Origin of the sequence: Photorhabdus noenieputensis (genome assembly GCF_018448935.1) — a bacterium.
Taxonomy (GTDB): domain Bacteria; phylum Pseudomonadota; class Gammaproteobacteria; order Enterobacterales; family Enterobacteriaceae; genus Photorhabdus; species Photorhabdus noenieputensis.
The window spans coordinates 57672-173014 of record NZ_RCWC01000003.1; the positions used below are offsets into that span (position 1 = coordinate 57672).

Here is a 115343-nt window from a genome sequence, read left to right on the forward strand (position 1 = left end):
GACTGACCACTCATCCAGAGCAAACTTAAACCACTGGTCAACATCAAGATAGAACTCAGCTCTCTGGAGCGGACTATCTGCCCCTCTTTTCGGGCTTTTTCCCGCTTATGAGGCGTGGGTTCTTCTGTTTTCTCAAGATCGCTATCTTCAGCCACGGCTTTCCTTGTCAGATTTTCAAACGCTATCGATCAGAAAATATGGAATCAAATGGCGGTTAGCATGACAAAAGAGAAAAAATCCGATGGCTGGAACAATGAGAAATTTGACCGGGTATTTGCGGGATAGAGCTAGCCGCAAAAAATTCGATTTTATTTTCATTAATTTCTGAACTTTTCTATATCTCTTTAACTCAAATATATTGCATTACCGATCAATTATTACCTTTTAAGTTGTAACGATACGGTAATTATTTTAGTTAAACAAAAGATTAATGTGGTTAATCAAAGGGGAAGTGAAGCAGATGGCAATAGGGTATTACCTGCTCGTTGGTGACAAAACCACCTGTGGCGGACAGATTATTACTGGTGATCACACCATGACATTTAACGGGCGAGCAACTGCGCGTGAAGGGGATAAAGTTACCTGTGGTAAACATCCCGGTACTTACACGATTGTCGGCGGCATATCCGACATGTTTGATATGGGGCAACGATTAGCTGGCACATTGGATAGTGTCAGCACCTGCCCTTGCCGGGCCCGGTTTATTAACTCAGTTATGGACAGCTACGAGAAGCAGGAACAGCCTCGTCAACAAGCGGTAACGCCTGCTTATATGGCGACGCAAAACTTCTCATCACCAATGAAGGAAGCAACAATAGTTCAGCCCAATCCTCCACCGGTGACACAAGCGCCGCCTCCACCGATCCCGGTATTTGCTAAATCTCGTCAACGAGGCAAAGGCTGTACCGACGCCGGTACGGAGACTGAACCGGCAGATAATTTCGGTAGAATGGGGATATATCAGGTTCTATCATCGCCCGCTCCTGTCACGGAATCAAAGCCTGAACAGCCTCCGCAAGGCAAGAAACACCCGCCAGAACCGGATAAGCCACAGGATAAAAAATTACCGTGGTATAAACGGTGGTTTAGCGACAGCAAAGGTAAGGCCGAAGCCGCTGCGACTGCTGTAGCTGCAACGACTCGCAGTGCGATAGCGGATGGCGAAGCGCTGGTTATGCGTTTCATTGGCGGTGGCGTTACCAGTGCCGGACGTTGGCTGGCGGCACCGAATCCGTTGACAGTCGGGTTAATGGGCTTGTTTTATTCATCGGGGTTAAATGAAGGCGAAGAAGATTATTTAAACCAATATCATCTTAGTGAAATTGCCAGTCAGTATGGTAAAGCACCGACCCGTGTCCGTTTTCGCTGGATCAGAGATGAAAAAATCGGCAGGATGACGGTTCAGGGGTATCACGTCAGCCCAGAAAGTGGTCTGGATAAAGTGCCGGTTCATATGATGAAACTGAATCCAGTCACCGGTAATTACGAGTTCTGGGAACCAGGAGAATACCGGCCAACGATTTTATGGACACCAAACGAACAGGAATTCAAAGTTCCACCCCATACCGGAAATGAGGAACAGCCGTTTATTCCGTCACAGATAACCGTATTGCCGATCCCGGATAAAGTCGGCAGCGATATTGAATCGTTGCCAATACCGGAAGAGAAGGATTTTCGGGATTATATTCTGATACTCCCCATCCCGAATATGCCACCGGTGTATGTGTATTTGAGTAAAAATAAGGACACTCAGATTTGGACTAAAACAAAGAAATTACTACCTGTATCAAATGCATATAATCATTGGGAAAAACATAAGCATGAATTTCCTGAACTCAAAAACTCCAAAGAATATGTTGATGCTACTCATGACTTTGTTAATAATCCTCCTAATGGAACCTTGAGGAAAAAGAGAGCAAATGGTGATGAAATTTTTTATCATCCACTTTCGAACACATTTGCGTCAAAGAGCAAAGATGGTATTCCCAGGACAATGTTTAAACCGGAAAGAGGAATAGAATATTGGAACAGACAATGATGGGATATAACACTTGTCCATGTTGTGGTAAACGGACAATCGAGCGTTTAGGCGAATATGAAATATGTCCGATATGTAATTGGGAGGATGATCCTGTTCAATCAGCAGACCCACATTTTTCAGGAGGCGCTAATTCTATGAGTTTAGAAGATGCGAAAAAACTCTATCTCTCAAAGAAAGATTGATTTTGGAGTCAAATATTCTTTGTAGTATTTCATTGCTTTTCTTGTAAGTGATTAATATTTATATGAAATTACTATCAAATGAATTATTCGCATAACATTATCAATAAAAAATAGTGACTTATAAGGACTGAGTTCTGCGACCAGCAGAGCTCAGTTATAACTATAATAAACTCTGTAAGAATGAGAGAGTATGTAAGATGGAATTAAAAAAACGAACTAGAATAATATACCGGAAATAAGTATATAAAGCTGATTTCAAGAATAATATCTTGTGGTGAGATGCCAACTCCACTTTTTCATCAAATGGATAAAATTACTGTTAGAGAATTGATGGGAAAACCGGATTCTAGCAGTGGTCCGAAACGAATTCCGGTAATTGGCCTAATAGGTGGCTTTGATGCCTATATTCGTAAGCTGAATGATCAATATCCAAAGGCAGAAATTCGCTTTCTTTATCGGCCTGACCTCCGTGTAAATAACGTTTCATAATTCTGCTACACATGACCTTCTTCAACCCATTGTTATACATAGAATTATGAGTAGTATAATATGTAGCGCTATTTTGGAATCTTATTTACATGCAATCTTATTTGAACCGTTGATGAATGGTGATTGATATTATGACAACCTTGACGTCCTTTTTCTTAATGATTCCACTGAACAGGTTGAATCTTTGACTTTTTTACTCACCTCAGAAGTACGTTGGTAGTCAATAAAAGAGATGGTTTTTCTTGAAGAGCCAATTCATTAGTTAACAGATTGAAAAGTTCATAGATTATAAGACTGGGAAGAGTTAAACCCTGCTATCAAAAGGGGAAATATTAGACACTATTTGTGAGGCATATATAATGGGATTAAAATTAAGATTGGAGTGGTTTGATAAACAAACAGAATTAGGGGAAGGATGTGAATATTCCAAAGATTTTGAAGATGATGCTGATATTATGGTTAGTGGATTAGGCATATCAACAGAAAGTAATATCAATAACGGCGGCTTTGATGTGGAATCTAAATGGGTGAGTATTCTACAGACCTATTTCAGGCATCAAATTGATTTATCAGCTTATGACTATCAAATCTCTTTTGATTATCGCGATTTGTGGTAAACAGAGATTCAGCGGATAGTATGATAGCTATCAATACCTTTGCTCGTTTGGGCAATGAGCCTTCCATGACCTCCAAAGTTTTAATTGAGATAATAGCCTCATATTCACCGTAGCACTAAGATTGACACTACTCAACTATTAAATACGGGATATAAATATTGAGAAAGGGAATCCTTTAGTTGGTTCATCAATCCCCAAATACGGATACCCAATATTTCTCAGATAGAACATTCACGACACTGTAGTGTGCAAGGATTAATGTTAAATGTGTTAGGGCGACAGATAACTTATTGTCACAAAGAGAACAAAATCACTGAATATTTCCTGCTTAAAAATGGATATGTTAGTAACAGCTTAACCAGAACTCAAGTTATTTAAATTAATTTCAATTCGAAAACTCATTACCACCACTCATTGAAATTATTTACCAATCTAAATGTCATATTAAAATAATTTCAATAGTCATTCCAACCTTTATTATTACAATAAAACATTATCTCTAATATATTTCTCCATTTTATTTCCAGTAAATCTAATGTTTCATAGGCTAGTACCTGATCCCCTTCATGAGATGCCCATATTATATTAATTGAAAAAATCTTATATCATCCTTTTATCACTCCAATGACTTATCCTGATTTGTAATTATCTTTATGAATATAATATCTGGCAGAATATCATGGCATTCTCGCAATCCATCAAGCACTAGCACATATTTAATTTATCCCAAGTTAAACCTTTAATTCCTCTGGCGTTCCCTCTCTATATGGCACCAGCGTCGTCCTATCTTGCGAATCAACCGCACAATGATTATTACCGACAACCAGCATAACCAAATCACTGGTTGCTTTAATCGCGTGATCTATTTCCCCATTCACAAAATAACAAACTCCAGGCTCTATTTCATGCTTTTTACCCGCATAAATAACATAACCCGTTCCTGCGAGTACAAATAAGATGTGATGCCCTAAGTGAGTATGATTCTGCATCCCTTCATCTTTGCTGAAACGAATTAGATCAGCACCAAAACCATCAAACGAAACTAATCCCTCGCCCGTTCCCATACTGTTAACCATTTTATGACTTTTCGCCATTGTATCTACAACGAGATGTTCACCGTTCCAGTGACAGAATCTATTTTTAATAAGTTCCATATTACCTTCCTTTTATCTCTACAAATAAAATTTTATTTTAAAGTAACTATCATCTCTCTTTGTTAATTGAAATAACATTATCTCTCCAGCAAATAAAAAAATATTTCACAGTAAAATTTCAATCATCACAAAATAATATCGACGAAGAAATTAACTGGTTATTAACAATATATCAAATAGAAATATGTAATTCCATAGTAGTATTTTATAAAAGCTCACTCTGTGACAACAATCACTGTAAAATTCTTATTTTAAATTTCTTTGTAGAAGATAACCCCGATTAAAAATAACATCAGACAAAAGTCAGATTAATTATATTATTAAATCAGGACAATAATGGAGTTAATTAATTTGATATTAACTCTCACTAAAAATAACTATTCCAGAGATATGAAGATGCGATTTTTTATTTTAGTTTATTAAACAAATCACGTTCCACATTAATCACCCAAACATCAAACTCTCTAACATCTCACGCAAAATATTCCTTTATTCACTGCTCACCTCTTATTACAGAAGGTGAACAGCATAAGTTGTGCCTCAAAGAAACCCCACGACCTCTGCCGAGATTGTGGGGTTTTTACCATGCTCTCCGGTTTTCCTGTTCCGCTTCACTGCCTACTGTTTTGCAACCACCGATTCATTGTGAGGCAACCAGTAATGCCGATGTTCAAAAGCATATTTAGGCAATCGAATACGCAACGGTTTCTGCCCGGAAGGCCAGCAGGTACGCCAATCTATATCCTGACCTTGTAACCATAAGAATCGAGAGTCATCCTCTGCCATATGAAGCCATTGATCTTCTTTGGTTGAAGCAGACGACGCAAAATCTCGTAGCTGTCTGAGTAGATCCTGTCGTGATGTTGCAACAAACAGTGCCCGATAAGACAATGCTGCCCTGCCAAACTGCAATGTCCAGCTAACCGCTGGCAGCTCAATGTTTTCATCGTTCTCAATAAAATCCCCTAGCATAGCCACCATTCTTTGTAGCGATGCCTGGCTATTAGCCGAGATGGGATAATAATATCCCTCCAAATTGGCTTTAATCTGTTGCTGCACTTGAGTTGGTGCCTCCTCCAGAATGACATGGGAATTGCTGCCCCCCAATCCAAAAGAGCTCAGCCCAGCGAAACGCTTTTGTCCTGCCCCCACCCGCCAAGGGTTTTCCTCTGTAGCCAGTTGTAAGCGCGAATCCACACTATCAATTTCAGGATTCAAACGCTGAAACGCGGCGCAAGGCACAATGGATTTATGCTGCAACATTAATAAAACTTTAACTATGCCAGCTAGCCCCGCAGCGCCTTCTAAATGCCCAATGTTGGCTTTTACTGAGCCAATATAGCAAGGTTGTAGCGTTTCTCTTGATTCATGGCGATTAAAGATTTCATTAAGCGCATTGAACTCGATGGGATCGCCCAATGAGGTTCCCGTTCCATGCGCTTCAAGGTAACTGATTTGCTCCGCAGAGACGCCAGCCTGTTGCAAGCAATCATTGACTAACGCAATTTGCTGTTCCGGGTTAGGTGAAGTCAGTGAATTAGCACGCCCACCATGATTGACCGCCGATGCCCGAACGTATCCATAAATAGGATCTCGATCCTCTAATGCCTGTTTTTGCGTTTTCAAGAACAGACACACGGCCCCTTCACCACGGACAAAACCATTAGCATCTGCGTCAAAAACTCGACAACAGCCATCTTTAGATAACATTCCCGCCCGGTAATAAGCAGCCATGTTGAATGTGTTGCTCAATAAATTAACACTGCCAACTACCGCCTGTTGGCACTCCCCAGAACGCAATGAGTTCACCGCAAGTGTCAGTGCTGTCAATCCACTTGAACACGCAGTATCAATTTGTAGACTCGGGCCAATAAAGTTGTAATAAAATGACAATCTGTTAGCCAGCAGGCAATTCAGTGTCCCTGGCGTTGCATAAGCATTTGCCATCGCCATATCGGCCGCAACCAGTTCACGATAATCATTACTGCACGAGCCAATAAAAACACCGGTCTTTGATCCTGAATAACCCAGCGGATTAGCACCACTATCTTCGATCGCTTGCCAAGTCAGTTCCAGCAACATTCTCTGTTGCGGGTCCATCATGGCCGCAACTCGTGGAGAAATGCCAAAGAATGGCGCATCAAAACCATCAATACTATCAAGCAACCCAGCTTTTAAGGCTTTTTTAGGCAACGGAATGACGTAAGGCTTCCCGGATGCAAACCGCTGTTCGGGAATCTCTTTTATTACGCTGTGTCCAGCTCTTAAGATCTCCCACATTTGCTCTGGGGAATCTTCCGCCCCAGGAAGTCGGAAAGCCATTCCCACAATAGCAATAGGCATCTGTTTCGTATCACCCGAGCTACTTACTGAGGGAGTAATGGAACTTAAATGTTCCAACAAGGCAGATTTAGCTATCCGTTGTTCATCCGGACTAAGCGAATGATATATGTGATGCAGATTATCCACGCTTTCCTCCTTCTATGAGGCGCTGTAACCTTAATGCGGCTTCGCCATCAAGACTACGCATCGCATTAATAAAGTCATCTAAGGAATGTTTGTTCTCGGTCAGTTCAGTTTTGGCAGTGTCAAGATATTCAATCAATCGATGCGGTGAGCTATAACGCCAGAACAGCGTTGGTGATAATTTTCGACGAAAATGCCCTGACATCCGCTCTGCTAGTTTGACTGCCTTGAGCGAATCAATACCCAAATCAGCCCAAGTGCGCTGCATCATTGATTCAGTAAAATCTTCATCCCAATTCAGGAAATCCGCCAGCAGCGTACGTAACTGCCCAGTAACCGATTTAACCGGTTTAGCTTCTATCTGATGTGCAACTGATCGTGATCCAGACAGAGTACGAACCTGAGCAATAATCTCGGAAATAAATTCAGACGCCTCTACCCCATTGAGCAAATAGTGGTTAAATGCCAGAACGAGGTTCATCTCTTTGTTGTGAGGAGCACCAATGAACAATGTTGACTGGGACGGCGGCACAATAACCGGTACGGCAAAGGTGGCACCATCGTTACCGGTATATGAGACCATCATAGGAACATCAACATCGACAGGCAATTTTTCTGCATCTGGATCAAGTACGCTATTTAAATGCTGTCTGAACTCAAAAAAGTCCATTGTCTGTGTTTTCGGTACCTTTAATGAGCTCAAATCGCCTTTTTCATCCAGAAAAGCAATCCCCAGGTTGATATCGGTATAAGTGTGATAGCGTTCTTGATCAAGCGGCCTCGAACGCAACATCGGGAATTTTTTCAATGCCTGAGAAATTGCATAAGTGATGACCTGAAATGGCGTTATCCACTCCTGTTGCCCGGAGGTTTCCGTTAAATGATGAATGGCGTTATCAACAAGCTCAATCGGGAGTGGTTTAGCTGCCCAACAAGGCTGTACCGCCGCACTATTTAACCGTATTGCACGATTAAGACGCTGTTGATCTCGTGACAGAAAGCCGACATTGCCATCTTCTGCATTGCTCTTTTCTGATGGCCTGATTTCTTCTGATATCTTAGCTTCGCGGTGTTGTCGAAGGTAATCATCTATATGACCAGGCAATAATGTGCCATATTTTTCCGCCAATTGATTAAGAATGTGCGGCTCAATTTGGTGTTCTTGTGCGTATTGACGGGTTTTTGGCGGAATACGCGCAGGAGGAGCAGATACTTTAGGAGCCGCCTCCACTGGTTCTATTTTTTCGACTTCCTCCACGCTCTCCATTTTCTCCGGCGGAGGCGTTAACGCTTCATTAATTAACTCTTCACTAACAGGGGAAGTCTCGGCCATCTCGCCAACGGCTCTGATGACTGCAATAGGCGCTCCAACAGGGATAATATCATTTTCCGCAGCCAACCATTTTTCCAAGATCCCCTCAACATCGGATTCAATGGTAAAGGCGGCCTTATCCGTCTCCATTTCATAAACAGGTTCATCACGCTTGACATGATCTCCCACCTGCTTAAGTAACTGGATGATGACGACTTCCGTGGTTCCTTCTCCCATCGGGGGAATAAACAACTGTGCCATAAGTTCTCCTTAGCTCATTACCGCATAGACGGAAGCTAAAATGTCATCCGTGCCGGGTAAAACAGCTTTCTCTAAACAAGGATTAAAAGGAATATGAATATCTTCACGCGTCACCAGACGAGGCGGTGCCAGTAGAGAGAAGAAATTGTCATTCTCATCCAAAATATCAGCAATAATGGATGCACCCACACTGGCCGTCCGGGTATCCTCTTGCACAACGATAAGCCGCCCGGTTTTGCGTAAAGATTCCGCAATCCGTTGTTTATCCCAAGGTACCAGACTACGTAATTCAATCACTTCAATGTCAATATTGTCCTTTTCCGCTTGAAGAGCCGCCATCGTCGCAAGCTGAATCGTATTTCCCCACGCAACCAGCGTAATATCCTTTCCTCCCCTGACGATATTTGCCTGCCCAAGCGATACTGGACTCACCAGCCGACGTTCATGGCGCTCTCTCATAAGGTGTTTAGGGATCAGGATTAGACTCGGCATGTCCAGACTTAACGCGGTACGGAACAATGCGACGGTATCAGCCGGTGTCGTTGGAACCATAACATTAATACCGGGAATATGCGCCAGGATACCGTCCGAGCTTTGGCTGTGCCATATACCGCCTCCTGGGAGATAAGCGCCATAAGGCGCATATATCACCACCGGACAGCGCCATTTACCTACCGTTCTCCAACTTAACGTGCCAAGTTGCGACTGTAACTGATTGAGACCTAACCCCACAAAGTCAATAAATTGCAGTTCAACAATCGGACGCCAACCACAGGCGGATAACCCAACAGATGAGCCAATAATCGTGGCTTCTGAAAGGGGAGCATTCATAACGCGATCAGGATAGCGAGTGGATAAGCCACGGGTGAAACCAAAAACCCCCCCTTTAGGGTCTTCAATATCCTCACCAAATATCAGCACTTTCGGATTCTGGCTCAACGCCTCGTCCAAAACCTGATTCACCGCTTTAAACTGTGTCTCTTCGGCTTCTATCTCAACATGTACGGTAGGCTTTTCTTCACGATTGCATAAATAGGTACTGACGCTTGCAGGATCAGGCTCTTCTTCGTGATAAACACGCTCGAATATTTCCGCGACATCAGCTTTAATACGCTCTTTTTGTTCAGCCAGAGCCTGTTCAGTTATCGCCCCCTTTTCCTTCAAATAAGCGACATAATTTTCAATCGGGTCCTGTAGTGTCTCCAGCTCATCCGGAGTACGGTACAGTTTGTGAGAGTCTGAATTGGAATGAGAATCTAACCGATCCATACGACAAACTAATATGCAGGGAGTCCGCTCAAATCGTGCCTTATTGAATACCTCCTGTGCAACAGGAAACAAAGTTTCCGGCTTGCGGGCATCAACACGGCGGATCAAACACTCGTTAAATATTCCCAATCGATACGGAGCCATCTTCTCCGTTGAGGTACTAATACCCAATTTATTATCGGAAACCACAAAGACTACCGGCAAACGCCTTTCAACCGCAAAGCTGACCGCTTCATAAAATTCTCCCTGCCGGGTTGCCGCATCGCCGACACCACACACGACAAGCCCATTTTTATTATCCAACACGCTTGCCCAAGCAGCGCCAGCCGCGGGAATACATTGGGTCCCCGTCAGGCTGACTACCGAGAAGATATTATGCTCTTTGGAGCAAAAATGATTCGACATGGTTCGGCCGGCTGAATGAGAAGTGGCCTTACCCATAAGTTCCCTTGTCATTTCAGCAATAGACATACCACGCGCTAACACTAATGCCCGATCACGATAGTAAGGAACCAGCACATCATTTTTTTCCATAAGCTGAGGTAGCACAGCCAACCCTTCATGTCCAGCAGCCGACACATGGAACCAAGCTCGGCCTTGTCGTGTGACTATTGCACTACGATTATCAAATTCCCGTGACAGCAGCATGTCATAAAGTAACTTTTGCTCATCCAAACAATCATTAATTGAAGGGCTGTGTTCCTTAAGAGGTACTTCATTGATCTGTACGTCTATCACTCTCTTTTTCCTCACAAATAGTTAACGTGGTAGTTGTCGTCATTGCGCTTAATGCTTGATAAAAAAGCGAACACGGGGTAGTCCCGTTCATGATTACTTGAGAGACTATAGATCCCGATAAAGAAGTGAACGTAGGGTTATTGCCTACACGAATTACAAAAGATAGAGGTATACGGTCACAATTTTTAATTACGTTTATACCCGTCATCTTTCAAGTTGCCTCTTTGTTGGCTGCACTCACTCACCCCGGTCACATAGTTTGCTATGTTCCCCGGGATTCGCTCCCTTGCCGTCGCGATGCATCTTGAAATCCATAGGGTATATACACCTAACATGGGGGGAAAAATTATCTCCATAACCATAAATGGTTTCGGCTGTCATGGTATTCCCTAAATTTTTAGCATTGTCCTGAACATAATGTGACACCATTTAAAAAACTCCAACCGATGAACAACAGCCATTCGTTAAGAGTAGGACCAACAAGCATCGGCATTTCCATGATTACAATATAATTACAATACAATTAAAAAACAGGCTCTTACCTATGTCTTTAAATCCTGCAATGATGAGACATAGGAATAATTCATTACTTTGCTAAATTATTTTAATGATCAGATTTTTTCGACAAGCTCTTCATTAGGTATTTTTATGTTTAACCAAGACATAGCCTCAATAATAACACGTATTATATCAATCGGACTTGAGACTTTATGCTCACATTAGAATTCATTATGTTTTGTGATGAATGTCAATAACGACCTCCTCATATCAAACAATAGATAAAGCTGAATTGACGAAATCATCCAGCATCAATCCTGATATTTTATTAAAATTTAGCTTATTATCTCCTATGTTTTATCATAAAAAAAACTGTAGTAATGCGGGAATGATCACAAAAAGGGCACCAAAAATTTTAACTATATGATTATTATGAATTTATCATCCCAAACAGCACTGATATTATAATGCAATTAATAGGATATCAACATATAAAAATATATTTCATAACTCTTTGAATATATTATCAATCATTCAAATAGTAAATTAAAAAAATGATAAAAAGAAATATCATTTTCACACTTCGTAAAATGATTAATTCATGCAATTATTTCTACTTTAGATACTCTTTCTTATTTTAAACAAAAAAGGCTATAACCGACAGCTCCCTTTGTTCAGCCGTGGTTTTCAGTGATATACCACCCAATACATAATCAATGATAATTGAATACATCTGGCGATATTCAATATGAGAAAAAGCCAAGGATATTATTGAACCTACAGCTCTCTGCACTGTTGATTCTCCACTGTTTTTTGATCCGCCTCACCCTATTGACACTGTTCAACATTATTTAATTGCATCACCAAATCGGTTCTTCTACTTTATTTCACTATTTGATTTCGCTATTTGGTCTTGATGAAAAGCAAGGATCAAACATGGTAATCACTCAGACTCAAACCTGTGACGCATTAGCAACTACTGCCAAAGGCGCAATGACTACACTACCCAACGCCGACGAATTAACCGTTTTCTTGCAAATGTAAACCTGAATACCAGGTGGTCATCCATTCCACTGTTACTTATCGTTCATGTCAAATTTGCGTATCCGATCACAATAGTTTCATCTAGTTAGTAGACTTGATTGCGATCTGCCAATCAACTCAATTATCTTCTAATCCAAAAAACCAGCTTGATAATTTAACTACGATATAATAACTAATATCCCAAAAGGGTAGAGTATCATGAGAAATCTTCACTATCTGATTGCCGCACCAGGATTAATGCTTTCAGCCTCTGTTCTTGCTTCACCTGCTAATAGCATCGAAGCACGCCTCGATGCACTGGAGCAGCGACTACAACAAGCAGAACAACGAGCCACCCAAGCGGAAGCACGAGCCACAGCCGCAGAGCAACGCGCACAGCGACTGGAACAGCACGCTATCGAAACCAAACAACAGGCCACACAAGTAGCGCAACACCCTACTTCGCAGGAAAATAGTGCTTCATCAACCAGCAATTTGAAACTGAATGATTTTGGCGATCTAAAATTGTACGGTGATGTCGAATTCAATCTTGATAGCGCCAGCCGAACCGGTCAGCTTACTTCACTTAAAACTAGCGATAATAAAGACTGGAAACCTGGCGATAAAGAACGCTGGAATGTTAACGGTCGCATTTTGATCGGGCTAGACGGTTATCGCCGTGATCAAAACAACAACTTTGCCGGCTTTAGAGTGCAACCGTTAGCAGACATGACCGGCAAAATGAATCTCGACGACGCCGCTTTCTTCTTCGGCAATGAGAAAAACTGGCAGGTAAAGATCGGGCGTTTTGAAGCTTACGATATGTTCCCACTCAACCAAGATACTTTTATTCAGTATTCTGGTAATACCGCCAACGATTTATATGCCGATGGTTTTGGCTATATCTACATGATGAAAGAAGGACGTGGCCGCAGTAACAGCGGTGGCAACTTGATGTTGAGTAAATACGCGGGCAACTGGTATTTCGAACTCAATACTCTACTTGAAGATGGCACTTCGCTATTCCGAGATAACATCTACCACGGCAATACACTGGAAAATAAAAAAAATGTCGCCTATTTGCGCCCGGTAGCAGCCTGGAAAAAAGATCAGTTTAGTGCAGCCGTAGCGATGGAGAGTAATGTCGTCAATAACGCTTATGGCTACCAGAATAATCAAGGGCAATGGATCGATCAATCCAGACGCAATGGTTACGGTATGACATTAAGCTGGAACGGTCTGGAGGCCGATCCTGATGATGGCATTGTCGCTAACCTGAATACCGCCTATCTGGATGCCTCGGATGAACACAATTTCACTACCGGAATTAATGTGATGTGGCATCGCTTCGAACTGGGTTATATCTATGCCCACAACAATATCAAAGCGTTCAATACTGACGATATGACAGCACATATTAATCACCCATTCAATGAACCGGGTAAATACGATATAAATACCATCCATATGTCATATCAGATTCCTAGTATCATGAATATGAAGAACTTTAATCTCTATCTTGGTGCCTACGTCTCTATGCTGGAAGCAAATAATAACAACAAAATTGCCAACAGCAATAATGACCGACGCTACGGCGCACGCGCCAGATTTAAATATTTATTCTAATTCGGGTCCTGTGGGAGAACCCACAGATCTGTAAACTTCTTTAAGGAAGAAAACCCGCTCTACGGACTTTCTTCAACTCATTGACAAAGTGCTGTTTTTTTTCCGGCACTTTGTCTTAATTAACCTCGGTTTCGTTTAAAAAGTCATAAGAACCAGCCCGTACTCGTTTTTCCTCGCTACGCGACTCTCTCAAATACTTGATGATGGGGAATATGGAGGTTGTGACAAACGGTAATTTTGGTCGAATCAATAAAAGCAGTTGATAATATACTAGATTTAAAATCAATTAAATTTAATATTCTAATGCCTGTTTATATGTAAAATTTCTTTGCCAAATAAAAAATAAAAACCCAAGTTGACATTGTATACTATGCGATCTATTTTCTATTTAATTTTAGTGAAAATATTTTTATTGTTGGACTGCTTATGTGATTGGCAGAAGCTACAGTAAAGGCATTTTACCTATTAAAAAAGGGTTAAAATAATGATGTTTAATAATGAGTTAGAATTTTCGAGTCATGAAATGAACAATGAAGAATTAGATACAAAAGTTGACTTTGCTAATCCTTATGCGTTGCTGGCTAGGGGAGATAAATTTCAAAGTATTATAGGAGGGTGCTATTGTTTCACCCAGCAAGCAAGGCAATACTATTAAGACCATTAATTCACTCAAAAAACGGTTATTATCATATAGCAGGTTTGTCTAACAGACTATTTATTTAAAACTATCTCTCTCATTTATCTAGCAATATTCTTTACTATCTGATTTGTCAGAAATTGATTGATTGATTTTGTAGATCGACAAAAAGCATGGCAATGTTGTTGCACTGACTATGCTAAATCGAGATATTCTTAATAGATGTTTTTTAAAACCATCAAATATAACTAAATAATTTTTTGAGCTAATTAGTATTAACTGGTTTTTCCTAAGATATCGTAATTATTTTAATACGGTGTCATTTTAGTTCACCCTAATAAAGAGATATTATAATGGGCTGGAATATATTTATTAACGCACCAGAGAGTTACCGTCTTACTACCGCACATATCCGCAACAGCTTGCACCAACAAGGGTTTGCCACTTTCAATGCCACTGATCTTGACCTTTCTGACAGTGAAAAAATCGATCTTATCTCTCTCTGTGAATTATCGAAGTCACTGCCGTTAGATCGATTTGGTGAAGGTGGACGTCACCGCAGTTATTGTGAAGGAGTATGGAGCCGTGAAACAGAAACTATTGATTGGAAAACCGGTTATCAGCAGCCTGATGGTAGCATAGGGATTGATTATCATCAGGGAAGTGAATATCAACCTGAATTTGGTGGTGTGGTACGTAAATTCCTGCGCATGCCTGACGAGATACTGAATAAAGGACTACTTAATAAACTCATTTGGCACGATCTGAGTCTAACCGGCATGGCAGAGCATTATTCCCATTTACTGTGTGGTGTACATCTGATCCGAATGCAGGCACTACCGGGTAAACCGGCAAAAATTACGCCTAACTGTTTCCATCGTGACGGTCAGCCGTTCACCGCTGTACATTTGATTGAACGTTGCAATGTCGAAGGCGGTGCAACACATATCGCGCCCCCTTATTATGCTAATTGCCAGCTTGAATCAGTACCTGCTCATGAAATAACTCGCTTTCTCCTTAATGATCCCCTTGATAGCTACATCATCGATGATGCAGCGATTTGTCATTACATCAATCCGGTAATTTGCGATGAAAACGCCAGTGTTGGAGTCCGTACTATCATTCTGATTGATTTCACCCCACTCGAATAGAGTGACAGGTGTTCCCAGTAGCGCTTTTGCCATGAAAGTGGCTGACAACCAAGAGTGCCAAGAATGATAGCTTTTACGGCAATCACTAAGCTGCAAGAATCTTTTTATCTTAGGAAAAATTTTGTGAGTAATTATTCAAACACCTTATCGAACATTCCATTCTTATTACCAACGCCTGCTCAACGCAGACTATGGCTTATTAGCCAAGGAAATATGGACTCAGCATTATATAACGTGCCATTTTCGCTACGCTTGCGTGGTACGTTAGATAGGGAAGCGCTTGAAAAAACTATTATTTTTATGATTGAGCGTCATCCGGTATTGCGTTCACAATTTCATGTTCTCAATGGAGAATTGCAGATAACATTGAATCCGCAGTGGCCTGAATTACGTATCAGTGATCTCAGCGATTACTCCTCGGAGGAGCGAGAAACCAAAATACAGTCAATCTGTGATAGCGAAGTGAGATATTGTTTTAATCTCAGTAGTGATTTGCCTTTTCGTTGTTTATTGCTTCGGCGACAGGAGAACGATCATCAGTTGATATTTACTCTTCACCACATTGTATTTGATGATTGGTCTACTCACGTTTTTCTTAATGATTTTAGCCATGCTTATAATCAGTATAAAGTCGCTCAACAGCCTAAGTTGGCGACGATTACCTACCCGCATGTCAGTGATTCTATAACAGATATTCATATGAATAGCGCTCGTCGGCAACGCTTACGCAGCTATTGGGGAAGACAGCTAGCGGAATTGCCTGAACTACATAAATTACCTACAGATCGGCCACGGCTATTGGAACAACGGGGACGTGGCGCGATATATCATAAGTCACTGCCTTTATCTCTCGTTGGACGTATTTCTAAAATCTGCCAACGTTATGGATTAACACCTTATATGGTGGCGATTTCCGCTTTTGCGGTATTACTGAATCGTTATTCACACGATGACGACATCGTTATTGGCAGTCCGTTTGCGAATCGTCACAGTGTTGATGAACATGTCCGCCTTGGCTTTTTTATCAATTTGTTACCGTTGCGTTTTCGCTTTAACGAAGGGATAAGTTTCAGTGATCTATTGGTCCAAGCGCGCGATATATTACTTGATGCATATGAAAATGCTGATTTGCCGTTTGATGAGATTGTCGATGTGGTACAGCCTGTGCGTTCTCTGAGCCATCCCCCTGTTTTTCAGATTATGTTTGATTATTTGAAGAGTCCGGGACAAGCATTGCAACTAGATGAGCTAGAAATAGAAGTACAATTTATCCATTCTGGCACTGCTAAATATGATTTGACGTTATCGATAGAAGAATCCCCGAATTCACTACTTTGTCTGGTTGAATTTGATACTGATTTGTTTGATAACCTGACCATTACTCGCATGGTGAATCACTATGAGAAATTGTTGGATACATTGTTAAGTGAACCTGAACGTTCTGTTGCCAAATGTAGCATGCTGCCGCCAGAAGAATTGGAGGCACTGGCTCGATTCTCCCGGCCGTCAGAACCTCTGCCGGTATTAGAATTTATTTCGGTAGCTGAACGCATCAAGTCACAGGTGCGTAATAATCCAGATACCCGAGCGATTGTTTGGCGTGATCAACGTTTCACCTATGCTCAACTGGACGAGTACGCACAATGCCTGCTCGCGAAGATGCGCCAGTGTGGCGTTGGACCGGGTAGCCGGGTTGCAGTATTGATGAGCTACCGGCCAGAAATTGTCATCTCTTTTTACGCAATTCTCTCTGCGGGTGCGGTTTATGTGCCGTTGTCCCCCGCTGATCCTCGCTTCGCCGATAAGATAAATGATGCACAGCCAGTACTGATCCTCACTAGTGAACAAGATGCTGTTGGTTTAGCTGATTTTCGTGCCACTGTGCTAGAAGTTGATGGGCTGTTTCGTCAACCAGCGTTATTGGAAGCGCAACCAATTTGGCCGGTTCAGGAGAGTGATTCCGCCTATGTTATTTACACTTCTGGTTCAACGGGTAATCCAAAAGGGGTGGAGGTAAGCCACGGTAGTCTGCACGCATCGTACCATGCCTGGTGTCGGGACTATCGTTTCACCCAACCCGGTGAGCCGGTATCGCTACAACTTGCTGCACCGATTTTCGATCTCAGTATAGGGGATTTCAGTCGTACTCTAGGCTGTGGTGGATGCTTGGTTATGTGTCCGCGTGAGTGGTTGCTGGATGCCCCTGAAATGCACCGCTTAATGATGAGTGAAAGCGTGACCTTCGGCGATTTTCCTCCTGTGGTACTGCGTCAATTAATTCAATTCTGTCAGGATAATGGGCAACGTCTGGATGGATTATCAACACTGGTGTGTGGGGCTGATGTCTGGTTCGGTCATGAGCTGCATGCAGCGCAAGCGCTTTGCCGCCCGGATGCGCGTATTCTAGGTTCTTACGGTGTGACGGAAGCCACCATTGACAGCACTGTTTTTGATCCAGAAACACATCCATTGGCAGCCGGGCGAGTCATTCCATTAGGCAGGCCGCTGGCTAGCTGTGAGCTGTTCATTGTTGATAAACACCTGCAACAAGTGCCGATTGGCGTTAGTGGTGAATTATTGATTGCTGGTGTTACCGTAGCGAAAGGATATCTCAATAATCCTCAACTCACGGCAGAGAAATTTATTACCGGCAAATTCGATAGCCAAGGCCGTTTTGTGGCAGACAGTCTTGTAGCAGAGAATAGTGGTATGCGTTTTTATCGCACCTCAGATATTTGCTGTTTCCTGGCTGACGGCACTATTGATTTCATGGGACGCAGTGATCATCAGGTTAAAATTCGCGGTTTTCGCGTCGAATTAGGCGAGGTGGAGAGCGCATTACTGGAACACGCAGACGTGCGCCAATGTGCGGTTGTCGCCTGTAATGACAGTACAAACAATAAAGTGTTGGTCGCCTATGTTGTATCATCCGCAGATACTGACAAGTTACGTGGCTATTTATCCCTGCGGCTACCCAGCCATATGATGCCGCGTGCTTTTGTGTTTCTCGATAAATTACCAACCACCCCCAACGGAAAGGTTGATCGCAAGCGCTTGCAGGTTCCAGATTTCTCACTACCAGAAAATCAGGAATCTATGACAGAACCAGCTAACGCCCGTGAAGAACAATTGCTGGCATTATGGAGAACGACATTAGGGGTTCAAGTCATTGGTACGGAAGATAATTTCTTCTATTGTGGGGGTAATTCATTAATTGCTGCCAATCTGATTACGCAGATCAATAAGACATTCAATGTTCAGCTTAAACTTTCCGCTATTTTCAATCATCCGACTATCGTCGGGTTAGCCTCGTTACTGGACGATATTGAAAAAAACAGTACTGAAAAGGACGGTGTTGAAAAGAGCGGCGCGAAACAGAGTGTTGCTGTGCAGCACGTTTCACAGGGCAGTGATTTACTCTCATTCGGTCAGCGCAGTTTGTGGTTGATTGCCATGCAACAGCCGGATGATTGCAGTTACAACGTGCCTTTCACATTGCGTCTGCATGGTAATCTGCATTTTAGTGCGTTAACGCAGGCGCTGAATGATGTAGTGCAACGTCATGATGTATTGCGTACCACATTCTCCAATCAAGTCAGCAAAGTAAATGCGCCGGATGGGACATCCAGTTTTGAACCCAGTCATCAGGTTGCGCCTGAATTAACACTCTCCCTGCGTCAACAAAATATCTCCGGCGGCGAGTCTGCGCTGGCATCGAAATTGCAGGAAGAGATGATGGCAAGTTTCAATCTCGCCAATGGGCCACTCATCCGTGCGATACTGTTTACGTTGTCCCCGCAAGAGCATGTGCTTTGTATTACTCTGCATCACATTATTTCCGATGGTCGCTCGCTGGCAATACTTTTTGATGAGTTACGGCAGTGCTATCAGGCACGTCTGGCCGGTAAAGCCCCCATGCTACCTATGTTAGAAGCAAACTATAGGCATTTCATTAGCTGGCAGCGTACTCGACTGACTGAGCCAGCAGTACAGCAACAGATTCATTTCTGGCGTCAACAATTAGCGGATACGCCAGCTACTCTGATACTGAATGATATGACTACACCAACTGACGAGTCGGCAGCAATAAGCTGTGTTATTCCCCACGTGTATGTTGAAGGTGTAGAGAAACTGGCTCGTGAGCAAAACTGTACACCGTTTATGGTCTGGTTGAGTTTGTTTGCACTCCTGTTGCGTCAGCAAAGTGGTGAACAAGATCTTATCGTCGGCACACCAGTGTCGCTGCGCACCATACCTGCATGGGATGCGCTGATTGGCTACTTTGCTAATACTTTACCGGTACGTATCAATAGCCGTGAGTTGCAAACTTTTCAGCAACTCCTGATGCACACGCGACAGGTTAGTCTCGACATTCTTGAAAATCGTGATTTGCCGTTCGACTATTTGGTACAAGCACTTAATTTACCTCGTGTGGCAGGTAAAAATCCTGTTTTCCAAACTATTTTTTCCTGTGAGTTGGATCAACCAAACGATGCAACATTCGGGGGCATGAAGGTTTCAGACGTCGAATTGGGGGCCTATCGCGCCAAAATTGATTTGGAGCTGGCAATTAACCGTGTAAATGGTCAGGTTTACGCTCACTTTATGGCCATGCCGGGAGTGTTATCTGCCGTCACTCTGGAACGGATGAGTGAGTATTTGCTGGCGATGTTGCCACAACTCATTGAAAAACCAGATACTGCATTGGCTGATTTGTTGACGGTTAATTCTGACCGTAATGTTCAACCAGAACTCGTTGTTGACAAGCCACAAGGACTGTTTCAGTTGTTTCAGCAAAGCCTGTCCCGACATAGCGGACATGTGGCGCTGGAAAGTGATGAATTAAGTCTGAGTTATCAGCAGCTTGATACATTGACGGCCTATGTGGCGCAGCAATTACAACAAGCAGGTGTAGGCCGTGGTGATCGAGTTGGCATTTTGATGGGGCACCATCCACATAATGTCACCGCAATGCTGGCAATTAACCGGATCGGTGCGGTATTTGTGCCACTGGCTCCTGATAACGCCGAACCAGCAAATCGATATGTAATTGATAATGCGGAAATAAAAGCGATATTGTGCCGAAATGAAACAGCGCCTCTGTGCCAGCGTCTTGGTCTGGCGGCAATTAATATCGATGAATTAGATACAGCCAATGTACCCTATATGGCTATGGCGGCAGTCTGTCAGCCGGATGACTGCGCTTACGTTATTTACACTTCTGGATCGACGGGTAAACCGAAAGGTGTTGCTGTCTCCCACCGCAGTGCCTGCCATAACATTCTGGCAATCCGCGATGAACTGAGGCTTGAACCTTCTTCTCGCATAGTGCAGTACTCTTCACCCGTGTTTGATGTGATGTTGGGAGAAATTTTTCCAGCGCTTGCAACAGGTGCTTGCGTAGTCTTCGGTAAGAAACAGCAACTGTTGCCTGGCAGTGAGCTGACAGAGTGGCTGGCACATAAACAGATTACGCATATGTGGATTGTCCCTTCCGCGTTGGCGATAGTGCCATTAGTACCGCTGCCTAATCTCCAGGTGCTTATCGTAACCGGTGAACCTTGTATGCCCGAAGTCGCTCAGCGCTGGTCTGTAGGGCGCAGGCTGATGAATGGATACGGCCCTACTGAATGTGCGATTGTGGTATCCCTTACCGATTATCATGCCGCAGGACAAAATCTGGTGCTGCGTCCAATGGGCGATGTTCGCTTCTATTTGCTTGATGAACAGAGAAAGCCCGTGGCACCGGGGGAAATAGGTGAACTTTATTTAGCGGGAACCTGTGTTGCACAGGGCTATCTGGGTATGGATGAAAAAACCGCTGAGGTGTTTTTACCCGATATCTTTGCAACACAATTAAAGGCTCGCATGTACCGTACTGGCGATATTGTGCGCCAACGCATGGATGGCGCACTGGAGTTTGTTGGTCGGGTTGACCGTCAGGTCAAAATCCGTGGTCACCGAATTGAACTGAATGCTGTACGTGCCGCCCTAAGTTCGCTACCGGGTGTACGTCAGGCCGAAGCGCTGGCGATCACCGATAGCCAAGGGAATAAAGAGTTGGCGGGATACATTGTTGGTGAAACCAGTCGTAATGAGATCCTGAGTGCATTACGCCAACAGGTGAGTGAAGTCATGGTGCCGACAGCATTGTTCTTTCTTGATGCACTGCCTACCGGCATTACGGGAAAAGTCGATCTGAAAGCATTGGCTGAAATGAAACTGACACGCGCCGGTCAGCATCAATCTTCTCCTTTGCCCGCCAAAGTTGTGTCATCACTTAGCCGCGTTGAGGCTATCTGGCGTGAACTGCTGGAGAGGGATGAGATCGATTATGACGAAAACTTTTTCGATGCGGGCGGCCACTCCCTACGGGTCATGGCGCTATTCCAGCAATTGAATGAAGCGTTTGGTAGCGACTTGTCTGTGACCGATCTTTTCGCTCATCCCACCATTCGACAACAAGCTCAACTACTGGACACGCTATCGCAGCAAAAAACACCGGTTGCAGTCACACCGCTGATAGTCACGGAAAAGACAACCACACCAACGTTGGATGTTCCGACTCAAGATAGCAATGCTATTGCGATTATTGGTATGACTGGCCGCTTCCCTCAAGCGCCAGATCTCGACATTTTTTGGCAGCAATTACTGGCGGGTTATGATGCCAGTATGGAGTTGTCCGACGAGGAATTGTTGCAACGTGGGGTTGATCCAACTCTGTTAAGTCATCCTCGATTTGTCAGACGAGCACGTTTGCTAGAGGGTTGTGCGGAGTTTGATGCACGTTTCTTCGGTTATTCATCACGTGAAGCACAAGTGATGGACCCACAACAGCGGTTGTTTCTTGAAATGGCATGGGAAACGCTGGAATTATCTGGCTATGGCAATGATAGTACACCGCGTTCAGTGGGGGTCTTTGGTAGCAGCGGCTTCAATTATTACCTGCTGGAAAACGTCATGCCAAATAAAGACCGGATGCATCTCGACCCTGGTCAGTGGCAAATAGGTAATGACAAGGATTTTATCGCTACACGTACTGCTTACAAGCTGAACCTTAGTGGACCGGCTGTCAGTATTGGTACCGCCTGTTCGTCATCACTAACCGCTATTCACTTTGCCTGCGAAAGCTTACGACGCGGTGAATGTGATATGGCATTGGCAGGCGCTGTAGCACTCGATCCGCAACAGGTTGGCTTTGTCCATGTCAGTGGTGGAATTATGTCTCCAGATGGCCTTTGTCGGCCATTTGACGCTGCGGCCAACGGTACAGCCAGCGGCAGCGGTGGTGGGATGATATTACTGAAACGTCTGTCCGCTGCTCTGCAAGATGGCGATACCATCCATGCGGTAATTAAAGGTTCTGCTGTTAATAATGATGGCGCGCAAAAGGTGAGTTACACGGCACCAAGTATTGACGGCCAATCTTCGGTGATTAAAGACGCGCTGCGTAATGCCGGTGTATCACCCGCCAGTATCAGTTATATCGAAGCACATGGTACTGCGACCTCTTTAGGCGATCCGATAGAAGTACGTGCGCTGACTCAGGCTTTTCTGGAACAGTCTGATGGTGAAATGTTGCCTGTAGGGAGTTGCGCAATAGGTTCTGTGAAAGGAAATATAGGACATATTGATGCTGCTGCCGGTATAGCGGGTGTCATCAAAACCGTGTTGGCACTGCGCCATCAGACTTTGCCGCCAAGTATTCACTATCATCAACCCAATCCTGCAATCCACTTCGAACAGACTCCGTTTTCCGTGATCAATACAGCATGTCCGTGGCCGCAAACAAATCAACCACGTCGTGCCGGCGTCAGTTCTTTCGGTATTGGCGGCACTAATACGCACCTTATTCTGGAAGAAGCTCCGCGTCAGCAAGATACCCGTCTATTAGATGACGAACGCTGGCATCTACTGCCAATTTCAGCGAAAACGCCACAAGCATTGATTCAGCAAGGGGAGCGCTTGGCAGTAGCACTGACTACCTGTCATGAGCCATTAGCGGATATTGCCGGGACTTTGCAACAAGGACGCAGCGTTTTCAGTGAGCGTGCTTTTGTTGTAGGAAAAGATCGGGAGCAATTGATCAACCAACTACACCGACTATCACCGCAAACTCAGACTGTTAGTCGCAAACAACAGCATCGAGCGGTGATTTTTATGTTTCCGGGACAAGGCAGTCAATCTATTGAAATGGGTCAATCGCTCTATCTGCGTGATGGAGTATTCCGCCAGCAATTTGATCGCTGTGCTGAACTGCTACAGCCACACATCAAACTGGATATCAGGCAGTTAATTTATCCACAGTCGGAACGCGATAATGCTATCAGCCGGTTAAATGCGACACGTTATACCCAGCCTGCGCTGTTTACTGTTGAGTATGCGCTGGCCCGCCAGCTACAAGCTTGGGGTATTACACCGCAAGCAATGATTGGTCATAGCCTCGGTGAACTGGTTGCGGCCTGTGTAGGGGGTATGCTTGAACTGGAAGATACACTGGCATTGGTAGCCAATCGAGCTGCAATCATGCAGCGCCAACCCACAGGGGCGATGCTGGCGGTACAGGCATCATCTGAACGCATAGTTTCCCTGGCACCAGAGTGTGAATTTGCAGCCATCAACGGGCCTGAACAGTGCGTGATAACTGGTAGCCATGACAACATTGCTGTACTGGAAGAACGGTGTAACAAGGCAGGTATTTCTTGCCGGCGACTCACGACATCACATGCATTTCATAGTTCATTGATGGATGATGCCGCACAACAAATGCGGGAATTCAGCGCAGGCTTCACGCTACAATCCAGTACCATTCCGATGATATCCAATATCAGTGGCAGTTGGTTCAGTGAACAGGATCGCGATAATTCTGGTTATTGGGGAGAGCATCTGCGTCGGCCGGTACGCTTCTATGACGGTATTCTTACGTTACTGAACCATCATGACAACCCAATCCTGCTTGAAGTGGGTCCGGGGAGTGCGCTGACCAGTATGCTGAAAAACCTACAGCAGACAGGTCAAGCTCAGATACTGACCACAATGCGCCATACTCGCCAGCAAAAACCGGATGAAGAGGTGCTGCTCAATACCATCGGGCAGTTGTGGCAGCAAGGAATCGCTATCGATTGGGCTGCATTTGGTCATTCACACAAATTACATCGGGTTATGCTGCCAGTGTACCCCTTCCAACGCCAACATCTCTGGTTGGAACATCCTGTCACTACATCAGCCGCCATCATAGGTACACAGCGGAGAAAACTACCGACTTTCACACCATCATCAGATAAAGAGGGAGTCACACGGTTTACTTGTAAGCTAGATGATAATGTCTGGTTTATTGATGAACATCGCATATTCGAGGGGCAAGGTGTATTACCGGGTACCGGTTGCCTGGAATTAGTGCGTCGTGCTTTTCACGAATTGCAACCCGGTGGCACAGCCACTTTCAGTGAAGTTTACTTCCCCTCACCTTTGATACTACCGTCAGGTGTTGAGCGTCAGATACGCATCAGCTTGACTGCTATTGATCGCAGCTTTGCCTTTACGCTGGAGTCTCGCGGTGATGATGACATGTGGCAACTCCATGCAAGCGGCAATGTTACTGCCATATGCTCTCCACCAGCAGAGATTGTCTCACCTTATGAGTTGAGTCGGAATTTGCAGCTTGAAGAAGTTGCAGAGGCACCGGAGCGTTTTAATCAGGCATTTGCTGACTATGGACCACGTTGGCGATGCATTGCAGGTGTATGGATGGGGGATCGCTGTGCGTTGGCACAGTTGCGACTCAATCAGGCATTTATCGATGATTTGCCTGATATTGCATTACACCCTGCTTTGCTCGACTTGGGCACAGTGTTCTTACATGCCTGCCTGTTGCCGGGTGATGCTTCAATACCGTTCCATTATGGTTCGCTGACGCTGCATCAGCCATTACGCGCCGAATTTTACAGTCTGGCGGTTGAGACGGCTCCACGGACTTATGACATAACACTATTTAGTTGGGATGAAAATCAGAATTGCAAGCAGGTGCTGGCTGAAATCCACGGTTACAATTTACGGCAGTTCAATTCTTTACCACGCCAGCCAGCACATGAGGTGAATGTAGCACAGTGGTGTCGTTACCCTCGATGGTTGCCGAAGCCGCTAGGCGAAGCAAAACAGAATCGTGCGCCGTGGCTGATTTTTGGCGCCCAAGCCGCTGAGCTGAATGATTTATGGCAAGCGGCGGTACCCGGCAGTATCGTTGTTGAAGATGCTGATGAATTTCTGCGACAGAATACCTACCGCTTTAGTTTGCGGAAGGATCAGCCCGAAGATTATCAACGATTGATAGATTGCCTGATACAGCAACAAATGCTGCCAGAACATATTATCTGGTGCTGGACTGCGGCAGGGATTTCTCAACCAGAGGCCGCGTTTGAACAACTGGCGGCTGCAATTAAAGCGCTTACCGGTCATCACAGGGTTTTTAATATTACCCTGATTTCTCGCGGGCTACAGGCAGCCAAAGTGCTGGAAGCCTGTAATGCCGCCCCCGCGCTTGGTTTGCTCGGAATATTGGCGGCCGAGTATCCGGGGTGTTCTGCTCGTCATATCGATCTGGATGATGACACTTTTGCTACATATCAATCGCTGATTACGGAACTGTATACGGATATGCAACCGGAAGAAGCAGCAGAAGGAATTCCGGTTACCAGCATTAAGCTTAAACAAGGTGAGCGTGAATTACAGACATTTACTGAGCTTGATGAGATACCTCGTCGGCAAATTCTGCGTGATGGCGGTGTTTATCTGATTACTGGTGGATTGGGAGGTATCGGTCAGTTACTAGCGCGTCACATCAGCAATAAATGCAGTAAGGTTAAACTTGGTATTTTGAGCCGCCGAGGAGCTAATGCGGCAAGTGAAGCTTTACTCGATGTGTTACGGAATTCTGGTGCTGAAATCATGATGTTGCGCACTGATGTTGCTGATGGTGCAGCATTAAATGAAGCACTGGCACAAATGCGGGCAAAATTTGGTGCTATCAACGGTGTGATTCATTCAGCGGGTATTGAAGCCAGTGGATTGCTGGAGCATGGCACGTCGCAGGACTGGCGGCATGTGATGGCAGCAAAAGTCAGTGGTACACAACAACTGATGACGGCGATTAGTCAGGACCCTCTCGACTTTGTTCTGTTGTGCTCTTCACTTGCCTCATTGGTAGGTGGAATGGGTCAGGCCGACTATGCGGCGGCGAACCGTTATCTTGATGCCGTGGCGCACTACTGGCGACAGCAGGCTATACCGGTAACGTCAGTTAACTGGGATACCTGGGCAGAAGTGGGAATGGCCGTGAATTATGCTGCACGCCGTCAAGAAAGTGTGATCGGCCTCAGTAATCAAGAGGGCTGCGCTATTTTCGATCTGGCTATCGCCGGAATGGCAGCACAGATCGTTGTCAGTAAATTTACTACTGTTCGACGCACACAATTACAGGACTTATCAGTGATATCTGATTCCGCCAGCCCAGAGGAAGCAGTTCGTCAATTGTGGTATGAGCTACTAGGTGAAGAGACGATTCACTTGGAAGATGATTTCTTCGAACTAGGCGGTCATTCACTGTTGGCAACGCAGATGATTTCCCGTTTGCGTGATCATTTCCAACACTGTTTGACGCTGGCGGAGTTTCTCGAACAACCAACAATGGCACGTGTTGTCCGTTCACTATCTGACGATAAAAAGAGCCTGGCTCCCGATAATGCCCATATCCGCTACTGCCTGGTACCAATTAATCACGGCGGTGATGGTAATTATTCACCCTTCTTTTGTGTGCCGGGTATGGGCGGCAACGTTACCCAATTTATGCCTCTGGCAGCGGCATTACCACGAGAACTGCCATTTATCGGTATGCAGTATTTGGGGCTTGATGGAAAAACTGCGCCGCACCAATCGGTGGAAGAGATAGCAACACATTACATTGCCTGTTTGCGCTCAGTACAGAAGCAGGGGCCATATCATATCGGCGGCCATTCATTGGGCGGCAAGGTGGCTTATGAAATGGCACGACAGCTTCATGCTGAGGGAGAAAGCATCGGTTCTTTGGTGCTACTCGACTCTGCCGCACCACCCTATGCACCGGTTCCGTATCAGGAAGATGCTGATATTGCCAAAGTTATTCTTGGTATTTTTGCCTACTACACTGACCGATTGGAAATGATCGACAGCTTGGATGACAACGAAATGCGTGCATTACCACGCGAGGCGTTACTGAGCTATATAAAAGAGCAACTAAAACGTTTCTCGTTGATTCAGGCACAGAATGATATGGGCTCAATTAACGGATTGTTCAATGTCTATCGGGCTGCGTCGGATATGTCACCGAAATATCGTCCAATACCCGTACAGTTGCCAATTCCTATGCTGTTAGTAAAAGCGGTAGAACCCTTACCAAAAGGGGTTGTTGTGCCGGAGATCCGGGAGACCAATGGCTGGGGTTGGGAGAAGTTCTCCACTCTTCCCATTCGTATCGCAGAAGTGCCGGGGAATCATTATAGCTGTCTGATGGAAGAGCACGTGGCGCATGTATCGCAAGCGATAATCCATCACTTTCCATCAATAATAAAAGGAGGACAAGTATGAGTGATTCTTCCCCAACAGTTCACCTTGCTGAAAACCACCAGCATAAACGCCAATTGGCCGTGATCCTAATGACATTGGCTGTGGATGCTCTGGGTATCGGGATTGTCCTTCCCGTTTTACCCGATCTGTTGCGGGAGGTTGCCCCTCAACCACCGGAAGCGGGTGTGCCATTAATCGGGTTATTTGTCTCACTATATGCTTTTGCACAGTTCCTTTTTGCCCCGTTGTTAGGGACGCTTAGCGACGCCTGGGGAAGGCGGCCGGTATTGCTTGCAACACTGTTTGGCACAGCGCTGAGCTATACGCTGGTGGCAACAGCACCATCGCTAGGATGGCTGGTGGCCGGTATATTTCTTTCAGGCTCCACCGCCGCCAGTACTTCCGCTGCATCGGCTTACGTAGCAGATATTACACCAGAAACACAACGGGCCGCGCGTTTTGGTCTGGTCAGTGGTGTTCTTGGCTTCGGCATGGTTGCCGGGCCAGCTTTCGGAGGGCTATTGGGTATGATTGAACCGCGCCTTCCGTTTGTCATTGCTGGCTCACTGGCAGCCGTGAACGCGATTGCCGCTATGTTCGTTCTGAACGAAAGTCTGACCAAGGAGAACCGGCGTTCGTTCGACTGGCGTCGGGCCAACCCTTTGGGCAGCCTGAAACTACTGGCGACGGATGGGGTACTGAGACGACTGGTTTATGCTTCGGCTCTTGGCATGGTGGCTTATGGCATTTTTCTGGCCTGTTTTGTCTTACTCAATGAAATACGTTTGGGCTGGGGGCCACGTGAAAACGGTTTGGCTCTCACCGGACTCGGCATCGGAATCATCATAACGCAAACTTGGTTGCTAAAAATGTTCGTGGCGCGCTGTAACGAATACCGCACAGCGATCATCGGTTACGGACTCTATATGTTGGCGTTTATCGCTTATAGCCTGGCTGTATCACCACTTATTGTTGCGGGTGCAATTACTCTGCATGCACTAGCGTTGATCAGCGATTCGACGCTTCGTGCTTTGATTTCATTACGTGCGGGCAATGAGCGACAAGGGGAATATCTGGGAGCACAGAACTGTATGTTGGGTCTGGCTATCACTGTTTCACCGCTGTTGGGAGCGTTATTGCTGCATTTTTCATCTCGCCAAGGACAATCTCTCTATTTTCAAGGGTTTCCCTTTGTTATTGCTGTCGTTGTTTGCTTCTGCGCCATATTGATTTTGCTGCGTGGTTCTCAGGCAGACGTCACATTACGCAATTTGTATAAATAAAAATATCACCAGCCTGTGAGGATTAATTATGAAACAACATCAAGGGACCTATTACCCCCTGACCGCGGCACAGCAGGAAATTTGGCTGGCTGAACAATTAAATGTAAGCGCAGGAATTTATAACACGGGTTGTTATATTGATATTTCAGGCGCTATCGATATTGAGACACTTAACACGGCATTGTCCCAGTTGATAGATGAAGCTGAGTGTTTACGAGTGGTGGTTGTACAGCACCCACAAGGACCCCAGCAACAGATCGTTACTAATCTGCAATGGAGCTGCCCGCTTATTGATCTATCTCACCATGTGGATGCGTTAACAGAAGCTGAAATCTGGATGAAGGCTGAATTGGTGCGGCCAATGGATTTAACACAGGGGCCATTGTTTGGTTTTGCGCTGCTAAAAATCAGTGATGAACACTATTTTTTGTTTATTCGCGTCCATCATCTGGCTAGTGACGCTTTTGGCACTACGTTGCTGATTCAGCGGCTTGCTGAACTGTATACCCAGAAATTGACTGGCGCTGATGAGCTGGAAAATCCTTTCGGACCTCTGAGCGATCTGTTGGCTTTTGATAAAGAATATCGTCGCTCGGAAAATTTTCAACATGACCGTCAATGGTGGTCACAGTATATGGCAGGCCGAAGTGAGCCACAGAGCCTTGCCGTAGGAGCGAAACCCGGTCAGTTTGCCGATTTGGGTTCATTCAGTTGCACCCAGTGTGAAATTCCGGCAAAAGTCAATGATATCCTGCGTGCTCTGAGTGAAGAGAATGGAAGTAGTATGGCACAAATTATTGTTGCTATCGTTGCTTCCTGGATTTCTCGCATGACCGATAAGCAGGATATTACTTTAGGTATGCCAGTCACTGCGCGTTCAGGGCGGGCGTTACGCGCTATTCCAGGTATGGTATCCAATGTATTACCTCTGCGTCTGACCATAGATCCTGCTCATTCCATAGGCGACATTAGTAAACAGGTCAGCCAAGAAATCCGCCAGTTACTCAAACATCAGCAGTATCGTTCTGAAGATATCTATCGTGATTTACAGCGAAATGGTTCTGCCCCCCGCTTGTTTGCGCAGAATATTAATGTGATGCTGTTTAACAGCAATGTGAGCTTTGCGGGTAATTTTGGGCGCACCAAAAATTTGTCCAGTGGTCCGGTAGAAGACCTCTCTGTGACCATTTATTATCATGACGAAGGCGGCAATTTGCAGTTTACGCTCGATACCAATGATAACCTCTACACTCCCCACGATATTAACCTGCAAAAATCTCTTTTTCAGCACTTCATCACTGAATTGCTGGCGGATATATCACGTCCTATTGGTGAACTGACATTGCCAGGTTGGCACATAGGAGACAGCCTATTACCTGCACGGCGTACAGTATTAAATGAGGAAACACTGACCTCGCGCTTTGAACAACAGGCAATTGCCATGCCAGATAGTGTGGCGCTGACTTATCAGCAGGAGAATGTGAGTTATACGGTATTGAACCAACGTGCTAACCAACTGGCGCGCTATTTAGTATCTCAACAAATAGGTCCTGAACAGCGTGTTGTAGTCTGTTTACCCCGTTCTATTGAGATGATGGTGACACTGCTGGCTATCATCAAGGCTGGTGCTGCTTACGTGCCAGTAGAAGCGGATTATCCGCAAAGTCGTCTTGATTTTATGATTGATGATGCTGAACCTGCTTGTGTGATCACCACCAGTGAAATTGTGCAACGCCTGACAACCAATACCCCCATGTTACTGCTAGATGATCCCGAATTACTCACCCATCTGGAAATACAGAGTGTTGCTGATCTGTCTGACAAAGAGCGCTTGCAACCGCTGATTTCGGCACATCCTGCTTATATCATTTACACTTCTGGCTCCACCGGCGTGCCCAAGGGCGTGGTAGTGACTCATCATAATGTGATGCGTTTACTACAAAGTACTCAGCGCTGGTTTAATTTCTCTGCAACTGATTGTTGGACAATGTTTCACTCTTATGCGTTTGATTTTGCTGTCTGGGAGTGTTGGGGAGCATTGCTCAATGGCGGAAGACTGGTGATTGTCCCTTGGGAAGTTAGTCGTTCGCCTACAGATTTTTTGCGGCTTTTAGTTAGCGAAAAAGTGACGGTGTTAAACCAAACACCCTCAGCGTTTCAGGCGCTGATCCATGCTGATCGCGAAGCCCCTCAGCTTGGGCACAGTTTGATGCTACGCACGGTGATTTTTGGCGGAGAAGCGCTGAATACGCATATCCTGGAGGAGTGGTATCAAAGGCACGCTGATAACGCTCCTCAGTTGATCAACATGTATGGTATTACTGAAACCACTGTACATGTGACCTATTTCCCTCTTTCACGTGAAGTCATTGCGCTGCCTGCCTCAAGTCTTATCGGTGAACCTATTGATGATCTCAGTATTTATATTCTTGATGAGACTCAGTGCCCGGTTCCGGTAGGTTTTGTGGGTGAGATATATGTGGGTGGCGCGGGAGTAGCCCGTGGTTATCTGAATCGTCCTGAACTTACTGCTGAACGCTTCATTGCTGATCCCTTTGCCGGCACAGATGCGCGTATGTATCGCACGGGTGACCTGGCAAGATTGCGTCGGGATGGGGTATTGGACTTCCTTGGCCGCACTGACGATCAAGTTAAAATCCGCGGCTTCCGTATTGAATTGGGCGAAGTGGCGGCGGCGCTAAATGCACATCCTGATATCGTACAGTCTGAGGTCATTGTGCGTGAAGATGAAGGTCAACAGAAGCGGTTGGTGAGTTATGTCATTGCTCATAAGGGTATTACACTTGAACCACAGTTAATACGTTCCAGTCTGGCCACATTCTTGCCCGAAGCGATGATTCCAGCGGCAATAGTGCAGCTTGATCACTTCCCGTTGACCATTAATGGAAAGTTAGACCGAAAGGCGTTGCCGAAACCCATGTGGAACAGTGTAGTAGTCAATGAAAATAGCTCCTCCAGCCCACAAGAACTCTCGCTTTGTCGTCTATTTGCCGAGTTGTTGGGATTAGAAAATATCTCTCCAGAGGATAATTTCTTTGAGCTCGGCGGCGAATCTTTGGTTGCAATGCGGGTAATAGCAAGAGTGCGTAGTGACTTCGGCGTTGAAATAACGTTACGCGATCTATTTAACGCACCGAGGGTCAGCCAACTGGTACAACGATTGAACGCTTTGCAGCAGGAAAATGAAGTCGTCAGCCAGACCTAAATTTTTAACGTGATTATGTCGGTAAATAAATAAAATAGAGGACAAAACATGATGAACCGAATAGGTGAGTTAACCGCAGAACTTCTTAGCTCAATGAATCAGTATGACCTTAAACGACTGGATAATATTTTTTCCGAAGATATTTCACTTTATTATCCGGGCCTTCCTCCAATGGTAGGTAAAAAGATGTCGCTTATTTTTCTCAAGAAACTTTTCTCAAATTTTGAATATTTACATTTTAAGCAAACTGGTTTTATTGCTAGTAATAACCAAGCTTGCGTTATTTGGGAAAATGAAGGACGCCGTAAAAATAGTGATATTTATAGCAATATGGGCGTGACATTAATAGAAATTATGGACGACAAAATAGTTCTTCTCAGCGATTACTTTAAATTTGAAGTGCCGCATTAAGCAGGATATCGCTGTAATAAAAACTTGGTGCTTTTTGGATGTTGTATTTGGTTTAGCTATTACCGCTACGCTCTTATTTTATTCGTCTGGCTTGCAAGGCGAAGGTGAAACAGTGGCTATAAACTGTTTCACCTTTAGTAATAGTTGCTACATGTAACAACATGGATGATTACGTATAACCGTTTCATGCAAAGATAACCATAACCATTCTATTTTGTTCCGTCAGGGAGAATAAGATTAATATCGTTCAATACTATCAATCATATTTTTTCCGGAAAATCTTTAATCCTGAGTGGCAGATTTACCCCTGCCACGTTTATTCAGAAACCTAAGCTATCCAGTAAATCATCAACCTGAGCTTGATTAGCGATAACACCCACGCCATTTTGATTCACCTGCGGACCATTTAGCAAACTGTCAGCCTCTTTCTTGGTTTTTATCACCTGATCAGCCGGCATGTTTTCCATTAATACCATCACCAACTGTTTTTCTATTTCCTGAATAACATCCATCATCCGCTTAATAACCTGACCGGTAAGATCCTGGAAATCTTGCGCCATCATGATCTCCAGCAATTGAGCGTTAGTGAATGCGGTATGTTCAGGTACCGTATTGAGGTAATTCCGGGTATCCATAACCAACGAACGTGCCACAGGCATCTCAACAGGGTTTTCAAACCACTCATCCCAACGTTTTTTCAGTGATATTGCCGATGACTCTAACTCATTCTGACGAGGTTGCGCCGCTTCAACACAATTAAGCGCCCTTTCCGCCGCTTGCGCCGTCATCTGCACAACATAGTCCAAACGTTCCCTTGCATCAGGTATTGCCTCAGCCGCCTGAGCAATAGTTTTATCCAATCCCAACTCACGTAAACTATCACGCAACATGCGCGTAAGTTGCCCGATACGGCTGATAATTTCACTGGCGCTAATGGTCTCATCCCTTGGCATGACTGGATTTACACTCATTATGTCTCCTTAGAGGCCCAGTTTTTCAAATATTTTATTAAGCTTTTCTTCCAAAGTAGCTGCGGTAAAAGGTTTAACAACATAACCACTGGCACCGGCTTGTGCCGCAGCAATAATATTTTCTTTCTTCGCTTCTGCTGTCACCATCAAAACCGGTATCTTAGCCAATTGTGCATCTTCTCGAATGACTTTTAGCAACTCTAAACCATCCATATTAGGCATATTCCAATCAGAGATAATAAAGTCAAATTGAGATGAACGAATCTTAGCCAGGGCTTCTGCCCCATCTTGAGCCTCTTCTACATTATTAAAGCCCAATTCTTTTAAAAGGTTACGAACGATGCGACGCATGGTTGAAAAATCATCAACCACCAAAAATCTTAGATCCTTATTCGCCATAAAAACTCCTTGAAATTATTTACCAGTCAGCACAGAGCCACTTAAAAAATTAAATTTATCCGACAGCCGTTAAATACGGACAGCTTGCCCCGAGCTTATTTTTGCCAGCATTCTCTTGCTCATTTTGAGTATATCCATAACCTCATGCACAGCCCCCATTTGTATTGCCGCTCTTGGCATACCAAATACCACGCAACTTGCTTCATCCTGCGCCAATGTGTACGCTCCCGCTTGTTTCATCTCCAGTAAACCTGCCGCGCCATCACTGCCCATGCCGGTTAATAACACTCCAACAGCATTTCTCCCGGCAAATTTAGCCACTGATCGGAACAACACATCCACAGATGGGCGATGACGATTAACAGCCGGCGCATCGGTGATTAGAACCTGGTAATCAGCACCATTGCGGCATAGCTCCATATGGCGATCACCCGGAGCAATGTAGGCATGCCCCGGCAAAATCCGCTCACCATTTTCAGCCTCTTTTACGGTAATTTGGCTAAGTTTATTCAGTCGTTCAGCAAAAGAACGGGTAAAACCAGGTGGCATATGTTGAGTAATGAGTAGTGCCGGGCTGGTAACAGGTAACGGTTGCAACAAATTCTTTATTGCTTCCGTCCCTCCAGTAGAAGCACCTACTGCTATCAGTTTTTCACTGGATAACAAAGGCTTAAAACTTAAAGGAGCAGAACTTACTGACGTGGCTATTGGCACAGATAGTTTGGCCTGTGCTGCTGTCCGTATTTTCTCCGCGATAAGTTCACTGTAAGCCAGCATGCCTTCACGAATACCCAATTGAGGTTTGGTTACAAAATCAATAGCACCAAGTTCCAATGCCCTTAATGTGATTTCAGATCCTTTGGCTGTCAGAGAAGAGATCATAACCACCGGCATTGGCCGTAAACGCATTAATTTTTCCAGAAAATCAATGCCATCCATGCGTGGCATTTCAACATCCAGTGTAAGTACTTGTGGATTATGCTTTTTAATCAGATCACGTGCTACCAGTGGATCTGGCGCACAAGCCACTACCTCCATATCCGGGTGACTATTGATGATCTCTCGCATGATTTGACGCATAAGCGCTGAATCATCGACACAAAGAACAGTTATTTTATTCATGACCTCTCCTTGCCTGGCCTACACCGTAAACGGTCTGTCCTTGCAAGTAGAATTCCCGGCTTATTTGAGTGACATTTTCAGAATGCCCCGCAAAGAGCAATCCATCGGGTTTTAACAAAGCAACAAAATGGCGCAGTATCCGTTCCTGCGTCTTTTTATCAAAATAAATCATAACATTACGGCAAAAGATGGCATCAAACTTCTCTTCAAACGGCCAATTGGGATCTAACAGGTTTAGATGCTGGAATGTCACCATGTCAGCAAGTTGGGGCCGGACACGAGCATAACCTTCATAAGATCCAACGCCTTTAAAAAAGTAACGCTTTCTCTGTTGATCAGTCAGTTGACGCAATTCATCCAATCGATAAACCCCTTTGCGGGCTTTTTCCAGTACATGGGTATCAATATCACTGGCAATAATTTTTACCCGGTGAAAACGCTCCCCCAACACATCGCTTAGCGTCATGGCAATCGAATAGGGCTCTTCTCCTGTCGATGCCGCGGCACTCCATACCCGGTACGATCCATTCTTCTTACTTGCATGTTTAGCTAACAGAGGAAAATGATGAGCTTCCCTGAAAAAAGCCGTCAGGTTAGTTGTTAACGCATTGACAAATTCCTGCCACTCCTCGCTATTCATGTCGTTTTCAAGAATGAACAGGTATTGCCCAAAATCACGTATTCCAAGGGTACGCAAACGCCGAATTAAACGGTTGTAAACCATCTCCCGTTTATGCGCGGCCAGCACAATACCTGCACGTTGATATATAAGCTGACAGATACGCTTAAAATGCGCATCTGACATGGTATAACGCTGAATCATGTGATTCAGTGGCGAAGACGGCAAACTACTTGTCGCTGAAACAATTAAATTTGATTTCATCTGGCCTCAGCGAGTCTGACTGACTGCCCCTTCGCTATCCGCAGACCTCAGCGTCAGTGAAAGTTCATTTTCAATCTTATTTTCTGAATTATCTGGTAACTCAAACTGTGCCACTATTTGCACCAAAATATCTGCCTGATCTTCAAGTGCCGCCGCTGCCGCGGCTGACTGTTCAACCAATGCAGCGTTCTGCTGAGTAACCTGATCCATCTGTGTAACAGCTTGTGCTACCTGATGAATACCCCGACTTTGCTCATCAGATGCCGCAGCAATTTCAGCCATCAGATCTGTGACTTGGTTCACAGAAACAACCAATTCATTCATGGTTTTTCCTGCATGGCTAACTAATTCAGAACCTTGGCTTACCCGTTGAACGGATTCACTAATTAACGTTTTAATCTCTTTCGCTGCTTCGGCACTTCGCTGAGCAAGGTCTCTCACTTCGCCAGCAACAACAGAGAAACCTCGGCCTTGTTCTCCTGCCCGCGCGGCTTCTACCGCGGCATTCAGTGCCAGAATATTGGTCTGAAATGCAATACCATCAATAACGCTGATAATGGCACTGATTTTCTGTGAGCTATTGGCAATTGCATCCATTGTTTCCACAACATCAACTGTCAGTTCTCCACCTTTAGAGGCTGTCTTCGATGCAGATACCGCCAATTCACTGGCCTGACGAGCATTTTCCGCATTCTGACGCACAGTTGCAGTCAGTTGTTCCATACTGGCGGCTGTTTCTTCCAGTGATGCCGCTTGCTCTTCAGTGCGGGAAGAAAGATCGGTATTACCCTGAGTAATTTCCTGAATACCGCTATACATCAAATTAGTATTCTCTTTTACCAAAGTGATGGAATTAACCAGTGAGCGTTGCATTTCACGTAATTTGAGGAACACTTCACCAATTTCATCTTGGGTGAAAACAGAAACTTCTTTATTGAGTTTTCCTTCCGCAACATTCTGGAAGTGACTACGCATATTGGCAAAAGGTCTGAGCAGATTCTTTTTTAACCACCAATGAGCCGCCCAGGCAACAACCAGAACCATTAAGATCGCACCTGCAAACATGGCAACTGAAATTCGGTAATAAAGACGACCATCTTGAACAGCGGTTGTAATCTCCTCTCCGATATACTGCATATAATGATTGAAATCGGACTCAAGTTGCTGCTGATACTTTTCTGTCGGCTGGTTTAAGAATGCATCATAATTACCACTTTCTAAAAACACCGAAAGCTCTCTAAGCGCTCCGATATATTCTTTATAACTGGTCTCTACCGAGGCCAATAATACGCTACTGCCATCCTCTTCATTTAATTTAGGTAGCGCAATAAACTCGGCAAAATGCATCTCAGCTCTATCCAAGGTCTCCTTAACATTAGCGACCATACTCTCAATGTGAGATTCAGATTGTTGCAGCGTTTTCCCTACAGCGATTCGATTCAGTGTATTACGCGATTGCAGCAAAGCTGCCCAGCTCAATCCTAAGGTATCCCTCTTCTGTGTCCCCAGATCGATTCGTTCAATATAAGATTGATCTGCGTGAATGATTCCAAGTGATAAACCACTTGAGATTATCTGCATTACACAAAACATCATCAGTAACAGATATAAACTGGTTGATATACGAAGCCTGCCTAACATGTAATCACCTCTGTTAACGGCTGCATATGCAGCCGCAGTTATCGCTTAGTGTTTTAAAATGTTTCCCAATTAGCTTGTTCTTCCACATTGTTGACTTTCTTCAACACCGGTGGATTCGATTTAGCAGGAGGAGTCTTAACCACAGGCAAATGCTCAATTTTCATTTCGGGTTGAGATTTATCGTCAAGATTCGGTAATTGGAATAGAGAAACCAGTTTCTTCAATCCAGCCGCTTGATCTTCCAGTGCAGCCGCAGCCGCAGCGGATTGCTCAACTAAAGCAGCATTTTGTTGTGTTACACGATCCATTTCGGAGATAGCCAGACCAACCTGAGTTATCCCTCTGCTTTGTTCATCGGATGCAGATGCAATTTCACCCATAATGTCAGTTACACGAGTGACTGAACTGACAATGTTATTCATTGTTTCACCGGCGCTCTCAACCAAGACTGAACCGGTATCCGCACGGCTTACTGAATCTTCTATTAATGCTTTGATCTCTTTTGCCGCCTCAGCACTACGCTGTGCGAGATTACGCACTTCGCCTGCCACAACCGCAAAACCTCGCCCATGTTCACCGGCGCGTGCGGCTTCCACCGCGGCATTCAGCGCCAAGATGTTAGTCTGGAACGCAATAGCATCAATAACACTGGTAATATCGGAAATCTTCTGAGAACTGCCGGCAATTTCACGCATGGTCTGTACAACATTCGCTACAACTTTCCCACCCTGGCGGGCAACGTCAGAAGCACTATCAGCCAAGTTACTTGCCTGACGAGCATTTTCTGCGTTTTGACGTACAGTTGCGGTCAATTGTTCCATACTGGCGGCGGTTTCTTCCAAAGAAGCAACCTGTTCCTCAGTGCGTGAGGAAAGATCATTATTCCCTGCGGCAATCTCACTGGTTCCGTTATAAATACCTTCGCTGCTCTGACGAACACTAGTGACAGTAGTGATAAATTCTTTTTGCATATGTTTCAGGCCAATGGCTAACGTACTCATCTCATTTCTGCCTGAAACAGTAATATTTTGCGTCAAATCACCGGTAGAAAGCGCCTTAATGTTCTCCAATAATTTGTTTAATGGATTAATCAGACTATGTTTGATGCTAACCCAACTAAAAATCATGGCTGAAACCAGAATCAGCATGATAATACCCAACATAATCATCGCATTTCTGTAGGAGATATTCGCATCAAATACAACATCAGAATAGAGATGATCGTTTTGGGTCAAATAGAAGTTATATTCTTCCTCGAAAGCACTCTGATATTTGCCCGTTGGCTGGTTGAAAAATTCTACCGTCCGATCATGTTCAATCAGAACAATGAGTTCATGCAGTGCTGAAATATAAACATCATAGGTTTTTTTAAGACGATTAAGACTTTCTGATTCATGAATCGGCAATTTAGCGGTTTGTTCATATTGTTCAAAGCGCTGTTCTGCTATAGACAAGTTACTTCTGGCATCAGTCAGTAACTGTTCTAATGTGTAGTAATTATCGACACCCTTGACACCCTCATCTTTTTGCATCATGTAGCGAATGCCAGCACGATTCAAACTGTTACGAGCTTGTAACAAATTAACCCAAGTGTCATTTAAAAATGTCTGCTGTTCACGCATTTTATCCAGTATTTCTAGGTTTTCTTTGTTACTTTTCAACTCATGGAAGAAAAGTCCCCCGGATATAAATTGCAAAGCACCAAATAATATGATGACCGCCATCAGTCCGGTCACTATTTTCATTCGGTTAAACATGTTTTCCCTTTTTACAATAGATCAGCATGGCTCTGTTATCGGCATCACCAAAGGAAACTTTACTGGTTGAATAAAAGAAATTTGAATATTTTTCTGATCTGGACTTAACGGGGGAATATAGACAAAAAGTAGCTGCCATCTGTCGATGATGGCAGTCATATTTAATGATCAGTTTTTAGCCACTGAATCTACCAACGCCATCTCTTCACTATTAAGCAGTTTTTCGATATCCACTAAAATCAGCATGCGATCATCAAGTGAACCCAATCCGGTTAGATATTCGGTAGATAATGTTACTGCAAATTCAGGTGCCGGACAGATTTGTTCAGCTTTGAGCGATAAGACATCCGAAACACCATCAACTACAATACCGACCACCCGGTTTAACAGATTCAAAACAATAACAACGGTATTATCATTATAGGTAACCGTTTCCTGAGCAAATTTAATTCTCAGGTCAATAATAGGCACAATAACACCACGTAGATTGGTTATTCCTTTAATGAATGCCGGAGTATTCGCAATACGAGTAACCTGATCATAGCCCCGGATCTCCTGTACTTTCAGTATTTCGATACCATACTCTTCATCACCGAGGGTAAAAACCAAATATCCTTCCCCGGCAGTTTCTCCTGACAATTTATTAAACGCTTCTATGGCCGACATGATCTTACCTTTCACTGTGAGATTAACGATTTTCCATGAGGATTCCTCCTCATTCAGTGCTTATTTTTTAGCTTTACTGAGTGCCAATTGGTCATGATTGAGCTGCTGCAAGGCAGAAACATCAACAATCAACGCCACACTGCCATCTCCCATAATTGTGGCAGCGGAGATCCCGGGTACTTTGCGATAGTTACTTTCGATATTTTTCACAACCACCTGATGCTGCCCAACTAATTGATCAACCAGCAAGGCATAACGACGGCCGGCACTTTGCACTATCACAACAATCCCTTTCGTCGGATCTATTTTTGCATCAGGAATATCAAAGACTCGATATAACTTAATCAGTGGCAAGTATTCTCCTCTGACATGCAGTAATTTTTCATCGCCAGCTAGAGGATAAATATCTTCTTCCTGCGGTTGAAGAGAACTCACCACCGCACTCAATGGCAAAATAAACACTTCGTCATTAACTTTCACTGACATACCATCAAGAATTGCCAGTGTCAGGGGTAACAAAATCCGCGTCACTGTCCCTTTACCGGCCTGGAAGTTAATCTGGATTTGTCCGCCCATTTCCTGAATATTCCGCTTAACCACATCCATTCCTACACCGCGGCCAGACACATCTGTTACAACTTCAGCCGTGGAAAAACCAGGAGCGAAAATCAACATGGCAACCTCTTCATTGCTCATGTTTTCACTAACCGACAATCCTTGTGACATCGCTTTAGCCAGAATCTTTTCACGATTTAGCCCGGTACCGTCATCCACGACTTCAATACAGATATTTCCTCCCTGATGTTCAGCAGAAAGTGTCAAATTGCCTGTTTCAGGTTTGCCCACAGCAAGCCGAGCTTCTGGTTCTTCAATACCATGATCCAGACTGTTACGGACTAGATGAGTCAGGGGATCAATAATGCGCTCGATTAAACTCTTATCCAACTCAGTGGAACTGCCTACTAAAGTTAGATCCACTTTTTTATTCAGTTTGCTAGCCAGATCCCTGACTAAACGCGGGTAACGGCTGAACACATATTCCATTGGCATCATACGGATAGACATCACAGATTCTTGCAAATCTCTGGAATTTCTCTGTAACTGAACCATGCAATTTAGCAAATCACCATGTGAAGTCGGTTCAAGAGCGTTACAATGCTGAGCCAACATAGATTGGGTAATAACCAATTCACCAACCAAGTTTATCAGTTGATCAACCTTCTCAACCGCAACCCGAATACTGGAAGATTCTGCCCGCTGACGTGGCGATCCAGCCGGTGGTGTCGGCGCAGGGCGTCCGACAGGAGGAGTAGAACCTTTTTCCGGCGTGGTTGTTTTAACGACTTTAGCTGTATCTTGATTTTTAACTTTGTCTTTGGGTTCAGCCACCGGCAAGAAAGTGATCTGTTCCGGCTCAATAACAAAACAGAGCACCGCAGTGATATCATCCTCTGTGGCTGATGTTACCAATGATACTTCAACGCTATCCCTAGTCTGTTCGGCATCATAAACTTCCCCCAGATTACTCAACTCATCAAGCATCAGAGAAACTTCACGCTCTTTCAAACCAGAAAGATGAACCCGAACGCTACCTTGCTGGTTCTCAGTCGCAGCAGGCTCCGATTTTAATTCCGGCTCAGACTCAGGCACCTCTGGCGTCACCGCATCTATAATAGACTCAGCCCCGCCTTCATTCTCTTCCTGTACTTCCAATGCAAGCTGGCGCAAAGTCTCACAGATGTAGGTAAACGCACTTTCATCCGGCTCCTGAGAACTTTTATAGGCATCCAACTGTTGCTGCATAATATCTTTCGCTTCTAAAAACAGGTTGATAATATCAGTCGTCAGACTCATTTCATCTCGTCTGGCGCTGTCCAGCAAATTTTCCAGAACATGCGTGGTTTGCTGTAGTTTGATAAAACCAAAAGTCGCAGCACCACCTTTTATTGAGTGAGCACTACGAAAAATAGCATTCAATTGCTCCTGATCTGGCTCATCAGGATCGAGCTGCAATAGATGCTGCTCCATATCCTCCAGCAATTCGTCTGCTTCATCAAAAAAGGTCTGATAAAACGCGGTAATATCCATTGTTACTTTGTCACCTTGGTCGGTACACGATTAGGTTCAGCACTCAGTGGTGCTGGCTGGGCTAATACTGTGATTTCATTGGACTGTTGTGTTGGCCTACTTTCAGCCGAATCCTTTCCAATCACCTCGTGAATTTCCTTACTATCATTAATAATCAAGGAATCGCTGCCGGTGTTTTGCTGTTCAATCCGCTCTTCCGCTTGTTTATTGAGCACTAAAATACTGATGCGACGGTTAACCGGTGCACTGGCATCTTCCTGTTTCAGGCGAACCGTTGCAGCCATGCCAACTACCCGCAATATCTTTTCTTCATCTAGCCCACCTAGCAACAGCTCTCTCCTTGATGCATTCGCCCGATCTGCGGAGAGTTCCCAGTTACTGTAACCGCGTTCACCATTGGCATATTTCAAGTCGTCGGTATGACCGGATAAGCTGATTTTATTGGGAATATCGTTCAAGATTGGTGCAATAGCCCGCAAAATGTCACTCATGTAACTTTCAACTTTTGCACTGCCAACCATAAACATTGGCCGGTTCTCCCGGTCAATAATCTGGATACGCAGCCCTTCATCCATCATGTCAATCAACAGATGTGGACGTAATGCTTTAAGGCGAGGATCAGTAATGATCAATTGATCAAGTTGCTCACGCAGCCTATTTAATTTGCGAGCTTCATCATTAGCTTCAACGACTTCAAACTGACGCAGAATATCGCCCTCCTGATGAAGCACATCTTCCCCCCCTCCTGGAATAGGATTGGAGCTATCACTGCTACGTTCACCTTTATTGATTGCAACTTGTAATGGGGTACGGAAATATTCTGCAATTCGGGTCAGTTCTTGCGGGCTGGAAATTGCCAGCAGCCACATAACCAGAAAAAATGCCATCATGGCGGTCATAAAATCAGCATAAGCAATCTTCCATGAACCACCATGATGTTTGATGCCATTTCTTTTACGTCTTTTTACCCTAATGACAGAGACGTTACGCGCCTTCATGCTTGTTCTTCAGTTTCTTGCTGGACTGGTGCTTTTACCCGGCGGACATGTTCTTCCAACTCAGTGAAAGAAGGACGATCTGTGAGGTACAGTGTCTTACGGCCAAATTCAACAGCAATTTGCGGCGCATAACCATTCAGACTGGATAACAATGTCACTTTAATGCATTGCATCATTTTAATGTGTTCACCGCTGCGTTGACGCAACAATGTTGCCAGCGGAGAGATAAAACCATATGCCAGCAAAATACCAAGGAATGTCCCAACCATTGCATGAGCAATCAGCACACCAAGCTCTCCTGCCGGGCGATCTGCCGAACCCAAAGCATTAACAACCCCCATAACAGCAGCGACAATACCAAAAGCAGGAAGAGAATCTCCAACCATCGTCAAACTGGTTGCCGGGATCTCACTTTCCTGTTCATAAGTTTCAATTTCCTCATCCATCAAAGCTTCAATTTCATGAGGATTCATATTGCCACTCACAATCAATCGCATGTAGTCAGTGATAAAATCCATCAAATGCTTATCCTTAAGCAAACGCGGATACTGGGTGAAAATATCACTTTGCTGAGGATGTTCGATATCTCGCTCTAATGCTAAGACACCATGCATGCGGGATTTTGCTAGCAACCGGAAAAGTAGCGCCATCAGATCCATATACATCACTTTGTTATATTTAGATCTACGCATTACCTTTGGCAAAACACGCAGTGTTGCCTTAATCGCTTTTCCGTTGTTGCCAACAATGAAAGCACCGATACCAGCACCAGTGATAATTAAAAATTCAGCGGGTTGATAAAGTGCGCCCAAATGACCACCTACAATCAGGTAACCACCGATTACCGCACCAAAAACTACGATATATCCTAAAAGTACTAACACGCGATATCCTTTAGCTAAGTTGGCGAGCGGATGGGAAGTTGAACAGTCTGAATCCAGAATGGTTGCGGTTTCAATACAGGTTACAGGAGAAAAAGTACTAATCTGTAACCTGTAGGAATAATTTTCCCATTTAAATTCATACTGCGTGCTGAGCAAGTCCATCCAGCAGTTGTGAATTAGTATCGGCAGACTGAAAGGAAAGTTTACGTTTTTTTACTGCGCGTGATGGCGGTTGGCAAAGGCTACAAACAAAGCTATTCACAGGTTGATGAGCATGAGTAATAAAAGTTCCACCACAGGTACGGCACTGCGAAGGTTGTAACATGCCACTGTCGACAAAACGTACCAGAGTCCAGGCACGAGTCAACGCCAAAACCGGGGCGTCTCCTTCAACAGGGGGACATTGTTCAAGATAGAGTCGATACGCTTTAACAACAGCTTCTACACCTTCACAATAACCACTCTTGAGTAAAAAACGGTAGGCATTATAGAACATCGATGAATGAATATTCTGTTCCCACGTCATAAACCAATCTGTTGAAAAAGGCAGCATTCCTTTAGGCGGGGGACTCCCCCTCAACTCCTTATAAAGCTTAATTAATCGCCCTCTGCTCAATTGTGTTTCACTTTCAAGCATTTGTAATCGTGCCCCCAAAGTGATGAGTTCCATCGCCAACTGTATATCCTTAGCTTCTTGAACTATACTTTTCTCGGCCATCTCTTATGCTCTTTTTTTCACTGACGTATCGTCTTTCGAAGATAACTTCTGAAACAAATGAGTAGATAACAAAATGCCTGTATGTATTTGTTGTAAATCATCCACTCGAGATTCCCTAGTAAGCTGCTGAATAGTTTCACTGTCTTCGAACCGGAAATTACAGACTAATTGATTAGTCTCAGCGAGCTTGACCAACTGAGGTAATGTCAATTCAGACAACGTATCAGCCATAGAATCACTAATACCTAAACGGAACATCGCTGATGCTTTTTCATGGTTAATTAATCGCTGAGCTAAAAGCAAATACGATAAATTTATGTCATAAATATGTTTGAGCAATTCAACCGTACTCATTTCTCTATCCCGTCCGATTACATTAAAAAATCAGTTAAGTGTTCGAAAAACCACTCGTGACAAAATTCCTAAAATAGCTTAGGGATTAATAATCTCTTACATAACTAAAATATACAGGCTTAGTCAGAGCAGTAACCATCCTTTGTATTACTTTTGATTCATCCAACTTCAAAAATATTACGGTAGTGAGCTACAAAAGTATTATTGCGTTACCTGATATAACATTTTTCATTGGCGATTAAGAATATTCTTAATGCGGAACAACTTTACTCCTGAATCATCAACTTATACAACGGAAAGAGGGCGCAATTTTAAATACTATGTGACATAACTCACAAAAACAACGGCTTTTAATATGCATTTAATCGATGAATTGCTCATTAACTATTCAAACAATTAAATAAAATCCGAATTCTCAATTTTAATAAGTTAAATTATCTAAATAAAAATATTAGATATATTTTTTGATTTTATACGATCTATTAAACTTATAAATTTAAAATAACGATAAAAAATCCTATCCTGAGTCAAACTAACACCAAAAAAGACAGTTTTATCCCTGAGTAATAAGTGTAAACAATAATCTTATTCTGAGATCCGTCATCTCCGCTTGTACGATAAAACAGATTAATTTTATGTAAAATTTGGTTGCAAAAAAGATACTGGTATGATCACTTTTCGTTTAGATTTGTACTTTTTTTAACCTAAAGGCTTAACTAAAAATGTATACCACCACGTACAGATAACACTAACCATACAAAAATAGCATAAAATACAGTAAGATAATGAATAAAAAAACAACTATAACAACATCTTATTGATTGTATAATAATCAATATCCAGCATGGAGATGGCCATAAAAATCGATCTATTTCGACTTCTGACAACCCAAATAGCAGCAAAAAACATTAGAAAAATTTATCTAAATTCATGCCTCATAATATAATAATATGCAAAATCCTTCTATTGATTACTTTATCTTTTTCATTTTTAATCTTCATGCTTTAAATTAAAAATTAATTAAATTTACATATTTTCAATATATATATTGAAAAAACATTAGGCATTTTAAACTAATTGAATGTAATTTATTATCCTTAAGATCTGCTTTAAAACCCTATAAGAGATAAAAACCCATAAATGAAATTTTCAAATTACACAAATATATAACCTTATTAAATATCTATCATAAATTAAATTACCAACCTTTATATAATACAATAAATTGATGGTTTACACATTAATATTTAAATAAAAAATACATACTATTTTCGAACTCACATATTCTTATAATACAAACCAAATAAAATATTAAAAGTCATTCTTTTAATATTTCATTATTTCATGTGACATTTACGATCATCATCCCAAAAATATCATTTACACACATAAAAAACATAGCTAATGACGTCATTAATGTATACAATAGACATCATTTTTATATTATAAGAATAGATTAAATAATTAACTGCACAGAAAAAAATAGTTAATTGAGATTTATTGGAAATATAATTCACAGGAATAAAAATCAATATCATTGCTAACCAAAATGATAAATTTAATAATTATTGGTAACAGAAATACCATGATACTTCATAAAAAAATGGAAGAAATAGGATTTTGATAAGAAATTTATTTACCCATATAAATAGTAATGATAATTTTCCAAGTAATTATAATTATTCATCAAACATGACAGTTAATGCAACAATCGATTACAACCCAACCTAATCACAGAAAATACTCTCAGAACAAAGACGCTAAACCCAATAGTTCATCAAACAAGAAGGGAATATAGCTATCGAGAATCATTATCAATTATGTAATCGATAATACTGAAAATGTTCCTGTTTTTTGGGCAAAACACATCCTTTATACGCACAATATATGAACAAAAAATATCTGAGAAAGTAACAATTCAATACGCTAATCTGGCTAAAATAAAATTCGACAAACAGAATTTTTCACTAAAAAAATAATCAATATCAATATATATATCCACACAACCAAAAATGATACAAGCTAGCTCTGCCAGTACTATAGAATATCCAATATTTTTAATACCTCATTTATAATGTTCTTCTCAGGAACTGTTTAATCCATTTTATCCCAATATAAAAAAGCTAATAAATATCACTCATCAAATCTTGTACTAGTAAATGAATATCGCTTACCAGAAAGAATGGAATAAAAGCTCTGATAATCAGCATGGAAAGAACATAACCAAAGTTCAAACTTACCGTTATATTCAAGCACTTGATAATCCTCTCGCTCTCTCTCTTCTCTTAACTACCCTTCATTTAACCCCCTTAAATTCTTACCAAGGCTGGTAATATCTATCGCTTTTTTTGCACTATCTGTACCCTTGCTAACAAAAACTCCCACATCAACAGATCTCAATACCATAGCATCATTAATGTTATCATCAAGAAACCAACCGAATGTCCGTTCTTTTGCAACACAGAGTCTTTACGATACATAGTTTACTAAATACCAATTTGATTTCATTTCTCAAGATTTCAGTAACCATCAGCTCTGTTTGTTAGAATGATAAAATAACTTTGAATTCTAACCCTACATCATGACAAATCCTGATAGTAATAGCAGAGTTACCCTTGGTAAGAACTCTTGCTGCCTCTCCATTCTCTCTTAATACAGAAATAACAGAGACTACCCCCCTCTCTACTGGCTCAAGGAAAGTTAGCAACTCCTGTAATATCATCACTCGTTGCTCACCATAAAGATGACCAAAGTTTTTACTTTATCATCGGATAAATATCGAACGGTTAAATTAATACTTTAAAATCTTGTCTGATGGTAACCATTGACTACTTCCATTATTTTTTCACGACATTCTCCATCAAGCAGAATTATTATCTATTTTACTCTTATATAAGAACAAACTTAGATCATTTCTTCTACTTATCCTTTGAAAATAATTGATATTTTCACTGAAAATCCTGAGCTGTAACGAGTAACTGATGACAAACCAAATTAAATATCAACTCATCAATTTTTCTGTACCCGCGCATGATACCTATATCAGGTTTACTACGACTAAATTCTGGTATGAGAATAACAATGTTAACAATCAATCCAGCGACAATGACCAAGGCTAAGAATACCGTATCGAACGAATTTTACCCAGTGAAGCTATTAATCAACAATACCATCTAAAACTATTACTGATATAAAGCAAATTTGTAATCAACCTGGCTTACGGCCAAACGTAACCTGAAATCTACAGTCAATGATAGATAATTGTAACAATGGTAACTGTTTGACTAGTATCGCTTTCCATCTCTGCCTCAAATAGCACAAAAACCTGATCTCACCTGGTACAAGATATTCAATCAGTCATTCTCAGTAGCAAGAGCGGCAAAACTACAACAAAGTACTGTCATTACCGTTAATCACAAACTTCACAACTTTGTTTATAATTTATCCTTGCCAAAATCACCTGCGTATAAATAAAAGCATCACGGGCGAAATATTCACCTTAATTATTCAGAAAATAGTGCTAAATAGTTTCTTAATTACACGTTGCCTAACCGTGAAAACACACCATAGGCAACGCTTTATTTGTTTCTTATGACGAAGCACCATCCGTCAATGACGATTCTTTATCAAACTAGTGATTGCTGCTTTATATAAAAGATTTTCAGATAGGTGGTTCAGAAGCAATTTTCCAGTTTATTGAGCTAACGCTCTTTTCCAGACTGATACGACAAACAATTGCTTCTATCTCTTTTTGCTCCGCCAGTGTTGCTAACACTTCAGCACGTACTTCAAATTTTCCAGGTTGAACCCTATCAGGGAAACTCAGTGATTGTAACCTCACAGCTACTCCATTGAGAGCCTGTAATACCAAAGTTCTCACCAGAATTTCGTCATCACTGTCACACACTATGTGAATTTTATAACACTGCACCTGATCAATGGTCTGCTGCCTGGGTTGTAAATTAATTCGTTGAGCAGCTTCACGTAACAATATATTTGCGCAAAGAATAATCGCGGTTGCTATCGCGGCTAGCCAATATTGCCCAAGGCCACACAACACGCCAATTCCAGCAGAGCACCATAGCGTTGCTGCGGTATTTAATCCACGAATATTCATACCTTCCCGCATAATGACACCCGCTCCGAGGAAACCAATGCCTGAAACAACTTGTGCAGCAATACGTCCGGCACTATCGGGTGAAGTTGTTATTGAACTGAGGATAAAAACTGCTGCGCCGGTCGCAACTAATGCATTGGTTCTTAAACCTGCCATACGTTGGCGCCATTGGCGCTCAGCACCAATTAATGCGCCAAAGCACATAGCCGATAATAAATGAAAGACAAAAGGAGTTATTAACATGACATTCTCCATACAGCTAAATGGATAAATAATCATGTGCATTTATTTTGCACACAGAAATGTATGCTGAATGTTTAATTCAGCCCTATTTTCTGTCCATACCAGGAGGTAACAACGCGTAAATATATAACAGCATAATAAAAACCCAATATACTATCCTGACTACTTGATTAAGTACCGGATAACGCTATTTTTTGAGTAAGTACAGCTCAGATATTTTGAGTGGTACTGCCCGCTTTATTCGGCAAGCAGCAAATCGGAAGGAAATGAACAGCTTGCCGTTTTATTGTCTATTTAACTGAAAATTTTGACTGTCCAATGGGTTATCTCTCCAACGAAATTTGGACGAAGTATAATCAGGAGTAATCAATAAGTAAAGAAAGATATGACTCTAACCAACAAAAAGCCCACCGCTATAGAAAATAGCGACGGGCTTAAAAAATCATCCAAGCAATCAGATAGCTGTTACGTTTGCTGCCGCTGGACCTTTAGCACCATTTTCAATGGTGAATTCTACGTTCTGGCCTTCTGCCAAAGTTTTGAAACCGTTACCCTGAATGGCAGAGAAGTGAACGAATACGTCTTTGCTACCGTCAGCTGGGGTGATGAAACCGAAGCCTTTAGATTCGTTGAACCACTTCACTTGACCTTTCATTTTGTCAGACATTGTGACTTTCCTATATATCAAAAAAATTTTGCCACCATTGGGCATGTATTGGCCAGTTATATCAGCTATTACTTATGGAGGCACTAAGAAGGAAACGCGTCAACAAAGGCTATCTGAGGATAACACTTACACATAACTCATTAACTCAAGATGTCGTACATAAAGTAGGTCTGTTTATCAGGCCGGCTGCATTAACTCATGATAGAAAAGGAATAGCAACCTTTTTATGCATTGGTGTTTTAAAAAAAATATTTATGCTCATTATTAAAGCAACAACTAAACAAATAATGTCATTAGTTATAAATTTTTTTGATTTATTCAACCTTTATCTTAATGAAAGCGTTAGAGTTAATCTTAGTCAATAACAGTTGGCAGATTAAAATAAAACAACTGATCTACGTAAGATAACCTCCCCCATGCTAACCTTAAGAATAAATAGCGATGAAAATATTTCATTTTCCCTTTGCTTAATCAGGTCAATATATGAATATCATTAAACAGATACTGATTCAGGATCTTGAACGAATCAACATTGAAGAGCAACGTGATGGTAAACCTCGTTTTAACAGCCAGTTTATCAGTAACCATCCTTATCTTTGCCTAGCTATGCTGGTATCCTACCTGCTTCTCGCGTCACTTATCTGGTACGCCCCATATTTTAGTTTATTTTCACTGCTAGCTTTTACAGTACTCTTCATTATTATGTCAGCGGTTTTATTATTCGAAATCAAACCAGTGTATCGGTTTGATGATATCGGCGTACTTGATCTACGAGTATGTTACAACGGTGAATGGTTCGTCAGCGAAAGAATCTCAGATTGCGCAATCAAAGATCTTTGTTCTCATCCCCATGTTCCATTAGCAATAAAAGATGAAATCAAACGTATTGTGCACATGAAAGGTGAAATTCATTTTTATGATGTTTATATCATAGCATTTCCTGAACAAGCACATATCACAACACCGTTACCGATCATGGGTAGTCGATAATGAACAAAGATACTCAATTTCAGTAAAATAGCATAGTTATAAGGCAATGTGCTCATATGACAAGCAAATAATAAAATAGTAAGCTTTTTGGCGTTGACAGCATTTCAATTGATCGCTAGTATTCGCCCCGTTCCCAAGAACGATTCCTCCATAGTTCAGTCGGTAGAACGGCGGACTGTTAATCCGTATGTCACTGGTTCAAGTCCAGTTGGAGGAGCCAAATTCAAATTTGGAGATGCTAAAGAGAATCTCTAGTATGCATGAGATAGCTAGTATACAAAAAACGGTTAACATGCAAGAAAAGCCCAATATGAATTGGGCTTTTTTCTATGCAAGCAACAAACATTCGCGAGCACCAAGCCGATTAGTCCAGAACTACTTTGTAAATTTTCTCTTTAGATTTATGCAATATATTCACTTCACCAACAAATGATATTTCGTAATGAATTTTTACCTGACCATTACCTATATAATTAAAGAAATCAATTCCACCCGGTTGACCATCAGCATTTTTTTCAGGATTAATTACAGCCAATTTGAAAACATTATCTTCACTACTTTGTAAAGAATCTATCTTTAATACTAACTCCCCTGTATCCCGATCGTCAGCAGAATATCCTCTTATATGTACTGTACCTTTTTTCAATTGTTTCTCTTTAAGTTTAACATCACTGACCGAAATATTGATGTCATACTCAATAATACTTTCACCAATTGGTCGCCCCCTATTTTCATCATACTCTTCAATGTAAGGTACTTCCAAATCGCGACGGACCTGAACCGTCTCAGAATCTTCATCAAGCTCTACAAGCACACGCTGAATAGCAGAAAATCTAGCAGCACCGCTTTCGCTAATAGTATAATAAAGGCTATCATGCTTACCTTCAGTAAGGAGAACATCTTTTACCGGCAAGCTACGAATATCACCGCTATTTTGCACACCAGGAACAACTTCAACATTATCATTATCAAAAACAAATTTCAGCTCATGTTTATCTAATATATTGGAATCAGTGAAAAGTACTTTAACTCCTGCTTTTATATCATCACCACTAATGACATTATCATAATACGCTGGATATACAGGTGCTACCAATCCTACAGATTTCAATTTAAATCGATTCAGAACCGCTTTCGCTACCACACCACCACTCGCATCCGTTACTTCAGCCTCAAAACCTATTGTGGCGTTAACCTTCTGATCTGTTTTAATTTTTACTAATATTTCAAATGCTCTACTAACAGGATTGAATGCGTTATCGCTATTTACAACTTCATATTCGCCCTCATTCAAGCCATTCACTACAATTTTACTTTTGTAAGTATCTAATGGTACAGAACCATCATCATCCTGTAGAACGACAAATAACCGCAATGGAACATTAAACCAATCTTTATGCGAAACCCAGTTAGCGACATCAGTATTAATTAAAAACTTCATGACTTTTCCTCATATCTTTATAAAAATCACTAGAAAATTAGCCATTGCTTTCGAAGGAAATATTATTTACCGATTTTATATTCAAAATTATTTACACCTCCTTATTAATCATTTTATAATATTTAAAATCTTAATATTCAGGTTTTCAATACTTACTGAAACAACTTTTATTTATTTCATTTTATACACATATGAAAATATATTATTAAATTGAGAATACCTTAGTATATTAGCAGTAAATGAGATTTCATTATCAATGGCAAACTCTTTAATATCCTCTTTGGTTTGGATTAATATCATACATACCAAATCAGAGTTCAGATAACAAATTACTTTTTCAGTTAAGAATTATAGACCAGTAAATCAGCTAATAAATATCAAAATACAATAAGCACTCTATTAAAACAGATAAAATAGGAAAATTATCATAAAATACAAAGCCATTTGGGAAAATTAGAATAAAATCACCTGGTATATACTTGATCATATTTTTAATGTTTATGATTAATTATTTTCTAAATAAAAAACATAGATGATATTTTCACCATCCAATTATCATAGATAAATATCAGTTAATTCTCTCATTTCCTGAACTGAAAAATTTAATTGCCTAAAAAATGGTAAAAAAATATCATTTTGAACATCAGTTAACCAATCAAACTCAATTTTCATTTTTGCCCTTTGACAAGCCCAAAATACCCAGATATTATTCGCCTCGTTGTCAAGGACAATTCCTCCATAGTTCAGTCGGTAGAACGGCGGACTGTTAATCCGTATGTCACTGGTTCGAGTCCAGTTGGAGGAGCCAAATTCATAAGAAGCCCGCCCAGTGCGGGCTTTTTTTATTCCTAAATTCCACCATTTGCTTACAACGTAATATAATAATTCTGACCAACCCGCTTCCTATAGCATATATCTCCAGCAAATACCCCTTATTCGGCATAAAAACAGATCAATAAGTTTAGTTTGTCAGCAAACAAACCATTTTTGTTATTTTCCGCTTTGACAAAGCAAAAACATACCGTTAATATGCACCCCGTTGTTGAGGAGTTCCTCCATAGTTCAGTCGGTAGAACGGCGGACTGTTAATCCGTATGTCACTGGTTCAAGTCCAGTTGGAGGAGCCAAATTATGAAAATCCCGCTTAGTGCGGGATTTTTGCTATTGTGACCTCTCTACTTAGTTCTCCACCACTATTTGCTCACAGCATAAGCACAGTAATTCTATTCAACTTACTTTAATGGAATAAAATTCCATCAACCCTCAATTAATTAGCATAAAAACATAACAACAAGTGCATTTTGTCAGCAAACAAACTATTTTTATCATTTTCTACTTTGACAAAGCCGAAGCATATCACTAATATACGCCTCGTTGTGAAGGAGTTCCTCCATAGTTCAGTCGGTAGAACGGCGGACTGTTAATCCGTATGTCACTGGTTCGAGTCCAGTTGGAGGAGCCAACTTCATTTCTTTTTTACCCTCATATTTCAATTTTTCCTTTGTTATAAGAAAATCCACCTCTGATTACCCTAACCTAGTTGATTTAGCTGATAATTTTGCTAAAAATTATATTCATTAATAGCTATTCGACCATTTTAGCTTTATCATCCATTCCCGGCCTGAATATGCTGAACTCAGCATCTTTCGTTCCTATCATATATACTGGAGCCGGTTTCTCATGACCACTAAATCATACACAATAAAAATCCGCCGCCCTGATGACTGGCACATTCATTTCCGTGATGGTGAAATGCTAAAAACTGTCGTTCCCTATACCAGTCATTGCTTTGGCCGAGCTATCGTCATGCCTAATCTGCTTTCGCCGATTACAGAAGTGGTCAGTGCCAAGTCCTATAGAGACAGAATATTGGCAGCCATTCCCGAAGGGCATAACTTCCAGCCTCTTATGACCTGTTATCTTACTGACACTACTGAAAGCTCTCAGATAGAAATAGGTTATAAAGAAGGCATTTTTACCGCCTGTAAGCTCTACCCTGCCAATGCCACAACCAATTCAAGTCACGGCGTCTCTGATATAAAGAATATTTATCCACTATTAGCAGTGATGGAAAAATTGGGGATGCCTCTGCTGGTTCACGGTGAGGTTACTGCTTCTCATATTGATATTTTTGATCGAGAAGCCCGTTTTATTGAACAAGTTATGGAACCACTACGTAACCAGTTCCCAGCACTGAAAGTTGTGTTTGAGCACATAACTACCAAAGAAGCTGCACAATATGTGCTGGAAAGCGATGACAATCTGGCAGCAACATTAACTCCACAGCATCTCATGTTCAATCGCAACCATATGCTGGTTGGCGGGATTCGTCCACACCTGTACTGTCTGCCTGTGCTGAAACGTAATGTGCATCAAGAGGCTTTACGGGCAGCCGTCGCCAGTGGTTGTGATCGCTTCTTCCTGGGCACAGACTCGGCACCACATGCACAACATAAAAAGGAGTCCTCCTGTGGTTGTGCCGGCGTCTTTAACGCACCATCAGCGTTACCCGCTTATGCAACAGTGTTTGAAGAGATGAATGCATTACAGCATTTTGAAGCTTTCTGTTCACTTAATGGCCCTAAATTTTACGGGCTACCTGTCAATGAAGGCTTTATTGAACTGACTCGCAAACCTTTTACCATCATTGAACACATCGATTGCAACAATGAAAGACTTATTCCATTTTTAGCTGGCGAAGATGCCCGTTGGGATGTGAAAGTAGTAGACTGATATAACATGGGGGGATAGTCATTATCCCCATCCTTCTTTCCTTCGAAATTCTTCTCCCGCCGATACAAGTCGGGAGAAGAATTTCGACCGAGCATTAGCCACGTATATTGTTTCACAACTTCGAGCATCGCCACACGCATCAGCAAAATCTGAGCTAAATCGCGCGATAGTGGATCAAGGTTGGTATGAAATGCGCCACCAGCTTGGGTACAAACCGCGCTAACGAGGCGGTCAGGTGATAACTGTCCAGCCCGCTTGAGCCATAAAGAACTAAGATGCAAAGATGTCAATAATTTACATAGTTATCAATACACCAACAAATTGGCTCATAATTCCTAACAAAAAACCTTCTTACTTTCATTAAAAAGCATATACTAACTAATGACTCATTCAAGAATGAGGTAGTTTGCTCTTAGTCAATGATATTAATAAATAATGCAGTGATCTGATTAGGAGGTTTTATGGGCAGTAAAGATGAGGTTATTCAAACGCATCCTGTAGTAGGTTGGGATGTCAGTACCGTTGATACATATGATGCAATGATGCTACGCCTTCACTATTTGTCCTCCCAAGATCAAACACCAGAACATGTCATGGTAGATCGAACCTTATGGTTGACAACTGACATTGCAAAGCAATTGATATACATCCTCCAGGCAGGAATTGAAAAGATCGAATCTTCAGAATACAGCGATCTAAACCATACGAAACATTAATAATCTTAAACCCGGACACCCGTATAAATGGGTGTCCGGCTAGGAGACACATCAATTCATCTCAAAGATTTTGTCTGGAATACCATATCACTATATAATAATTTCGGATTAAGTTAACTTAACCATCACAATTGCCGAGTTGACTACTAATAGATGGGGCGTTTATTGTGAGTTTGGCCAAACAGGAACAGGGATGTACAATAATGAAAATCTTAATTGTTGAAGAGTGCTATTATACCCGTTCAGGTATCAGCGAGTTTTTAAAGCAAAACGATAATGCTGAAAACCTTGAAATCGTTGATGCGCCTTCAATTAACGAGGCTATAGATATTGTAACCCATTTTTCTCCTGATATCGTTCTAGCTAACTTGACACATTATTGTCATCATGCCAGTTACTGTTCCGATTTACAGAAATTCATTACTCTTATAGATAACACGCGTATATATATATACCTTGATAGTGCTTATCCTTATTGTGACAATCATATTACATTGAAGGATAACGCTTTTATTCTGTCAAAGAGAAATCTTACCTATCTGCTTAATAAGATTAGCAAAACTACATTACAAGAAATTCAGAGACATAAAACAACAGTTGACCAATGTTGTTCTATTTTCAGTCCTCAAGAGCACAAAGTTATCGATTACTGGATGCAAGAAATCCCTAATTACCAGATATCAAAAAAGTTAAAAATCAGTAGTAGCACAGTCTATTCCCATAAAAGACACATTACTGAAAAAATAAATGTACGCAATAGAATTGAACTCTGCTTTATTTACAATGTATTCAAATATCTCTATTAACTCAATCAAACAAACTGGCACATTAGATCTCTGTGCCAGCGATTAATCACGTTATTCAACAGACTGTAGTGAAGTACTGCTCAATCCATCCTGTAGACGATGCCGGGATTTATTAAATATTTTAGCTCCATTTTCACGGCCAGCACGGCGAGCACGCTGCTCGGTTTCCGGTAACCTGACTTCTTCTCTGCACACTTCGCTACAACAGCCTTCAAATTTAGTCGCACACTCTTGGCACTGAATAAATAACAAGTGGCACCCTTCATTCTTACAATTAGTATGACTGTCGCAAGATGCACCACATTGATGGCAATGAGCAATCACATCATTTGAGATACGCTCTCCCATCCGCTCATCAAAGACAAAGTTTTTACCAATAAAACGTACCGGTAATCCCTGTTCTCTCGCTTTACGAGCATATTCGATAATACCGCCCTCTACGTGATAGACGTTTTTAAAGCCATTGTGCAACATATAAGCACTGGCTTTTTCACAACGAATACCCCCGGTACAGTACATTACAATATTTTTATCCTTATTATCCTGCAACATTTCCACCGCCATTGGCAGTTGTTCACGGAATGTATCAGAAGGAATTTCAATTGCATTTTCAAAATGCCCGACTTCATATTCATAGTGATTGCGCATATCGACAAATAGCGTATCAGGATTATCCAGCATCTGATTGACCTGCTCTGCTTTAAGGTACTCGCCGGTTCTTGATGGATCAAAAGTTTCATCTCCAATCCCATCAGCCACTACGCGATCACGTACTTTCATACGCAGAACCCAGAAAGATTTCCCATCATCATCCAGGGCAATATTCAGCCTCAAATTATTCAATGCAGGATCAACGCTATACAATAACGCCTTGAATGCTTCCAAATTATGAGTTGGTAAACTTATCTGAGCATTGATCCCCTCTTTAGCAATATAAACCCGGCCAAATACTGAGAGGTCGATAAATTGTTGATACAAGCTGTTACGAAAAGCCAGAGGATCTAAGATATTAAAATATTTGTAAAAAGAGATGGTAGTACGAGGTTGGGTCTCCGCCAACATACGTTCTTTCAGCTCTTTATTAGAAATGCGGTTGTGTAACACTGGCATGGTGTACTTTCCTGAATTTCAAGTCATAAAATAGGGATGTATAAATGATAGCCTCCGCCATCAAGCGTAATATGATAACGAAAATGATTTTCAACGAGTAGTCATTTATAACGCAGCGATAGGAAATCCGTAGTAAAACGGGAGGCACCCCTCCCATTAATTGAGCATGCAGCCCTTTAGACACAAGCAATTAGGATAGATAAGTTACCCGCAGGTTTAACTAGCAGTAGCTTAATTCTTATCAGGGCTGGAACCAATCATCAGCGCTTTCCCATGTCTCCTGTAGAATCTCTTCAACGGCTTTCCTGTCATCAGAAGTGCCACCACGAACAGATAGCCCATCATGACTTGCCAACTTCACATTGGTTTTAATATCAGGCCATCGACGTTTAAGACGGTTATCCAGTTCCTCAGCAAGCGCAGGGACAGCACCTTTTGGTAGTTTTTTAGATTTATCGATAGTGACTTCTACATGCATCATTTTTCCCTCCACAAACAATACTGTTCATATAAACAGTAATATTATCTACATGAATTGTAAATAGCTCTGTAAAACTATTTTAATTTTTATTTATCAGTAAATTATGAGCTACCATTCTTTCATCAATGGCAAAACGGGATAATAAATAATCACCCCACTATCGACTAAAATTGAGATCATAAACATTTCATGCTTGAAAACTTCGATATCCCGTTAAAAAATGTCACAATAGAGAAATTGTTTTGTCCATCTTATTGGAACTATAAAAACCCGAGAATCCATGATACAAGCACCTTCTTTTCAACGTTCACTACTTCATCCCCGTTATTGGCCTACCTGGTTTGGTATCAGTCTGCTTTACTTACTGGTTCTGCTCCCCTATCCCGTTATTTACTGGATAGGCACTCGTCTGGGCAGGTTTTCTATGCGCTTTCTGAAAAAACGTGCCAAAGTTGCCGAAAGAAATCTTGAGCTATGTTTTCCTGATATGTCACAGGAGAAACGCGACGCACTATTAATAAAAAACTTCGAATCCGTCGGAATGGGAATATTTGAAACGGGTATGGCCTGGTTTTGGCCTGACTGGCGGATAGAACGCTGGTTTAAAGTGACTGGGCGAGAAAACATTCAGAAAATTCAAACTACCGGGCAAGGAATTATTGTTATTGGCATCCACTTCCTGACGTTGGAACTCGGTGCCCGCATTCTCGGTTTGCTCAATCCCGGCATTGGCGTTTACCGTCCAAACGATAACCCAGTGATGGATTGGCTACAAACATGGGGACGACTGCGCTCCAACAAATACATGCTGGATAGAAAAGATGTCAAAGGCATGATCCGCTGTCTGAAAAACGGCGAAATTGTCTGGTACGCCCCCGATCATGATTATGGCCCACGAAAAAGCGTATTTGCACCGCTATTTGCTGTAGAACATGCTGCAACCACCACCGGCACTTCAATACTTGTGCGCCTCGCTGATCCGGCAATGATCCCATTTACCCCCCGTCGTCTACCTGATGGAAAAGGTTATGAACTGATTATTCAACCGGCAGTAGTAGGATTTCCAAAAGACGATGAAGTGAAAGCGGCTGCCTTTATGAACAAAGTTGTAGAACAGGAAATTTTACAAGCACCTGATCAATATATGTGGCTGCATCGTCGCTTTAAAACCCGACCTAAGGGGATGCCATCTCTGTACGGACAAGCTGATAAAGTCCATTAAATTTATTAATGGCTGTTTCTTTATCCAGGAAACAGCCATAATCACTTTCGCATGCAACCCAATAATTGACTATCTTATTTCAGTGCTGAGGTTATAATTTTTAATTTAATTTTTTCCCAATTTTTCTATAAGAAACAAGGACTCATCTAAAACTTCATAATAAATACCAAGTTGACAATCAAATCACGTTATTTTTCTTATCATTAACTATCACCGTTAATATCTAGCCTTTGAAAAGATATCTTATATATTACCGTTATTACTTAATTTATTATTTTAAAATATTTTCTCCATAAAAAGACATCAAATATAAATAGAAATAAGTCAATAGGTATTATCTTTATTTTAACCTATCAATTATGAGAAATGAGATTTATGTCGGATTTTGCTCTGAAAAATGGAATATAAGTAAGAGATACCCTACTTGTTAATAAAATTGACCGAAAAATATGTTAAAAATATATTAACAAGACATGACATCATTTAATAAAAACGTGGCTTTTTTGTTTGCTCTAAACCTAAATTTGAAAGAGCTTTTTAAAAGCTTGATTTGTCACACACACTGCACTCCTAAAGTGTAGTTTTATAGGAAAACTTAGATGCAATCTTCCATTAACAATACAAAAACCAGAACTTTCTTTGGGCATCCTTACCCATTAAGTTCTTTGTTCTTCACAGAAATGTGGGAACGTTTCTCTTACTACGGCATTCGTCCACTGCTGATCTTGTTCATGGCGGCAACTATCTATGATGGTGGTATGGGTATTCCCCGTGAACAGGCCGCGGCTGTTGTCGGTATCTTTGCAGGTAGTGTTTATCTGACCGCACTGCCCGGTGGTTGGCTAGCGGATAACTGGTTAGGCCAACGTCAAGCAGTCTGGTATGGCTCAATCATTATTGCACTAGGGCACCTGTCTATCGCTCTCTCCGGCTTTTTAAGTCATTATTTGTTCTTTATTGGCTTATTACTGATCGTATTAGGTACAGGACTGTTTAAAACCTGTGTCACCGTCATGGTCGGCACGCTGTATAAAAAAGATGATCCACGTCGTGACGGTGGTTTTTCCCTATTTTATATGGGAATTAATATCGGTTCCTTCATCGCTCCTCTGGCTACAGGCTTGCTAGTTCGTGACTATGGCTGGCACTGGGGTTTTGGTATCGGAGGGTTGGGGATGCTGGTCGCCCTATTGATATTCCGTTTCTACACGATCCCTTTGATGCGCCAATATGATAAAGAAGGTGGTTTGGATTCAAGCTGGGACCACCCTACAGTGAAGCGTGAAAACGTCGGCAAATGGGTCTTTACCACTGTTATCGCTATCATTGCTATTATTGCTCTGCTAATCCTTGGTGTAATTCCATTCAATCCGGTAGCCGTAGCTAGCGCAATGGTCTATGTGATCTCATCCTGTGTAACACTTTACTTCGCCTATTTGTTCCTGTTTGCCGGTTTAAGCAGTAGTGACCGTTCGCGCCTGCTGGTCTGTTTTATCCTGCTGGTATCTGCTGCATTCTTTTGGTCTGCATTCGAGCAAACGCCAACGTCATTCAACCTGTTCGCCAATGATTATACTAACCGTATAGTGATGGGGTTTGAGATCCCGACAGTATGGTTCCAATCAATTAATGCACTGTTTATTATCCTGCTGGCCCCCGTATTCAGCTGGTTCTGGCCCAAACTGGCCAAAAACAACATCAACCCGAGCAGTATGAGTAAATTCATTATTGGTCTTCTGTTCGCTGCCGGTGGTTTTGGCGTGATGATTCTGGCTGCGCAAAATGTGCTGGCAACAGGTGAAACCGTTTCTCCTTTCTGGCTGATATCAAGTTCTCTGTTTCTGACACTCGGTGAGCTGTGCCTTAGCCCAATTGGACTCGCGACGGTGACGCTACTGGCCCCGTCGCGAATGCGTGGTCAAATCATGGGCTTGTGGTTTTGTGCAAATGCTTTGGGTAATTTAGCTGCCGGCTTGATTGGTGGACACGTGCGCGCTGACCAACTGGACAATCTACCTGATCTGTTCTCCCGTGTATCTTTGGCTCTGGTTATTTGTGCAGTGGTATTGATGGCGTTAATTGTCCCTATTCGCCGCCTGCTTAATAGTGCTGATAAATCAGAAGCGAAAATTCAATAATACTTATCACTCACGTAAAGCCATCTCATCATAAGATGGCTTTACGTACTTCAACGCATTCGTGCTCTTGAAAACAAACACATTAGTGCATTGCCGTTGCAACTGATGGCTCAACTACCTGTTTTACATTCAGTAGTTCCGCTTGATATGCATGATTACGCACATCCCATAGTTCAACGGCATGCTGAATATTAAGCCAAAACTCCGCTGTGTTCCCCAAAGCCGCTGCCAATTTGATCGCCATAGGAACGGTTAACGAACCTTTATCATGCACAATCCTGCTTAATGTATTGCGGTGAACACCCATAGCTTCCGCAAGCACATTAATTTCGATATTCAAAGGTACCAGAAACTCACTCACCAATATTTCACCAACTGTTGCCGGGCGACGTTTTGTATTCCTCATCATTTATTTCCCTCAGTTTAATAGTTATGAGTATCCAGATATGTATCAACCGCAATACCATCAATCCATTGAAAAATAAGCCTATATTGCTTATTTACTCTTATTGAGCACCATCCCCTCAAATAGCCATTCAAGTATTCAAAGTGGTTTCCCGGAGGGATTCTTAAATCAGCCTCTTTAACCGAAGCATCCAAAATTTGTAGTTTTCTGTATAACGCACGCTGTAAAGATGCGGGTATGCATTTGTGCGGTAAATCCTGTTCATAAAATCTTTCTAGCCATCTATCCTTGAATTCAACAGCCATAACATCCTCGTTGTTTGTATATTACGCACAATCATGTTGTGCATCAAGTCATAAAATGCTGAAAATATCATTTGGCTTTACGCAACCTCGCTGGAGTACAACCATAATGTTGACTAAATGCAAAGGTAAAGGCTGATTGGGAGGCATAACCAGACAGAAAAACGATGTCAGCCAAAGTCCTATCACTGTAAGCCAACAGATTAGAGGCAAATTCCATCCGGCACGTTTTCAAATAAGCCATTGGACTCATTCCTGTTGCAATAAAAAGTTTACGGCGCAAGGTACTGGCAGATACTGAGCAAATATCAGCCATATCCATCACCGTCACTTTCTCATGCAGACGCCCAACAAGCCCCTGATGGAGTTTGACTATCAACGTTGACGAACCTACTTGTGGTAGCTGAGCGAGTAGTAAACGGGCAGCATCAGCGTGATTAGCGGGTGCCTGTGGGTAATCATGCAACCACTTAATAAGAGCAAGAGCAGAATCAGGTAATGGTTGCCAGAAAGAATCACTATGTAATTGATTAAACAGTGCCGAAGGCAACTCCAGCACCAATTGCTGATTTTCACCACTAGCGAAAAAGCTGTGTTTCGCATCCGGTGGGATCATAACAACACTGCCAAAACTAACGGTACTTTGTTGCCCTTCTACGTTTAACTCAAGTTGCCCATTATAGCCAAAAACGAACTGCCATAACCCTTGGTGGCTATGGCTAATAGTTTCAGCAGAATACCGGCGTAAATGTAATGAAGGTAATTGAACAACCATATTTATTGTCGCTGATTAAAATACACTTCATTTATTCGACAACAAAATAGCTTGGTTTACAATAATTTATGACCATTCGGGACAGGAAGAGTAAATTCTGCGATCACCACCGCACCATTTTCATCCACACTGCCGGTTAACAACACCTCTGATTTAACGCCAGCAATCCGTTTTGGTGGAAAATTGCATACACAAAGAACCTGACGACCAATTAATTGTTCAGGTGTGTAATGCACAGTTATCTGGGCGCTTGAGCTTTTAATACCCAACTCGCCAAGATCAATTTGTAATTTATAGGCAGGCTTGCTGGCTTTAGGATTCAATTCTACGGAAATAATTGTGCCAACCCTCATATCGACTTTTTCAAAATCAGTCCATTCGATCTGTTCCATATATTCTTCTCCTTTAGTGCGAAGTCATTATACCCGTTATCTTTCAAGTTGCCTCTTTGTTGGCTGCACTCACCCCGGTCATATAGTTATCTATGCTCCCGGGGATTCGCTCCCTTGCCGTCGCGATCCATCTTGAAATCCATAGGGTATATACTCACACGCTAATGGAGAAAATTCTTTCGAAAGAGCGTCAATAATTATCGACAAACTGCCTATTTTTCCCGACAAGTCATTCACTTCACTATCGAGTTGCTTTGAGTAACAGTTATTCCCGATCGAAAAAGTTACTTCTGGTCATACCGTTATTCTCTTTAATACGCGCAGTACGCTCAAGATCCCGATGGATTTTCTCATTGACATGATCATTAAACTCCAAGCTCTTCCGATTAAGTTCATCTTCTTTCACCTGTCTCGCCAGTTCCCGCTTCTCCGCCGTATTATTATCTGTAATGAGTTTATCCACATTCCAATGCTGAGGTTTAAGATTTTCCCGTTTCTTTAAATACTCTTCAGATGGCTTATTATCAACCGGAATATCACTTTTGTAGTCAAAATTTGAGGCAAATACCTGGCAAGAAATTGCGGATAAAATAACAAAAATATAACGTGATCCCTTAATCATCATATGCTCCCTTTTCAAAACCATAACTTCGAATAATTATTAAATAATTATTGCCAATAAGAATCAATAGTATTTATGTCCACAAGCCAGTTATTAATATCAGGTTTACACTTTATTTAAATTATGTGCTTTGTACTGGCCCGGTAAAGAATTAACCCGCCGGAATCTGCGGGTCAATAGTCATTAGAGGTTAATCGGGAATATACGGGATTATCTCACAATTAAATCGGGTTTCCCTGCCGATAAGCCAGAGCAACCGCCAAAGATTGCACTAAACACAAAGTAGCAGACTGAGAACGGAATGCATCCACCTGTGCTTCTTTAATGACAAAGCAAACATCACTAAAACTGGCAAGCGGGCTAATCTGGCTATCCGTAATCACGATCTGTTTTGCTCCGGCTTTCGCCGCCCTCTCACTGACCATCAGAGTTTCCTCTGCATAAGGGGTAAAACTGATTGAAACGACAACATCTTCTTCCCCAATTAAATTAATCTGTTCCCTGAACATTCCCCCCAAACCATCCACGAGTAAAGGGCGACATTCCAAGTGATTCAATGCATAAGAAAGATAAGCCGCCACACTAAAAGAACGGCGCAGCCCAATAATGTAAATATTCTTAGCCTGAGCCAATAAGTCTACTGCGTTCCTTAAATCTTCGGGGGCTGTCCTGGCAGCTAGCTGTTGCATAGCCTGCACATTTGAACGAGCAAATTCCTGCAAAATATGCTGAGGGTCTTCCGGTGGCTCCTGTTCACCATCCAATTCCCTAAATAACCTGGCTCGGTCTGCATAACTGGCAGTTTCTTCCACCATATGCATGCGGAATAGCTGTTTCATTTCATTAAAACCACTGAAATCAAACGCATTAGCGAAACGAATTAATGTTGATGGAGGAACATCAGCTTCTTTGGCAATCACAGCAACAGTATCAAAAGCGACACTATTGGTATTATCCAGCACATATCGAGCTACTTGTTGCAGGCGTTTACTCAATTCACTATAGCGTGAACGGACTTGTTCTTGAAATTCATTCAGATTCGATGCGACAGACATAAATCCCCCATAAAATTTATCGCCAGCAATTGTAATCGTTTTACCGTATAAGCTGAATCATATTTCATTTTTATAGTTAAAAATGAAACACATAATCCATTCATTGTAATGATTTATTATTACTAATATATTGATTAACATCTAATTAGTCACCTAATTATCGGTAATTCATAAAAACCTTACTCCGATCACACTAATTGTCTTTTGTTCCAAATAACATTGAAAATAAAACATATATTTCATATATCTATTATCAAAGTTTCTGATTCAGTACTAACATCAAATCCGCAAAAGAGGCTCAGAATGGAACAAGTACAGAATTATGTTAATGGGCAACTCATTCCTAGTCATAGCACCCGCTTTTCTCCGGTTTTTAATCCAGCGACGGGAAAACAGATACGTCAGGTAACACTAAGCACAGCCCATGAAGTTGAACAGGCAATTGGAGCTGCTCATCAGGCTTACAGTGAATGGTCTAAAATTTCACCTCTCAAACGTGCTCGTGTCATGTTCCAGTTCAAAGCATTGCTAGAGGCCAATATAGACAAAATGGCGCTATTGATTTCAGAAGAACATGGAAAAATCTATTCAGATGCCATCGGTGAATTAACTCGCGGTCTGGAAGTCGTTGAGTTTGCCTGTGGCATTCCTCATCTACAAAAAGGTGAACATTCCGCGAATACCGGAACAGGCATAGATAGCCATTCTTTAATGCAACCTTTAGGCGTTTGTGTCGGCATTACTCCTTTCAACTTTCCGGCAATGGTTCCTATGTGGATGTTTCCTATCGCATTAGCGACAGGGAATACTTTTGTATTGAAGCCTTCAGAAAAAGATCCTTCTCTCGCGATTGAATTAGCATTACTGCTTAAACAATCCGGTTTACCCGATGGCGTATTTAATGTTGTCAACGGCGATAAAGAAGCTGTTGACGCACTACTAACAGATCCACGGGTACAAGCTGTCAGCTTTGTTGGTTCGACTCCTATCGCTGAGTATATCTACACTACCGCCTCAGCTCACGGGAAACGCTGTCAGGCCCTCGGTGGTGCAAAAAATCACTGTATTCTGATGCCAGATGCCGACCTTGATATGGCTAGCAATGCTATTACAGGTGCGGCTTTTGGCGCAGCCGGTGAACGTTGCATGGCACTGTCTGTTGTATTGGCGGTTGGGGATGAAACAGCAGATGCGCTGATTGAAAAATTACGTCAACAGATCAGCAAAATATCTGTCGGTCCCGGTATTGTCGCAACTAAAGAAAACGATATGGGGCCAGTTATCTCTGCCCAACACCAAGCTAAAATCTGTGATTACATCGATAGTGGCGAAAAACAGGGGGCTAGCCTGTTAATTGATGGCCGTCAACTCAAGGTTCCGGGTTATGAAAATGGCTATTTTATTGGCCCGACGCTATTTGATAACGTCACGCCAGAGATGAAAATCTATCAAGAAGAGATCTTCGGTCCCGTTCTGTCAATTGTTCGTGTACCCGATTATGCCACCGCGCTAACATTAATTAACTGCCATCAATATGGTAATGGTACCGCGATATTCACCCGCGACGGAGAAACAGCTCGCCAATTTAGCGAAGATGTACAAACGGGTATGGTAGGCATCAATATCCCCATTCCGGTACCAATGGCCTTCCACAGCTTCGGCGGCTGGAAACGCTCAATTTTTGGTCCACTTAACGTTCACGGTAATGATGGCGTGCGCTTCTACACTCGCATGAAAACCGTTACCAGCCGTTGGCCAGCAAGTATCAGGTTAGAACATCATTCCAGTAGTTTTGTGATGCCAACAATGGAATAAGATGGAGTTCTGTAATATGAGCAAATCAACAATGACAACGGCTCAAGCATTGGTGAAGTTCTTGAACCAGCAATATGTGGAAGCAGACGGAGAACAATATCCATTTATCAGAGGAATCTTTACCATTTTTGGTCACGGTAATGTTGTTGGATTAGGGCAAGCGCTGGAGCAAGATCCCGGTCACTTAACCGTTTACCAAGGATACAATGAACAAGGTATGGCCCATATCGCCACAGGTTTTGCTAAACAGAAAAAACGCAAACAGATTTTTGCCGTCACCTCCTCTGTTGGCCCTGGCTCCGCCAATATGGTAACCGCTGCGGCAACTGCCACAGCCAATCGCCTTCCTCTGCTGTTATTACCCGGAGATCTCTTCGCCTGCCGTCAGCCTGATCCAGTCTTACAACAGGTTGAACAGTTCCATGACTATACTATCAGCACCAATGACTGTTTCCGCCCTGTTTCTCGTTACTGGGATCGTATCTCCAGACCAGAACAACTAATGAGCGCTATGATTAATGCGATGCGAGTTCTAACCGATCCTGCGGATACCGGTACCGTCACAATCTGTTTGCCACAAGATGTTCAAGGCGAGATTTGGGATTTTCCTGACTATTTCTTTCAAAAAAGAATTCACCGCATTGAACGCCGCCCTGCTTCTATCGCCATGATTAACGATGCCGTGGGACTCATAAGCCGCAAGAAAAAACCTTTGCTTATCTGCGGTGGCGGGGTGCGTTATTCAGAAGCACATGACGCTTTCCGTCAGTTTGCAGAACACTTCAATATTCCTTTTGCTGAAACACAGGCAGGTAAAAGTGCTGTAATTGCCGAACACCCCCTTAATTGTGGTGGTTTAGGCACAACCGGCTGTCTTGCTGCCAATCTGATAGCCAAAGAAGCCGATTTGATTATTGGCGTTGGCACCCGGTTTACTGATTTCACCACTGCATCCAAATCGCTATTTCAACATCCAGAAGTTGAATTTCTTACTATCAACGTCGCGGAATTCGACGCCTGTAAACTGGATGCAATCCCCGTTGTATCAGACGCCCAAGCAGGGTTAAACGCTATTGCAAAGCAGCTTACTCAATTGCATTATCGCAGTGGTTATCAAAATGAGATTCATCAGGCGCGAGAGGCATGGAGAAAAGAGTTAAATCGTCTGTTCGAAATTGAGTATCAGGAGGATTTCACACCAGAAATTCCCGGTCATCTTGATGATAAATTGGAAGAGTACAGCCAGACATTACAAACCCGCCTGACACAAACCAGAATATTGGGATTATTAGACAAATATCTTGAGCCCGAAGCGATTATTGTTGGTGCATCAGGTTCCCTTCCTGGCGATTTACAGCGATTATGGCAACCCAAACAACCGGATACCTATCATCTTGAGTATGGCTATTCCTGTATGGGCTATGAGATAGCCGCTGCTATTGGTGCTAAACTAGCCTGCCCCAACCAACCGGTTTATGCCATAGTCGGTGATGGTGCTTATATGATGCTGCATTCTGAACTGCAAACCGCAGTACAGGAAAATATCAAGATCACCGTGTTGCTATTTGATAACGCGGGATTTGGCTGTATCAATAATTTGCAAATGAGCCAAGGGATGGGCAGTTTCGGAACAGAAAATCGTTACCGGAACCCAGAAAGTGGCAACATGGATGGCAAACTGATTAAAGTCGACTTCGCCAAAAATGCAGAAAGCTACGGCTGCAAAAGTTACCGAGTCCACAATAAGCAACAACTGCTTTATGCGTTACAAGAAGCCCAAAAACTGACTGTACCAGTACTCATAGATATCAAAGTGTTACCTAAAACAATGACGCATGATTATGAATCTTGGTGGCGAGTAGGCACAGCACAGGTAGCCAAAAATCCAGCTATAGAATCTGCTGCAAAGAAAATAAAGGAGATGGTTGCAACCAAAACACGCCAATATTAAAAAGTGATGGCCTGTAAGACAGCAGGCCATTTTCCCTTCTCTAATCATTTTAATGCTATTTTTGAAATTCTTATTCCAAAAACGAATTTCTTTTCTCTCCTTTCAATCCCTATGACCAAGTGTAGTAACTACTTAGTTGAATGCACTTTATAATTTGTTTTTAAAAGATAAATATCCAAATTCATCCAGCAGCAATCTTACTTTACGTGATCTAATTAACACAAATTTAATATTGTTATTAACAAAATGCTACGCCGCACTCAAAAATATAATTTCCAAATATTTAAAAATTGAAATAAATATTCTATTTGATATATTTTAAAGTATCTCATCAGCAGATACCCAGGTATCAAGGAGCATCCATGTTCAACATTGCACTATTTGGCGCAGGACGAATTGGACAAGTACACGCAGTGAATATCACTCATCATAAAGAAACTTCTCTTTATTCCGTTGTCGATCCACATCAGAAAAATGCTGAACTTTTAGTACAGAAATACCAAACAAAAAGACAAACTATTGAACAGGCAATGTCTGACCCTGAAATAGATGGTGTTCTTATCGCCTCAGCAACAGATACTCATGCAGACCTGATCGAACTCGCAGCAAAACATCATAAAAAAATCTTCTGTGAAAAACCGGTTCATCTTGATATTGAACGTGTTCGTCATTGCCTTGCAACTGTTAAACAGTATCAGGTTCCCTTATTCGTTGGCTTTAACCGTCGTTACGATCCGCAATTTCGCCGAGTAAAAACACTATTTGACGCTGGCGCGATAGGAAAAGCCGAATCTCTGCTGATTATTTCCCGTGATCCCTCTCCTCCTTCTGCTGAATATGTCAAAGTTTCTGGTGGTATGTTCCGGGATATGACAATACATGACTTCGATATGGCACGTTTCATTATCGGTGAGGAACCCTACTCAATCTACGCCCAAGGCAGTAATCTGGTTGATCCAGCAATTGGGCAAGCGGGTGATATTGACACCGCCTTTATCATTATGAAATTCCCATCAGGGGCAATGGCAACCATTACCAATAGCCGTCGTTCCGGGTACGGCTATGACCAACGGATTGAATTGCATGGTGAAAAAGGGCTACTTAGCGCTGGCAACATTAAAGAAAACAGTGTTGAACTCTGGGAAAACAGCGGTTGTTTAACAGCCAAACCAGAGCATTTCTTCCTGCAACGTTACCGGGAAGCCTACATTGCTGAATGGGATCATTTTGTCGATGTCATGGCTGGTCGCGCCACACCAGAATGTAGTGGCGCTGATGGCGAACAGGCACTTTATCTGGCTGATAAAGCTCTCGAATCCCTACATTCAGGTAAAGAAATCAGATTATAAAACAGGCCTACATCTCTAACTGACTCACATTTATTTTCACCCTAAAAACGGGAAAGGCGGCTTTCCCGTCAGCATATTGCTGCCTGAAAACAGTCAATCAGGCTTGGAGGATAGTATGTTAGCTTTTCTCTCATTTATTGGTTTTACCCTATTAGTAGCAGGCTTCGCTTATTACAAAACCCATAATGCCCGTCTGACAGAATCCACAGAAGGCTATTTTCTTGGCGGGCGATCTCTCACCGGTGTTTATATTGGTAGCTCTATGTTATTAATGAACCTGTCCACAGAGCATTTAATCGGTTTAAATGGATTAGCATTCCGAACCGGATTTATCGTTATGGCTTGGGAGGTGATAGCTGCCGTGACAATTGTTCTATTTGCTATTTATTTTCTGCCTAAATATCTGAAACTTGGTATTTCAACCATCCCAGAATATCTTGAACGCCGATTTGATAAAAATACGCTGCTTATTACCTCAATTCTTTTCCTGGCTATGTATATTATTTCACTACTCCCCATTGTGCTATATACCGGTGCAATTGCATTGGAAAGTCTATTCCAAGTTTCCAATGTATTCAGTATTGATAAAACTACAGCGCTATGGGTTATGGTTTGGGGTGTTGGTGGATTAGGTGCGGTCTATGCCATCTTTGGCGGTATTAAAGCCATTGCCGCCGCGGATACCATTAACGGCATTGGCTTAATCGTTGGCGGGTTAATGGTAACTATTTTTGCCCTACTCTATGTTGGTAATGGCAACGCCTGGCAAGGATTAGTTGAAGTTTATCAATCTAATCCTGATAAATTTAACTCCATCGGCAGTGAAGATTCTCTGGTTCCTTTCTCCACGCTATTTACCGGCCTAATTGTTTCCAATATGTTTTTTTGGTGTACCAATCAATCCATTGTTCAAAAAGCCCTTGGCGCAAAAAATCTAGCCGAAGGACAAAAAGGCGTTATGTTGTGTGCTTTACTTAAACTCATTATGCCGTCTATTATTATTCTACCCGGCATTATTGCTTTCCATATTTTCAAAGGACAAATAGATAATCCAGATAACGCCTATCCAGAATTAGTCCATTTAATTCTACCGGAAGTATTGGTTGGTTTCTTTGCCGCTGTGGTCGTTGGCGCTGTATTTTCCACATTCAGCGGAGGACTTAATTCATCTGTGACTCTGTTTATCGTCAATATTTATAAACAGCGAATCAACCAAAATGCCACCGAAACTCAAACAGTCGCTATGAGTAAATATCTGGGGATCGGGTTAGCGTTAATCACGATGATCGTCGCACCGTTAGTCGCTAATGCACCGGATGGTCTGTTCTATCTCATTCAACAATTACAGGGGATTTTTAACGCCCCCATTCTCAGTGTGGTATTAGTCGGTCTGATGACTAAACGAGTACCGCCTATTGCTGCTAAACTTGGCCTATTATTCGGTATGTCTGCCTATATTATCTGTAATTTCATTTTAAAAATTAACCTGCACTTTTTTCACTTGGTTGGCATTTTATTCGTTCTCAATGTTATTTTCATGCTGGCTATTGGCTACTTTTTTCCAACTAAACCATTTGAAGATGTCTATACCGAACAAGTAAATATTACACCGTGGTCTATGGTGAAACCGGTTGCATGGTTAATTACATTATGTTCAATTTCGATATACATATTTCTCGCACATAATGTTCCCAAGGTAATTATGATTATTTATTACCTGTTTGCTGCATTAATACTATTTTATGCGCTATACCAGATAGGTAAGACGCTATTCAGGAAGCTTGTGATAAATAGTACACCGCAAAAAACCGAATAAAGATAACTAACTGATTTTATTATTCCAACATTATTATCAGCATAACCCACTACCAGGATTTCCCTACATCCTATATTCGAAAGAGGAAATCCTGGGGAGTATAGCGACTCCTTTTGCTAACTACCACATTCCATATATACCAAGCCATAAATGGAACAAAAATTCCAATATTCTATTTTTTCTGTTCTTATCTCTGAATAGTACCTAACTTATTAGCAAATTAACCCTATATAACGCGACGTTAGCTAAAAAATTCCTTAGCAGATCACACCTTGAAATTAATATTTTCATTTAAGTTGAAAATGGAACAAATGTTTCCTATAACAGGTATATGACAACAACCAAGGTTAACTGGCAAACACTATTGACTACAACAACAAACGACCAATCCGCTTTTATTCGGAGAAACAGCTATATGGAAGAGATTCGTATCGGCCTAATCGGTACCGGTTACATCGGACGCACGCATGCCATTGCTTACGCACAAGCACCTACGGTTTTCCCTCTGGCAGGCAAACTAGTTTGTGAAATGGTAGCGGAAGTTTCTGCCGAACTCGCCGCAAAACGGTCTAAAAAATTAGGTTTCCGGCGCTTTACTGACAATTGGCGCGAATTAGTATCAGATCCCGATATTCATGTTGTTGATATCTGCTCACCAAATTTCCTGCATAAAGAGATGGCTCTCGAAGCGATCAAACATGGCAAACATGTTTATTGTGAAAAACCACTGGCACTCAACTCAACTGATGCAAAATTAATGGTCGAAGCCGCCAGAAAAGCCGGAGTGAAAACATTAGTCGGTTTTAATTACATAAAAAACCCTACCGCACAACTGGCTAAAGAGATCATTTCGAATGGCGAAATTGGTGAGGTCATTCACTTCTACGGCACTCATAACGAAGATTATATGGCTGATCCACTCACCCCTATTCACTGGCACTGTTTCAAAGATAAAGCTGGATTAGGCGCATTAGGCGATCTTGCTGCTCATATCATCAATATGGCGCAGTACCTGGTTGGTGATATCCAAACTGTTTGCGCAGACATGGCCACTATTATCAAACAACGCCCGGAAAAAACCGGTTCTGGCATTATGGTTGCCGTAGAAAACGAAGATCAAGCACATGCTATGGTACGTTTCAACAGCGGAGCAATGGGTATTATTGAAACCTCCCGTATTGCTTGCGGTCGCAAAATGGGTTTGGGCTACACCATTACAGGAACAAAAGGCGCTTTGAGCTTCACACAAGAAAGAATGGCCGAACTAAAACTTTACCGTCACGATGAACCGGCAAACCGCCAAGGCTTTAAAACTATTCTTATTGGACCGGAACATCCTGACTATGCACCATTCTGTCATGGTGCAGGTCACGGCATCGGCTTCAATGATCAAAAAGCCGTGGAAATCAGAGACTTGATTAATGGCATCACCAGCAATAAAGAGATATGGCCAGATTTCACCGAAGGATGGAAAGTCTCACGTATTCTGGATGCCATTGCTCGCTCTTATCAAGAGCAACGTTGGGTGAATATCACTGAAATTAATTAATCCCTCTTATCAAGGCTCCACTGTCGGAGCTCGTCATAGCAATACTTGATGCTGGTACTTATAAGGAATTGTTCAATGGAGCAGCAAAAAAAATTTGATGTCATCTGCATGGGACGAATCGCCGTTGACCTTTACGGCCAACAAATCGGAGCACGTCTGGAAGACATGGGAAGTTTTGCAAAATATCTTGGGGGTTCTTCCGGTAATGTTGCCTACGGTACCGCTCGGCAGGGGCTTAAATCCTCCATGCTAGCCAGAGTCGGTGATGAGCATATGGGACGTTTCCTTAGGGAAGAGTTGCAAAGTGTTGGTTGTGATACCAGCCATCTAACCATTGATAAAGAACGCCTTACGGCACTGGTGCTGCTAGGAATCAAAGATAAAACAACGTTTCCCCTGATCTTCTATCGTGATAACTGCGCCGATATGGCAATTACCCGTGATGATTTTAGTGAAGAATACATTGCATCGTCCCGTTGTCTGGCGATCACCGGTACACATCTTTCCCATCCCAGAACCCGCGATGCCGTGCTGACGGCCCTCAATTACGCTCGCCGTAATCGTGTGAAAACGGTCATAGATATTGATTATCGCCCGGTACTTTGGGGGTTAACTTCTCTGGGAGATGGTGAAACACGTTATATCGTATCAGAACAGGTAACAGCTCAGTTACAGGAAGTATTATCACTATTTGACCTCATTGTCGGCACAGAAGAAGAGTTCCATATTGCCGGTGGTTCCACAGAGACTATCGAAGCACTACACAACATTCGTAAACTTACGTCTGCTGTATTGGTTTGCAAACGGGGATCACGGGGATGCTCTGTCTTTACCGATGAAATCCCTAACGATTTGGATGATGGCATTACCATACAGGGTGTTCCTGTCGATGTGCTTAACGTACTCGGTGCAGGGGATGCTTTTATGTCCGGCTTATTACGCGGTTATCTTAATAACGAAGATTGGGAAAAAGCCTGTACCTACGCTAATGCTTGTGGCGCATTAGTCGTTTCTCGTCATGGGTGCGCACCGGCAATGCCAGATAAAACAGAGCTTGATAACTACCTATCACGCGCCAATCAAATACTACGCCCTGATTTGGATGAAACACTTAATCACCTCCATCGCATCAGCGCCCGTAAAAATCAATGGGACGAACTGTGCGTCATGGCATTTGATCACCGTATTCAATTTATCGAATTAGCCCGACAAGCAAATGCCAGCATCAAACGTATCTCATCATTAAAACAACTTCTATTGCGCGCCAGCCGAGAAGTTGCCACAGAAGCCGGGTTACAAGGAAAAATAGGTCTGTTATGTGACAGCACATTTGGTCAGGATGTTTTAAACGAAATTACCGGTCAAGGTTGGTGGATAGGCCGCCCAATTGAGCTACCCGGCTCTCGCCCGCTTTGTCTGGAACACGGTAACATCGGTTCCCAACTTATTGACTGGCCACTGGAACACATCGTCAAATGCCTGGTGTTTTTCCATCCAGAAGATGCTCATCCACTCCGCCTGGAGCAAGAGAGAAAAATTCGGGAGATTTATGCCGCATGCTGTAAATCTGGTCACGAACTTTTACTGGAAGTGATTCTGCCTGCGGGAATGAAACACTCAGATGAGTTCTATATTCGCGCACTTAGACGATTTTATAACCTTGGAGTTAAACCGGATTGGTGGAAACTCCCACCTCTCAGTTCTGAAAGTTGGGACAACATTAACTATCTCATCCAGCAGCGAGACCCCTATTGCCGTGGCGTCGTTATTCTTGGTCTCGATGCTTCACAAGAAGAGCTGGAAATAGGCTTTAATGCCGTAGCCGGCAAATCTATCGTCAAAGGTTTTGCTGTCGGAAGAACCCTATTTGGTCAACCATCCCTAAAATGGCTAAAAAACGAGATTGATGATAACCGTTTGATCCAGAAAATAAAAACCAACTATCACAACCTGATTAGCCTATGGCGTCAGCGCGGATAGCAACATTAAGATACCCTATGGATTTCAAGATGCATCGCGACGGCAAGGGAGTGAATCCCCGGGAGCATAGCAAACTATGTGACCGGGGTGAGCGAGTGCGGCCAACAAAGAGGCAACTTGAAAGATGACGGGTATAAAGTTATTTTATTCAACTAGGAGCACCATCATGGCTGTTCAACTTGGTATCAACCCTCTGACCTGGACTAATGATGACTTACCCACTCTCGGCGCGGACACACCACTGGAAACCTGCTTAATCGAAGGCCGCCAAGCAGGTTTTACCGGTTTTGAATTGGGCCATAAATTCCCTCGTCAGGCCAACATATTAGGCCCCATTCTTACCGCCCATGATCTTAGGCTGGTATCTGGCTGGTACTCTGGCGAATTACTCACCCGTTCGGTAGCGGAAGAGATTAAAGCGGTACAATCCCACCTGACCCTGCTACGCGAACTGGGGGCTAATGTCATGGTATTTGCGGAAGTGACAAACTGCATTCACGGCGATCAAAATAAACCGGTCCATCTTCGTCCGCAATTTCCAGCTAGCCGCTGGCAAGAATACGGTGAAAAATTGACTGAATTTGCCCGTTACACTCAAGAACAAGGTGTTCAGATTGCTTATCACCACCATATGGGAACTGTCATCGAAACTGAGAAAGATGTTGATCATCTGATGGGAAATACCGGAGATGAAGTTGGATTGTTGCTGGATACCGGCCATTTGACTTTTGCTGGCGCTGATCCGCTGGCTATCGCAGAACGCTGGGTAAAACGCATTAATCATGTTCACTGTAAAGACATCCGCCTTGACGTACTCAACGATATAAAAAATCGTAAAACCAGTTTCCTTGATGCCGTGCTGAGTGGTGTATTCACAGTACCGGGAGATGGTTGCGTTGATTATCCGGCAATTTTTCAAGTATTGAAAAAACAAAATTATGAAGGCTGGCTAGTAGTTGAAGCAGAACAAGATCCTGCTATTGCTCACCCATTCACCTACGCAACGATGGGTTATAACAATTTGCGCAAATTTGCCAGAGATGCCGGATTGGTTTAATTAATCACAACCTGATTCATACAAAAATAGTACTGAGGGTAGATAATATGTCCAAATTATTATCAAAATATCATGCACCGGATCAAAACAAACGAACTCAACATATCACGCCGGAATCAGCAAACTGGAAGTATGTCCATTTTGATGTTTATGAGTTGGCTTCGGGTGAAAAAATCACCTTACCCGCATCAGAAAATGAAACCTGTCTGGTTTTGGTGGCAGGCAAAGCCACAGTGACTACGCCACATCAACGGTTTGAGCATATTGGCGATCGCATGCAGCCATTTGAACGCAAAAAACCTTATGCTGTTTACATCACTGCGGGGGAATCTATTGAAATTATTGCCGATACCGCACTTGAACTCGCGGTATGCCAAGCGCCGGGTAAAGGAAGCTACCCGACTCGACTAATTACGCCACAGGATATTGATGCAGAACAACGTGGCAATGGCTACAACCGACGCTATGTTCACAACATCCTACCGGATAATAAACCTGCTGATAGCTTGTTGGTGGTTGAAGTCTTTACCGATGAAGGCTGTACCAGTTCCTACCCTAGTCATAAACACGATACCGACAATGCGCCACAGGAAACCTATTTAGAAGAAACCTATTACCATCGCCTGAACCCTTCTCAAGGGTTTTGCATACAACGCGTCTATACCGATGACCGTTCACTGGATGAATCAATGGCTGTTTACAACAAGGATGTGGTAATGGTGCCCAAAGGCTATCACCCAGTGGCAACCATTGCCGGTTACGACAACTATTATCTCAACGTAATGGCCGGGCCAACTCGTAAGTGGCTATTTACCTGGGAAAAAGACCACCAATGGGTTAATAGTGAAGAATATGCACAAAAGCATATCAATTGATGCATATCGAGAAGAAAATAGATTGCTTTTTTAGCGCACTCAATCGAGTGCGCTGCTGCCTGTACGGCAGTGAACACAAACCAATACCGGGAGTTTTTAGCTCGTATTTTCTAAGCTGCCTGTGCGGCAGTGAACAAGAAGAATCAAGGTTTAACCCGAATGCTATCGTTTCTAAGCTGCCTGTGCGGCAGTGAACTACTTAGAAACCGTCTTCAAGCGGTAACTCACTTTCTAAGCTGCCTGTGCGGCAGTGAACAGATATGCTGATAAACAGACGCAGAGAACAAATTTCTAAGCTGCCTGTGCGGCAGTGAACGCGGGAACTGAAACAGCGTCACATCCTTGGCTTTTCTAAGCTGCCTGTGCGGCAGTGAACTTAGCTAATATACTGGTTAAGTGGTTTTCTGTTTTCTAAGCTGCCTGTGCGGCAGTGAACATTCCATAGGCTTTAGTGTCAATGTACATAACTTTCTAAGCTGCCTGTACGGCAGTGAACTTTCTTAAGCTTAGTTCCAACTATCTCAGGATTTTCTAAGCTGCCTGTACGGCAGTGAACATTCGATGTCTAAATTATAAATTTCCCGGTACTTTCTAAGCTGCCTGTACGGCAGTGAACAACACTCGCCGCCGTTCCCGCTTAACCGATGATTTCTAAGCTGCCTGTACGGCAGTGAACAATACCGCATCGACAGTTGCCTTTGGGGTCTTTTTCTAAGCTGCCTGTACGGCAGTGAACTAAGGCAGGTTCCTTCAATCGCTTCAGCATTATTTCTAAGCTGCCTGTACGGCAGTGAACGCAACAGCGGAAGAGTTACACAATATGCAAAATTTCTAAGCTGCCTGTACGGCAATGAACACCACTGAACCCGCAATTCTTGACCAAACCAATTTCTAAGCTGCCTGTACGGCAGTGAACATGACGATGTTCCCGCTATGCGGGGTTTCAAATTTCTAAGCTGCCTGTACGGCAGTGAACTTTAGTGCGCCACCAGAAATGTGTTCTTCGATTTCTAAGCTGCCTGTACGGCAGTGAACTTATTGCCGATTTAAAAGCATCATCCCAATCCTTTCTAAGCTGCCTGTACGGCAGTGAACTACACCGTCGAATAAAGAATGCCTCTCTAAACTTTCTAAGCTGCCTGTACGGCAGTGAACGGTAAAACCGGAACTGTCTATGTTGAGCAAAATTTCTAAGCTGCCTGTACGGCAGTGAACTAACAGAGCTGATTTTACGTTCAAACCGTCATTTTCTAAGCTGCCTGTACGGCAGTGAACTGATCAAATCGAAATGTCAATATGAGTCAAGCTTTCTAAGCTGCCTGTACGGCAGTGAACTGAGAGAAAAAGTGTTCTGTTTCTTTATTCAGTTTCTAAGCTGCCTGTACGGCAGTGAACTGGTAGTCTCGGGACAGTGTTAGCAGCCTTCGTTTCTAAGCTGCCTGTACGGCAGTGAACTGTTAGATGCTACCTTTAATTTACTGATTATTAAAGAACATAATGATAAAAAGCAGAAAAACCCTTTTTATTAGCACCATATAATATTATATAAAAATCAACAAGTTAAAATCAACCGCAAAAAAAGGGTAAAAATAGGGTCGCACATCTGGTTAATGCAATGATACCCAATGCTTCAAAAAACCAACTAAATATCCTAAAACTGAGCTGCTTACTCTTTTTACGATCACATATAGTTGTATAAAATAGCGGGTAATTTTTTTATAAAAATTAAGAAGATTGCTCCCTTTTTCATGACTAATTATATTTTAAGAGAGACACAAATGACTTCGCTACCCATTTATCATGTCGATGCATTCACCGATAGCCCATTTTCTGGTAATCCAGCCGCTGTTGTTATATTAGATAATTGGCTTCCAGATGAAACTCTATTATCTATTGCTATGGAAATAAATCTCTCTGAAACTGCTTTCCTGGTCGATAACCACCTACGTTGGTTTACACCAAAAGTTGAAGTTGATTTATGTGGGCACGCAACATTAGCGACAGCTTGCGTGATGGTTGAACATTTATCTGTTACTGATAATCCTATCGTATTTCAAACTCGCTCCGGGAATATTGCCGTTTATCATGACAACGGTACTTATACACTTGATTTACCCAGAACTACTTACAAAGAAGAGTTCGCTCTACAAGCAAATATCGAAAATGCATTAAGTCAGAAAATATCCGAGCTTTTTGTCTCTCATAATCGCTACATTTGTTTACTCGAAACCACAGAACAAGTTTTAAATACAAAACCTAATTTTGACAAAATAGCCACTCTGCCTTTGCCAGGAGTTGTCATAACAGCACCAGGTGAACAACAAATTGACTTTGTTTCCCGATATTTCGCACCTGCTAAGGGTGTACCAGAAGATCCAGTAACCGGATCATCACATTGTGTATTGGCCCCATTTTGGGGCGACCGTTTAAATAAACAGAGATTGTATGCACGCCAATTGTCAAAACGCAGTGGAAACATTATGTGTGAATTGCATGGAGATCGGGTACATTTATCAGGCAAAGCTACATTATTTTCCTACGGGCATATCGTCCTCAATTCCCTAAATATTTCTTAAGATAAACACGTCACTAATATTATTAATACAAAACCTTAAGGAAAAAAGAGTTCTGCTATTAAAGCAAAACTCTTTTATTCTGGCTGCCTGTACGGCAGTGAACGGCGTGCATCAATCACAGATAAGCCGCTGGCATTTCTAAGCTGCCTGTACGGCAGTGAACTGATGCTGAATTGCGTATTCGTCTCGCGAAATTTTCTAAGCTGCCCGTGCGGCAGTGAACTAGGTAAGACCATCCAACTGAAACTCAGTGGATTTCTAAGCTGCCTGTGCGGCAGTGAACACGGCGAATTTACGAATGGCAATGTCGCTGCTTTTCTAAGCTGCCTGTGCGGCAGTGAACGGAAACTTCCTTCGAACCGAATTCCTTTTTCATTTCTAAGCTGCCTGTGCGGCAGTGAACAGATTGGTTGACGGATGATTTCGGCAATGAATTTTCTAAGCTGCCTGTGCGGCAGTGAACATGGAGAAGATAAATGTCTGAAACGTTCACGTTTTCTAAGCTGCCTGTGCGGCAGTGAACTCTTCGATATCGTGAATTTCTTCAATAAACGCTTTCTAAGCTGCCTGTGCGGCAGTGAACTTTCCCTGATGAGATTGCTCGCGTCGCACGATTTTCTAAGCTGCCTGTGCGGCAGTGAACTATATAAGGCTTTATGCTTCTATCGATTTTCTTTTCTAAGCTGCCTGTGCGGCAGTGAACCATGTTCGGGCTGCTTTGGCTATGCTGATTCATTTCTAAGCTGCCTGTGCGGCAGTGAACTGTTAGATACTACCTTTAATTTACTGATTATTAAAGAACATAATGATAAAAAGCAGAAAAACCCTTTTTATTAGCAGCGGCTAATCCCTTAAATAAATCAATAAGTTATAATTAGCCGCTAAAAAAGGGTCAAAACCAAGGGATGGTAGCTGATGAACTTAATCCATATGAGCTAAAAACTCCTGACGTCGGTTTGTCTTGTATTGGCCCTTGTTCGACAAATAACGGAAAACTTTGTCCTGATGACAAGCTTTTAAGGTACAGAAACGGTAAATGAGTACGTTGTTCCTTGCTTATTGGAATACACTGCCGAGCTTGTTCCTCCGTTAACCATCCTTTTTTAATCGAACGACGGCGAATCCTATCAACATTGCTTTTTACCTGCACTCGGCTAACACGACGATATCGAGCATCCTTAGGTACCAGCTTGATATCAATCACCTCAGTATAATCCCTGAGTCCTTTTAACCAAGATAATGTTTGCAAGTCATTCAGCGCTTCGCTTGAACCGTGAATTCTCAGCGTATCCCCCAGTGTTTTTCTCGCACACGGAAAACTGACCCCAATACGTCCGTTACCTACTTGCCCCAAAGCCCGATGCAGTTTAGCAAATAACGCTTCCATAAGGTCTTGCTGGCTAAATTCAGGATCGGGAAGAACACGGATTTCAAAGTAATAATCCATCTGATCCCCTTATTCACCTTTTTCACCAAAAACACCGCCACGAATTAGCGTCGCCATAACATAGTGTTGTTGCTCTACTTCTGGCGTTTTTCCTTTAACAACCCAGTTATCTAACAAAGTATAAAAATCCATTTTTACTTTAGGCTGACGATAAGCCTTACCACGACTGGTGACAGAACCATAGGGTTCAACCGCTATTGGGCCAAGACCTAATTCCATAGCGTCTGGGTACCATGTGTCAATGGTGCGGAGCGCATTACCCACTTTCTGCGAATGCAATGCAGCGATCTCATTGACCTGATATAACACTTTGCTTTTTTTACTGTTACTGTCGAGAACCAACTCTTGAGAAGGGAAAATTTCCTGCCCATGCCCCAAACGAACAAATGCCTCAACATTGAATAATGTTGATCTATCGCCTGACAATCCTTCTTCAATTTCGGCAGCAAGTTCAGCTAACTCACCGTCTACCTTACCAAATCCACGTAAGCTAAAATTTTCGCAATCAAACTCCCACCATTTGCCACTCTTACCACTTACGCGAACCTTCATTTCTTCTGCTCCAACTCGGTTACGCCACAAAAACCGTCCATTAGCCAAGTTTTCTGCATAACGTGCTGCAAGCGTTTTGAAACCATGTTCAGCGATATAACCGTTAATCACGTTTGCCAGTTCAGCTTGATAAGCCTGATCATTACATACTGATGGTGTTGAAAGATTGCCTAAGACCCGTAATGTAAAACTAACTTTTAGGGTATCAGCATCAAAAGGCAATGCGGCAACATCGACACGTTGCAGGTTTGCTTTTTGAATCTCCGCATCCAGTTTGGCTGGATCGCTGGTTAATGTGTTTTTCAAGCGGTTAGAGATCGTCCCTCTAACCGCTTTTTCCTGAATAGCAATAGGCTTCCATTCATTTATTTGACTCCAATTTCCAGCAAACATTAAAGCATCAGAGTTAGAAAGTTTACGTTCAAATGCCAGTACAGAAGCTGTTTTAATAGTTGATTTAGACATGTAGATATCCTTCTTTAAATTAATCAGTCGATTATTCTTACTTTCTTATTGGGTTTGGATTGACGGGAAACAGACTGTTGATTACAACACCTGTATATACCCTCTCCCTCTTGATAGTCATAACACCAGAGTAACTGGCGAATATCATCAATACGGTGCGGGCTTTTCCATTCACCTACCCCATAGATTGCTTCAACAAAACGAAATGGAGTATTAGGATCACGAGTTTTATCTACTGTCCCGGCGGAATATAATGGTGATATCGCTTGATAACCTGTCATCAAAGGGACTAAATATCCAGAACCTGGTTTAGGAATATATTCCCAAGATGCAGGATCACCAATTTCAGGTTGCTTATCATCCTGAGTAGGAATAGCCCGCATTTTAATAGTAGAAAAATCAAGCCAGGCATCAATCATCTCTGCTTGAGGATTATCCTGTTTTAATTCTTCGTAGTGTTCAGCTAACAATTCAGAGCGATCTAGCAAGGCAAAACCCGGTAATAAACGACGCATTAATTTACGGGTTGCCTGTTCTTCTTGCGGAAAAGCAATAACATTGACTTTAGTAATTTCAGTGATTGTACCACCGGCTAGTCGCTGAGTTGGACATATCTCCAGTAAATATTGTTCCAATTCGTTAGCTTCTGTATCGCCAGCAATTTCACCAGAACATTCTATTAATAAAGAAACTGTCATATGCATACGACCTTCTTCATTAATCGTCTCCGTTTTTGCTTCTTTGGTTAGAGGATTGCGAGTTAATGCAAAAACTTTATCTTTAATTGGATCGGACTGATATACATGAAGTTGGTGGTTATGACAAATTACACCACAATTTTCTAGTCTTAGATTATAGCTTTCTTGTAGCTTACGTGAGATAGCATGAGTAAACCCAAGAAAGTGAGTGATTGCCGGAAAACCATAGGTTAAACCAGTAATAGCATTAGCATTCTCTACTCGAATATGATGTAAAATAATTAAATGGCTCATAACGGTACCTCTGGCAATTCATCCTCAAATTCACGTAGCCGCTCTTTAAACACAGAAGCCCACTCACGACGTTCAGATAATCCCATTTCTAACCGCTCATGCCTTAAACTCTGATTCAGCCAGTAACTAAAATCTACGGCTATCTCTTTTTTCCAGTCACCACCTTCGCGTTCAAATTTAAACGTTTCATCTTGCTGACAACGATAAGGATCAAGCCAAAGTTGTTGAGCTCGTTTTAACTCACAACCTTCATTAGCACTCCAACCTTTCATCTCAATCAAATTTTGTATGACAACGACATAGTTAAATAAAATATCAATAATTTCATCAACATATCCCTGACGACATTGTTGGATCTCTAATGTGTTTTCATATTTTTGTACCCTTAACAAATACCGTTGCATCTGCCAAATAGTGCTACGGACTAATGATACAAACTCACAATCCAGATCAAAAATAGACCTATGTTTCATAGGTGGTTTAGTCATATTTTTCCATTCAGGAGCTGAACATGGTAAAAGATAGACTCGTCCACCCCGCATATTGTTAAGATAAGAGGTAATTTGTGGCTTAGTGCTACCAAAATACTGCACAGCAGTATTAGGATAAATCGCGATAATTTCAGGACGCCAAGATTCTTCTTTTTTCGCTTTGCTAATTTCTTTAGATAATTCACCAAAGCGTGCTCCAGTAATACGCTGATGCATGGTATGTGCCAGAGATGAAGAAAATAGTGGGCCTAATAAGTGATATTTATTATAGCCAACAGGAAAATAAAGCTGTTTCGCTAGTCTATGTGAAGAAAGTCGTTTATCTGATAAAATTTGACTAAACCCATTGATCCATAATTCAAGCTGCTGCTGATTTTTCGCCAGTGCAGCTAGTGCTGAATAGTCTGCCCGATTTATATTTGCCAGCAATGAATCACCTTCCCGATATTCCGTTAATAATAATTTCGCAATATCAAGAGCAGCCGCATTTCCTGCCGCATCTATGGCAGGTTTATCTAAAGCTGCCGTGGAAAGATATTTAATATCTTTTTTTACATTTGCTTTTGATTGTACCGCAAAAATACTGCTACCTCTTGCATCAGTATGAGTAAATTTCAGCACATGTGTCACTAAGCGGATTTGATCCACTCGATTAACCGCATCATCCAACCAATTTCTAACTTCATAGTGCTCTTCCCATTCCTTGCGTTTTTCAGCTAATTCTTGTTTAGCTAGCGTAATATCCTCCATAGAGGTTAGTTTTGCCAATTTTTTTTCAGCCTCTTTATCAAAAGCCTCCAGCTTTGATTGTTTACGGCTTTCAATATAATCGACAATAAATCGACTCAATCCATTTTCATTCATAGGCTCTTACCTACCTTATCAAAATGATTATCTGGTTGTCTGCTAAATTTAGCGCGAAAACATGATTTTGTACATCATCAACGAATAAATACTTCAGCTTTGAGCTCATCACCTTAACCAAGGTATTTTAATTTACTCCGTTCATTCTCTTTACCAAGATTTGGCCTCTGTATATTCCACAACAAAATACCTAAAAATCACCCTAATGTATCGCTGTAGTAATGAGAAATAGGGTATCAATCAAGTCATGGTATTAAATTTGTTTCTTCTGCCAATTCAAGATGAATCAGTATGCTCATAACATCTCATTATCAACGACATATTCATTAGACAGTTTATTTCTTTAAACGTTCAATTTATTTTAAAAAAGTCTCCCTTTTTTAAGTACTTTTGAGGGGTAACTCGCAATTTTATATATAATTTTCATAGTACTGCTCGTTATAAATAAGCTTAATACAAAACACTGGGCGTTATCCATAGGCATTAAGCTCAAACGAGCATAAAATTCTTCGACTACCATACGTGATAACAGCCAAATACATTTAATGTTTTCCATCTCTAGCCTCAATTCAAAACAATCAGCCACATTAAATCACTTCTCTCTCGAATCGGCGGATTTCGAACAGATCTCTTTGGGCATACGGTGTTAAACAATAGAAGAACAACATTAGTCGTACTTGCCTGTCTCTAGTTCATCAAAAAACGATTCACCATCAACTAGGTTGCCTGCTTCAATATCAGCTTCGGCTTGAATTGTTCTGGATTTCAAAAACTGAATCTTAAGCGCTTCAATGTTTTCATGTTCATCTATTGATAGAACAACAGCCACTGGCTTGCCGTTCTTATTAATCTGGATTAGAGCACGCTGCGCTCTTAACAACACATCACCAAAGTGAGTTTTAGCTTCATTGGCAAAAAGTGCATACATATTTGTAGTCTCGCTAATATCGATATCGTTCGACTCGCTTAGTTTGATCGAATCGAACGACAATCACCACGATCATTACCTAAAAACACCGCATATTATTCAACTAACTTCTCTAAACACCCCTAAAAATGGGTGGTAGCACCATTCTTCTCCGTCATTTTTTTCCCTGAGGCAAATCTCACCAAAACGCTGGCTGATATCTTTTAGTTCCATCTCATGGATACCAGCCAGATTCTGGTAAATGGTCTCAGTATCAAGTTCAATCCAAATATTTACACCCGACGCAAACAATAGCTCCTGTACATCCTTAAACTTACCATCGTCTTTTATCCCAGCAGGACCACTGTCTGGAGCCATAAATTTCGCCTTTTCACCCTCTTCTTCAAGCCACAGATAATACAATCGATCGGATTTATAACCAATTTCAGGCTTACGAAATGGCTTATAGAGTTGAAGTTCCGCACACCATGAAACCTGTTTTCGCCACCAAAGAGCTGAGCAGTAACCGTGTTTATTATCAGAAACACCTTGAAGCTCTTCCCATAAACGTTGATGCTCAAGATCGACCAAATTTTCAAACGGTGAACTATCTCCAGCATTATCGCGTTCCTTTATTCTCGGCAATGCACTGATTAGTTCATATTGATAAGGTTCCAGTAATTCATGTAAATCATGACTAGCAAAAAGATAATCTTTCGATTCAAACCCTGGGCGACAATAAACCGGATGTTCTAAATTAGTCGCTTTAAGTGCGTTATAGTTTTTCGCCAGAATATGCAGATTAGGCACCCGTGGTTCTTTTCGTCGATGACGTTGAATACGTCCAGCAAGTTGTATCAATGAACGCATTGAACTGGGTTCGGCAATGGACCAGTCGTAATCGTGATCCCTCCCTACTTCAGCTACAGAGGTTGCTATTACCACAAAAATATGATGCCTTTCTGGTGTCTCTTCTAATGCTTTGCGAATTTCCGCCACCTGCCACAACGATTCTTCATCGTATCGTGTTAACGTTGAATCCAACCGATGTTCAAGATGAGAACGTATCGCCAAAGGATGCTGGCTGTGATAGACACAATAATGGATACGTACATTTTTAGGGGATGGTATCTGTAATAACCGCTGTGCAACAGCAACCAATGGATCAATATTTGCCATACGGATTAAACCAATAGAGACGGTTTTACCCGACGAATGAGTTTGATGATGCTCCTCACGCAATTTCAATATAGAGTGATGCATCACTTCGGCGATAGTATTAATAACACCATTAACTTTACGACTTTCAGAAATAATCGGTACAAGTTCAGCTTTACGCAATGGCACCGTTTCTTTAAGCCTGCTAATACGCTTATTAACGAAAATGTTATGCTGTTCCTGAAACTGATATGCATCGACCACATCCTGTTGAGTTGTTTCATATTCATCAAACCAAGCACAACAGATATTCACCGGGGCACCTGGTTGACCACATGCCAACTGGTAATCTTGACGTCCAGCACGATAAGCATTAAACAACACCTGAACCAGCGCAGGTGGTAACGTGGCAGATGAAAACAATACCCGCGAACCCAATAGTCCTGCCCAATTCACTAATCGGCATAAAGCCGACAAATCGTTAATATCAAAATCATCAGGTTCATCTAACACTAAATCAGAAGTGAGCAATCTCAACATAGGTGCAATTTGCTTTCCACCACGAATACCCTCAGTAGCGGGAATTAAATGGTCGATGGTTGCCACCAACACAGGGGCGCTAAGTAGCTTATTAAGTTTATTATCTTTACGTAGCCAATGACTCAGACGCCCATCATCTAAGCTACCGTCATAACTGACATATTGATGCTCTGCAAATAACTCTTCTGCGGATATACTACCCACATCAGGCTCAAGCGCCTTTTGGCGGAGTTGATGTAATTCTTTCACTGCCTGAGAACCAATAAGCACCGCCAGATCATCTTCTTCCAAATGCAATCTTTTACGTAATGCATCACCGGTTTGTAACGTTAACGTTCTTAACCCCAAAGCGATAGAGAAACGGCATCCTTGTTTTTCATCAGCTAATCCATACATGATGCGTGCATTAGCAAAAGTTTTACCACAACCAGTAGAAGCCATATTAATGCCAAAAAAACCTTGTTCTACTGAACGCTCACGCAAAGCACACGCCGCATCAAATGCCTGATCTTGCCAGCGATATTTTTCGTCTTTACTACGTTGTTTAAATCCTTTGTGACGAGTAATTGCAGGTAGCGTTTTGCGGATATGTGGCAAGCTTCTCCCTAATAATAAAGCATTCTGCCCAACACCAATATTATGTTCATCTAATCGCTGCTTGCACTTACCGGTGGTTCTATCAGTATTGGCAAACACATCATAGTTAACATCCTGCCAACCCAAAGTTGCAGGCAACGATGAATAATGATGATCGGCCAGCATTAAAACCAGTCGAGACATATGACTGGTGAAACGCTGGTTCAGATTGCCATATTGCGATAATGACGTTGATTGCAGCGCTCTTCGCGCAAATTTTTGTGCTTTCTGACGCCAAGTCTGACTGCGGATAGGTGTACCATTTGGGAATGTCCAGACATCACGTTTATCCTGATTACTCCAGTCCTTATTATCCATGTTGACTGAGTTCCATGACGGTTCTAAGTGAATCAGCCAACTATCAATATCTTTTAATTGTGGTCTGCGTACATACCGATCGTCATAACTAGGATAAACAGGAAGACGATGATGAGAGAGGATTAGCCAAGCAACAGTGGTTGCCAATGGCGGTAAATCAGTAAAAGGGTTTACATAGGAATTGATACCATCCTTAACCAAACGGGAAAGAATCTTATCCTCATCACTAGGCTCAATCTGACTTAACGAAGTCAACCACTCCTTATCATTTTGATTATCAACAAATGCCCGAAATAACCGCAGAGATACCCATTCATGTCGATATGGTTGAAACCGCCCATCTCCTCGTAAACCTTGCTGGAACAACGCATTAGCTTTACCAAAATCATGAAATAACCCGGCAATCGCTGCCAATAAGCTGATAGCCTCTACACTATGCCAATGATTTTCATCCTGACTTTTCAGCACATCACGTTGTGTTGTATTTGTAGGTACAACTCCTCGTGAGTTAAAGCGCCGCAAATTCCCGACTATCCATAACAGCTCAGTTTGACCACCACTTTTTATCCAATGGCAAGCCACCGCCGTATTACGACGTGCCGTTTTACGCAATAGCTTACGCAAAGTATTTAAACCTTCCAGTGTGATAGCCGTTTGCCAAGTTCTATCACCTTTACGTTCAGCAAATTGATCCAAAATTCGGCGGGTTTCTGTTAGCGCGCGTTTATTACATTGAGAGACTAAAAGAATATTCATCGTGCCACCTGACTCAGTTGTTGAGCCGTTGTTTGCAAGGCATCAATCATAGTGTCCAATGCCTCAGCTTTTTGAAATCCACTAATACAGCGTTGGCGAAACTCCTGTTCATCTTCTCCTTCCATTGCCGCAATAAATGCTTGTGGCAATACCAACGCATCTTTAATCAGATCAGCAACATCAAAAACTAAACCACCACGACGGGTTTTACCATGTAACACCGCCAAACCATGTGGTAAACCAATGACCCAAGTCGCAACAGCCGCCAATCCGTAAGCCAGATAATTACCATGATCAAGAAAACGGTTGGCCAAATCGACACCGCCGCCGCGTTTTGCCCGAACAAAATCGCCATAACTCACTGCATTTGCCGCCAATTTGTATAATGCTTTAGTCATCACAGCTTCTTGAGCCATTAAGTCTTTATTATCGCGACAATTTGCAAGATTCTGCTCATAACGTGTGAGTAATGACAATAAACTCTCACTATTAAATATAAAAGCGTTATCTCGCAACATTCGAATACTTAGCCAATGTTCACGAATTTGTGCGATACGAATTTTTTGAAAAGCAATTGCTGCGGCTAATCGTTTTTCGTCATCAAACCAAAAACTCACCCAATCTTGTAAATACTCCGTAGGGCGATATTCGCTTTGCGGTGTCAGCCAAGATATATCAACTTCAACTTCATTAGCCGCAAATAGCGGTGTACCTCCACCTCCACAAAAACCAACTAAAACACCCGCCTTAGCAAATTCACGCATTGCTGCCTGAGTAATAGAAGTACCCGTTCCCAACATAATAACGGTGGTATTTGCAATTGGGATATTCCAATACAGGGATTGCTTTCCCTCATCAGTGACATACTCAACGCGGCCACCATTGACTAATACTCGACAATATTGCAGGTAATAAATATTCGAGCGTTTGGAATGCAAAATAGTTTTAAGGTCACTCGGAGAAAAGTTGTTATCCATAATGTAGAATTACCTAACTAATTAATTTAACTTATGGTAAATACTATGTATAAATTTTACATAAGTAAAACATCACAAAGGTAAATTAAAAAAATTTACAATTCTTTACTAATTAACAGCATAGTACCTTTCCTAAACAGGAATAATTATACTCTAAGCTATCTGTGTAGCAGCACACTCGATAGGAGAAGAGGAAAACCTTCTGTTTTTAAGCTGCCTGTACGGCAGTGCACTTCCCGAGCGATTAAGCCAGCCCTCCGCGCCGGTTTCTAAGCTGCCTGTACGGCAGTGCACGCCTTTTATCCCAATCATCTTTCTCTGCTGTATTTCTAAGCTGCCTGTACGGCAGTGCACCCTCAGAAAATACGCCGCTCGTATTATCATGTTTTCTAAGCTGCCTGTACGGCAGTGCACGTGAAGATGAGAATCTAGGCGCATATCAACAATTTCTAAGCTGCCTGTACGGCAGTGCACCCATTAAAGCCGTATCATAGTCAGTTTTTTCATTTCTAAGCTGCCTGTACGGCAGTGCACGCTTCCGACTGTTCAAGGATGCCCACCTGACTTTTCTAAGCTGCCTGTACGGCAGTGCACGTAACAAACCGCCGACAATCTGCGCCGATAGCTTTCTAAGCTGCCTGTACGGCAGTGCACATCAATACCAATGCGTTCGATACGCAGCAAATTTTCTAAGCTGCCTGTACGGCAGTGCACGAACTCCGTTACGTTCACGGCTCTGCGGCTAATTTCTAAGCTGCCTGTACGGCAGTGCACTCATCCACGCTACCGTCCAATTATTTATGCCTTTTCTAAGCTGCCTGTACGGCAGTGCACTTCATACCCAGTCAACTCCACCATCTCTTCATTTTCTAAGCTGCCTGTACGGCAGTGCACTTATACGGCTTTGCGTGACGAACAAATCGAGTTTTCTAAGCTGCCTGTACGGCAGTGCACATTAAGGACTTTGATGAGATTCTTTTCCATGTTTTTTAAGCTGCCTGTACGGCAGTGCACTGTTACATATTAACTTCAACGTGTTGATTTTTAAAGAGCATAGCTACTAAAAAGTGAAAAAACCCTTTTTATAAGTGATAATTAATTTATCCATAAAATCAATCAATTACAACTCCCTTCAAAAAAAGGGTAAAAATAAGGTAGCAGCAAAAATATCATCACATACTTAAGTCGTCTGTCCTAAGATCTGTGCAGTAAGTGAGAATTGTTGCCTATAAAGCGTTCAACGATGATGAAGCCAATTCACTGAACTCGATTATCAACAAAAATCAGTACCTCTTAATCTCGCAGCCTCTTTCAATAGTGACATCATCCAATATTCCAACAGTTGTATTAATTTCACCATGTACTTAAATATTGAAAAATTCAATGTTACCCAATTTACCAAGTATCCAATTCATATTTCCAGCAACATAATTATCTTGATTAAAGATATAATATATATTACATGTTATTATGAAACCAAATATAAACATTACAGGTAAAAAATGATTATTTACTGCCACCATTTCAATCAAATTCATCTACTCATGAATTATTTTATTTTCATTCACCTATTTTATTAGCTAATAGTCCTATAATGACTCACCTCCAGAATATATCACCATTATATCAATTAATTATTAATCCATTTCAGCAGCTATTCCCATACTTAAATAAAAACATTAGGTTATTTTTTCATGTATCCCATATTCCATTCCATCTAAACAATGGTGGATTATCTCTATAATTAAGGAAATGCCCCAAAAATATCAGAACATTTCTTAAGTTAAACGCATTGCTTACTCTTAGCGCCGTAGTATGGTGTAAGAAAATATCATGTTACGAAGATAATCGTTGTCAATTTTATTATCAATGATTTCACCGGTCTCAAGAATCAATCGATGAGTTGGTTCTTTTGAGCAAAGAATCATGAGCCGCATTTTATCTTTTATAAGCCAGCTATCATTGCTCGCAGGACTAAGCCAGTGAGATTTGAGTAAGATATTCCCCTGACTATCACAAGGCATTTCATTAAATTTTACCGTCCAGTTAGCATCAACCTCCGTTTTTTTATTGATAGGCCCGTTCTCACCTTGAATATCAACAGAACCATAAAATAGGAATTCACCATCAATAAGGTGAACCTTACCGTTACGCCCCGAATATCCTAACCCAATATTTTTAGGGATATTTACCAATGTTTGATATTGAACACCTTTAACCAAATACATCATGTTTCAATCTCCTTTGGTATAGTTACTGTATGAAAATAGAATTCAACCACTCCTGATTTAACTAACAAATGCAATATTATCACTCTATGAATAAATAATTTCATATTCCTTTAAATAATTCATTAGTTTTTTCTACTCCATGCTCCCCCTGATATTTTAAACCATCTATATTATTGAAGGTAAAAACCATTTAAATAAATTAATTTTTCATATAAAAATCAAATTAATTCTTTGCATTAAAAAATCTATAAACCATTATTTTTAATTCTAAAAAATCACATGCATTTCAATTAAAATTAATTATAAAAAAACCATTTGGAATTTGTCGAACATAAGGATTAATAGAATAAAAAGTTATTAAGCATCAATTTTTAATCATTATCGCTAGAAAATCAAGACAAATTCACATCCTTGTGATTTTATATTGTTTCACTGAGCTACTTAAAATATCAGAGTTTATTAAAAAACAATTTATTTCCAATGGATTTTTATTAACTATTTTGAGATTTCGATGCATATAATCAATAAGTATATTTCTCATGAAATTCTTTCCTGAGTTGTTTGGGTAGTCTCTTAGCCAAATTTTCTATTTCTATGCGGTAATAGCTTTCAATTTCATTAACCATTTTTTCTGGACTAGATTTAATTAATCGTTCCGTTAATTCTTTAATCTTATCTTCAACCAGCTCATTACCGTCTCTTCCCCACCGATAAAATGAAAAAGGAGCAAGTTCTGATGGAGTGAAACTTTTAAGTTTCTCTAGATCCATTTTCTCTTTTTTTAGTTCCATTTATTCTTTAATCTCAGACCCAAAATGCTTACATTTAATAGCCATTAGGTTAATTTTTTCAGCACAAAACGGGCAGTTTACGTAATTCTCTTGATTATCCTTTTTTCTGCTACCGAACAAAATCATTATTAAGCCACCAAATATTATATTAGTAAGCTCATGAATATATTTCACATCCAATTATATTTACCGAACCACTTTTACATTATTAATAAATGAAAACAATTAACTACTCAGAAATAAACATTAATTTTACAGATAAAACTGCTTGTAATATATCTCACCAAATAACTGCAATGATAAAAATATCATTATTAAATTACGACTACCTAAAAGAAAAGAGAGAAATTATTGAATAATGGGAAAGTAAGCTGCTATCACTGTGAACAATAAGGGCCAAATGGCCCTATCATTATGCAGCCTTTACAATATAGTTAAATGCGATATTACGAGGACGATTCTCTGAAGCTACAGGAACAACCCTTGACGCCAGGAATCCAAAGCCATATGGAGTATCCCCGTTAGAGACATTTAATGATTTGAAAGTGCCATCTAAGGCTATTCCAAGAACTTGACTAGCATAAATAGCCCCTCTTGTTGCCAAATGATAGTTTGGTGCTATCATGCCGGCGAATGAACCCTCAATATTTCTGATGGCATCCCCCTGAGAAGTTAAAATTCTACGGCCACTATCAATACCTCGTTTATCATCCCAGCCTCGAATAAATTCCCCTCTTAAATCGGGCAATTTACCGTCAGGATAAGCTTCTGCTAACTTTGGATACTGTAATTTATCAAAAGCTGAACCGTTACAAGTAAAATAGCCAGTAGGTGGATGAGGCAATGGCCAAGGAATAGGAGAACCAACAGGAACTTCACTGATTGTTTCAATTCGATTATCTGTATATTCACGTAATGAATTTACTATTTCCTGAGCAAGCTTTTGTGTAATAGCCAATGTGTCACTATTGCCAATCACATTTGTAAGCTGGATAACACCTTTTTGTGTTAATGAAGCGTTGGGAATGCTTGTTGCAATTTTTTGTTCTAATGCTTGATTTAATTGTGCGGTAAGTTTGGCTATGTCTCCATTATCCAAAACCTCAGCACCAGATTGTTCTGCAATAAAATTAGCCACAACAGATGATATTATTGAGGACTGGCGTAATACCTTATTTAACACATGTGTAGAAACATTCTCCGGTGGAAACCCCGTCTGTAAATTCTGACTTTCTTCATATTTTTCTTGACTCACTATATTAGCATCATCACTAATAGAAAATGCTTTAAAATCATTTTTTTGGTTCATATACCTTCCTTAAATAAAATAATACCATTTCATAATCAATATATTTAAATCAATATAAAAACAATCACCTTGCAACTCATGCCAATCAAAGTCTAGTTTAGAAAAATAATAAAGTGTTGTTCTTATTCCTTATAAGGTTAACTAATTTTGTATAATTGGTTACAATAAGCAATTCGATATCAAGAAGTTACTAATCTTTCCCCTTTTTCATTTCTTACTACAGTTTTTTTATTCCAAGTTATAGACTGAACCTCATTCAGTATCCTAACTCAACATCAACAAAACCATTGCTTGGATTCACATAATAAGTGCAACATCGTTAATCCGGAAGTAAACATGTTCGTATTCCTTTAAATAATTCATTCGGGGTTTTCCCTCCCCGGGTTTTTCGGGGGCGATTATTTAATCGGTTTACCACAAAATTTATTTCCTGATCAGAGACTTCATTAAAATCAGTTCCCTTTGGAAAGTATTGTCTGATGAGTCCATTGATATTCTCATTTATCCCTCTTTCCCAGGGCGAGTAAGGCGCTTTTTTTGTCTTTCCCCATTATCGTATCCCCTTCCCAGTCGCCAATACGTTCTTTTTTATCAACGATTTCCGGGCGAACATCAATACTGACCCGGTTTTTAATTTTGCCTCTTCTTTCATAGCGACCATAGCGTTTGCGATAAGGTTTTCTGGCTAACGGGATCTCACGGTGACACTTTCGGGTTCAATTGGGATGCTAATATTAATGGAGTCAGAAGAAAAGAATTACGTGAAAAGCTATTTTTTAATGAAGACAAAGATGATAGAAAAGGAAGTTATTATAAAAGTAAGCCAATACATATCAAAGATGTCAGAAAAACTACCTATAAGGAGATGGAAGAAATTATTAATTCCGCGGATTATCATGTTATTTTAGGATATTGTTTTAGTCGCAATGATCAGGCTTTGCGCTTTTATATCAATACAAATCCAGTAACAAGTTATGTTGATAATTAACCTGAACTTCGATTAAGAGGGAAATTCAAGACATCACAGTCCGCTCAGTTTCTTGCTTAATATTCCTTCAATATAAAAGAAAGTATGCTATTATTCGCCTATGAAGAAAAAAAACACACCAACGCCACATGATGCTATTTTCAAACAGTTTTTAAGTCATATTGATACGGCCAGAGACTTTCTGGAGATACATTTGCCTGCGACATTACGGGCAGTTTGTGATCTGGATACATTGCAATTGGCATCAGGGTCGTTTATTGAAGACAATCTGCGGGCGCATTATTCCGACATTTTGTATTCACTGAAAACGGTGCAAGGTGACGGTTATGTGTACTGCGTGATCGAACACCAGAGTTCCCCGGACAAAATGATGGCATTTCGATTGATGCGCTATAGTATTTCAGCCATGCAACGGCATCTGGAACAGGGACATGAAAAATTACCGCTGGTCATTCCGGTGTTGTTCTATCACGGGAAAATACAGCCATATCCCTGGAGTACCAATTGGCTAGACTGCTTCGATGATCCAGCTCTGGCGAAGGAGCTCTATTCCGGTCCATTCCCGTTGGTAGATGTGACGGTAATTTCGGATGATGAAATCCTGACGCATAAACGGGTCGCGCTACTGGAAATGGTACAAAAGCATATCTGGCAGCGTGATATGATGGGATCACTGCAAAAACTGTCCATATTGCTGGCGTATGGTTACCATACGGAAGAGCAGCTAAGAAGCGTGCTAAACTACTTATTACAGGCGGGAGATACCGCCGATCCAGAGGGTTTTATCCGGCGACTGGCAGAGCAGTCACCGAGGTATGAGGAGGTACTGATGACAATAGCGCAAAGATTGGAACATAAAGCACGTCAGGAAGGGCGTCAAGAAGGACTCCAAGAAGGACTCCAAGAAGGACGTCAAGAAGGACGCCAAGAAGGACGCCAAGAAGGACGCCAGGAGGCAACGTTAAAAATTGCTCATGCATTGCTGAACAGCGGAATTGATCGTGAAACGGTGATGAAAACCACCGGCCTGAGTCAGAACGAACTTGAGCAAATACGCCACTAACTCGTGCTGGGAGTTCTTAATCAGTATTCAACGATTCGTGTTAAAAGAGAATCTTACGGTGACTGGCAGAACAGTCACCGAGGCATGAATCTTGACCGTGAAACGGTGATGGAAATCACCAGGGTGGACTTGGACAAACGTCCGACAAACTTACTATTGATACGTTATCGGCATAAAAATGCTTGAGTCAATGCACAAAACGCATAGAAGCGACACATTTACATTCCAAGCGAAAGACTGGGTTTGAATCCACGTGCTTCTGAAATCGCTGTTCTCTCTTTTCACCCCAATAATCATTCTAACTAATTTCACTAGCAATCATTTTCATGATTATATTTTTATTCAACAATTAATTTATTGTTGAAATTATTAAAGAACAAAACCACCTGACAATGAAAAACCCCATAATCGCATGATATTATTCAACATGAAAATCACACCTGTTATTTATTTTCACGTTTACAGAAAGCAATAAACTAACGCTGATACACAAAATCATCAAAACCCGCCACATCAATTAAAAATAAACATCATTATTAATTGATGCTACCACCTAAAAATCCATTCTCTATAATCACCTCGCTTTATCAAAAGTGATTTAAATAATCATTGAACACATTCTTTAATACGAACAAAGACCTCTATAAATCAGGTTGTTGCGGTAGCTATACCCAATCGTTAGGTACTAAGGAAAACAAAGTAATAGACGTTTTCCTCATATTTCAAATGTAAACAATCAAGGAAAAAATCATGGCTATAACTCCAGAACAAATTGCTGTTGACTATCCCATTCCTGCTTATCGGTTTGTTGTCTCTATTGGTGATGAAAAAATCCCTTTTAACAACGTTTCCGGGCTCGATATTTCTCATGACGTCATCGAATATAAAGATGGTACCGGTAATTACTATAAAATGCCGGGCCAACGTCAATCGATCAATCTGACTCTGCGTAAAGGCGTCTTCTCCGGCGACACTAAGCTTTTTGACTGGATTAATTCTATTCAACTTAATCAAGTTGAGAAAAAAGATATCGCAATTAGCCTGACCAACGAAGCCGGCACCGAAATTCTAATGACCTGGAATGTGACAAATGCTTTCCCAACGTCATTCACCTCCCCTTCTTTTGATGCCACCAGCAATGATATCGCTATTCAAGAAATAGCACTGGTCGCGGATCGAGTCACCATTCAAGCACCTTAATAGATCCACAATAGTGATCTATCCCGGAGTTTATATTAAAGAAAACAATCGGCTGACATCACTAATGATCCATGCACTAACACATGATGATCAACATTGGCATGGCTCATTAGTTCGACCGAATTCATCATCCTACTGTTTGCGCAAAATATCGCACAATAACCTGGAGGCAATATGCCAATAACCCCAACTTATCCCGGCGTTTATATTGAAGAGGACGCTTCACCCGCACTCTCGGTTCGTGCGGGTGCAACGGCAGTACCTGTTTTTGCCGTCGCAAATAATAATTCATTAATATCAGGTAAACCCTATATTCGCGTTAGTAGCTGGCTAGAGTATTTGACATTAAAAGGTGGGCAATTTAATCCTTCCGATAAACTGGATATCGCACTGCGGGCCTATTTTATTAATGGCGGTGGATATGCTTATCTCGTCAAAACTCAAGATTTAGAACAGCAAGTTCCGGTACTTGATGATGTCACGCTATTGGTTGCCGCCGGAGAAGAGATCACCACCGCCGTCGGGACACTTTGTCAATCAGGCAAAGGATTATTCGCCATTTTTGATGGCCCAACCACCCAAATAACCTCAAGCCTACAGCCAGACGATGTTGTTAAATCTTATCCGGCAACTCAATATGGCGCGGTTTACTACCCCTGGCTAACCGCTGAATGGGGAGAAAAGAGAGCCTTGGTTGACATTCCACCGAGCGCCGTCATGGCTGGTATTTATGCCAGTGTCGATAACAACCGGGGCGTCTGGCAAGCTCCCGCCAACGTTCCTGTTCAGGGCGGATTACAACCTAAATATCCGATGACTGACGACCTGCAAAGGAGATATAACCAAGGTAAGGCGCTGAATATGATCCGTACCTTTCCTAAGAGCGGTACGCTGGTCTGGGGAGCCAGAACCCTTGAGGACAGCGATAACTGGCGTTATATCCCGGTTCGTCGCCTGTTTAACAGCGCGGAACGAGACATTAAAAACGCCATGAGTTTCGCAGTATTTGAGCCTAACAGCCAACCCACTTGGGAAGCGGTGCGCCGGGCGATTGATAACTATCTCCATTCCCTCTGGCAACAAGGCGGATTGATGGGTAGCAAAGCTGAACAGGCTTATTTTGTTCAAATCGGTAAAGGCGTCACCATGACTGATGACGATATTAAGCAGGGCAAAATGATCGTCAAAATCGGCATGGCCGCTGTTCGTCCAGCCGAATTCATTATCTTGCAGTTCACACAGAATATCGCACAATAATCGGAGGCAACATGCCAACAACACCGACCTATCCCGGCGTTTATATTGAAGAAGATGCGTCATTATCGCTCTCTATCAGCCACGGGAACACCGCAATACCTGTTTTTATTGGCCGCTTCCAGCCTAAAAAAACCAGCGCAACCTTAAAAGCGATACGTGTTAGTAGCTGGCTGGATTTTACGAATCTCTTTAATGTCGGTTGTATTACGTCAATCGCCATCACATCGACTAAACCAACGCCACCGCCTCCCACTCCGCCTTCCGGGAAAGTTGAAAGTGATGCTGCGGTTGTTGCTACAACCGATATCGCTCTTAACGCGGGTGATACAAGTTCCGGTTACACTTACGCTGTCGCTGTTGGTACCTATACAACCAGCAGTGATGCGGTAAAACTTTATTTTCAAAATGGCGGTGGGCCTTGTTATATCCTGCCGGTTGCTAATCCCCAAGATACTGCCACTTCGGCATTAATCCCTGAGTTAATTGAGCAGGCTCTGGAGATTACCTTAATCGTCTGCCCTGAACAGGATTCTTCTTACCAGAGTGCAATATATAGCAGCTTAACCCCCGCATTATTGAATACCGGCTATTTCCTTATCGCTGACAGCCAAACTAAAACCAGCATACCGGGCGTTAATGTGCAATCGCAAACCGCAACTTACTATCCGGCGGTGAAAGTCTCACAACTTATGCAAGCGGAAGATAGTGCTATAACAGTTTCAGGTTATGAAGATGCAGCAACAAAACCCGATGCCATCACCAACCTGACACAACTCAAACAGAAAAACTCAACTGTCTACCAACAAGCGGTTAAAGCAATACAAGACAAAATAGCCGCCAACGGCAACACGATTCCTGCCAGTGCAGTGATGGCAGGCGTGTATTGTGCTACCGATGCCAGCCGTGGTGTCTGGAAAGCCCCGGCGAATGTCGTGCTAAGCGGAATTAGTGATGTCACTGAACGACTCAATGACGATGAGCAAGGCACCATGAATCAACAGGGCATTAATGCCATCCGCTACTTCAATCATCGGGGATTTGTGGTATGGGGCGCACGGACGCTGAAAAATGATGACAACTGGCGTTACATTCCGGTACGGCGGCTCTTTAATAGCGCAGAGCGGGATATCAAACAAGCGATGCAATCCGTCGTCTTTGAACCCAATAGCCAACCCACCTGGGAACGGGTGAAGTCAGCCATTGACAACTATCTCTACTCTTTATGGCAACAAGGAGCATTAGCGGGAAATAAACCACAGGAAGCCTATTTTGTTCAGATTGGCAAAGGTATCACCATGTCTGACGACGACATTAAACAAGGGAAAATGATTGTCAAAGTGGGTATGGCCGCTGTTCGTCCGGCTGAATTTATTATCCTTCAGTTTTCACAACAGGTAGCACAGTAATCGTACTGAGACGCGGTTAAACGCCGCGTCTCAGTCGTTAAGGAGACGATAATGGAAATAATACAGCCGAGCGTCACCGTCACAGAAAATCTGATATCCCCAAAGCAAGATGACTCGTTTATCGGTATACCGGTTTTTATTGGTTATACCTCATCGCCGGTCAATAAAATCGCTATCAAGCTCAACAGCCTGGCCGATTTTGCCCGGTCATTTCCTGAGTCAGGATTAATGTACTATTCCGTGCGCCATTTCTTTGAAAACGGCGGCCAGCAAGCTTATGTGCTGTCACTGGGTACGGAGAAGCCATCAAGCGATTTTTCGTCATTGATCACCGCGCTGCAACAAGCGTGGCTGACACAAACGATTTCCGCAGAAAACGACATTACCCTGATTATCACCCCGGATGTTATCCGCTTTAATCAGGCTGAGGTTTCCTATACTCAAAGAGATCTCTGGTTACAATTTTGGCAATCGGTGCTCAATCTTTGCAAAAGCCGACGCGGTATCATGGGATTATTGGATGCCCCGGACAATCCCACATTAGCCGCAGAGTGTTTAAAACGGTTTTCTTCCGCTGATCGGCAATGGGGGGCCGTATACTGGCCGCTGCTAAAAAGTGCCTATCAGGATAATACACAAAATCCTATCGTGCTTTCACCGACCGCCGCCGTGGCTGCCGTCATCCAGCGTAACGATAACCAACAAGGCGTATGGACCGCGCCGGCCAACATCGCGTTAACCAAAGTGATTAGCCCGGTACGCGCTTATATTGAAGCGAATGCCCTGTTTAACCCGGATGGCACCTCACTGAATCTGGTGCGCAGCTTTCCCGGTAAAGGCATTAGGATCTGGGGATGCCGAACCTTGGACAACACCCCCGGCTCTCTCTGGCGTTATATTCAGATCCGCCGTCTAGTTTCTTATATCGAAACTCATATGACTCAACTGGGCCGGGCCTTCATCTTTGAACCCAATAACGCCATCACCTGGATGAAGCTTAAAGGTCAAGCCCACAACTGGCTGCGTCAATTATGGTTAAACGGCGGGCTACGGGGAACCGAAGAAGATCAGGCGTTCAAAGTGTTATTAGGTGTGGGTGAATCAATGAGTGAAGCCGATATCCGGGCCGGAAAAATGATCATCAGAATCAGCCTCGCGGTCTTAATTCCCGCCGAATTTATTGAGCTAAACCTGACATTTGATACCCATACCGGTACCACCCGCTAAGTTAAACAGAAGTAAAAGTTAAACAGAGGCAAAATATGAACAACCTCTACACCCCGGCAGTGTCACACCGTTTTATCGCCAGTTTTCTTTTTAACAACATTCCCAGTCCACTGGATATCGCCTTTCAACGGATATCGGGCCTGAGCCGCGAGTTGCAAACCACCCAACACAGCCAAGGCGGGGAAAACGCCAGAAATACCTGGCTGGCCGAAAAAATCCAACATGGCAGTCTGATGTTGGAGCGCGGTGTGATGACGGTAACACCCCTCACGCTGGTGTTTGATCGTGTCCTGCGTGGCGAAAAAGCGGTCTATGCCGATGTCGTGATTATGTTACTGAATGAACATTCATTACCCGTGGCAAGTTGGACATTAAGCAACGCGCTCCCGGTGCGCTGGTCCACCGGAGACTTTGACGCCAATAGCAACACTGTTTTGGTGAACTCACTGGAGTTGCGTTATCAAGATATGCGCTGGTTAGGAGTGAAAGTATGACCGTCGAAATTAAAGAGCTGATTATTCAGGCTAAAGTGACTGATTCCGAGCGTAATCCCACCACACCACCGACATTAGCCCAAGAGACGCTGGATAACGCCCGTCTGATCGAGAGAGTCAAACGGGAAGTGTTAGAGGCGTTGCGTGAAACCGGAGGCTATTATGAGCTTAATTGAACGCAGCCTGTCCAAACTCACCCTGACCGCCTTTAAAGACCGGGAAGGAAAAATCTCCGTCGGTAGCTTACAGGCGATGTATAACCCCGATGGGATTCAGCTCGATTATCAAACCCGCTATCAACAGGATGAAAGCATTAACAATGCCAGCCAAAGCAGCCGCTATGTTCTATCACAACCCGCCGGTTTGACGTTAGTCCTGCTATTTGACGCCACCATGCCGGGCAACACTATCCCGGTAGAAACCCAACTCGCAACTTTGAAAGCCTTGTGTACGGTGGATGCCAGCACCAGCGTTCCCCACTTCCTCAAAATCAAATGGGGCAAAATGCGCTGGGAAAACAAAGGTTATTTCGCCTGCCGAGCCAGCGGCCTTGCGATTAATTACACCCTATTTGATCGTGATGCGACGCCATTACGGGCTAGCGCCACCTTATCCTTAGTCGCAGACGAAAGCTTTGTTATTCAAGCCACTGAACAGCAGTTAAAATCACCGCCGATCACCGCAGTCAGCGTGACCGATATGCTCTCTCTGCCGTTAATCGCCTTAGGCGCTGGGGCTTCTCTGGCAGGCGGCATTGATTACCTTACCCTCGCCTGGCAAAACAATCTGGATAATCTTGATGATTTCACCCCAGGACAAACGCTACAGGCACAGGGGGACGCATGAAGATACCGGCGATAGACGTTAACATAGCGGGAAAAACACTCAGCCAGTTTTCTGTCATTAGTCTGACCGTAAACCATCAAATCAACGGTATCCCCACAGCCAATATCACGCTTAGCGTAGCCGGTGACGCCAACGCGATTTTTGCCGCCAAAGCGCAAGCTGAACTCACCCGTTGTCGGCCCAATCAAGAATTGATCGTGCGACTGCAAAAAACCGTGTTGTTTAAGGGGATCATTGTTCGACAAGCGCTTAAGTTCAAAGGTCACGACAGTCTGATTACTCTAACGGCGAAACATCCACTGCAAAAACTCACTGATAATTTCCATTCACAACTATTCAGTCAGCAAAGTGATGAAGCCATTATCAGAAAACTATTCAGTCAAGCAGGTATACCCGTCACGATAAAACAAGCTCCTCAGCTTAAAACTAAGCATGAACAAATGGTCCAGTTTCGCTGCCATGACTGGAAATTCTTAAAAAACCGGCTGGCCGCTACCAATATCTGGTTATTACCCGGTAACGAAACAGTCACGCTGGCAACGCCAGAATCACTTAATCAATCAACCGTGCACACAATTAAACAACGTGCCGGCGATCAAGACATTGTGCTGTTTGAGGCGGATCTGCAATGGGATAACCGGCACAGTCCCAAAACGGTGAGCGTACAATCCTGGGATATCGCACAACAGAAGCTGTCTCAAGCCACTCAAGCAAAAAACAGTCGGCTTGGCAGTGGTCAACTCGCATCAGACAGTCTGGCAACTTTATCCGATCAGACATGGCAATGGGTTTTTAGCTATCCGCAAGATAATGAACAAGCCAAATACCTTGCTCAAGGCATGATGAATAACCTGCGCAGTCATAATGTCTCCGGCAATGTTGAAGTCGAAGGCGGTGATCGTTATCAACCGGGGGATGTTCTGGCGTTAAGCGGCTTTGGGCAGGGAATGGATGGTAAAGGCGTTATCACCGGCGTCAGTCAAACCATCAATCAGCGGCAAGGCTGGCGCACTCGGTTAACTCTGGGCTTGTTGCCAGAGACAGAACCGGCGGTCCCACCGGTTAGAGAGCTGCATGTGGGGATAGTGGAAAAATACCAACAGGACAAGCAGTCACTGGACCGAATTCCGGTCAGAATACCGGCGTTAAGTTTAACCAATAGCGTTCTTTTTGCCCGACTGGGTAAACCTTATGCCAGTCATGAAAGCGGATTCTGTTTCTACCCGGAACCGGGGGATGAGGTGATTATCGGTTTCTTTGAATGTGATCCCCGCTTCCCGGTGATATTAGGCGCTATGCACAACCCGAAAAATAAAACGCCAATCGAACCCAGTGAAAAAAATCCAATAAAAACCCTGGTTATTAAACAAGGGGATAATCAGCAGGCATTAGTGCTCAATCATCAAGATAAAATTGCCGCCCTTAATAGCGGAAAACATTCGTTATCACTGCAACAGGATAAAGATATCACGCTAGATTCGGCGAAAAATCTCATCACTAAAGCCCAAGAAATTAACCTACAGGCTGAAAAATCCCTGTCAGCCACTGGAAAGTCCGGCGTCGATATTAAAGGTGCGAAAATTAACTTAACACAATAATAGGACAGCGAAATGACAGACAACATATTAGCCGATATTTATGGCCGGGGTTGGGCCTTTCCGCCAAAGTTTTTTATTAAAGATAATACGCCTCCAGAAATACCCACCGGTGTCCAAATGGCAGCAGGGGCAGAGAATGTTCGTCAAAGCATGAAAATTCTTTTTCTCACTGAACCCGGTGAAAGAATTATGCGTGAAGATTACGGTTGTGGCCTGAATGATTATCTGTTTGCCAATATCAATGATGCACTGATAGCAGAAATTCAAACTCGCATTGAAGAACGAGTACTGCGCTATGAACCACGCGCGGAAATCACGATGATTCAGGTCAATCAGAGAACGGACTTGCCCAATACCCTGCATGTTCAGGTGACTTACGCCCTGAGAGGCAGCGACATCAACCAACAGATTGAAGGTGCCCTTGAAGTCAGCGAAGGCCGAATACGGGTACACTTATGAGTAAACAATGTGTGGTGGATGGCGACAATCTGCTATTTGAACCGTTATTCGGCAACCGGCAAGTCACGCTTCTGGGACCGGCAACCATTAGAGGCAGCGGACACGCCCAGATCCAAGGCAAAAAGATCGCCATTGTAGGTGACGAAAAAAAGGTCCAATTTCAAGCGCAATATATTACCCCGAGCCACCCGATACCCGGTATGGGAATGGTCACTATTGCTCAGTTGGATGCCAGCCAGCAGGCGAACTTTTGCCGCAGCCCGGCCACGGTGATTATTGTCGGCCAGCAATTTACCGCCCGTTTCACCCCGACACAACCGGCGAATAATCCATCGAGTGGCCCGGATGTAACCACGCCGAGTATGGGAAAAGGTCGTTTTATTGCCAGCCAATATACTGTCAGTGCCGGATAAATTCTCCCTTCAACCTTATCGATGATCTCCTGACAATCGATCAGAAATATATTCAAATAATAGGTGGTGTAAATATGGGACAGGCCGAGTTAGATAATAAACTCACCGCTATCGTGCCAAAGACTGCATTTAAACTTGATGAAAGAAGTACGCTGGATATTTTAAACTGGCTTAAAAAATACGCCGCAATTATTCCTTTCGATCAAGAGAAAAAACAGTTCTGGGACAGTTTTTATTTTATTCAGAAAAATAATCCTCAGCAATTAGCCGATATTTACCAAAATGTTAATCAAGCCAATGGCCTTTTACCGCCACATCAGGCTTTTATATTGGCTTTTTTAAAACTATTAGAAACAACCAAACACTTATTAAACACCTTCCCGGCACGACACCGTGATCTTTATTACCGGGAATTATTGGGACTGAACCCCAGAAACGCCCAAGCGGATAGTGTTGCCATCAGCGTGACTCTGAATACGGATAACGCGGAATTTCTGGTCGCACAAGGCACGCTGTTTGATGCCGGGCAAGATAGCGCCGGTCATTCGTTACACTATGCGTCAGATACGGATTTATTAGCGAATCAAGGAGCGCTGACCGACCTGCGTTGGTATCGGAAAGACGGCAACAATGGCTGGCAATCAGCGATACCTCTTAACCTTTCGGATAACATTGCATTACCCGAAAATGGTATTCAACTTTTTAGCCCAACAGCCAATGATGTGGCGGTTCTATCCGGTTATCTGATTACCTCATCTTTATTTGCGATGTCCACGGGAGAACGTCACATCACATTGACGCTGGAAAATGATTGGACAGGTCAAGCTGAACACCTCACCGCGAAAATCAGTGCAGAAGATCACTGGTTATCATTGTCGGTAAAACTTATCGACAACAAGAATATTGAGCTTGGATTATCATCCACGGCTGATCCTATCAGCCCGCCAGATAACCTTGATGGCATGACATTCAACGTACCGGTATTAAAATTAGGCACCACTCAGCAACCTATGTTGCCGAAAATTACCGGTATTGAAATCAAGATTAACGGCAACCGCAGTGTGCGCTATGCCTCCGATGGCGGAACTGAACAAACAGATAAAACCAGTTTCCCCTTCGGTCAATTTCCCTCGTTGGGTTCCGGCTTTAATCTGGTTGCCCCTGAATGGTATGGTTCTGAAAACGCGACGCTTACCCTGACGCCGCAATGGGTTGGCTTGCCCACAATGAGTTTTAAAGCGTGGTATAAAGGGTACACCCCTGAACCTGATAATAGCGCGTTTAAAGTTCAGGGCTATTTAGTCACACCTCAGGAAAGAAAGCAGCTCACTGGCACCCCATCGTTATTTGGCGGAACCGATGCACCTCAAGGACAAAGCCTGAGTTTTACCTTACCGGCAATGGACTACTCTGTTACTGATAGCCCATCCCCCAATGACTGGCCTGCATCAGTGCGCATAGAATTGGCTGAACAGGATTTTATGCACACCCAATACTGGCAAGATCCGACCGGTAAAAATTTACCCTACACCCCACAAATCAGCGCGTTGCAAATCACATTCAGCGCTAAAGTCAACACTGAGCAATACACCGTTTATCCCCTGACGCCTTTTGGTTGGGGAAACCCAAACGAAGAACTCCCTTCATTCGCCAATGACGCACTCTATTTGGGCTTTACCAACGTATTACCGGGACAAACTTTATCCCTATACTGGCAACTGGTCGGTATTCAAGAACTTAAGCTATCTTGGTCTTATTTGAATCAGCAAAACACCTGGCAACCATTAAATCAACTGGTTCACGATCAAACTCACAATCTGTTTGACCGGGGGATATGGAGTACGTTATTGCCACAGGACGCGTCAAATCAATCAGCCTTGATGCCGGCAGGACGATACTGGCTGAAAACAGAGATAACTCAGCAGACCGCCCCTCAAGATTACCCAAGAATGCAAGGACTACTGTACAACGCCACCACCGCCACGTTAATCAACTCAGAAGGCATTGAAAATGACCATTTTATCAATGGGTTGGTTGCCGATAGCATTAAACAGACAGTCAGCACATCCGCTGCCATTAGCCGTGTAACGCAACCCTGGGCTTCTTGGAACGGTCGGCCGAAAGAAACAGAACCCGCGTTTCTCACGCGAATTCCACCTCGGTTATCCCACCGTAACCGTGCTTTAAGTTGGGATAACATTGTCACTTTATTGAAAGAACAATTCGTCAGCATATTTGATGTCAAATACCCTTCCGCTAATGAATTAACCAAAATCCCGGCCTCGGAAACGCAACAACTGATTGTGATCCCTAATAGCCGTTACAAAGACAACAATGATGCACTGCGCCCGATCCTGAATCCAGCCCGACTGGCGGAAATGGTCGAATGGATAAGCCAACTCAGCAGCCCCTGGACCACCCTTAAAATCGACAACCCTACCTATGTTGACGTGCTGATCAGCTATCAACTGGTGTTTGTCACAGGAGTTAATCCCGACTATGGCCGTTATCAGTTACAGCAGGAACTCAGCCGAAAATATATGCCGTGGGCGGAAGATAGCGCTATCGGCGTAACAACCGGCAACCGCATTGATTACTACCCATTATTAGCCACCATTCAGCAGTCACCTTTAGTTGAACGAGTCACCAACTTAACGTTGAAAAAATCGTCCAAAACCGCAGAAGCAGTCGGTGACAGTGTAGAAGCCGCTGACAATGAAGTACTAATCTTAGTCTGGTCAGAAAAGGGTTCCGCTAATAAAGGAGCAAACAATGAATAATCAGGATGCCCTGTTTCCCATCGTTAAAGACGACATCGCCTTTGAGAACTTACTCACTCAAGCCAAGACAGCCATTGAGCAACAGTCTGGGCAACTCTGGAGCAATACAGCAGAAAATGATCCCGGTATTACCTTATTAGAAGCCTGTTGTTACGGTGCATCTGATCTGGCCTATCGCCATTCGCTTCCCCTGCGCGATCTGCTTACCCCGGAAAAACAAGAACAGACACCGGACGATGGCATTTTTCCACAGGAATTCGGTCCACAACAAATGCTGACCTGTGGCCCCATTACTGCGGAAGATTATCGTCGTGCCTTACTGGACCTGCACAGCAGCGACACAGTTAATGACACCAGCGGAGGTTACTTTTTCTTTAACGATGTACAGCTAGTTCGTGAACCTAAAAGCGAACGCTATGAATACTGGTATAACAAAGAAAAACGTGAATATAGTTTCATTAAAACGCCAGACAGCCAACAGTTAACGCTGAGAGGCAATTACTGGCTTTACCTCCTCCCTGCCCGGGAAACTGAGAGCAATAAAACATTAGCGCAGCAAAGTCTGGCGGCTTTCTTAAAAAACAACCGTAATCTGGGGGAATCCGTCAGTAAAATTATCTGGCTACAACCCACGGATTTGCTATTACAGCTTAATCTTGAGCTGGATGATGATGTGAAAGATATTACTGACATCTTCGCCAAAGTCTATATAACAACCGCACAGACGGTACTGACAACACCGTTACGTTATACCACGCAAGCCATGAAAGAATCAGGTTACAGCAATGAAGAAATATTCGCCGGACCTTATTTACATCACGGCTGGATACCCGAATTACCTGCGGCCAAAGATTACACCAAGCCGACAGAATTAAAGCTCAGCCATCTGGCTAATCGTTTACTGGCCATCCCGGGGATACAGAGTATTACCCAATTGTCATTAGACCAGCACGATAAAAACATTTCTCCACTAGCGGACGATAATTGGTCCTGGACAATCGCTCAAGGATATTATCCCAGGCTATGGGGTAACGATCCCTTAGGCTTAATTTCCTCACCGGCAAGCCCGCTCACCATTACCGTCAAAGGTGGAGTAAAAGTCGCCGTTTCTAAACAAGATATAGCGAGCAAGATTATTGCAGAGACCTTGATTGAGACACAGCCCGAATTATTAAACTGGGGCAAACATCGTAAAGTTCGGGACTATTATCCAGTCAGCAATAAATTACCCGCCTGCTATGAATTACAGACCTACGCGGAGACTCAACAACAAATACACTTGCACCAATTTATGTTGCCTTTTGAACAGATGCTGGCTAACGGTTGCGCCGAACTCGCTATTCTGCCGAAGCTGTTAGCCTTTAAACAACGGGGAAATGAGATATGCGGTGCACAATGGCCTTTTAAAGCCAATACTGTCGGTCAGAAAGTCCATCAGGAGATCATGCCTGATTTAATCAAACAACTAAATGATGATGCCCAAATTGGCAAAGATAAGAATATCCATCCGCAAAATTATGCAAAAGAATTATCGATTCTGAATTACTTATTGGAATATTTTGGCACCCATCGCGCGGCCAGACCACTTACCCTGAATTCATCGGAATTTCTCCTTACTCAGCGCGGTTATTTGGCGCAACAACCTGAATTAACCTATCAGCGTAATAATATTCGGGTTGATAAAGTGTCTGCGCTACAAAAACGAATTGCTGCCCGCATTGGCCTGGGAGGAGAATGTTTCACAGAAAAACCCAACCTGGCTAATTTGCCTTTCTATCTGATTGAACATCGTCGGCTATTACCGGTAAAACCTGACAAGAAATTCGACAGTGAGCAAAAGCCGGATAATCTGGCAATAAAAAGTGAGTCCGATGCTCAAAATCATCAATTAATCATTACCCAGAAAGGAACGGCAGACCAATTATTGCATGGTCAAGTGATTAATCTGATTATTATTGAAGGCGACAGAAAATTCACATTACGGGGCCAAATGATCACCGATATTACCGGAGACACCTTCTCGCTTGACACCCGTAATAGCACTGATCTAGAGCGTAATCTAGACCGCGTGAAAACCGCGTTTGAACAAGGTAATTTACGCTGGTGTAATAGCCCGGTATGGATGGAAGATATGGATTATCAACTGGTTTATGCCAGTGAGATATATCAAACGGGAACAGAAGATGAACGCTGGATTACCTCCAGCCCCCAAAGTCCCTTCCCTGCCATGATCGAAGAAAATGATGAAATTACCCTGAAATATGTTATTACCCCCGATGGGCCACCGACAAAAACATTAGTTAGTAGTGATTCTCCCGCCGATTATGAACTTAAAGCACAGGTAGTGCAATTTGATCGTATTCAAGGTCGAATATTACTTAAAAAAATATCAGGTCAACAATATGATTTCCCGAAATCAGAAGACGCATGGCACTATCATTGGTACTTTTCTAATGAAAAATACGCGCTGGCGGACCGTTTCTCATTTATAGTCAGTGTAGTGATTAATCGTCAACTTATTGAGAATGATAAGGTCGATCCTTATAAACTGGAGGCGTGGGTAAAAACGGAAATCTTAGCCGAATTTCCCGCTCATCTTTCCATGATTTTCCACTGGCTATCACCAGAACATTTCAAGAATTTTGCCAGCACTTATAAGCGTTGGCAGAATAATGGCGCACCTCTGGGTGATGAAGCCTATAATATTTTAGAAACCTTAACGTTAGGGCGTTTACCTTCAATGGCAACCGGTACCGGTAATATGCGCATTGCCACCGAACAGCAGCGCAAAGAGGTTATTGGCGATTCTGGAACCGAATGGAACGAAAAGGTAATAGAAGATAATCAGTTATTATATGTACCAAAAATTTAAGTTAAATAATATCGATTTCAGAGTTAAATAAAATATTCTCTCTGATTGCCATTTCATTATACGGCAATATTGACAGAATATTTAAAACAGAATCATTCAATATTATATACAAGGTTATTAAAATGGAAAAAAAACATAATCTGTCTACTTCGCAATCCAATACAGAAAATACCAATCCTAAATCAATAGGACCTTCATCAGATGAACTAAAAAATCGATTTAAAGAAGGCAGTATTCCCCTACAAACGGATTATTCAGACTTGATTGATATTGCTGATATCGGTCGCCGGACAGTGGGCAAAGCACCGGATCAGACTGATAATCCAAATTCAGGGCTGGAACTGGATAATAATCATGGACTATCAGTAAAAACTAATCCTACCGGCGGTATTTCCGTTGATTCAAGCGGCATAGCTGTTAAATGTTGGCCGAGCGGTGGTATTACAGTAACTGACGGTTCTGGCCTTTATTTAAAATTAGCAGGAGGTAATTCTGGTAATGGTTGGAGTGGCGTAAGTGGATTAAGTCTGGGTACAGACGGTGTAAAAATTAAGGCAAATAATGGCATTAATGTTGATGGTAATGGCGTCGCTGTAAAAGTCAAAGATAAAAGCCTACTAACTGACGCTGGTGGATTAGCGGTAAATACCGGCAGGGGGTTGTGGATTAATAACGATAAACTTGAAGTGAATAATCATGACGGGATTGAAATAGTTAACGAAGGTGTAAAAGTTAAAGCAGGTAACGGTATTAATGTTGATGGTAGTGGTGTCGCTGTAAAAGCCAAAGATAATACAATAAACGTCGAATCTACAGGGATATCTGTAAGACTTGGTTGGGGAATAAAAATAGGTGATGGATTAGATGTTAAGGCCGGCAATGGTATTACTGCTGATTGGAATGGTGTCTCTGTAAAATCCAAAGATAACACAATTAGAGTTGATCCCACAGGAATCTCTGTGAATCTTGGTTGGGGGGTAACAGTTGGAGGAGGATTGGATGTTAAGGCCAGCAATGGTATTCACGTTGATAGTAATGGCGTCTCTGTAAAAGCTAAGGCTGGTAATGGTATTAAAGTAGACAGTGATGGCGTAAGCATTGATCTTAAATCAATTGCATCAGCACTCGCTGATCTAATTATCCCATCAGGAACAATTGTGCCATTCTATGGCAATAATTATGATAACCCTCCTTCTGGTTGGGTATGGTGTGATGGAAGTAATGGTACTCCTAACTTAAATACTAATAGTGATAAGCATGGCTCAACTGACTATATTAATTTAATTTCAGGTTCTACAAATAAAAGTACTAATTATTGGCAGTTAGAATATGGAACACATGTAGCAGCAAATGTATATTTCATGAGATATATTATGAAAAAATAAATTAGCTAGTCACAGTAATATAAATCCATTCATATTCACCATATATCAATTAACAATGAGAGTTTAATATGCCTTGGGAGCCAAATCTGTTAAACCGGATTACCATTACTATTGAGGCTAATAATTTACAGGTGGCTAAAAAAGTATTACATGGCTCCCTGCTTAATCAAGCTGATATCAATAACTTATTTAATACATTCTTTACCCAATATCCCATTAATCAGGATATCTATTTAGACACATTAACTCTGGATCTTGGAGAAATAAGTTTACATAATTTTAATTCACTATTCCCGGTGCGACTTAATACCGAACTGAGTAAAGCATTAAGCCATTATCAAATTAATAATCAGGAGAAAAAAACATCCCTAAAACAATCAAAATCACAGGAAACAAACAACAATCCATCTTTATTACACGATAATAACTTAATGAATATTGAAAACTTTATTTATTATTTAAATCATAAAAATAAAGAATTAAATTCAATGGAGGTAATAGATAATTATCAGAATATTGATATCAATATTCAACAGCTAATTAATCAATTAGCTGGAATAGAAGATAAATGGGTTTTGTTATTAGCAAAAAGCTGTTTATCTGAACTAAGTCTGCAACAGTTAATAGCGCTGAATCAACCCAATTTATTAAGCGCTATCAACCACAGACTATCCGAAGGAATAAACAAACCACAATATCCAAGGGAGCCTGTCTTCCCCGGAAAATTGATACTAAATGCGTTGCAATATATACATATAAATAATATACAGGAGATACCTAAACTGGATGAAAAAGTAATATCACATATCACCACTGAATTAGATAACGGTACACTTGATGCAGAATCCATTATTACGTTATTTCGCCAAATTATCACTCATAATATTCCATTAAATAGTTGGTTAAAACAGATTTGGCAAACTATTACTGTCGCGGAATTCAGAAAAAAATATCTATCCGATGAAGAATATCAATATTTATCAGAACGTTTCACTGCAAACTACACAGATAAAAATTGCCCTAATATAGAATTAACTACTGATCATAGAAATATCTCTAAAATCCAGCAGGAAAAATATTTATCTGAATATCTTATTTCAAACCATACGAATAAAAATATATTCGGTAAAAAATCAATTACTACTAATCATGACAGTATCAATGCTCAGGAAAATCAATATTTACCTGAGCATTCTATTCCAAACCATGTGAATAAAAATACATTCGGTAAAAAATCAATTATTAATAATCAGGAAGATCAATATACTCCAGAGCATTTTATTTCAAGCCATGCAAATAAAAATAAATCCAATAAGCAATTACCTGTTACTCACGCTGATATTAATAACACTCACCAAGATCAATATTCTGAAAATCATAAAATATTATCAACATCTAACAACCCGCATATTACAGGAAATAACGATAATCCATTACAAAATATCAAGAAAACAGATTCTGAATCAGTTTTATTGCCTAAACAAACTCTACCATATCAAGTGAATAACGCCGGAATATTGATTTTATGGCCGATGCTACCCGCATTATTTAATCAACTTGGCTTACTTGAAGAGCAAAAATTTATTCATCGTCAAGCCCAATTTAGCGCGGTTAATTTCCTTGACTATCTAATTTGGGGAAGAGAAGAAATACCGGGAAAACAAAATATTTTGAATAGCGTTCTGTGTGGATTAATGGCTGACGAAATGATTGAATTAACCCCTGTTGAACCAGAAAAACAATTGATCATAGCTCAATGGCTAGATGCCATTATCAGCCAACTTCCCGGCTGGAAAAAGTTAAGCCACAATGATGCTCGTCAGTTGTTTTTACAACGACCAGGTGAATTATTGATAAATGAGCAGGAAATCAACATCACAGTAGAGCATCAGCCGTTTGATGTGCTATTAACCGATTGGCCGTGGCCATTAAATATCGCCAAGCTTCCCTGGCTGGCTCACCCTTTAAAGATTGACTGGAAAAATATTTAGAAGGTTTATATGGATTACCTACTAACAAATAACCCCTGTAACGTGGCTGAACTACACTGGATTTATCCCCATTTGGAACGTATCGACCTGCTATTACAGCAATACTATTATCAAAAGGGAGATCAGTACGATGCATTACCGGAAAGTTTTTTACTGGCCGAAGAGGATGTAGAACAATGTTTAATATCACCGCAAGGTATACCTCATTGGCTAGCTACAACGAATAATCTTATTCGCAATCCAGAAATCGAGGCAAGCCCTACCCTTGATGCATTATCATTGCT

Annotated in this window: 83 protein-coding genes, 4 tRNA genes, 5 pseudogenes and 3 CRISPR repeat arrays (2 of these 95 cut by a window edge); of the genes and pseudogenes, 51 read left to right on the forward strand and 41 right to left on the reverse strand. The window is 42.2% G+C overall.

Annotated elements, in window-relative coordinates:
* On the reverse strand, positions 1-155 hold the 5' end (the start) of the coding sequence (gene flhB / locus EAE91_RS03755; RefSeq protein ID WP_214087319.1) for a flagellar biosynthesis protein FlhB. The gene continues 997 nt to the left of window position 1, outside the view; only the first 155 of its 1152 coding nucleotides appear in the window; its start codon is at positions 153-155; its stop codon lies off the left edge, out of view.
* A 305-nt stretch (positions 156-460) separates the two neighbouring features.
* Between flhB and EAE91_RS03760 the strand changes: the two genes are divergently transcribed.
* From EAE91_RS03760 to EAE91_RS24025, 5 genes and pseudogenes are all read left to right on the forward strand, one after another.
* Positions 461-2038, forward strand: coding sequence for an S-type pyocin domain-containing protein (locus tag EAE91_RS03760; protein ID WP_214087320.1), 1578 nt, complete (start codon positions 461-463; stop codon positions 2036-2038).
* Positions 2035-2223, forward strand: coding sequence for a CPCC family cysteine-rich protein (locus EAE91_RS03765; RefSeq protein WP_040152395.1), 189 nt, complete (start codon positions 2035-2037; stop codon positions 2221-2223). Before EAE91_RS03760 ends, EAE91_RS03765 begins: the two co-directional genes overlap by 4 nt.
* 279 nt (positions 2224-2502) lie before the next feature.
* Positions 2503-2712, forward strand: a complete 210-nt coding sequence (locus EAE91_RS03770; RefSeq protein WP_214087321.1) for a hypothetical protein — start codon at positions 2503-2505, stop codon at positions 2710-2712.
* 359 nt (positions 2713-3071) lie between these two features.
* Positions 3072-3329: a colicin E3-like toxin immunity protein gene (locus EAE91_RS03775; protein WP_040152392.1), complete on the forward strand. Its 258-nt coding sequence runs from the start codon at positions 3072-3074 to the stop codon at positions 3327-3329.
* 186 nt (positions 3330-3515) lie between these two features.
* A pseudogene (locus EAE91_RS24025) lies at positions 3516-3687 on the forward strand (IS982 family transposase); the annotation flags it as partial.
* A gap of 373 nt (positions 3688-4060) precedes the next feature.
* Here EAE91_RS24025 and EAE91_RS03780 read toward each other — a convergent pair.
* From EAE91_RS03780 to EAE91_RS03795, 4 genes are all read right to left on the reverse strand, one after another.
* Positions 4061-4483, reverse strand: coding sequence for a cupin domain-containing protein (locus EAE91_RS03780; protein ID WP_214053130.1), 423 nt, complete (start codon positions 4481-4483; stop codon positions 4061-4063).
* A 618-nt stretch (positions 4484-5101) separates the two neighbouring features.
* The gene (locus tag EAE91_RS03785; protein ID WP_214087322.1) at positions 5102-6952 is read right to left on the reverse strand and encodes a type I polyketide synthase; all 1851 of its coding nucleotides are present in this window, start codon (positions 6950-6952) and stop codon (positions 5102-5104) included.
* Positions 6945-8522 carry a biotin/lipoyl-containing protein gene (locus EAE91_RS03790; protein WP_214087323.1) on the reverse strand — a complete coding sequence of 526 codons (1578 nt, stop codon included), beginning with the start codon at positions 8520-8522 and terminating at the stop codon, positions 6945-6947. Before EAE91_RS03790 ends, EAE91_RS03785 begins: the two co-directional genes overlap by 8 nt.
* Positions 8523-8531: 9 nt before the next feature.
* Positions 8532-10529, reverse strand: coding sequence for a dehydrogenase E1 component subunit alpha/beta (locus EAE91_RS03795; protein ID WP_247983070.1), 1998 nt, complete (start codon positions 10527-10529; stop codon positions 8532-8534).
* Positions 10530-11969: 1440 nt separating this feature from the next.
* On the opposite strand from EAE91_RS03795, the pseudogene EAE91_RS03800 reads away from it, so the two are divergent.
* Positions 11970-12071, forward strand: a pseudogene (locus EAE91_RS03800) (aminoimidazole riboside kinase); the annotation flags it as partial.
* 198 nt (positions 12072-12269) lie between these two features.
* Entirely contained in the window at positions 12270-13676 is a 1407-nt protein-coding gene (locus EAE91_RS03805) for a carbohydrate porin (protein WP_214087325.1), read from the forward strand.
* 179 nt (positions 13677-13855) lie between these two features.
* Here the strand turns inward: EAE91_RS03805 and EAE91_RS03810 are convergent.
* Positions 13856-13933 (reverse strand): annotated as a pseudogene (locus EAE91_RS03810) (transposase); the annotation flags it as partial.
* A gap of 227 nt (positions 13934-14160) precedes the next feature.
* Here EAE91_RS03810 and EAE91_RS03815 point away from each other — a divergent pair.
* The 6 genes from EAE91_RS03815 to EAE91_RS03840 all read left to right on the forward strand — a co-directional run bounded on the left by EAE91_RS03815 (position 14161) and on the right by EAE91_RS03840 (position 32981).
* The gene (locus EAE91_RS03815) at positions 14161-14331 is read left to right on the forward strand and encodes a hypothetical protein (RefSeq protein WP_214087326.1); all 171 of its coding nucleotides are present in this window, start codon (positions 14161-14163) and stop codon (positions 14329-14331) included.
* A 335-nt stretch (positions 14332-14666) separates the two neighbouring features.
* Positions 14667-15464: a 2OG-Fe dioxygenase family protein gene (locus EAE91_RS03820; RefSeq protein WP_214087327.1), complete on the forward strand. Its 798-nt coding sequence runs from the start codon at positions 14667-14669 to the stop codon at positions 15462-15464.
* 123 nt (positions 15465-15587) lie between these two features.
* A complete protein-coding gene (locus tag EAE91_RS03825; RefSeq protein ID WP_247983071.1) occupies positions 15588-28082 on the forward strand; it encodes a hybrid non-ribosomal peptide synthetase/type I polyketide synthase in 12495 nt (4164 codons plus the stop codon).
* Entirely contained in the window at positions 28079-29344 is a 1266-nt protein-coding gene (locus EAE91_RS03830) for an MFS transporter (RefSeq protein ID WP_214087328.1), read from the forward strand. The genes EAE91_RS03825 and EAE91_RS03830 overlap by 4 nt, the downstream gene beginning before the upstream one ends.
* Positions 29345-29372: 28 nt before the next feature.
* Complete coding sequence (locus tag EAE91_RS03835; protein ID WP_214087329.1) at positions 29373-32570, forward strand: non-ribosomal peptide synthetase; 3198 nt, start codon at positions 29373-29375, stop codon at positions 32568-32570.
* A gap of 48 nt (positions 32571-32618) precedes the next feature.
* Positions 32619-32981: a nuclear transport factor 2 family protein gene (locus tag EAE91_RS03840; RefSeq protein WP_244868653.1), complete on the forward strand. Its 363-nt coding sequence runs from the start codon at positions 32619-32621 to the stop codon at positions 32979-32981.
* A gap of 150 nt (positions 32982-33131) precedes the next feature.
* Here the strand turns inward: EAE91_RS03840 and EAE91_RS24895 are convergent.
* The 13 genes and pseudogenes from EAE91_RS24895 to flhD form a co-directional block, all read right to left on the reverse strand.
* Positions 33132-33200, reverse strand: a pseudogene (locus EAE91_RS24895) (hypothetical protein); the annotation flags it as partial.
* 101 nt (positions 33201-33301) lie between these two features.
* A complete protein-coding gene (gene cheZ, locus EAE91_RS03845) occupies positions 33302-33952 on the reverse strand; it encodes a protein phosphatase CheZ (protein ID WP_214087330.1) in 651 nt (216 codons plus the stop codon).
* 9 nt (positions 33953-33961) lie between these two features.
* Entirely contained in the window at positions 33962-34351 is a 390-nt protein-coding gene (gene cheY / locus EAE91_RS03850) for a chemotaxis response regulator CheY (RefSeq protein WP_214087331.1), read from the reverse strand.
* Positions 34352-34420: 69 nt separating this feature from the next.
* The gene (locus EAE91_RS03855) at positions 34421-35473 is read right to left on the reverse strand and encodes a protein-glutamate methylesterase/protein-glutamine glutaminase (protein ID WP_214087332.1); all 1053 of its coding nucleotides are present in this window, start codon (positions 35471-35473) and stop codon (positions 34421-34423) included.
* On the reverse strand, positions 35466-36356 hold the full coding sequence (gene cheR, locus EAE91_RS03860) for a protein-glutamate O-methyltransferase CheR (RefSeq protein WP_214087333.1): 891 nt from the start codon (positions 36354-36356) through the stop codon (positions 35466-35468). The genes EAE91_RS03855 and cheR overlap by 8 nt, the downstream gene beginning before the upstream one ends.
* Before the next feature lie 6 nt (positions 36357-36362).
* Positions 36363-37997, reverse strand: coding sequence for a methyl-accepting chemotaxis protein (locus EAE91_RS03865; RefSeq protein WP_214087334.1), 1635 nt, complete (start codon positions 37995-37997; stop codon positions 36363-36365).
* Positions 37998-38050: 53 nt separating this feature from the next.
* The gene (locus EAE91_RS03870; protein WP_214087335.1) at positions 38051-39754 is read right to left on the reverse strand and encodes a methyl-accepting chemotaxis protein; all 1704 of its coding nucleotides are present in this window, start codon (positions 39752-39754) and stop codon (positions 38051-38053) included.
* Positions 39755-39922: 168 nt separating this feature from the next.
* Entirely contained in the window at positions 39923-40420 is a 498-nt protein-coding gene (gene cheW, locus EAE91_RS03875) for a chemotaxis protein CheW (protein ID WP_015834820.1), read from the reverse strand.
* Between the two features lie 60 nt (positions 40421-40480).
* Positions 40481-42508: a chemotaxis protein CheA gene (gene cheA, locus EAE91_RS03880; protein WP_214087336.1), complete on the reverse strand. Its 2028-nt coding sequence runs from the start codon at positions 42506-42508 to the stop codon at positions 40481-40483.
* 2 nt (positions 42509-42510) lie between these two features.
* Positions 42511-43506, reverse strand: a complete 996-nt coding sequence (gene motB, locus EAE91_RS03885; protein ID WP_214087337.1) for a flagellar motor protein MotB — start codon at positions 43504-43506, stop codon at positions 42511-42513.
* Positions 43503-44390 carry a flagellar motor stator protein MotA gene (motA, locus tag EAE91_RS03890; protein ID WP_036775785.1) on the reverse strand — a complete coding sequence of 296 codons (888 nt, stop codon included), beginning with the start codon at positions 44388-44390 and terminating at the stop codon, positions 43503-43505. The genes motB and motA overlap by 4 nt, the downstream gene beginning before the upstream one ends.
* A gap of 136 nt (positions 44391-44526) precedes the next feature.
* Positions 44527-45108, reverse strand: coding sequence for a flagellar transcriptional regulator FlhC (gene flhC, locus EAE91_RS03895; protein WP_036775786.1), 582 nt, complete (start codon positions 45106-45108; stop codon positions 44527-44529).
* A 3-nt stretch (positions 45109-45111) separates the two neighbouring features.
* On the reverse strand, positions 45112-45462 hold the full coding sequence (flhD, locus tag EAE91_RS03900; RefSeq protein ID WP_036775787.1) for a flagellar transcriptional regulator FlhD: 351 nt from the start codon (positions 45460-45462) through the stop codon (positions 45112-45114).
* Positions 45463-48443: 2981 nt separating this feature from the next.
* Here flhD and EAE91_RS03905 point away from each other — a divergent pair.
* Positions 48444-48581: a hypothetical protein gene (locus EAE91_RS03905; RefSeq protein ID WP_214087338.1), complete on the forward strand. Its 138-nt coding sequence runs from the start codon at positions 48444-48446 to the stop codon at positions 48579-48581.
* Between the two features lie 542 nt (positions 48582-49123).
* On the opposite strand, the gene EAE91_RS03910 is transcribed toward EAE91_RS03905, so the two are convergent.
* Entirely contained in the window at positions 49124-49822 is a 699-nt protein-coding gene (locus tag EAE91_RS03910; RefSeq protein ID WP_214087339.1) for an MgtC family protein, read from the reverse strand.
* Positions 49823-50276: 454 nt separating this feature from the next.
* On the reverse strand, positions 50277-50489 hold the full coding sequence (gene cspE, locus EAE91_RS03915) for a transcription antiterminator/RNA stability regulator CspE (RefSeq protein ID WP_010847246.1): 213 nt from the start codon (positions 50487-50489) through the stop codon (positions 50277-50279).
* Between the two features lie 483 nt (positions 50490-50972).
* Between cspE and EAE91_RS03920 the strand changes: the two genes are divergently transcribed.
* Positions 50973-51479, forward strand: coding sequence for a YlaC family protein (locus EAE91_RS03920; protein WP_214087340.1), 507 nt, complete (start codon positions 50973-50975; stop codon positions 51477-51479).
* A gap of 144 nt (positions 51480-51623) precedes the next feature.
* Positions 51624-51699: transfer RNA gene (locus EAE91_RS03925), tRNA-Asn, on the forward strand.
* A gap of 144 nt (positions 51700-51843) precedes the next feature.
* On the opposite strand, the gene EAE91_RS03930 is transcribed toward EAE91_RS03925, so the two are convergent.
* Complete coding sequence (locus EAE91_RS03930; RefSeq protein WP_214087341.1) at positions 51844-52920, reverse strand: hypothetical protein; 1077 nt, start codon at positions 52918-52920, stop codon at positions 51844-51846.
* Positions 52921-53652: 732 nt separating this feature from the next.
* Here EAE91_RS03930 and EAE91_RS03935 point away from each other — a divergent pair.
* The 6 genes from EAE91_RS03935 (at position 53653) to EAE91_RS03960 (ending at position 57175) form a co-directional block, all read left to right on the forward strand.
* A tRNA-Asn gene (locus EAE91_RS03935) sits at positions 53653-53728 on the forward strand.
* Positions 53729-53971: 243 nt separating this feature from the next.
* Positions 53972-54047, forward strand: a tRNA-Asn gene (locus tag EAE91_RS03940).
* Between the two features lie 259 nt (positions 54048-54306).
* Positions 54307-54382, forward strand: a tRNA-Asn gene (locus EAE91_RS03945).
* A gap of 218 nt (positions 54383-54600) precedes the next feature.
* Positions 54601-55653, forward strand: coding sequence for a dihydroorotase (gene pyrC, locus EAE91_RS03950; RefSeq protein ID WP_214087342.1), 1053 nt, complete (start codon positions 54601-54603; stop codon positions 55651-55653).
* A gap of 461 nt (positions 55654-56114) precedes the next feature.
* A complete protein-coding gene (gene bssS / locus EAE91_RS03955; protein ID WP_036775794.1) occupies positions 56115-56369 on the forward strand; it encodes a biofilm formation regulator BssS in 255 nt (84 codons plus the stop codon).
* A 203-nt stretch (positions 56370-56572) separates the two neighbouring features.
* On the forward strand, positions 56573-57175 hold the full coding sequence (locus tag EAE91_RS03960; protein ID WP_214087420.1) for a response regulator transcription factor: 603 nt from the start codon (positions 56573-56575) through the stop codon (positions 57173-57175).
* Between the two features lie 51 nt (positions 57176-57226).
* Here the strand turns inward: EAE91_RS03960 and trhO are convergent, their stop codons facing one another.
* A complete protein-coding gene (trhO, locus tag EAE91_RS03965; protein ID WP_214087343.1) occupies positions 57227-58285 on the reverse strand; it encodes an oxygen-dependent tRNA uridine(34) hydroxylase TrhO in 1059 nt (352 codons plus the stop codon).
* Positions 58286-58526: 241 nt separating this feature from the next.
* Entirely contained in the window at positions 58527-58763 is a 237-nt protein-coding gene (locus EAE91_RS03970) for a DinI family protein (RefSeq protein ID WP_214087421.1), read from the reverse strand.
* 283 nt (positions 58764-59046) lie between these two features.
* Between EAE91_RS03970 and EAE91_RS03975 the strand changes: the two genes are divergently transcribed.
* Both EAE91_RS03975 and EAE91_RS03980 read left to right on the forward strand, forming a co-directional pair.
* Positions 59047-59988: a Kdo(2)-lipid IV(A) acyltransferase gene (locus tag EAE91_RS03975; protein ID WP_214087344.1), complete on the forward strand. Its 942-nt coding sequence runs from the start codon at positions 59047-59049 to the stop codon at positions 59986-59988.
* Positions 59989-60587: 599 nt separating this feature from the next.
* Entirely contained in the window at positions 60588-62126 is a 1539-nt protein-coding gene (locus EAE91_RS03980) for a peptide MFS transporter (protein ID WP_214087345.1), read from the forward strand.
* A gap of 82 nt (positions 62127-62208) precedes the next feature.
* Here the strand turns inward: EAE91_RS03980 and EAE91_RS03985 are convergent, their stop codons facing one another.
* The 6 genes from EAE91_RS03985 to EAE91_RS04010 form a co-directional block, all read right to left on the reverse strand.
* The gene (locus EAE91_RS03985) at positions 62209-62535 is read right to left on the reverse strand and encodes a HigA family addiction module antitoxin (RefSeq protein ID WP_214087346.1); all 327 of its coding nucleotides are present in this window, start codon (positions 62533-62535) and stop codon (positions 62209-62211) included.
* A gap of 14 nt (positions 62536-62549) precedes the next feature.
* Positions 62550-62837 carry a type II toxin-antitoxin system RelE/ParE family toxin gene (locus EAE91_RS03990; protein WP_214087347.1) on the reverse strand — a complete coding sequence of 96 codons (288 nt, stop codon included), beginning with the start codon at positions 62835-62837 and terminating at the stop codon, positions 62550-62552.
* Between the two features lie 67 nt (positions 62838-62904).
* Complete coding sequence (locus tag EAE91_RS03995) at positions 62905-63609, reverse strand: helix-turn-helix transcriptional regulator (RefSeq protein ID WP_214087348.1); 705 nt, start codon at positions 63607-63609, stop codon at positions 62905-62907.
* A 56-nt stretch (positions 63610-63665) separates the two neighbouring features.
* On the reverse strand, positions 63666-64001 hold the full coding sequence (locus EAE91_RS04000) for a tRNA-binding protein (RefSeq protein ID WP_214087349.1): 336 nt from the start codon (positions 63999-64001) through the stop codon (positions 63666-63668).
* Between the two features lie 265 nt (positions 64002-64266).
* Entirely contained in the window at positions 64267-64623 is a 357-nt protein-coding gene (locus EAE91_RS04005; RefSeq protein ID WP_244868654.1) for a hypothetical protein, read from the reverse strand.
* A gap of 221 nt (positions 64624-64844) precedes the next feature.
* Positions 64845-65678 carry a MurR/RpiR family transcriptional regulator gene (locus tag EAE91_RS04010; protein WP_214087351.1) on the reverse strand — a complete coding sequence of 278 codons (834 nt, stop codon included), beginning with the start codon at positions 65676-65678 and terminating at the stop codon, positions 64845-64847.
* A gap of 303 nt (positions 65679-65981) precedes the next feature.
* On the opposite strand from EAE91_RS04010, the gene EAE91_RS04015 reads away from it, so the two are divergent.
* The 9 genes from EAE91_RS04015 to EAE91_RS04055 all read left to right on the forward strand — a co-directional run bounded on the left by EAE91_RS04015 (position 65982) and on the right by EAE91_RS04055 (position 80646).
* Positions 65982-67493, forward strand: a complete 1512-nt coding sequence (locus tag EAE91_RS04015) for a CoA-acylating methylmalonate-semialdehyde dehydrogenase (protein WP_214087352.1) — start codon at positions 65982-65984, stop codon at positions 67491-67493.
* Positions 67494-67509: 16 nt separating this feature from the next.
* Positions 67510-69444, forward strand: coding sequence for a 3D-(3,5/4)-trihydroxycyclohexane-1,2-dione acylhydrolase (decyclizing) (gene iolD, locus EAE91_RS04020; RefSeq protein WP_244868655.1), 1935 nt, complete (start codon positions 67510-67512; stop codon positions 69442-69444).
* Positions 69445-69806: 362 nt separating this feature from the next.
* Positions 69807-70793 carry an inositol 2-dehydrogenase gene (gene iolG, locus EAE91_RS04025; protein WP_214087354.1) on the forward strand — a complete coding sequence of 329 codons (987 nt, stop codon included), beginning with the start codon at positions 69807-69809 and terminating at the stop codon, positions 70791-70793.
* A 115-nt stretch (positions 70794-70908) separates the two neighbouring features.
* Entirely contained in the window at positions 70909-72609 is a 1701-nt protein-coding gene (locus tag EAE91_RS04030; protein ID WP_214087355.1) for a solute:sodium symporter family transporter, read from the forward strand.
* 415 nt (positions 72610-73024) lie between these two features.
* Complete coding sequence (locus tag EAE91_RS04035; protein WP_214087422.1) at positions 73025-74158, forward strand: Gfo/Idh/MocA family protein; 1134 nt, start codon at positions 73025-73027, stop codon at positions 74156-74158.
* 75 nt (positions 74159-74233) lie between these two features.
* Positions 74234-76138, forward strand: coding sequence for a bifunctional 5-dehydro-2-deoxygluconokinase/5-dehydro-2-deoxyphosphogluconate aldolase (locus tag EAE91_RS04040; RefSeq protein ID WP_214087356.1), 1905 nt, complete (start codon positions 74234-74236; stop codon positions 76136-76138).
* Positions 76139-76304: 166 nt separating this feature from the next.
* A complete protein-coding gene (gene iolE / locus EAE91_RS04045) occupies positions 76305-77195 on the forward strand; it encodes a myo-inosose-2 dehydratase (RefSeq protein ID WP_214087357.1) in 891 nt (296 codons plus the stop codon).
* Positions 77196-77242: 47 nt separating this feature from the next.
* On the forward strand, positions 77243-78070 hold the full coding sequence (gene iolB / locus EAE91_RS04050; RefSeq protein ID WP_214087358.1) for a 5-deoxy-glucuronate isomerase: 828 nt from the start codon (positions 77243-77245) through the stop codon (positions 78068-78070).
* A 107-nt stretch (positions 78071-78177) separates the two neighbouring features.
* A CRISPR array of direct repeats spans positions 78178-79526; the repeat unit is 28 nt; unit sequence TTTCTAAGCTGCCTGTGCGGCAGTGAAC.
* A 322-nt stretch (positions 79527-79848) separates the two neighbouring features.
* Positions 79849-80646, forward strand: coding sequence for a PhzF family phenazine biosynthesis protein (locus EAE91_RS04055; protein ID WP_214087359.1), 798 nt, complete (start codon positions 79849-79851; stop codon positions 80644-80646).
* Positions 80647-80781: 135 nt separating this feature from the next.
* Positions 80782-81409: direct repeats of the CRISPR family, unit length 28 nt; unit sequence TTTCTAAGCTGCCTGTGCGGCAGTGAAC.
* 129 nt (positions 81410-81538) lie between these two features.
* Here the strand turns inward: EAE91_RS04055 and cas6f are convergent.
* The 11 genes and pseudogenes from cas6f to EAE91_RS04110 all read right to left on the reverse strand — a co-directional run.
* Positions 81539-82093 (reverse strand): type I-F CRISPR-associated endoribonuclease Cas6/Csy4, encoded by a 555-nt coding sequence (cas6f, locus tag EAE91_RS04060; protein WP_214087360.1) that lies wholly within the window; start codon positions 82091-82093, stop codon positions 81539-81541.
* A gap of 9 nt (positions 82094-82102) precedes the next feature.
* Complete coding sequence (gene csy3 / locus EAE91_RS04065) at positions 82103-83110, reverse strand: type I-F CRISPR-associated protein Csy3 (RefSeq protein WP_214087361.1); 1008 nt, start codon at positions 83108-83110, stop codon at positions 82103-82105.
* A 23-nt stretch (positions 83111-83133) separates the two neighbouring features.
* Complete coding sequence (csy2, locus tag EAE91_RS04070; protein ID WP_214087362.1) at positions 83134-84102, reverse strand: type I-F CRISPR-associated protein Csy2; 969 nt, start codon at positions 84100-84102, stop codon at positions 83134-83136.
* Positions 84099-85457, reverse strand: a complete 1359-nt coding sequence (csy1, locus tag EAE91_RS04075; protein ID WP_214087363.1) for a type I-F CRISPR-associated protein Csy1 — start codon at positions 85455-85457, stop codon at positions 84099-84101. Before csy1 ends, csy2 begins: the two co-directional genes overlap by 4 nt.
* A gap of 667 nt (positions 85458-86124) precedes the next feature.
* On the reverse strand, positions 86125-86385 hold the full coding sequence (locus tag EAE91_RS04080) for a type II toxin-antitoxin system prevent-host-death family antitoxin (protein WP_214087364.1): 261 nt from the start codon (positions 86383-86385) through the stop codon (positions 86125-86127).
* Positions 86386-86484: 99 nt separating this feature from the next.
* Positions 86485-89772, reverse strand: coding sequence for a type I-F CRISPR-associated helicase Cas3f (gene cas3f / locus EAE91_RS04085; RefSeq protein WP_214087365.1), 3288 nt, complete (start codon positions 89770-89772; stop codon positions 86485-86487).
* Positions 89769-90749 carry a type I-F CRISPR-associated endonuclease Cas1f gene (gene cas1f / locus EAE91_RS04090; protein WP_214087366.1) on the reverse strand — a complete coding sequence of 327 codons (981 nt, stop codon included), beginning with the start codon at positions 90747-90749 and terminating at the stop codon, positions 89769-89771. The genes cas3f and cas1f overlap by 4 nt, the downstream gene beginning before the upstream one ends.
* 205 nt (positions 90750-90954) lie before the next feature.
* Positions 90955-91763: a CRISPR direct-repeat array (repeat unit 28 nt; unit sequence TTTCTAAGCTGCCTGTACGGCAGTGCAC).
* A gap of 788 nt (positions 91764-92551) precedes the next feature.
* On the reverse strand, positions 92552-92980 hold the full coding sequence (locus EAE91_RS04095; protein WP_214087367.1) for a hypothetical protein: 429 nt from the start codon (positions 92978-92980) through the stop codon (positions 92552-92554).
* 521 nt (positions 92981-93501) lie between these two features.
* Positions 93502-93771 carry a hypothetical protein gene (locus EAE91_RS04100; RefSeq protein WP_214087368.1) on the reverse strand — a complete coding sequence of 90 codons (270 nt, stop codon included), beginning with the start codon at positions 93769-93771 and terminating at the stop codon, positions 93502-93504.
* Positions 93772-94183: 412 nt separating this feature from the next.
* A complete protein-coding gene (locus tag EAE91_RS04105) occupies positions 94184-95080 on the reverse strand; it encodes a phage tail protein (RefSeq protein ID WP_214087369.1) in 897 nt (298 codons plus the stop codon).
* Positions 95081-95399: 319 nt separating this feature from the next.
* Positions 95400-95781 (reverse strand): annotated as a pseudogene (locus EAE91_RS04110) (transposase); the annotation flags it as partial.
* A 32-nt stretch (positions 95782-95813) separates the two neighbouring features.
* Here EAE91_RS04110 and EAE91_RS24900 point away from each other — a divergent pair.
* The 18 genes from EAE91_RS24900 to EAE91_RS04200 form a co-directional block, all read left to right on the forward strand.
* Positions 95814-96068: a hypothetical protein gene (locus EAE91_RS24900; protein WP_376744762.1), complete on the forward strand. Its 255-nt coding sequence runs from the start codon at positions 95814-95816 to the stop codon at positions 96066-96068.
* Positions 96069-96168: 100 nt separating this feature from the next.
* Positions 96169-97131 (forward strand): Rpn family recombination-promoting nuclease/putative transposase, encoded by a 963-nt coding sequence (locus EAE91_RS04120; RefSeq protein ID WP_214087370.1) that lies wholly within the window; start codon positions 96169-96171, stop codon positions 97129-97131.
* A 3-nt stretch (positions 97132-97134) separates the two neighbouring features.
* The gene (locus EAE91_RS04125; RefSeq protein ID WP_214087371.1) at positions 97135-97317 is read left to right on the forward strand and encodes a hypothetical protein; all 183 of its coding nucleotides are present in this window, start codon (positions 97135-97137) and stop codon (positions 97315-97317) included.
* A 564-nt stretch (positions 97318-97881) separates the two neighbouring features.
* On the forward strand, positions 97882-98331 hold the full coding sequence (locus EAE91_RS04130) for a phage tail protein (RefSeq protein ID WP_214087372.1): 450 nt from the start codon (positions 97882-97884) through the stop codon (positions 98329-98331).
* Positions 98332-98505: 174 nt separating this feature from the next.
* A complete protein-coding gene (locus EAE91_RS04135) occupies positions 98506-99588 on the forward strand; it encodes a phage tail sheath family protein (protein WP_214087373.1) in 1083 nt (360 codons plus the stop codon).
* Between the two features lie 11 nt (positions 99589-99599).
* Entirely contained in the window at positions 99600-100994 is a 1395-nt protein-coding gene (locus tag EAE91_RS04140) for a phage tail sheath family protein (RefSeq protein ID WP_214087374.1), read from the forward strand.
* Between the two features lie 51 nt (positions 100995-101045).
* Positions 101046-102221: a phage tail sheath family protein gene (locus EAE91_RS04145; RefSeq protein WP_214087375.1), complete on the forward strand. Its 1176-nt coding sequence runs from the start codon at positions 101046-101048 to the stop codon at positions 102219-102221.
* Positions 102222-102256: 35 nt separating this feature from the next.
* A complete protein-coding gene (locus tag EAE91_RS04150; protein ID WP_214087376.1) occupies positions 102257-102715 on the forward strand; it encodes a phage tail protein in 459 nt (152 codons plus the stop codon).
* Positions 102712-102891: a DUF5908 family protein gene (locus tag EAE91_RS04155; protein WP_214087377.1), complete on the forward strand. Its 180-nt coding sequence runs from the start codon at positions 102712-102714 to the stop codon at positions 102889-102891. The genes EAE91_RS04150 and EAE91_RS04155 overlap by 4 nt, the downstream gene beginning before the upstream one ends.
* The gene (locus EAE91_RS04160) at positions 102878-103561 is read left to right on the forward strand and encodes a CIS tube protein (protein ID WP_214087378.1); all 684 of its coding nucleotides are present in this window, start codon (positions 102878-102880) and stop codon (positions 103559-103561) included. Before EAE91_RS04155 ends, EAE91_RS04160 begins: the two co-directional genes overlap by 14 nt.
* A complete protein-coding gene (locus EAE91_RS04165) occupies positions 103558-105159 on the forward strand; it encodes a phage baseplate assembly protein V (protein WP_214087379.1) in 1602 nt (533 codons plus the stop codon). Before EAE91_RS04160 ends, EAE91_RS04165 begins: the two co-directional genes overlap by 4 nt.
* 12 nt (positions 105160-105171) lie before the next feature.
* The gene (locus EAE91_RS04170) at positions 105172-105618 is read left to right on the forward strand and encodes a GPW/gp25 family protein (protein WP_214087380.1); all 447 of its coding nucleotides are present in this window, start codon (positions 105172-105174) and stop codon (positions 105616-105618) included.
* The gene (locus EAE91_RS04175) at positions 105615-106031 is read left to right on the forward strand and encodes a hypothetical protein (RefSeq protein ID WP_214087381.1); all 417 of its coding nucleotides are present in this window, start codon (positions 105615-105617) and stop codon (positions 106029-106031) included. The genes EAE91_RS04170 and EAE91_RS04175 overlap by 4 nt, the downstream gene beginning before the upstream one ends.
* A gap of 74 nt (positions 106032-106105) precedes the next feature.
* Positions 106106-108811 (forward strand): hypothetical protein, encoded by a 2706-nt coding sequence (locus EAE91_RS04180; protein WP_214087382.1) that lies wholly within the window; start codon positions 106106-106108, stop codon positions 108809-108811.
* Positions 108804-111683 (forward strand): hypothetical protein, encoded by a 2880-nt coding sequence (locus EAE91_RS04185; RefSeq protein WP_214087383.1) that lies wholly within the window; start codon positions 108804-108806, stop codon positions 111681-111683. Before EAE91_RS04180 ends, EAE91_RS04185 begins: the two co-directional genes overlap by 8 nt.
* Positions 111684-111805: 122 nt before the next feature.
* Positions 111806-113068 (forward strand): tail fiber protein, encoded by a 1263-nt coding sequence (locus EAE91_RS04190; RefSeq protein ID WP_214087384.1) that lies wholly within the window; start codon positions 111806-111808, stop codon positions 113066-113068.
* A 68-nt stretch (positions 113069-113136) separates the two neighbouring features.
* Entirely contained in the window at positions 113137-115059 is a 1923-nt protein-coding gene (locus EAE91_RS04195; protein ID WP_214087385.1) for a contractile injection system tape measure protein, read from the forward strand.
* 9 nt (positions 115060-115068) lie between these two features.
* Positions 115069-115343: the 5' portion of an ATP-binding protein gene (locus EAE91_RS04200; RefSeq protein ID WP_214087386.1), read on the forward strand. 1810 nt of this gene lie beyond the right edge of the window; the window shows 275 of its 2085 coding nt (coding positions 1-275); its start codon is at positions 115069-115071; the stop codon falls past the right edge of the window.

Coding starts and splice junctions, on each gene's coding strand:
- EAE91_RS04135 (WP_214087373.1), top strand. CDS start 98,506: ATGCCAATAACCCCAACTTATCCCGGCGTTTATATTGAAGAGGACGCT.
- EAE91_RS03775 (WP_040152392.1), top strand. CDS start 3,072: ATGGGATTAAAATTAAGATTGGAGTGGTTTGATAAACAAACAGAATTA.
- EAE91_RS03920 (WP_214087340.1), top strand. CDS start 50,973: ATGAATATCATTAAACAGATACTGATTCAGGATCTTGAACGAATCAAC.
- EAE91_RS03805 (WP_214087325.1), top strand. CDS start 12,270: ATGAGAAATCTTCACTATCTGATTGCCGCACCAGGATTAATGCTTTCA.
- cspE (WP_010847246.1), bottom strand. CDS start 50,489: ATGTCTGACAAAATGAAAGGTCAAGTGAAGTGGTTCAACGAATCTAAA.
- EAE91_RS03820 (WP_214087327.1), top strand. CDS start 14,667: ATGGGCTGGAATATATTTATTAACGCACCAGAGAGTTACCGTCTTACT.
- EAE91_RS04160 (WP_214087378.1), top strand. CDS start 102,878: ATGAGCTTAATTGAACGCAGCCTGTCCAAACTCACCCTGACCGCCTTT.
- EAE91_RS03840 (WP_244868653.1), top strand. CDS start 32,619: ATGATGAACCGAATAGGTGAGTTAACCGCAGAACTTCTTAGCTCAATG.
- EAE91_RS04175 (WP_214087381.1), top strand. CDS start 105,615: ATGAGTAAACAATGTGTGGTGGATGGCGACAATCTGCTATTTGAACCG.
- cheZ (WP_214087330.1), bottom strand. CDS start 33,952: ATGAGTGTAAATCCAGTCATGCCAAGGGATGAGACCATTAGCGCCAGT.
- EAE91_RS03970 (WP_214087421.1), bottom strand. CDS start 58,763: ATGCATGTAGAAGTCACTATCGATAAATCTAAAAAACTACCAAAAGGT.
- motB (WP_214087337.1), bottom strand. CDS start 43,506: ATGAAGGCGCGTAACGTCTCTGTCATTAGGGTAAAAAGACGTAAAAGA.
- EAE91_RS03905 (WP_214087338.1), top strand. CDS start 48,444: ATGACAAACCAAATTAAATATCAACTCATCAATTTTTCTGTACCCGCG.
- flhC (WP_036775786.1), bottom strand. CDS start 45,108: ATGGCCGAGAAAAGTATAGTTCAAGAAGCTAAGGATATACAGTTGGCG.
- EAE91_RS04155 (WP_214087377.1), top strand. CDS start 102,712: ATGACCGTCGAAATTAAAGAGCTGATTATTCAGGCTAAAGTGACTGAT.
- EAE91_RS04035 (WP_214087422.1), top strand. CDS start 73,025: ATGGAAGAGATTCGTATCGGCCTAATCGGTACCGGTTACATCGGACGC.
- trhO (WP_214087343.1), bottom strand. CDS start 58,285: ATGCCAGTGTTACACAACCGCATTTCTAATAAAGAGCTGAAAGAACGT.
- EAE91_RS03990 (WP_214087347.1), bottom strand. CDS start 62,837: ATGGCTGTTGAATTCAAGGATAGATGGCTAGAAAGATTTTATGAACAG.
- cas3f (WP_214087365.1), bottom strand. CDS start 89,772: ATGAATATTCTTTTAGTCTCTCAATGTAATAAACGCGCGCTAACAGAA.
- EAE91_RS04195 (WP_214087385.1), top strand. CDS start 113,137: ATGCCTTGGGAGCCAAATCTGTTAAACCGGATTACCATTACTATTGAG.
- cheA (WP_214087336.1), bottom strand. CDS start 42,508: ATGGATATTACCGCGTTTTATCAGACCTTTTTTGATGAAGCAGACGAA.
- bssS (WP_036775794.1), top strand. CDS start 56,115: ATGGGCAGTAAAGATGAGGTTATTCAAACGCATCCTGTAGTAGGTTGG.
- EAE91_RS04130 (WP_214087372.1), top strand. CDS start 97,882: ATGGCTATAACTCCAGAACAAATTGCTGTTGACTATCCCATTCCTGCT.
- EAE91_RS03960 (WP_214087420.1), top strand. CDS start 56,573: ATGAAAATCTTAATTGTTGAAGAGTGCTATTATACCCGTTCAGGTATC.
- EAE91_RS04030 (WP_214087355.1), top strand. CDS start 70,909: ATGTTAGCTTTTCTCTCATTTATTGGTTTTACCCTATTAGTAGCAGGC.
- cheR (WP_214087333.1), bottom strand. CDS start 36,356: ATGAAATCAAATTTAATTGTTTCAGCGACAAGTAGTTTGCCGTCTTCG.
- csy1 (WP_214087363.1), bottom strand. CDS start 85,457: ATGAATGAAAATGGATTGAGTCGATTTATTGTCGATTATATTGAAAGC.
- EAE91_RS04140 (WP_214087374.1), top strand. CDS start 99,600: ATGCCAACAACACCGACCTATCCCGGCGTTTATATTGAAGAAGATGCG.
- EAE91_RS04095 (WP_214087367.1), bottom strand. CDS start 92,980: ATGATGTATTTGGTTAAAGGTGTTCAATATCAAACATTGGTAAATATC.
- cas6f (WP_214087360.1), bottom strand. CDS start 82,093: ATGGATTATTACTTTGAAATCCGTGTTCTTCCCGATCCTGAATTTAGC.
- EAE91_RS04170 (WP_214087380.1), top strand. CDS start 105,172: ATGACAGACAACATATTAGCCGATATTTATGGCCGGGGTTGGGCCTTT.
- EAE91_RS03815 (WP_214087326.1), top strand. CDS start 14,161: ATGATGTTTAATAATGAGTTAGAATTTTCGAGTCATGAAATGAACAAT.
- cas1f (WP_214087366.1), bottom strand. CDS start 90,749: ATGGATAACAACTTTTCTCCGAGTGACCTTAAAACTATTTTGCATTCC.
- EAE91_RS03995 (WP_214087348.1), bottom strand. CDS start 63,609: ATGGTTGTTCAATTACCTTCATTACATTTACGCCGGTATTCTGCTGAA.
- EAE91_RS04005 (WP_244868654.1), bottom strand. CDS start 64,623: ATGATTAAGGGATCACGTTATATTTTTGTTATTTTATCCGCAATTTCT.
- csy2 (WP_214087362.1), bottom strand. CDS start 84,102: ATGAGCCATTTAATTATTTTACATCATATTCGAGTAGAGAATGCTAAT.
- EAE91_RS03770 (WP_214087321.1), top strand. CDS start 2,503: ATGCCAACTCCACTTTTTCATCAAATGGATAAAATTACTGTTAGAGAA.
- EAE91_RS04100 (WP_214087368.1), bottom strand. CDS start 93,771: ATGGAACTAAAAAAAGAGAAAATGGATCTAGAGAAACTTAAAAGTTTC.
- EAE91_RS04015 (WP_214087352.1), top strand. CDS start 65,982: ATGGAACAAGTACAGAATTATGTTAATGGGCAACTCATTCCTAGTCAT.
- EAE91_RS04180 (WP_214087382.1), top strand. CDS start 106,106: ATGGGACAGGCCGAGTTAGATAATAAACTCACCGCTATCGTGCCAAAG.
- iolD (WP_244868655.1), top strand. CDS start 67,510: ATGAGCAAATCAACAATGACAACGGCTCAAGCATTGGTGAAGTTCTTG.
- EAE91_RS04055 (WP_214087359.1), top strand. CDS start 79,849: ATGACTTCGCTACCCATTTATCATGTCGATGCATTCACCGATAGCCCA.
- EAE91_RS03865 (WP_214087334.1), bottom strand. CDS start 37,997: ATGTTAGGCAGGCTTCGTATATCAACCAGTTTATATCTGTTACTGATG.
- EAE91_RS03760 (WP_214087320.1), top strand. CDS start 461: ATGGCAATAGGGTATTACCTGCTCGTTGGTGACAAAACCACCTGTGGC.
- csy3 (WP_214087361.1), bottom strand. CDS start 83,110: ATGTCTAAATCAACTATTAAAACAGCTTCTGTACTGGCATTTGAACGT.
- EAE91_RS04150 (WP_214087376.1), top strand. CDS start 102,257: ATGAACAACCTCTACACCCCGGCAGTGTCACACCGTTTTATCGCCAGT.
- pyrC (WP_214087342.1), top strand. CDS start 54,601: ATGACCACTAAATCATACACAATAAAAATCCGCCGCCCTGATGACTGG.
- EAE91_RS03780 (WP_214053130.1), bottom strand. CDS start 4,483: ATGGAACTTATTAAAAATAGATTCTGTCACTGGAACGGTGAACATCTC.
- EAE91_RS04080 (WP_214087364.1), bottom strand. CDS start 86,385: ATGTATGCACTTTTTGCCAATGAAGCTAAAACTCACTTTGGTGATGTG.
- EAE91_RS03855 (WP_214087332.1), bottom strand. CDS start 35,473: ATGAATAAAATAACTGTTCTTTGTGTCGATGATTCAGCGCTTATGCGT.
- iolB (WP_214087358.1), top strand. CDS start 77,243: ATGTCCAAATTATTATCAAAATATCATGCACCGGATCAAAACAAACGA.
- EAE91_RS04190 (WP_214087384.1), top strand. CDS start 111,806: ATGGAAAAAAAACATAATCTGTCTACTTCGCAATCCAATACAGAAAAT.
- EAE91_RS03765 (WP_040152395.1), top strand. CDS start 2,035: ATGATGGGATATAACACTTGTCCATGTTGTGGTAAACGGACAATCGAG.
- iolE (WP_214087357.1), top strand. CDS start 76,305: ATGGCTGTTCAACTTGGTATCAACCCTCTGACCTGGACTAATGATGAC.
- EAE91_RS04145 (WP_214087375.1), top strand. CDS start 101,046: ATGGAAATAATACAGCCGAGCGTCACCGTCACAGAAAATCTGATATCC.
- EAE91_RS03980 (WP_214087345.1), top strand. CDS start 60,588: ATGCAATCTTCCATTAACAATACAAAAACCAGAACTTTCTTTGGGCAT.
- EAE91_RS03910 (WP_214087339.1), bottom strand. CDS start 49,822: ATGTTAATAACTCCTTTTGTCTTTCATTTATTATCGGCTATGTGCTTT.
- EAE91_RS03830 (WP_214087328.1), top strand. CDS start 28,079: ATGAGTGATTCTTCCCCAACAGTTCACCTTGCTGAAAACCACCAGCAT.
- EAE91_RS03835 (WP_214087329.1), top strand. CDS start 29,373: ATGAAACAACATCAAGGGACCTATTACCCCCTGACCGCGGCACAGCAG.
- EAE91_RS04105 (WP_214087369.1), bottom strand. CDS start 95,080: ATGAACCAAAAAAATGATTTTAAAGCATTTTCTATTAGTGATGATGCT.
- EAE91_RS03790 (WP_214087323.1), bottom strand. CDS start 8,522: ATGGCACAGTTGTTTATTCCCCCGATGGGAGAAGGAACCACGGAAGTC.
- EAE91_RS03985 (WP_214087346.1), bottom strand. CDS start 62,535: ATGATGAGGAATACAAAACGTCGCCCGGCAACAGTTGGTGAAATATTG.
- EAE91_RS04000 (WP_214087349.1), bottom strand. CDS start 64,001: ATGGAACAGATCGAATGGACTGATTTTGAAAAAGTCGATATGAGGGTT.
- EAE91_RS03975 (WP_214087344.1), top strand. CDS start 59,047: ATGATACAAGCACCTTCTTTTCAACGTTCACTACTTCATCCCCGTTAT.
- EAE91_RS04010 (WP_214087351.1), bottom strand. CDS start 65,678: ATGTCTGTCGCATCGAATCTGAATGAATTTCAAGAACAAGTCCGTTCA.
- cheW (WP_015834820.1), bottom strand. CDS start 40,420: ATGTCGGCCATAGAAGCGTTTAATAAATTGTCAGGAGAAACTGCCGGG.
- cheY (WP_214087331.1), bottom strand. CDS start 34,351: ATGGCGAATAAGGATCTAAGATTTTTGGTGGTTGATGATTTTTCAACC.
- EAE91_RS03930 (WP_214087341.1), bottom strand. CDS start 52,920: ATGAAGTTTTTAATTAATACTGATGTCGCTAACTGGGTTTCGCATAAA.
- EAE91_RS03870 (WP_214087335.1), bottom strand. CDS start 39,754: ATGTTTAACCGAATGAAAATAGTGACCGGACTGATGGCGGTCATCATA.
- flhD (WP_036775787.1), bottom strand. CDS start 45,462: ATGAGTACGGTTGAATTGCTCAAACATATTTATGACATAAATTTATCG.
- EAE91_RS04165 (WP_214087379.1), top strand. CDS start 103,558: ATGAAGATACCGGCGATAGACGTTAACATAGCGGGAAAAACACTCAGC.
- EAE91_RS04185 (WP_214087383.1), top strand. CDS start 108,804: ATGAATAATCAGGATGCCCTGTTTCCCATCGTTAAAGACGACATCGCC.
- iolG (WP_214087354.1), top strand. CDS start 69,807: ATGTTCAACATTGCACTATTTGGCGCAGGACGAATTGGACAAGTACAC.
- EAE91_RS04040 (WP_214087356.1), top strand. CDS start 74,234: ATGGAGCAGCAAAAAAAATTTGATGTCATCTGCATGGGACGAATCGCC.
- EAE91_RS04120 (WP_214087370.1), top strand. CDS start 96,169: ATGAAGAAAAAAAACACACCAACGCCACATGATGCTATTTTCAAACAG.